Annotated in this window: 115 protein-coding genes and 2 tRNA genes (2 of these 117 running past the window's edge); 14 read left to right on the top strand and 103 right to left on the bottom strand. The window is 45.1% G+C overall.

Going from position 1 to position 115,343, the window contains the following annotated elements; all coding sequences use genetic code 11:
• Positions 1 to 42, bottom strand: the start of a protein-coding gene (locus C9J01_RS17360) for an MBL fold metallo-hydrolase RNA specificity domain-containing protein (protein WP_107299390.1). Its footprint begins 1,332 nt before the window's first position; only the first 42 of its 1,374 coding nucleotides appear in the window; the start codon lies at positions 40 to 42; the stop codon falls past the left edge of the window.
• A 272-nt stretch (positions 43 to 314) separates the two neighbouring features.
• On the opposite strand from C9J01_RS17360, the gene wecA reads away from it, so the two are divergent.
• Entirely contained in the window at positions 315 to 1,367 is a 1,053-nt protein-coding gene (gene wecA, locus C9J01_RS17355; RefSeq protein ID WP_107299389.1) for a UDP-N-acetylglucosamine--undecaprenyl-phosphate N-acetylglucosaminephosphotransferase, read from the top strand.
• A gap of 66 nt (positions 1,368 to 1,433) precedes the next feature.
• Here wecA and C9J01_RS17350 read toward each other — a convergent pair whose 3' ends face one another.
• The 33 genes from C9J01_RS17350 to C9J01_RS17190 form a co-directional block, all read right to left on the bottom strand.
• A complete protein-coding gene (locus C9J01_RS17350) occupies positions 1,434 to 2,426 on the bottom strand; it encodes a WaaS/CpsH family glycosyltransferase (RefSeq protein WP_107299388.1) in 993 nt (330 codons plus the stop codon).
• Positions 2,426 to 3,478 (bottom strand): EpsG family protein, encoded by a 1,053-nt coding sequence (locus C9J01_RS17345; protein ID WP_107299387.1) that lies wholly within the window; start codon positions 3,476 to 3,478, stop codon positions 2,426 to 2,428. Before C9J01_RS17345 ends, C9J01_RS17350 begins: the two co-directional genes overlap by 1 nt.
• Before the next feature lie 23 nt (positions 3,479 to 3,501).
• Positions 3,502 to 3,963 (bottom strand): glycerol-3-phosphate cytidylyltransferase, encoded by a 462-nt coding sequence (gene tagD, locus C9J01_RS17340; protein ID WP_107299386.1) that lies wholly within the window; start codon positions 3,961 to 3,963, stop codon positions 3,502 to 3,504.
• Positions 3,960 to 5,204 carry an MATE family efflux transporter gene (locus C9J01_RS17335; RefSeq protein WP_158264554.1) on the bottom strand — a complete coding sequence of 415 codons (1,245 nt, stop codon included), beginning with the start codon at positions 5,202 to 5,204 and terminating at the stop codon, positions 3,960 to 3,962. Before C9J01_RS17335 ends, tagD begins: the two co-directional genes overlap by 4 nt.
• Positions 5,182 to 6,246, bottom strand: a complete 1,065-nt coding sequence (locus C9J01_RS17330) for a glycosyltransferase family 4 protein (RefSeq protein ID WP_146157090.1) — start codon at positions 6,244 to 6,246, stop codon at positions 5,182 to 5,184. The genes C9J01_RS17335 and C9J01_RS17330 overlap by 23 nt, the downstream gene beginning before the upstream one ends.
• 26 nt (positions 6,247 to 6,272) lie before the next feature.
• Entirely contained in the window at positions 6,273 to 7,403 is a 1,131-nt protein-coding gene (locus C9J01_RS17325) for a CDP-glycerol glycerophosphotransferase family protein (RefSeq protein ID WP_107299383.1), read from the bottom strand.
• Positions 7,396 to 8,172 carry a glycosyltransferase family protein gene (locus C9J01_RS17320; RefSeq protein ID WP_107299382.1) on the bottom strand — a complete coding sequence of 259 codons (777 nt, stop codon included), beginning with the start codon at positions 8,170 to 8,172 and terminating at the stop codon, positions 7,396 to 7,398. The genes C9J01_RS17325 and C9J01_RS17320 overlap by 8 nt, the downstream gene beginning before the upstream one ends.
• Positions 8,173 to 8,208: 36 nt before the next feature.
• Positions 8,209 to 9,279 (bottom strand): Wzz/FepE/Etk N-terminal domain-containing protein, encoded by a 1,071-nt coding sequence (locus C9J01_RS17315; RefSeq protein WP_107299381.1) that lies wholly within the window; start codon positions 9,277 to 9,279, stop codon positions 8,209 to 8,211.
• 3 nt (positions 9,280 to 9,282) lie between these two features.
• Positions 9,283 to 9,849, bottom strand: coding sequence for a dTDP-4-dehydrorhamnose 3,5-epimerase (rfbC, locus tag C9J01_RS17310; protein WP_107299380.1), 567 nt, complete (start codon positions 9,847 to 9,849; stop codon positions 9,283 to 9,285).
• 54 nt (positions 9,850 to 9,903) lie between these two features.
• Positions 9,904 to 10,791, bottom strand: a complete 888-nt coding sequence (gene rfbD / locus C9J01_RS17305; RefSeq protein WP_237156999.1) for a dTDP-4-dehydrorhamnose reductase — start codon at positions 10,789 to 10,791, stop codon at positions 9,904 to 9,906.
• Positions 10,792 to 10,802: 11 nt separating this feature from the next.
• The gene (gene rfbA / locus C9J01_RS17300) at positions 10,803 to 11,675 is read right to left on the bottom strand and encodes a glucose-1-phosphate thymidylyltransferase RfbA (protein ID WP_107299378.1); all 873 of its coding nucleotides are present in this window, start codon (positions 11,673 to 11,675) and stop codon (positions 10,803 to 10,805) included.
• A 10-nt stretch (positions 11,676 to 11,685) separates the two neighbouring features.
• Entirely contained in the window at positions 11,686 to 12,750 is a 1,065-nt protein-coding gene (gene rfbB / locus C9J01_RS17295) for a dTDP-glucose 4,6-dehydratase (RefSeq protein WP_107299377.1), read from the bottom strand.
• A 475-nt stretch (positions 12,751 to 13,225) separates the two neighbouring features.
• Positions 13,226 to 13,657, bottom strand: coding sequence for an arsenate reductase/protein-tyrosine-phosphatase family protein (locus tag C9J01_RS17290; RefSeq protein WP_107299376.1), 432 nt, complete (start codon positions 13,655 to 13,657; stop codon positions 13,226 to 13,228).
• 270 nt (positions 13,658 to 13,927) lie between these two features.
• A complete protein-coding gene (gene glmM, locus C9J01_RS17285; protein ID WP_107299375.1) occupies positions 13,928 to 15,274 on the bottom strand; it encodes a phosphoglucosamine mutase in 1,347 nt (448 codons plus the stop codon).
• 379 nt (positions 15,275 to 15,653) lie between these two features.
• Positions 15,654 to 17,018 carry a bifunctional UDP-N-acetylglucosamine diphosphorylase/glucosamine-1-phosphate N-acetyltransferase GlmU gene (gene glmU, locus C9J01_RS17280; RefSeq protein WP_107299374.1) on the bottom strand — a complete coding sequence of 455 codons (1,365 nt, stop codon included), beginning with the start codon at positions 17,016 to 17,018 and terminating at the stop codon, positions 15,654 to 15,656.
• Positions 17,019 to 17,113: 95 nt separating this feature from the next.
• Positions 17,114 to 19,078 carry a polysaccharide biosynthesis protein gene (locus C9J01_RS17275; protein ID WP_107299373.1) on the bottom strand — a complete coding sequence of 655 codons (1,965 nt, stop codon included), beginning with the start codon at positions 19,076 to 19,078 and terminating at the stop codon, positions 17,114 to 17,116.
• A gap of 21 nt (positions 19,079 to 19,099) precedes the next feature.
• Positions 19,100 to 20,020, bottom strand: coding sequence for a UTP--glucose-1-phosphate uridylyltransferase GalU (galU, locus tag C9J01_RS17270; protein WP_107299372.1), 921 nt, complete (start codon positions 20,018 to 20,020; stop codon positions 19,100 to 19,102).
• Positions 20,021 to 20,280: 260 nt separating this feature from the next.
• Positions 20,281 to 21,447, bottom strand: a complete 1,167-nt coding sequence (locus tag C9J01_RS17265) for a nucleotide sugar dehydrogenase (protein WP_107299371.1) — start codon at positions 21,445 to 21,447, stop codon at positions 20,281 to 20,283.
• A gap of 43 nt (positions 21,448 to 21,490) precedes the next feature.
• Positions 21,491 to 22,669: a DegT/DnrJ/EryC1/StrS family aminotransferase gene (locus tag C9J01_RS17260; RefSeq protein ID WP_107299370.1), complete on the bottom strand. Its 1,179-nt coding sequence runs from the start codon at positions 22,667 to 22,669 to the stop codon at positions 21,491 to 21,493.
• Positions 22,663 to 23,325 carry an HAD family hydrolase gene (locus C9J01_RS17255; RefSeq protein ID WP_107299369.1) on the bottom strand — a complete coding sequence of 221 codons (663 nt, stop codon included), beginning with the start codon at positions 23,323 to 23,325 and terminating at the stop codon, positions 22,663 to 22,665. The genes C9J01_RS17260 and C9J01_RS17255 overlap by 7 nt, the downstream gene beginning before the upstream one ends.
• Complete coding sequence (locus tag C9J01_RS17250; protein ID WP_107299368.1) at positions 23,309 to 24,277, bottom strand: ATP-grasp domain-containing protein; 969 nt, start codon at positions 24,275 to 24,277, stop codon at positions 23,309 to 23,311. The genes C9J01_RS17255 and C9J01_RS17250 overlap by 17 nt, the downstream gene beginning before the upstream one ends.
• Positions 24,267 to 24,872, bottom strand: coding sequence for a sugar transferase (locus C9J01_RS17245; RefSeq protein ID WP_107299367.1), 606 nt, complete (start codon positions 24,870 to 24,872; stop codon positions 24,267 to 24,269). The genes C9J01_RS17250 and C9J01_RS17245 overlap by 11 nt, the downstream gene beginning before the upstream one ends.
• Positions 24,865 to 26,091 carry a glycosyltransferase family 4 protein gene (locus C9J01_RS17240; protein WP_107299366.1) on the bottom strand — a complete coding sequence of 409 codons (1,227 nt, stop codon included), beginning with the start codon at positions 26,089 to 26,091 and terminating at the stop codon, positions 24,865 to 24,867. Before C9J01_RS17240 ends, C9J01_RS17245 begins: the two co-directional genes overlap by 8 nt.
• A 2-nt stretch (positions 26,092 to 26,093) precedes the next feature.
• On the bottom strand, positions 26,094 to 26,954 hold the full coding sequence (locus C9J01_RS17235) for a hypothetical protein (RefSeq protein ID WP_107299365.1): 861 nt from the start codon (positions 26,952 to 26,954) through the stop codon (positions 26,094 to 26,096).
• Positions 26,947 to 27,744: a glycosyltransferase family 2 protein gene (locus C9J01_RS17230; RefSeq protein WP_107299364.1), complete on the bottom strand. Its 798-nt coding sequence runs from the start codon at positions 27,742 to 27,744 to the stop codon at positions 26,947 to 26,949. Before C9J01_RS17230 ends, C9J01_RS17235 begins: the two co-directional genes overlap by 8 nt.
• A complete protein-coding gene (locus tag C9J01_RS17225; RefSeq protein ID WP_107299363.1) occupies positions 27,741 to 28,913 on the bottom strand; it encodes an O-antigen polymerase in 1,173 nt (390 codons plus the stop codon). The genes C9J01_RS17230 and C9J01_RS17225 overlap by 4 nt, the downstream gene beginning before the upstream one ends.
• Positions 28,903 to 30,093 (bottom strand): oligosaccharide flippase family protein, encoded by a 1,191-nt coding sequence (locus C9J01_RS17220; RefSeq protein WP_107299362.1) that lies wholly within the window; start codon positions 30,091 to 30,093, stop codon positions 28,903 to 28,905. Before C9J01_RS17220 ends, C9J01_RS17225 begins: the two co-directional genes overlap by 11 nt.
• 5 nt (positions 30,094 to 30,098) lie before the next feature.
• Positions 30,099 to 30,650 carry a dTDP-4-dehydrorhamnose 3,5-epimerase gene (gene rfbC / locus C9J01_RS17215; protein WP_146157089.1) on the bottom strand — a complete coding sequence of 184 codons (552 nt, stop codon included), beginning with the start codon at positions 30,648 to 30,650 and terminating at the stop codon, positions 30,099 to 30,101.
• Between the two features lie 47 nt (positions 30,651 to 30,697).
• A complete protein-coding gene (rfbD, locus tag C9J01_RS17210; protein WP_107299403.1) occupies positions 30,698 to 31,576 on the bottom strand; it encodes a dTDP-4-dehydrorhamnose reductase in 879 nt (292 codons plus the stop codon).
• 16 nt (positions 31,577 to 31,592) lie between these two features.
• Positions 31,593 to 32,471, bottom strand: a complete 879-nt coding sequence (gene rfbA, locus C9J01_RS17205; RefSeq protein ID WP_107299361.1) for a glucose-1-phosphate thymidylyltransferase RfbA — start codon at positions 32,469 to 32,471, stop codon at positions 31,593 to 31,595.
• Between the two features lie 12 nt (positions 32,472 to 32,483).
• Complete coding sequence (gene rfbB, locus C9J01_RS17200; protein ID WP_107299360.1) at positions 32,484 to 33,548, bottom strand: dTDP-glucose 4,6-dehydratase; 1,065 nt, start codon at positions 33,546 to 33,548, stop codon at positions 32,484 to 32,486.
• 65 nt (positions 33,549 to 33,613) lie between these two features.
• Positions 33,614 to 35,776, bottom strand: coding sequence for a polysaccharide biosynthesis tyrosine autokinase (locus C9J01_RS17195; RefSeq protein ID WP_107299359.1), 2,163 nt, complete (start codon positions 35,774 to 35,776; stop codon positions 33,614 to 33,616).
• A 52-nt stretch (positions 35,777 to 35,828) separates the two neighbouring features.
• Entirely contained in the window at positions 35,829 to 36,974 is a 1,146-nt protein-coding gene (locus tag C9J01_RS17190) for a polysaccharide export protein (RefSeq protein ID WP_107299358.1), read from the bottom strand.
• A gap of 908 nt (positions 36,975 to 37,882) precedes the next feature.
• Between C9J01_RS17190 and C9J01_RS17185 the strand changes: the two genes are divergently transcribed.
• The 4 genes from C9J01_RS17185 to C9J01_RS17170 all read left to right on the top strand — a co-directional run bounded on the left by C9J01_RS17185 (position 37,883) and on the right by C9J01_RS17170 (position 42,173).
• Entirely contained in the window at positions 37,883 to 38,188 is a 306-nt protein-coding gene (locus tag C9J01_RS17185; RefSeq protein WP_107299357.1) for a hypothetical protein, read from the top strand.
• A 144-nt stretch (positions 38,189 to 38,332) separates the two neighbouring features.
• A complete protein-coding gene (locus C9J01_RS17180; protein WP_107299356.1) occupies positions 38,333 to 39,070 on the top strand; it encodes a YjbF family lipoprotein in 738 nt (245 codons plus the stop codon).
• An 11-nt stretch (positions 39,071 to 39,081) separates the two neighbouring features.
• A complete protein-coding gene (locus tag C9J01_RS17175) occupies positions 39,082 to 39,966 on the top strand; it encodes a capsule biosynthesis GfcC family protein (RefSeq protein WP_237156998.1) in 885 nt (294 codons plus the stop codon).
• Positions 39,966 to 42,173, top strand: a complete 2,208-nt coding sequence (locus tag C9J01_RS17170; RefSeq protein WP_107299355.1) for a YjbH domain-containing protein — start codon at positions 39,966 to 39,968, stop codon at positions 42,171 to 42,173. Before C9J01_RS17175 ends, C9J01_RS17170 begins: the two co-directional genes overlap by 1 nt.
• A gap of 904 nt (positions 42,174 to 43,077) precedes the next feature.
• Here the strand turns inward: C9J01_RS17170 and C9J01_RS17160 are convergent.
• A complete protein-coding gene (locus C9J01_RS17160; protein WP_107299353.1) occupies positions 43,078 to 43,344 on the bottom strand; it encodes a YfcL family protein in 267 nt (88 codons plus the stop codon).
• Positions 43,345 to 43,661: 317 nt separating this feature from the next.
• A complete protein-coding gene (locus C9J01_RS17155) occupies positions 43,662 to 44,204 on the bottom strand; it encodes an elongation factor P hydroxylase (protein WP_107299352.1) in 543 nt (180 codons plus the stop codon).
• Between the two features lie 568 nt (positions 44,205 to 44,772).
• Here C9J01_RS17155 and C9J01_RS17150 point away from each other — a divergent pair.
• Positions 44,773 to 45,123 (top strand): four helix bundle protein, encoded by a 351-nt coding sequence (locus tag C9J01_RS17150; protein WP_107299351.1) that lies wholly within the window; start codon positions 44,773 to 44,775, stop codon positions 45,121 to 45,123.
• Positions 45,124 to 45,288: 165 nt separating this feature from the next.
• Here the strand turns inward: C9J01_RS17150 and C9J01_RS17145 are convergent, their stop codons facing one another.
• The 48 genes from C9J01_RS17145 to flgK form a co-directional block, all read right to left on the bottom strand.
• Entirely contained in the window at positions 45,289 to 46,056 is a 768-nt protein-coding gene (locus tag C9J01_RS17145; RefSeq protein ID WP_107299401.1) for an MlaA family lipoprotein, read from the bottom strand.
• 445 nt (positions 46,057 to 46,501) lie between these two features.
• Positions 46,502 to 47,713 (bottom strand): c-type cytochrome biogenesis protein CcmI, encoded by a 1,212-nt coding sequence (gene ccmI, locus C9J01_RS17140; protein ID WP_107299350.1) that lies wholly within the window; start codon positions 47,711 to 47,713, stop codon positions 46,502 to 46,504.
• Positions 47,713 to 48,228: a cytochrome c-type biogenesis protein gene (locus C9J01_RS17135; RefSeq protein ID WP_107299400.1), complete on the bottom strand. Its 516-nt coding sequence runs from the start codon at positions 48,226 to 48,228 to the stop codon at positions 47,713 to 47,715. The genes ccmI and C9J01_RS17135 overlap by 1 nt, the downstream gene beginning before the upstream one ends.
• A gap of 57 nt (positions 48,229 to 48,285) precedes the next feature.
• On the bottom strand, positions 48,286 to 48,840 hold the full coding sequence (locus tag C9J01_RS17130) for a DsbE family thiol:disulfide interchange protein (RefSeq protein WP_107299349.1): 555 nt from the start codon (positions 48,838 to 48,840) through the stop codon (positions 48,286 to 48,288).
• Positions 48,840 to 50,843 (bottom strand): heme lyase CcmF/NrfE family subunit, encoded by a 2,004-nt coding sequence (locus C9J01_RS17125; RefSeq protein ID WP_107299348.1) that lies wholly within the window; start codon positions 50,841 to 50,843, stop codon positions 48,840 to 48,842. The genes C9J01_RS17130 and C9J01_RS17125 overlap by 1 nt, the downstream gene beginning before the upstream one ends.
• A complete protein-coding gene (gene ccmE, locus C9J01_RS17120; protein WP_107299347.1) occupies positions 50,843 to 51,328 on the bottom strand; it encodes a cytochrome c maturation protein CcmE in 486 nt (161 codons plus the stop codon). The genes C9J01_RS17125 and ccmE overlap by 1 nt, the downstream gene beginning before the upstream one ends.
• Positions 51,325 to 51,531, bottom strand: coding sequence for a heme exporter protein CcmD (ccmD, locus tag C9J01_RS17115; RefSeq protein WP_107299346.1), 207 nt, complete (start codon positions 51,529 to 51,531; stop codon positions 51,325 to 51,327). The genes ccmE and ccmD overlap by 4 nt, the downstream gene beginning before the upstream one ends.
• 7 nt (positions 51,532 to 51,538) lie before the next feature.
• Positions 51,539 to 52,270 carry a heme ABC transporter permease gene (locus tag C9J01_RS17110; RefSeq protein ID WP_107299345.1) on the bottom strand — a complete coding sequence of 244 codons (732 nt, stop codon included), beginning with the start codon at positions 52,268 to 52,270 and terminating at the stop codon, positions 51,539 to 51,541.
• A gap of 314 nt (positions 52,271 to 52,584) precedes the next feature.
• Positions 52,585 to 53,250 (bottom strand): heme exporter protein CcmB, encoded by a 666-nt coding sequence (gene ccmB / locus C9J01_RS17105; protein WP_107299344.1) that lies wholly within the window; start codon positions 53,248 to 53,250, stop codon positions 52,585 to 52,587.
• Between the two features lie 6 nt (positions 53,251 to 53,256).
• A complete protein-coding gene (ccmA, locus tag C9J01_RS17100) occupies positions 53,257 to 53,907 on the bottom strand; it encodes a cytochrome c biogenesis heme-transporting ATPase CcmA (protein ID WP_107299343.1) in 651 nt (216 codons plus the stop codon).
• A 537-nt stretch (positions 53,908 to 54,444) separates the two neighbouring features.
• Positions 54,445 to 54,855 carry a hypothetical protein gene (locus C9J01_RS17095; RefSeq protein ID WP_107299342.1) on the bottom strand — a complete coding sequence of 137 codons (411 nt, stop codon included), beginning with the start codon at positions 54,853 to 54,855 and terminating at the stop codon, positions 54,445 to 54,447.
• 256 nt (positions 54,856 to 55,111) lie between these two features.
• The gene (locus C9J01_RS17090) at positions 55,112 to 55,540 is read right to left on the bottom strand and encodes a DUF2802 domain-containing protein (protein WP_107299341.1); all 429 of its coding nucleotides are present in this window, start codon (positions 55,538 to 55,540) and stop codon (positions 55,112 to 55,114) included.
• Positions 55,540 to 56,034: a chemotaxis protein CheW gene (locus C9J01_RS17085; RefSeq protein WP_107299340.1), complete on the bottom strand. Its 495-nt coding sequence runs from the start codon at positions 56,032 to 56,034 to the stop codon at positions 55,540 to 55,542. The genes C9J01_RS17090 and C9J01_RS17085 overlap by 1 nt, the downstream gene beginning before the upstream one ends.
• Before the next feature lie 62 nt (positions 56,035 to 56,096).
• Positions 56,097 to 57,257, bottom strand: coding sequence for a chemotaxis protein CheW (locus tag C9J01_RS17080; RefSeq protein ID WP_107299339.1), 1,161 nt, complete (start codon positions 57,255 to 57,257; stop codon positions 56,097 to 56,099).
• Entirely contained in the window at positions 57,247 to 58,026 is a 780-nt protein-coding gene (locus C9J01_RS17075) for a ParA family protein (protein ID WP_107299338.1), read from the bottom strand. The genes C9J01_RS17080 and C9J01_RS17075 overlap by 11 nt, the downstream gene beginning before the upstream one ends.
• A 10-nt stretch (positions 58,027 to 58,036) precedes the next feature.
• Positions 58,037 to 59,239: a protein-glutamate methylesterase/protein-glutamine glutaminase gene (locus C9J01_RS17070; RefSeq protein ID WP_107299337.1), complete on the bottom strand. Its 1,203-nt coding sequence runs from the start codon at positions 59,237 to 59,239 to the stop codon at positions 58,037 to 58,039.
• Positions 59,240 to 59,418: 179 nt separating this feature from the next.
• Complete coding sequence (locus C9J01_RS17065; RefSeq protein ID WP_107299336.1) at positions 59,419 to 61,743, bottom strand: chemotaxis protein CheA; 2,325 nt, start codon at positions 61,741 to 61,743, stop codon at positions 59,419 to 59,421.
• Positions 61,744 to 61,752: 9 nt separating this feature from the next.
• Complete coding sequence (locus C9J01_RS17060) at positions 61,753 to 62,472, bottom strand: protein phosphatase CheZ (RefSeq protein WP_107299335.1); 720 nt, start codon at positions 62,470 to 62,472, stop codon at positions 61,753 to 61,755.
• A gap of 33 nt (positions 62,473 to 62,505) precedes the next feature.
• Positions 62,506 to 62,877, bottom strand: a complete 372-nt coding sequence (gene cheY / locus C9J01_RS17055; RefSeq protein WP_039467413.1) for a chemotaxis response regulator CheY — start codon at positions 62,875 to 62,877, stop codon at positions 62,506 to 62,508.
• 53 nt (positions 62,878 to 62,930) lie between these two features.
• Entirely contained in the window at positions 62,931 to 63,653 is a 723-nt protein-coding gene (locus tag C9J01_RS17050; RefSeq protein WP_107299334.1) for an RNA polymerase sigma factor FliA, read from the bottom strand.
• Positions 63,646 to 64,536 (bottom strand): MinD/ParA family protein, encoded by an 891-nt coding sequence (locus C9J01_RS17045; RefSeq protein WP_107299333.1) that lies wholly within the window; start codon positions 64,534 to 64,536, stop codon positions 63,646 to 63,648. Before C9J01_RS17045 ends, C9J01_RS17050 begins: the two co-directional genes overlap by 8 nt.
• The gene (flhF, locus tag C9J01_RS17040) at positions 64,529 to 66,202 is read right to left on the bottom strand and encodes a flagellar biosynthesis GTPase FlhF (protein ID WP_107299332.1); all 1,674 of its coding nucleotides are present in this window, start codon (positions 66,200 to 66,202) and stop codon (positions 64,529 to 64,531) included. Before flhF ends, C9J01_RS17045 begins: the two co-directional genes overlap by 8 nt.
• Positions 66,203 to 66,278: 76 nt before the next feature.
• A complete protein-coding gene (flhA, locus tag C9J01_RS17035; protein WP_107299331.1) occupies positions 66,279 to 68,378 on the bottom strand; it encodes a flagellar biosynthesis protein FlhA in 2,100 nt (699 codons plus the stop codon).
• 302 nt (positions 68,379 to 68,680) lie between these two features.
• The gene (gene flhB / locus C9J01_RS17030) at positions 68,681 to 69,811 is read right to left on the bottom strand and encodes a flagellar biosynthesis protein FlhB (RefSeq protein ID WP_107299330.1); all 1,131 of its coding nucleotides are present in this window, start codon (positions 69,809 to 69,811) and stop codon (positions 68,681 to 68,683) included.
• A 9-nt stretch (positions 69,812 to 69,820) separates the two neighbouring features.
• Complete coding sequence (fliR, locus tag C9J01_RS17025) at positions 69,821 to 70,603, bottom strand: flagellar biosynthetic protein FliR (RefSeq protein ID WP_107299329.1); 783 nt, start codon at positions 70,601 to 70,603, stop codon at positions 69,821 to 69,823.
• The gene (gene fliQ / locus C9J01_RS17020) at positions 70,603 to 70,872 is read right to left on the bottom strand and encodes a flagellar biosynthesis protein FliQ (protein WP_107299328.1); all 270 of its coding nucleotides are present in this window, start codon (positions 70,870 to 70,872) and stop codon (positions 70,603 to 70,605) included. Before fliQ ends, fliR begins: the two co-directional genes overlap by 1 nt.
• The gene (gene fliP / locus C9J01_RS17015) at positions 70,869 to 71,723 is read right to left on the bottom strand and encodes a flagellar type III secretion system pore protein FliP (protein ID WP_107299327.1); all 855 of its coding nucleotides are present in this window, start codon (positions 71,721 to 71,723) and stop codon (positions 70,869 to 70,871) included. The genes fliQ and fliP overlap by 4 nt, the downstream gene beginning before the upstream one ends.
• Entirely contained in the window at positions 71,710 to 72,048 is a 339-nt protein-coding gene (gene fliO, locus C9J01_RS17010) for a flagellar biosynthetic protein FliO (RefSeq protein ID WP_107299326.1), read from the bottom strand. Before fliO ends, fliP begins: the two co-directional genes overlap by 14 nt.
• Entirely contained in the window at positions 72,048 to 72,440 is a 393-nt protein-coding gene (fliN, locus tag C9J01_RS17005) for a flagellar motor switch protein FliN (RefSeq protein ID WP_107299325.1), read from the bottom strand. The genes fliO and fliN overlap by 1 nt, the downstream gene beginning before the upstream one ends.
• A 26-nt stretch (positions 72,441 to 72,466) precedes the next feature.
• Positions 72,467 to 73,519 (bottom strand): flagellar motor switch protein FliM, encoded by a 1,053-nt coding sequence (fliM, locus tag C9J01_RS17000; RefSeq protein WP_107299324.1) that lies wholly within the window; start codon positions 73,517 to 73,519, stop codon positions 72,467 to 72,469.
• Between the two features lie 7 nt (positions 73,520 to 73,526).
• Positions 73,527 to 74,048 (bottom strand): flagellar basal body-associated protein FliL, encoded by a 522-nt coding sequence (gene fliL, locus C9J01_RS16995; protein WP_272898728.1) that lies wholly within the window; start codon positions 74,046 to 74,048, stop codon positions 73,527 to 73,529.
• A 44-nt stretch (positions 74,049 to 74,092) separates the two neighbouring features.
• Positions 74,093 to 75,676 carry a flagellar hook-length control protein FliK gene (locus C9J01_RS16990; RefSeq protein ID WP_107299322.1) on the bottom strand — a complete coding sequence of 528 codons (1,584 nt, stop codon included), beginning with the start codon at positions 75,674 to 75,676 and terminating at the stop codon, positions 74,093 to 74,095.
• Between the two features lie 96 nt (positions 75,677 to 75,772).
• Positions 75,773 to 76,222, bottom strand: coding sequence for a flagellar export protein FliJ (gene fliJ / locus C9J01_RS16985; protein WP_107299321.1), 450 nt, complete (start codon positions 76,220 to 76,222; stop codon positions 75,773 to 75,775).
• A 31-nt stretch (positions 76,223 to 76,253) separates the two neighbouring features.
• Positions 76,254 to 77,576, bottom strand: coding sequence for a flagellar protein export ATPase FliI (gene fliI, locus C9J01_RS16980; protein WP_107299320.1), 1,323 nt, complete (start codon positions 77,574 to 77,576; stop codon positions 76,254 to 76,256).
• A complete protein-coding gene (gene fliH / locus C9J01_RS16975; protein ID WP_107299319.1) occupies positions 77,576 to 78,415 on the bottom strand; it encodes a flagellar assembly protein FliH in 840 nt (279 codons plus the stop codon). The genes fliI and fliH overlap by 1 nt, the downstream gene beginning before the upstream one ends.
• Before the next feature lie 65 nt (positions 78,416 to 78,480).
• A complete protein-coding gene (gene fliG, locus C9J01_RS16970) occupies positions 78,481 to 79,521 on the bottom strand; it encodes a flagellar motor switch protein FliG (protein ID WP_107299318.1) in 1,041 nt (346 codons plus the stop codon).
• On the bottom strand, positions 79,514 to 81,265 hold the full coding sequence (gene fliF / locus C9J01_RS16965) for a flagellar basal-body MS-ring/collar protein FliF (RefSeq protein ID WP_107299317.1): 1,752 nt from the start codon (positions 81,263 to 81,265) through the stop codon (positions 79,514 to 79,516). The genes fliG and fliF overlap by 8 nt, the downstream gene beginning before the upstream one ends.
• A gap of 14 nt (positions 81,266 to 81,279) precedes the next feature.
• Positions 81,280 to 81,591, bottom strand: a complete 312-nt coding sequence (gene fliE / locus C9J01_RS16960) for a flagellar hook-basal body complex protein FliE (protein ID WP_107299316.1) — start codon at positions 81,589 to 81,591, stop codon at positions 81,280 to 81,282.
• Between the two features lie 109 nt (positions 81,592 to 81,700).
• Positions 81,701 to 83,131 (bottom strand): sigma-54-dependent transcriptional regulator, encoded by a 1,431-nt coding sequence (locus C9J01_RS16955; RefSeq protein WP_107299315.1) that lies wholly within the window; start codon positions 83,129 to 83,131, stop codon positions 81,701 to 81,703.
• The gene (locus C9J01_RS16950) at positions 83,128 to 84,267 is read right to left on the bottom strand and encodes a sensor histidine kinase (RefSeq protein ID WP_107299314.1); all 1,140 of its coding nucleotides are present in this window, start codon (positions 84,265 to 84,267) and stop codon (positions 83,128 to 83,130) included. Before C9J01_RS16950 ends, C9J01_RS16955 begins: the two co-directional genes overlap by 4 nt.
• Before the next feature lie 235 nt (positions 84,268 to 84,502).
• Entirely contained in the window at positions 84,503 to 85,942 is a 1,440-nt protein-coding gene (locus C9J01_RS16945) for a sigma-54 dependent transcriptional regulator (protein WP_107299313.1), read from the bottom strand.
• Positions 85,943 to 86,209: 267 nt separating this feature from the next.
• Positions 86,210 to 86,611 (bottom strand): flagellar export chaperone FliS, encoded by a 402-nt coding sequence (gene fliS / locus C9J01_RS16940; protein ID WP_107299312.1) that lies wholly within the window; start codon positions 86,609 to 86,611, stop codon positions 86,210 to 86,212.
• A gap of 13 nt (positions 86,612 to 86,624) precedes the next feature.
• Positions 86,625 to 86,918: a flagellar biosynthesis protein FliS gene (locus tag C9J01_RS16935; protein WP_107299311.1), complete on the bottom strand. Its 294-nt coding sequence runs from the start codon at positions 86,916 to 86,918 to the stop codon at positions 86,625 to 86,627.
• 9 nt (positions 86,919 to 86,927) lie between these two features.
• Positions 86,928 to 88,367 carry a flagellar filament capping protein FliD gene (fliD, locus tag C9J01_RS16930; RefSeq protein WP_107299310.1) on the bottom strand — a complete coding sequence of 480 codons (1,440 nt, stop codon included), beginning with the start codon at positions 88,365 to 88,367 and terminating at the stop codon, positions 86,928 to 86,930.
• Positions 88,368 to 88,444: 77 nt separating this feature from the next.
• Complete coding sequence (locus tag C9J01_RS16925) at positions 88,445 to 88,864, bottom strand: flagellar protein FlaG (RefSeq protein WP_107299309.1); 420 nt, start codon at positions 88,862 to 88,864, stop codon at positions 88,445 to 88,447.
• Positions 88,865 to 88,940: 76 nt separating this feature from the next.
• Positions 88,941 to 90,440, bottom strand: coding sequence for a flagellin (locus tag C9J01_RS16920; protein ID WP_107299308.1), 1,500 nt, complete (start codon positions 90,438 to 90,440; stop codon positions 88,941 to 88,943).
• A 321-nt stretch (positions 90,441 to 90,761) separates the two neighbouring features.
• On the bottom strand, positions 90,762 to 91,979 hold the full coding sequence (flgL, locus tag C9J01_RS16915; RefSeq protein ID WP_107299307.1) for a flagellar hook-associated protein FlgL: 1,218 nt from the start codon (positions 91,977 to 91,979) through the stop codon (positions 90,762 to 90,764).
• Between the two features lie 14 nt (positions 91,980 to 91,993).
• On the bottom strand, positions 91,994 to 93,970 hold the full coding sequence (flgK, locus tag C9J01_RS16910) for a flagellar hook-associated protein FlgK (protein WP_107299306.1): 1,977 nt from the start codon (positions 93,968 to 93,970) through the stop codon (positions 91,994 to 91,996).
• Positions 93,971 to 94,617: 647 nt separating this feature from the next.
• Here flgK and C9J01_RS16905 point away from each other — a divergent pair.
• Positions 94,618 to 94,800, top strand: a complete 183-nt coding sequence (locus C9J01_RS16905) for a hypothetical protein (protein ID WP_107299305.1) — start codon at positions 94,618 to 94,620, stop codon at positions 94,798 to 94,800.
• 18 nt (positions 94,801 to 94,818) lie between these two features.
• Here the strand turns inward: C9J01_RS16905 and flgJ are convergent, their stop codons facing one another.
• The 11 genes from flgJ to C9J01_RS16850 all read right to left on the bottom strand — a co-directional run bounded on the left by flgJ (position 94,819) and on the right by C9J01_RS16850 (position 104,630).
• Entirely contained in the window at positions 94,819 to 95,883 is a 1,065-nt protein-coding gene (gene flgJ / locus C9J01_RS16900; protein ID WP_107299304.1) for a flagellar assembly peptidoglycan hydrolase FlgJ, read from the bottom strand.
• A gap of 12 nt (positions 95,884 to 95,895) precedes the next feature.
• Positions 95,896 to 97,014: a flagellar basal body P-ring protein FlgI gene (locus C9J01_RS16895; protein ID WP_107299303.1), complete on the bottom strand. Its 1,119-nt coding sequence runs from the start codon at positions 97,012 to 97,014 to the stop codon at positions 95,896 to 95,898.
• Positions 97,015 to 97,017: 3 nt separating this feature from the next.
• Positions 97,018 to 97,785 (bottom strand): flagellar basal body L-ring protein FlgH, encoded by a 768-nt coding sequence (locus C9J01_RS16890; RefSeq protein WP_107299302.1) that lies wholly within the window; start codon positions 97,783 to 97,785, stop codon positions 97,018 to 97,020.
• Positions 97,786 to 97,798: 13 nt separating this feature from the next.
• Entirely contained in the window at positions 97,799 to 98,587 is a 789-nt protein-coding gene (gene flgG / locus C9J01_RS16885; RefSeq protein ID WP_044624008.1) for a flagellar basal-body rod protein FlgG, read from the bottom strand.
• Positions 98,588 to 98,604: 17 nt separating this feature from the next.
• The gene (gene flgF, locus C9J01_RS16880; RefSeq protein WP_107299301.1) at positions 98,605 to 99,357 is read right to left on the bottom strand and encodes a flagellar basal-body rod protein FlgF; all 753 of its coding nucleotides are present in this window, start codon (positions 99,355 to 99,357) and stop codon (positions 98,605 to 98,607) included.
• Between the two features lie 264 nt (positions 99,358 to 99,621).
• Complete coding sequence (gene flgE / locus C9J01_RS16875; protein ID WP_107299300.1) at positions 99,622 to 100,932, bottom strand: flagellar hook protein FlgE; 1,311 nt, start codon at positions 100,930 to 100,932, stop codon at positions 99,622 to 99,624.
• Positions 100,933 to 100,938: 6 nt separating this feature from the next.
• A complete protein-coding gene (locus tag C9J01_RS16870; RefSeq protein WP_107299299.1) occupies positions 100,939 to 101,664 on the bottom strand; it encodes a flagellar hook assembly protein FlgD in 726 nt (241 codons plus the stop codon).
• A gap of 17 nt (positions 101,665 to 101,681) precedes the next feature.
• Complete coding sequence (gene flgC, locus C9J01_RS16865; protein ID WP_107299298.1) at positions 101,682 to 102,098, bottom strand: flagellar basal body rod protein FlgC; 417 nt, start codon at positions 102,096 to 102,098, stop codon at positions 101,682 to 101,684.
• 3 nt (positions 102,099 to 102,101) lie between these two features.
• Complete coding sequence (gene flgB, locus C9J01_RS16860) at positions 102,102 to 102,497, bottom strand: flagellar basal body rod protein FlgB (protein ID WP_107299297.1); 396 nt, start codon at positions 102,495 to 102,497, stop codon at positions 102,102 to 102,104.
• A 331-nt stretch (positions 102,498 to 102,828) separates the two neighbouring features.
• Positions 102,829 to 103,659, bottom strand: a complete 831-nt coding sequence (locus C9J01_RS16855) for a CheR family methyltransferase (RefSeq protein WP_107299296.1) — start codon at positions 103,657 to 103,659, stop codon at positions 102,829 to 102,831.
• Positions 103,660 to 103,712: 53 nt separating this feature from the next.
• Entirely contained in the window at positions 103,713 to 104,630 is a 918-nt protein-coding gene (locus C9J01_RS16850; RefSeq protein ID WP_107299295.1) for a chemotaxis protein CheV, read from the bottom strand.
• Between the two features lie 163 nt (positions 104,631 to 104,793).
• Between C9J01_RS16850 and flgA the strand changes: the two genes are divergently transcribed.
• The 3 genes from flgA (at position 104,794) to C9J01_RS16835 (ending at position 106,387) form a co-directional block, all read left to right on the top strand.
• On the top strand, positions 104,794 to 105,528 hold the full coding sequence (gene flgA, locus C9J01_RS16845; protein ID WP_237156996.1) for a flagellar basal body P-ring formation chaperone FlgA: 735 nt from the start codon (positions 104,794 to 104,796) through the stop codon (positions 105,526 to 105,528).
• 102 nt (positions 105,529 to 105,630) lie between these two features.
• Entirely contained in the window at positions 105,631 to 105,942 is a 312-nt protein-coding gene (gene flgM / locus C9J01_RS16840; RefSeq protein ID WP_107299294.1) for a flagellar biosynthesis anti-sigma factor FlgM, read from the top strand.
• Between the two features lie 16 nt (positions 105,943 to 105,958).
• Positions 105,959 to 106,387 carry a flagella synthesis protein FlgN gene (locus C9J01_RS16835; protein WP_107299293.1) on the top strand — a complete coding sequence of 143 codons (429 nt, stop codon included), beginning with the start codon at positions 105,959 to 105,961 and terminating at the stop codon, positions 106,385 to 106,387.
• 32 nt (positions 106,388 to 106,419) lie between these two features.
• Here the strand turns inward: C9J01_RS16835 and C9J01_RS16830 are convergent, their stop codons facing one another.
• Together C9J01_RS16830 and C9J01_RS16825 are read right to left on the bottom strand one after the other, a co-directional pair.
• Positions 106,420 to 106,845, bottom strand: coding sequence for an LPP20 family lipoprotein (locus tag C9J01_RS16830; protein ID WP_107299292.1), 426 nt, complete (start codon positions 106,843 to 106,845; stop codon positions 106,420 to 106,422).
• Positions 106,846 to 106,853: 8 nt separating this feature from the next.
• Positions 106,854 to 107,489, bottom strand: a complete 636-nt coding sequence (locus C9J01_RS16825) for a FlgO family outer membrane protein (protein ID WP_107299291.1) — start codon at positions 107,487 to 107,489, stop codon at positions 106,854 to 106,856.
• Positions 107,490 to 107,716: 227 nt separating this feature from the next.
• On the opposite strand from C9J01_RS16825, the gene C9J01_RS16820 reads away from it, so the two are divergent.
• Positions 107,717 to 108,856, top strand: coding sequence for a flagellar assembly protein FlgT (locus C9J01_RS16820; protein ID WP_107299290.1), 1,140 nt, complete (start codon positions 107,717 to 107,719; stop codon positions 108,854 to 108,856).
• 61 nt (positions 108,857 to 108,917) lie between these two features.
• Positions 108,918 to 108,994: transfer RNA gene (locus C9J01_RS16815), tRNA-Arg, on the top strand.
• Between the two features lie 56 nt (positions 108,995 to 109,050).
• On the opposite strand, the gene C9J01_RS16810 is transcribed toward C9J01_RS16815, so the two are convergent.
• Together C9J01_RS16810 and C9J01_RS16805 are read right to left on the bottom strand one after the other, a co-directional pair.
• A complete protein-coding gene (locus tag C9J01_RS16810) occupies positions 109,051 to 109,554 on the bottom strand; it encodes a hypothetical protein (protein ID WP_107299289.1) in 504 nt (167 codons plus the stop codon).
• Positions 109,555 to 109,738: 184 nt separating this feature from the next.
• Positions 109,739 to 109,814: transfer RNA gene (locus C9J01_RS16805), tRNA-Ala, on the bottom strand.
• A gap of 262 nt (positions 109,815 to 110,076) precedes the next feature.
• Here C9J01_RS16805 and C9J01_RS29805 point away from each other — a divergent pair.
• Positions 110,077 to 110,253, top strand: coding sequence for a hypothetical protein (locus C9J01_RS29805; RefSeq protein WP_170114917.1), 177 nt, complete (start codon positions 110,077 to 110,079; stop codon positions 110,251 to 110,253).
• 58 nt (positions 110,254 to 110,311) lie between these two features.
• On the opposite strand, the gene gltX is transcribed toward C9J01_RS29805, so the two are convergent.
• The 3 genes from gltX to C9J01_RS16790 all read right to left on the bottom strand — a co-directional run bounded on the left by gltX (position 110,312) and on the right by C9J01_RS16790 (position 113,769).
• The gene (gltX, locus tag C9J01_RS16800; RefSeq protein WP_107299288.1) at positions 110,312 to 111,736 is read right to left on the bottom strand and encodes a glutamate--tRNA ligase; all 1,425 of its coding nucleotides are present in this window, start codon (positions 111,734 to 111,736) and stop codon (positions 110,312 to 110,314) included.
• Between the two features lie 163 nt (positions 111,737 to 111,899).
• A complete protein-coding gene (locus C9J01_RS16795; protein WP_107299287.1) occupies positions 111,900 to 112,538 on the bottom strand; it encodes a YccT family protein in 639 nt (212 codons plus the stop codon).
• 64 nt (positions 112,539 to 112,602) lie between these two features.
• Positions 112,603 to 113,769 (bottom strand): porin, encoded by a 1,167-nt coding sequence (locus tag C9J01_RS16790; protein ID WP_107299286.1) that lies wholly within the window; start codon positions 113,767 to 113,769, stop codon positions 112,603 to 112,605.
• Between the two features lie 1,160 nt (positions 113,770 to 114,929).
• Here C9J01_RS16790 and C9J01_RS16785 point away from each other — a divergent pair.
• Positions 114,930 to 115,127 (top strand): hypothetical protein, encoded by a 198-nt coding sequence (locus C9J01_RS16785; protein WP_107299285.1) that lies wholly within the window; start codon positions 114,930 to 114,932, stop codon positions 115,125 to 115,127.
• Between the two features lie 39 nt (positions 115,128 to 115,166).
• On the opposite strand, the gene C9J01_RS16780 is transcribed toward C9J01_RS16785, so the two are convergent.
• Positions 115,167 to 115,343: the final stretch of a DUF2057 family protein gene (locus tag C9J01_RS16780; protein WP_107299284.1), read on the bottom strand. The gene runs 489 nt beyond the window's last position; 177 of the gene's 666 nt are visible here — the last part of the coding sequence; its start codon lies beyond the right edge, outside the window; it ends in the stop codon at positions 115,167 to 115,169.

Genomic DNA, 115,343 nt, shown 5'->3' with positions numbered 1-115,343 from the left:
GCCGGTGACACCATTGTAAGCGCCGTGATGTATAACGTTCATTTGCCACACCTTCAAAGTAATTGATAACCATGATGGCAAAAAAAACAATACCCGCATTAATCAACGAAAAACGATTAGTGTGACATCTCAAAAAACAATAAACAAATTCATTATAAATCAGTAAAATCAAGAGGTAAGGAGTCACTAACTTATCAATAATAGAGCTTGCCCATATAAACAGTTACTATTGAGTTACTCTTAAGACTTCTTTAAGCAGCTAATTCTTGTTAAAATTTACTATGACCATTACCTCATAGCACTAGTAGTATCCAATGTTTGCAGACTTCTTTTTCGTCTTTTTCTCATCTCTAACAGCTCTATTTCTCCTACGAAAATTTGCAAAGCGCATTGGCCTCGTTGATAAACCCAATGCAAGAAAGCATCACCAAGGGGCAGTACCACTTGTTGGGGGCATATCTATATGCATCTGCTTAGCTCAATTTTTGTACTACAAGCCTGAAATATTGAATGATTCTGGCCTCTTTGTATTTTGTATAACAACCCTAACGGTCGTTGGAGCACTAGATGATAAGTTTGATGTCGATTTCAAACTGAGAATGCTCCTCCAGGGTGCCTTGTCTATCTGCATGATTTACTTCGCGGGTCTTGAATTACATACCTTGGGTAATTTAATCGGGTTCGGTGACATAGATCTTGGTGTTTTCGGCTACCTGATTACTGTCATTGCAGTAATTGGAGCTATTAACGCATTTAATATGGTTGATGGGATCGACGGGTTACTCGGTGGGTTATCCATCGTTACCTTCTCTTCACTTGCTTTTATATTGAATCATGAAGGTCAAGGGAACTTGGCATACATATTAATGATCATTGTTATAGCAATTCTGCCCTATATCCTACTCAACTTAGGAGCATTTGGGCGAAGAAGAAAAGTATTTATGGGGGATGCTGGAAGTATGCTGATAGGGTTTACTGTGATCTGGATGTTACTATTGGCCAGCCAAAACGGCATTAAATCACCACTTCGCCCTGTAACAGCGTTGTGGTTGATAGCCATTCCACTGATGGATATGGCTGCAATAATGATTAGAAGAATCAGACGTGGTGATTCTCCCTTCAAGCCAGATCGAGAGCACCTGCATCATATTTTTCAAAGGTTAGGTCTAAACTCAGTACAAACTTTGATTGCCATATGTAGCATGGCAACAGCATTTGCATCATTCGGTATTTACGGTGAAATGCACTCGTTACCTGAATACATTATGTTTTGGTTATTCATTGCTACATTCACGATATATTTATCCATATTGCTGAATATATGGAAAGTAACAGCTTTAATAAAAAGGTTCACTGATAAAAACTAACATAAGCACTACTAATCAAAGAAAAACCGAATAGATATGAACTATTCGGTTTTTTTGTTGCAAATATCATAGATTTTCAGATGGTATATGCGAGACCCTATAAATTTCCTCAAACCAATTAACGCAATAACATTGCTCAGCTAATGAATCAATACTTTCACTAGTTATTGAAACAGAATCAATTGTAGAAAAAAATGAATCTGGGGAAAAAACACGACCTGATCGACCAAATAGCGTTAGAGCGTCTTGATTTTGAGTGACTACATTACAGCCACTAGCCAATGCCTCTAAAACACGTTGTGACATACCACTTTGATTTTTCGGTGAAAAATCATATACCAACTTTGATTTTTTATAATAAGATAACAAACGTTGGTGATCGACACGTTCATTTGTAGTGAAAGGTAAATTGAGTTGCTTATTGCTAACAAAACTGATCCGATATTCCTTTGGCTTCAGGCGGTTATAGAAATCCGACAACTCTTTATATCTAGCCTTATCAAAAATAGAAACCGCTGTAAGATCAATATCTCTGTTTACATGTATATTTTTATAAGGTTCAACGAAATGGAAATTAGGCAAAAAGTGCACTCCATCTATTGAATCAGATAACTGAAAACTGAAAACTGCATCAAAATAAGAATGAATATGTTGTAATGAATACCTATTTTCAGCATCCCACTTATATAAAGCCCATTTCTGTGCACTGATTTTATCCTTCAACAGCTCGACACCTAATGTATCAAGTTCATGAGTTCCAACAATTAGTACCAAATCAAATTGGACCGATGATAACTGACTAACAATCTTCTTTATAAAGCTTGTTTGAAATTTTGAACAAAATAATGAATAAAGTTTAGGTGAAAAGGATGACTTGGATAATAACCGGCAAAGTAATCTATAAGAAATGTAAGCGGCTTTCCGCAAAAAAATAGGGTAACATTCAAAAATTTGTCGGTGGGTTATACAGTCAACAATATAACCCGAATCGTTCAACTTAGTTGTTAAACGATCCAAATAGCCGTGAAATTCATAGCCTATGATTAAAATTTTTTTCATTAGAACAATAAGTGTTTATATTCAAAAAGAGAGCCCTTCCAAAAAAGGAGGAACAGATTAAATGACCAACTACAGCTTAGTATAATAAAAAATATAAGCCATGCTTTCTTAAAATCAAACAACTTAAATAAAGCCGTAGCAAAAGAAAGGCTAAAGAAAATTTCAATTAATGCAGAAGTACGTTGGGAAAATAAACCAACATCTATTAATGAGTAAAAAAACAATACCAGCAATATATAATATGTATTCAACCCATAACAGTTATCATCTTTTATAAATAAATGAATTATTAATATGAGAGAAATATATTTAAATAGATATAAATAATAAAATGGCTCAGAATGTTGAAAAGCTTGCACATAAGCAGATAACTTATAATTGATATATTCCGGTAAAAGCCCAAAACTTGAAATATAAGATAGAATGCTTATTAAATTTATACCTAAAACAAAATCAATAATTATATAAAAAACAAGTAAATATAATGCCTTGTTATAGCTAAAATAAGCCGAACAATAAATTAGTAGTATAAAAGGCAGCGAAAAAAAATGACTTATTAAAGATATAACCGAGAAAATCAAATGTAAATGATATTTTTTACATTGAAAGTAATAATAACTTAAAGCAATAGAAACTATTGCAACTCCCCATCTAATTTGAATAAAGAAAATTAAATAGAAAATTGTGCTTAAACAAAACAAATAAGCAAAATGTCCAACACCTTCGTACTTTGAGTAAAAAACATATAAAGCAAAAAGTGAATATAAGGCAAAAATAAAAAAAACACCTGAGCCAAATATTCGAGAAACGAAATAATAAGATGGTTCTACAAATAATTGGTCTAGATATAAGTTAAAGTCTAACTCAAGAGATAAATTAACAAAGTTTATATATTCATTAAAATCAGGATCTGAATTATACTTAACACCAATAAATACTGCACAGAAAAAAGCGAACGATATAAACTGAATGTTTTTTACTATGACCCTATTATCAACCGATGATAATGAGAGTAGTAAAGAAAAAAATGGAATAATTAAATAATTGCTCATTGAGTTAAACTTTAATTAAGGAGTTACTTGACAGATATACTTCTAACTATCTCAATAATTGAATGTAATGAACCTTCAATTTCGTCAAGTTTTTTATCATTAATAGAAGATAGTGATGACTTAATATCTGTAGTCGAGATGTCTTTAGTTCTCTCAATATACATGACTTTACAATGATCATTCAAAAAATCAAACTTACCTTTCCAATCATCACCAATGGCAAATATGTCAGCATTATACTTCTGAATATCACTCACTTTTTGTTCCCAGCAGTTTTCAGGGAAAACATGATCAACATACTTACATGAACTTACTATTTCAGACCTCTCATCATATGAAAAAAATGATTTTTTCCCTTTGGACAAGTTAAATTCATCTGTTGAAACACCTACATATAACTCGTCGCAACAAGATTTCAAACGCTTAAGTAGTCTGACATGGCCAACATGGAATAAGTCAAAAGTACCGTAAGTAATGATAATCAAAGCAACACCTCTTTCGATCTAAATATATTTAAGAGTAATAAACTTCTTATAATACCAGCAATTGCAACTGATATCAGAGTAGCCAAAGCAACTCCATTAACACCAACAAAGTAAAGCAGGGACAAGCTTAATATCAAATTCAGCACAAAAGTGACAAACTCAATCTTAGCGTTCTCTTTTTGTCTATTCGTACAGAGTAAGCAGGCTGGAGTTAAAATAAATAGCGACTGAACAATACCTGCAACACCAAGAATAATAAATGTCGAATAGTAATCATATAAGCTACTATCCCAAAGTCCAATCCAAAAATCAAATGGGATATATACAACTATCGATACAAAAATTGAAAATAAAAAAATCAATAAAGTATATTTATAAATAAGATTTTTAATAGATTTGCGCTCTTTTAACATAACCCTAAGATTTGGAATAAATGAACTATTTACCAACACATTAGCGAAGAGTACTAAACTATTAAATTTTACAGCAAGTGAGTATGCAGCGATTTGCTCCTGACCAAAAACACGGGTAACGATCAACAAATCCGTATTACCTAATAAGTAAAACGATACTGCTCCAAGAAAGTAGCTCCAACTGCCTTTAAAGTAACTGAGCTTATTGTACTTAGATGTCAGTTTTATTTCAAAACTGGAAAGTATGAACGGCAAAGAAATAACTATTGCTGTCAAGTATGACGCAACTAGCAACCATTCAAATTGGTAATGAATAAAGACCTCATCAAAGAAGTAAAAAATTGAAACATAGAATATTAAACATAGTTGAGGTAACACTTGAAAAAGGAGCATACCTTTAACTGGCTGCTTTATAGAGTTAAAGACATTCAAAAACAGACTGTTGTATGTCAGACATGAAACCATGGAAAAAACTGTTAATACAATGATGGACAGATGAATTTCTTGTTCTTTTATGTGGATAATATAAGAAAAAACAACTATCACTAACATCATATACGAAGCAATAATTAATTTATTCTTAAATATTGCTTTTAAGTAACTTACAACATACTCTGCATTCCCAGGTAAATAATAAAGAACTTTACTTGCATTACCATACAAAAATATTAAAGAAGCAAATCCACTATACAAAACAAAAGTAACATACAAACCAAGTTTTTCGACACCAAAAACTCGAGTAATTACTATTGACACTAACATTACAGAACACACAAAGATCACTTTGCATAGTACAATCAGAAAATTATTTAATAATGATTTGTTCATAAAGTTCTTTGTGTTTGTTAGCCATAACTTCAACATTAAATTTTTCATTAATCTTGAAATGAGCTTTACTCGCTAAAGATAAGTACTCACTCTCTTCAAGTTCAACTACTTTATTCAAGGTTTTGCATAACGAATCATAAGAATCCAATTCGAACGAATAACCGATTCTATCACCGTCTAACAATTCTTGGTGAGGTGGAATATCTGATAGTATAACGGGAAGACCTAATGCCATAGCTTCCATAACTGCATTAGGAAGACCTTCAGAAGCGCTAGCCGAAATAAAATAAGCCCCCTCAGATAAATATTTATCTACATCTTCAACATTTCCTAAAAAAAATAGATTCTGATGTTCTAAGTATTTTTGAGATATTTCATTAAAAAGAGGACCAGAACCAGCCAGTGTCAGATTAATTTTAGTCGATGAAAAATTATTGTAGCTAATAATGGATTCACATAAAAACTTAATTCTTTTTCTGTGAGAAATACTTCCAGTATATATAAAAGGAATAGGTTTAATCGTATTATACTCGGTAATAGCTTTCGCTTTTTTATCAACACCATTACAGATCGCATATGTTGATAAATTTTCTCTATCTTTAAATAATTTTTGAACTGATTCAGAAACAGAGATTATTTCATCAAAAACTTTCACTCTATTAATAACAAATTTGGCTAGCAGAGTCCCTTTTATCTTACCAAATTCACCCACATAATTGTTAACTATGTAGCTGTGCATCGTGCATACTTTTTTATAAGTATTTCCTTTTACAAAGCTAAGAAAAACGATACTCCGTAAACAATGAGCGTGCACAACATCAGGGGAAGTACTTGACAAAATATTTGAAATATCTTTAATGTTTTTAAGTAGATTAACTTTAGAAACATTCGCATCGTAGAAATCAACCCCTAAGGATTTTAATGATGCTTTGTACTCACTATCATGTTTGTCAGAATTCAATTCAACAATTGAAACTTTGCTATCTTTAACAATATTAATAGCAACGTTATAAATTATTTTCGTCAAGCCTGACTTTTTCATGCTTGAAACTAGATATACTATATGCACTAAAAGAATCTCCGCACTACTTGATTGTGTATATATTCAGAGCTATTAATATTTTTATCCTGTGAGAATTTTTCAGCCTTTTGTTCCAAGTCATTAAGGGGGTAGTCAGATAGACGTTTCAATAAGTCAATAACTTCGCTCCAATTCTTTGCATATGGTTTAACAGAAATATCAGAATATGAAAAGTAAACACCTCTTGTTTGCTCTTGATACTCTTCCAAATCGAATGGTGCAAATATAATAGGCTTTCTCACCGCCATGAAATCAAAAACAATACTTGAATAGTCGGTAATTAGAGCATCGTATTTAAATACATTTTCATATATATCATCACTTTCATCTAATATAATATTGGACGCACTTTCAATTTCATCTATGACGCATTGGCTTAACTTTTCATTTGGATGCAATCTAATAATAAGTTTAGAATCTAAACGTTTCAAGCTATCATTAATAAAATTTACATCCCAACCGTAGCTTTCAAATTTAAATAGTGGAGAAAACTCATATCCATCTCTAAATGTTGGCATGTATATAAAACATTTTTTTTTGCTGCTTTCTATACTGTCAGGAACACATACTCTTGGAAGGCCTGAACTAATAAACTTTGAGCTTTCATCTCTAAATGCTGAAACCATATAGTCCTTGAAAAAATCATTTGCACATATATAGAGATCAGATTTATCGAAGATTTTTTTCTTTAAGTCAGAAAGCCAATTTCCTTTTGCATCGTACATTATCCTTTTATAAGGAGACCCGTGCCAGAGTTGTACTTTTTTTGCTGTAGATAACTTAATATAAAGCCCAAGAAAATCGCTTAATATAGAATGAGTAAAGAAACAGGCCTCTGCAGTTAACTGATAATATAAGCCTTTCAGGCTTAAGTAGTATAATGTACTAGTATTTTTAACTAAACTCCTATCTTTTACGATCCAGATTAGGTTAACCTCTGGCTCTTTATCACAAAGATACAGGTAAAAATACTTGCTATTATCAGATATCTTTAAACCTTTCCAAGATGAAAATATCCAAGTTGTTTTTTTATTAGGACTAATAATTTTGAGTAAGAATAAAAAAGGCAATATGATTATTGCTCTCAAATACAAAAGGTACATAATCACATTAGCCATTTTTTTCCAACCGTGACTTAACCTTCAATTTTTTCCCAAAGCAATAAATTAGAATACTCTTCACATGCCATAAGAAATGCATACTAAATAACTTTCTATTACTATGCTGCGCTAAATGTAAAGCTTTTATATTAGGGAAATATGTTATTGGCTCATTAATTTCATTTGATCTGTAACAAATGTCAATATCTTCACAATACATAAAAAATCTTTCATTAAATCCTAAAAGGTTTTCAAAATGACTTGCTCTGAAGGCAAGAAACGATCCCGCTATCCAACCTACTTTTTTCGGATTAACAATTTTTCTTTTGTCTATAATAGTTTTGTTTTCCTTGCTTAAATAGGATGATGCAAAATCAAAAAATTGTGGAAAATCCCTAACTGAATTATCATAAACTGTATAGTTTGAATCTTTGTAGAGGTTAATCCCTGCTATTTTTATGTTATCTAGAATCATCAGTTCTATTAATTTACTTATTTGATCATTACCCACTTTTACATCAGGATTAAGACAAATAAAGTGATCAGACTCCTTCATGCCCAAATCACTACGGCAATATTCAAAAATACAATTGTTATTTTCACCAAACCCTAACCCATAACTTTTATCGATTAGCGATATTCCATTTTCCTTACAGTAACTTTCTATATCTTCAGGCTTGTTATTTTTCACAACTACATTAAATTCTTTTGCAAGACATTTTAATGTACCTAGTTTCTTTATTAAGTCTGCATGTCCATGTGAGACAACAGCTATAAAAACACTCATAAAATCAACCTAATTTAACAAGTTGTCTGTTAATAATCATAACTTTCTAAAAATAACAAACACAACACCGGTTACAAACCCAAAGATCATACTTAAAATCAAAATGAATAAACGTTTAGGCTTATCTTTTCCAAATGGGTAACTCGGTTGATCCAGATAATTAAATGATTGTAAGGTCAAATCATTAACAACCGACGAATTCAAATGTTTTAATTGTGTCTTGTAATAATTTATATCACCTGAAAATAAATCATGATTGTCCAAAGACTTTAGAACTTTAAATTTTTCATTTAACGCTTCCGCTCCCAAGGCAATTGAAAAATACTTCTCGCTATCATTTGGTGTAAGTATTGGCTTTTGTATATTTGCAGCTTCTGCAATTTTTATAGCCATCTGAGTTTTTTTCTTCTCTAACTCAATCTTAAATTTTAATTCATCTTCTAGAAGTGATATTTTACTCAATATTAAATCTTTCTTTGCTCCAACTATCGCTTGCAGATTGTTCAATATTTGTGTGACTACTTTTTTGTTTACAAAATTAATATAACTTTCTAGAGCATCTTTCGCGCCATTTTGAGAAGTTAGCTGAATAGATACTATAATATCATCGCTGTACTTTAACTTCTCAAGTTTAATCAATTGAAGTAGTGATGATATAAAGTTGTCTCTAGCATTCTCAGTATCAAATTCTTTGCCATCAAATAAAGATTGAAAATCACTGTTTTCTCTGATGAACTCTTGCTTATTATTATTGCTATCGAAGTTCGATAAGAACATATCAAATATTAATTCATCATCAATTATCGACTCCAACGACTTGTCTACGATCATTTGTCCACTTCTACTTTCTATACTAAAGTAGGGCGACAACGACTTCACATTTGAATAAAGCACCGGATAATCTGAAATCATCGGTTTCGTTATTTTTGCTTTTGATGTCCACCATGGTTGAACACTGAAAGCGACCGTTGCACCAATGATCATGAACGCTATAGTGATCGTTAAAATCAACCATTTTCCTTGCATGAGAATGGAAATGATCCCCTTCAGTTCGTCTTTGCCATTCAATTTCATCCTATGATACCCATTATCAAACTCTTCGCTCATTATCTACTTTGATCCACTATTATCAGATTTTAGTTTTATTGCATCTTTGAAATTTACTGATGAAAAATTATCTTTATCAGATAATATAGGTTCTATCTCAATTGGCCATTCTATTTTTAACTCAGTATCATTCCATTTTATCGAATGCTCTGCTGCTGGATTGTAGTAATCTGTACATTTATACACAAACTCAGCCTCATCACTTGTTACTAAAAAGCCATGAGCAAATCCTTCTGGTACCCAAAGTTGTTTCTTGTTTTCAGCTGAAAGATACACACCTACCCATTGACCAAAAGTCTCAGAGTCTTCACGAAGATCTACTGCAACATCATAGACCTCACCAGAAACAACACGAACTAGCTTACCTTGCGTATTTTCTGTTTGATAATGTAGCCCACGCAAAATGCCTTTCTTCGATTTTGAATGATTATCTTGGACAAAAAAACGAGGTGTTACCAACTCTTCAAATTTCTTTTGCTGCCAAGTTTCCATAAAGAAACCACGTTCATCACCAAAAACTGTTGGCTCAATAATTTTTACATCAGGGATATTAGTATCAATGACTTTCATTTTAACTCTCTTAAAACAGTACCCAACTATAGTTGGGTACTTAAATTTTATTAATTATTGATATGATTTAATGTTTGCTAGAGCTGATTTCCAATCGCTAGCATTGATACCAAATTCGCTCTCAATTTTATCCATAGATAATTTCGAGTTTGCCGGGCGCTTAGCAGGTGTTGGGTATTCAACTGTAGTGATACTGCTTAACTCAGGCAACTTTTCCAGCACACCTTGACATTTAGCTTGTTCGAAAATATAGCTAGCAAACTCGAACCAACTAACACTTGGTGCTCCAGAGTAATGGTAAACGCCCCATTGAACTTCTTCATCTGCTTGAATTTTTTTAGCAATTTTAATAAGGGTAGCGGCAATATCACCGGCATACGTCGGACCACCAAATTGATCGCCTACAATACCCAATCGATCACGTTCACGACCAAGACGAAGCATCGTTTTGACAAAGTTATTACCATGCTCACCAAATACCCATGCCGTGCGTAAAATAATGTGGCGTTCACATGCCTCTGCAACAACTAACTCACCCGCTAGTTTGCTCTGGCCATATACACCTTGCGGATCGGGCTTATCGGTTTCACTATACTCGCCTTCATCGTCGCCAGAAAAAACATAATCTGTTGAGATATGAATCATCGCAGCATTAATTTTTTCTGCTGCACGGGCAAGAAACATAGGGCCATCACGGTTTATCTGATAAGACAAGGAGGTTTCTTCCTCGGCCCGATCAACCGCAGTATGCGCTGCGGCGTTGATAATGATGTCAGGCTGAAAGCTCGAAACCGCTTTTTCAACAGCGCTTTCGTCAGTAATATCTAGCTCATTACGATCAACAGCCATTACTGTTGCTTTATTTGACAGTTGCTCTACCAATAAGCTTCCAACTTGCCCATGACAACCAGTAATTAAAACTTTTAGCATATTCATTTTCATATCATGTAGGCTTAACGTTTTTCGCTAACTAATGACTTTAGGTAACGACCGTATTCGTTTTTCAACATTGGCTGTGCTTTTTCAAGCAATTCTTCATCAGATAACCACCCATTGCGCCAAGCAACTTCTTCAAGGCAAGCAACCTTTAAACCCTGAACGTTTTCAATTGTCTGAACAAAAGAAGATGCTTCATGCAAACTCTCATGCGTTCCAGTATCTAACCAGGCAAAACCTCTACCCAACAGTTCAACATTCAAAGCGCCCTCTTCTAAGTACATCTGATTAATAGATGTGATCTCTAACTCTCCTCGCTCCGAAGGTTTTACCCGTTTTGCAAAATCAACAACACGATTATCGTAAAAATATAATCCAGTTACGGCATAGTTTGACTTCGGCTCAATCGGCTTTTCTTCTATAGAAACAGCCTTCATTTCAGTGTCGAATTCAACAACACCAAAACGTTCGGGATCCTTTACTTGGTAACCAAACACTGTTGCGCCGCTTCCACGTTCAGCAGCGTTACGAAGGGTCCGTGAGAATGATTGCCCATAGAAGATATTATCGCCAAGAATTAAACAACAACTCTCATCACCGATAAACTCTTCCCCAATAATAAAGGCCTGTGCCAAACCATCAGGGCTTGGCTGAATGGCATATTCCAGATTCACACCAAAATCAGAGCCATCGCCAAGTAAGCGCTTGAATGATTCATTGTCTTCAGGGGTCGTGATAATCAGCACATCACGAATACCCGCTAGCATAATGGTTGCAAGCGGGTAATAAATCATTGGTTTATCATAAACAGGAAGCAACTGCTTAGATACACCTCGAGTAATTGGGTACAAGCGAGTTCCAGAACCACCCGCAAGGATTATTCCTTTCATAATGGTTTCCTTAGCCTTGACTACCTAAACGTTCCATACTGTACGAGCCATCAAGTACACGACTCCACCATGACTTATTATTTAAATACCACTCAACAGTTTTCCTAATACCCGTTTCGAATGTTTCTTCCGGTGTCCAATTCAACTCATTAGCAATCTTAGTCGCGTCGATTGCATAACGAACGTCATGACCAGGTCGATCTGTCACAAAAGTAATCAAATCTTCATAGCGCTCTACACCGTTAGGTTTCGCTGGAACCAGTTCTTCGAGTAAGTTACAAATTGTTTTTACGACTTCGATATTGGCTTTTTCATTATGACCACCAATGTTATACGTTTCGCCTACTACACCCTTCGTCACAACTGTGTACAACGCCCGAGCATGATCTTCAACAAACAACCAGTCACGGATCTGCATTCCGTCACCATAAACAGGAAGTGGCTTACCGTCTAAAGCATTAAGGATCATCAAAGGAATCAATTTTTCAGGAAAATGATACGGACCATAGTTGTTTGAGCAGTTGGTTACGACCGTTGGCATGCCGTAAGTACGTAACCAGGCTCGAACTAGGTGGTCACTTGATGCTTTAGAGGCTGAATATGGGCTACTTGGCGCGTACGGGGTTGATTCAGTGAACAGATCATCTGTCCCCTCCAGATCACCGTATACTTCATCAGTAGAGATATGATGGAAACGAAATGATTTTTTTTCGGTTTCTTCTAGTTTATTCCAGTAGCTACGGGCAGCTTCTAATAGGTTATATGTACCGATGATATTAGTTTCGATGAATGCAGCAGGCCCATCAATAGAACGATCAACATGGCTTTCAGCAGCTAAGTGCATAACAGCATCCGGCTTATGTTCCTCAAAAATGAGATCTAAGGCGGCTCTTTCGCAAATATCAACTTGTTCAAAAGCGTAGCGCTCATGGCTTTCAACTGAAGTCAATGACTCTAAATTACCAGCATATGTTAGCTTATCAACATTGATGACAGAGTCTTCTGTATTTTCAATAATATGCCTAATAACAGCTGAGCCGATAAAGCCCGCTCCACCTGTAACTAAAATTTTCATAAACACCTGATTTTATCAATTCACTATCAAATACGATAAGCTGCAACACAGCCCAAAGCCGTCTCATTGGTTTAGCTAACTTGTCCTTTTAACAGCAGCTCTAAAATGCGACAAAAAAGACATGCTACCGCCCTTAGGTAAAGCCCCTACTTGCTATTCAACCATCTCGAATTCAACTAAAAACGATAAATTATATGCTTATCCTATTTTATCAGCAAGGTTGCAGGTGATCTTCTAGGGGCCAAATTTTCGCCATTAAAAGTACATTTCGGAATGCACAAAATCTATTCAATTTTTCACTCTTTTAATGATTATCATTGAAAGAGTTCCGTTAATAGTTATCTATATTTTATATTCGCAATAGGCATACAAATAAATAATATAAACACTTCCTTTAATCATTAGCGTACTATTAATTATGTTGCAGACTATCGCTTATATTTAGCAGCAACTTACCTGTTATCAAAAGTACTATTTAACTGATTTTTTTCGCCCACGCTTTCGCCGAATCATCGATCAGTTCATAGGCAAAATCAAATGCTTCACGGCTCTGGCGATATGGGTCTGGAATATCTTTCTGGCCAATCCACTGACCAAACAGCATGGTTTTGCCGCGCGCTTCCGGGGCGATACCTGTCACCGCTTCGATATGGCCCTTTTCCATCACCAAGATCAAGTCGTACTCTTTGCACAACTCACTGGTAAGTTGCTGGGCAACATGGCCTTCTAGGCTGATACCATGCTCTAGTGCGACTTCTGCTGCAGTTTTGTCTGCGGGCTTTCCTACCAAGGCACCTACACCAGCAGATGCGATATGTTTGTTTGGAAGATGGTGCTTGAGCAAATACTCACCAGATGGAGAGCGGCAGATATTCCCTACACAAACAACCAGGATCTTGTTAAACATATTGTCCTTCACTCTTATATGGAAGCTATCTTCTTGGCCTCGCCGTTAGACATCTTTCCTAAATACACAAAAAATTGAGCTGGCAGTTTACCGGATATAAACCAGCTTTGCAGCCCAAGAAAAAGCCAATAGTACCTTAGACAGGAGGTCAGTCACGTGCTTAGCCATCATTTGAGGTCTTGCTGCATAAGAAATTTTCTAGCCGCTAAAACGAAAAAGGGCGATACCTCATCAGAGGTACCGCCCATTTTAGGTTTTACAGCATAAAAATCAGGCAGCTTTAACCGCTTCAGCGATGTGCTCAGCCCATTGCTGTGCCATCTCTGCAGTTTCCGCTTCTGCCATTACGCGGATAAGTGGTTCAGTGCCAGATTTACGCAGTAAGATACGGCCTTTAGGCGTATCTGTACCCACTTCCATGGCTTTTTCTGCGTCAACCACAGCAGCTTTAACCAGTTCAGATTCCAGAGGCTGGTTTTCACCACCGAAACGCACGTTAATCAAGATTTGAGGCATCATCGGCATATCAGCAACCAAAGTGTCCAAGCTCTTACCGCTTCGTGATACCACTGCCAGCACCTGAAGGGCTGCAACAATAGCATCTCCTGTAGTTACCAGGTTACGGCAAATCACGTGGCCCGAGTTTTCACCGCCAAGCCACCAATTACGCTCAAGAAGTTGCTCCATCACGTAACGGTCACCAACATTGGCGCGAACAAATGGGATACCCAATTTACCCAAAGCAACTTCTAGGCCCATGTTTGACATCAGGGTACCTACAACACCACCTTTTAGCTGGCCGTCAATCAGTGCCTGCTTCGCCAGTACAAATAGGATCTGGTCACCGTCAATCACGTTTCCTTGGCTGTCGACCATCATAATACGGTCACTATCGCCGTCTAGGGCAATACCCATATCAGCCTTGTGCTCGACGACCGCTTCTTGAAGCATACCCATAGATGTCGCGCCGCACTTTTCGTTAATGTTGAGGCCGTTTGGTTTATCACCAATGGCAATTACCTCAGCACCCAACTCGCTAAATACCGCAGGGGCAATGTGGTAAGCCGCACCGTTAGCGCAATCTACTACCAGCTTCATGCCCGCAAGGGACAAAGACGATGGGAAAGTCCCTTTACAAAACTCAATGTAACGGCCAGCCGCATCGTCCATTCGCTTAGCTTTACCCAGCAAATCAGATGATACGCACTGGATATCTTTGTCTAGCTCTGCTTCGATAGCAAACTCAACTTCATCCGGCAGTTTCTCACCGCTTTCAGAGAAGAACTTGATACCGTTATCGTAATATGGGTTATGGGATGCACTGATCACGATACCCGCTTCTGCACGAAAAGTTTTCGTCAGATAAGCGACGGCCGGTGTCGGGATCGGACCGGTCAGAATTGCATTGATACCCGCCGCTGAAAGACCTGCTTCCAACGCCGACTCCAGCATGTAACCTGAAATACGAGTATCTTTACCGATAATTACTTTTTTAGTTCCAAGCCGTGACAATACACGCCCTGCCGCCCAGCCAAGTTTTAATGCAAAATCAGGGGTAATTGGGTACTCACCCACTTTGCCACGCACGCCATCGGTGCCGAAATATTTTCTAGTCATATTGTTACGTATTGTGTGAAGTTTTAAAAAGATGAAGAAGATCCTGGATCCTAGTTCCTAGAGTAAAAAATCAGGTGCGAGTTCCTGGTTCCTAGAACCTAGAAGTAGCAAAAGACAAGAGAATACCTTAGAGGAATAACATCAGGAACTAGTTCTTAACTCCTTGAACCTAGGTGATAAAAACGCTTTCAAGTTAATGGTGCCTAGAAGATAGTAGGTAAGCTTATGGACTTTACTTGGCAATTTATAAGAAATGACAAGCTGCAATTAGCTTCTTCCTGCTCTTTTTAAGACCTATTATCCAGTTCTTTTTGCTTTATGCTTTGTGCTTTGTGCTTTCCATCTAGGATCTAGCCTCTAGAATCTTCAGTTCAAGGTTCTAGAAACTGATTTTTACCGGCCTTTTCCAACCTTCGATTGTCTTTGCAGCGACACGGGTGATGACCAGTTCACCTTCACCGACGTTACGGGAGATGGTTGAACCGGCGCCGATTGTTGCACCTTTGGCGATAGAGACAGGGGCGATAAGCTGGGTATCTGAACCAACGAATACATCATCAGCAATTTCGGTTTTGAATTTGTTCGCGCCGTCGAAGTTGCAGGTAATGGTGCCCGCACCAATGTTTACCCGCTCACCAATTTCAGAATCACCAAGGTAGGTTAGGTGGTTAGCTTTAGATCCTGAGCCAAGGCGGGTATTTTTGGTTTCAACAAAATTACCTACATGCGAATTATCCAACAGTTCTGTGTCAGGGCGTAGGCGGCTGAATGGACCGACTGTGCAATCGGCACCAACCAGCGCGCGTTCAATCACACTGTATGGGCGAATAAGCGTGTTATCGGCGATAACGCAATCTTTCAATACTGAACCAGCACCAATGGTGACATTATCACCCAAGGTTACCTTGCCTTCGATAATTACGTTGACATCAATTTCAACATCCTTGCCGCACTGTAACTCACCACGAAGATCAAAACGGGCAGGGTCGCGTAGCATCACCCCACTTTCAAGTAACTTCTCAGCTTGAAGAGCTTGGTATGCACGCTCTAGCCTTGCAAGTTGAACGCGGTTATTCACCCCTTCTACTTCAATCGCTCTCTCAGGGTGAACCGCTTCAATCGCACGGCCTTCATTATGGGCAATTTCGATGATATCGGTAAGGTAATACTCACCTTGAGCATTTTCGTTGTTAAGCAGCCCCAACCAGCGCTTCAAATCGCCACCGCTGGCAACCATCACACCGGTATTAACCTCTTTCACCAGCTTCTGTTCTTCCGAGGCATCTTTCTGCTCAACAATCGCCACTACCGGACCATTCTTGCGAATGATGCGGCCGTAACCCGTTGGATCATCGAGAATGACAGTAAGAAGCGCAATACCACCAGAAGGCTGCGCTTCAAGCAAATTAGAGATTGTTTGTTGGCTGATCAACGGGACATCACCATAAGTGATCAACACTTTCTCGTCATCAGCAAATTGTGAGGCAGCTTGTGCTACCGCATGGCCGGTTCCCAACTGCTCAGCTTGAAGAACCCAATTGACAGTCTCGCTAGCCAGCACAGATTGCATTTGCTCGCCGCCATGACCATAAACCAAATGAATATGGTTAGAGTTCAATGCTTGGCATGTATCAATAACATGCTTGACCATCGGCTTGCCTGCCATAGTGTGAAGGACTTTAGGCAAGTTCGAGTACATGCGTGTCCCCTTGCCAGCAGCAAGAATCACGGTACTAAAGTTCATATTGTTACCTAGGATTGATTTATTAGAAACCTGATGAAAAAAGCCCATCACATAGTGATGGGCAAAAAGGTGGGTATTTAGAACAAATATGCAGACTAAGCGATCTCTGTGTTTGACTGCTCTTTTGATGAAGCCATTTCAAAAACATTATCTGTTAGAGCTTCATCATGTTTCGCATGCCATACCAAATCGCTGATGCCGTCTGTCGGGTCAAACCCTGTCGGCGCTTCCAGAAGCAATGATCGGATACGATGATGCTCAAAATTATGACAAGCTTCGTCAAGCTGATTCAAAATCACTGATAGCTCATCCCAAGTTAAGCTGATTTCTTGCGCCGTCATAATACGCTCGTGAGAGGTTTTACTGACGTTGTCACCAATCAACAACTCTTCATACAGCTTCTCGCCAGGGCGCAGGCCTGTATAGTGAATTTCAATATCACCATGAGGGTTGGCGTCGGTTTTCACTTCCAAACCAGAGAGCTTGATCAAGTTCTCTGCCAGATCTGAAATGCGGACAGACTCGCCCATATCCAATACGAAAACATCACCGCCTTTCCCCATCGCGCCAGCTTGTATGACCAATTGCGCCGCTTCAGGAATGGTCATAAAGAAACGAGTAATATCTTTATGGGTAACGGTTACAGGGCCACCGTTTATAATTTGCTTTTTAAACAATGGAATAACCGAACCAGAAGAGCCCAATACATTACCGAAGCGAACCATGCAGAAACGCGTATTGGTGTTCTGTTTAGCCAATGCCTGCAGTACCAACTCTGCCATACGCTTTGTGGTACCCATGACATTGGTAGGACGAACCGCTTTGTCGGTTGAAATCAATACAAAGGTTTCAACATTGGCTTTTACCGCAGCCTGTGCAGTATACAAGGTACCAAACACATTGTTACGCACCCCTTCAACCACATTGTACTCAACCAAGGGTACATGCTTGTAAGCCGCAGCATGGTACAAGGTTTGTACTTTGAATGCTGACATTACCGCTTGCAGGCGGTTTACTCGCTGCACCGAACCTAGCAACGGAATGACTTCCACATCCAAGTGATGCTCTTGAACCACAGATTGCAACTCTTTATCAATGGCATACAAGCCATATTCAGACAACTCAAACAGAATCAGCTTGGTTGGACGCTGCATGATGATTTGCCGACACAGTTCAGAGCCAATAGAGCCACCTCCGCCAGTCACCATCACCACTTTACCAGTGATGTCAGCCCCCATAAGTTCCTGACGGGGTGCAACAGGATCTCGGCCTAGCAAATCTTCAATGGGCACATCACGTAGTTCATCGATTTTGGCATCACCGTTAACGATATCTTCCATGCTTGGAACTGTCAGCACTTCTACAGTTAGACTCGCAAGCTTGTCCAAAATCGCTTTACGCTCTGAACGGCTAGCTCGTGGCAACGCAAGCAATACCTTTTCACACTTCAAGCTATGAATAAGGTAGTCAATCTTATTGGTTGGCAGTACCTTCAAGCCAAGAATATAGGTACCAACAAGGCTGCGATCCTGATCGACAAACCCGACCGGCATATAATCTTGGCTCTGACGAAGGGCAATACACAATTGACGTCCTGTAGAGCCGGCACCGTAGATCAAAACACGCTTCTTGCTGCCTGACTTTTTAGTGAACACCAGTGTACGCATCACTAAGCGTGAACCACCGGCAAGCAAGGCTAAAAAAGCACCATATATAACCGGAACTGTACGAGGAATAACTGCATCATCCAAATAAAAACCAGAGACGGACAAAGCTACCGCAGATATCAAGGCACCAGTGCTTACAACTAATAGCGCATGAAAACTTAAGTACCGTAAAATAGCACGGTATAGTCCAAGCTTAACGAAAGTAGCGATAGTTACTACAGTCAATATGACATAGGTCTGCCAAAGCTCAATTTCTGCGATATATTCAAAGTGACCAAAACGAACACCAAAAGCACCCCAGAATGCGATAAAGATAAACATACTGTCTATCAGCATGCTGATGACTCGCTTTTTAGCTCTCGAAAAGCCTAAAAATTCATCAGAGTATTTCATAACCCACCAGTTTTTCTTATATCAACTTACAGCTCTTAAAGGACTCTGTTGTTGAATCAACTCTTTTAAATATAAATTAAAATCATCACCAAAGTCTCGATGACGTAATCCGTACTCAACAAACGCTTTCAAATATCCTAGTTTATCACCACAGTCATGAGATTTACCTGTCATGTGGAAAGCTTCAACCGTTTCTTCAGCCATCAACATATCAATAGCATCAGTTAACTGTATTTCGTCACCCGCGCCAGGTGGCGTGATCGCCAACTTATCCCAGATTTTTGATGAGAGAATATAACGGCCAACGACTGCAAGGTTTGAAGGTGCATCTTCAACAGTTGGTTTTTCTACCATAGCCTTCATAGCATGAGACTCGCCACCTTGAAGCACAGCACCTTCACAGTCAACAACACCGTACTTTGAAACTTCATTCATCGACACAGGCTCAACCATGATTTGTGAAGCAGAAGATTCTTCAAAACGGGTTACCATTGCAGCTAAATTCTCAACCGACTGATCAGCAGTGTATTCATCCAAAATGACATCTGGCAGAACAACAGCAAAAGGCGCATCACCCACAAGTGGTTTAGCACACAATACTGCGTGACCAAGACCTTTAGCGTGACCTTGACGCACATGCATGATCGTTACATCAGGTGGGCAAATGGATTGTACTTCATCAAGAAGCTGACGCTTAACTCGCTTTTCCAACGTCGCTTCAAGTTCATAAGAGGTATCGAAGTGGTTTTCAATGGCATTCTTTGATGAATGTGTAACCAAAACTATTTCTTTAATACCTGCTTCAATACATTCTTTAACAATATATTGAATAAGAGGTTTATCCACCAACGGTAGCATTTCTTTGGGAATAGCTTTCGTTGCAGGAAGCATACGCGTTCCTAGCCCTGCCACTGGAATGACGGCTTTTGTAATTTTTTTCATCATATTTCCTTAATAGAGTTAACGTAAAAGTCACTCTATAGAGATAGGCTCACAATACCATTCAAACTATTCATACAAATAAAACTGGTAAGCAAAGCCTACGGGTTCATGATTATGGCATAGTAAGAAAGAAAAAAGATATTCAACTATCTAATATATGTTGAGCCAGATTTGATTAAGGGGATGTATGTTAACGGTATAAAAAGAAGTTATTAATAGTGCAAATTGACCAAGCTATTTACACATTCCAGCTACCTCAATTAATCGCTTCCGAACAGGTCTCGTGTGTAAACTTTTTCAGCGACATCAGCAAGCTCTTCAGCCATTCGATTAGATACAATGACATCTGACATGCTTTTGAACTGTTCGAGATCTTGAATTACTGCAGAATGGAAGAATTCTTTTTCATCAAGGACTGGCTCATAGACAACCACATCAATACCTTTGGCTTTGATTCGTTTCATAATGCCTTGGATACTAGACGCACGGAAATTATCAGAGCCAGATTTCATGATTAAGCGATAAATACCTACTGTCTTTGGTTTACGGCTAATGATCGAATCTGCAATAAAATCTTTACGCGTGGTATTGGCATCAACAATTGCACCAATTAAACAATTTGGCACATCTTGATAGTTGGCACGAAGCTGCTTAGTGTCTTTGGGTAGACAGTAACCACCATAGCCAAAAGATGGGTTGTTGTAGTGGCTACCAATGCGAGGGTCTAAACCAACACCTTCAATAATTTGTCGAGCATCTAGCCCATGAGATTCAGCATAGGAATCGAGCTCATTAAAGTAAGCAACACGCATAGCAAGATATGTGTTAGAGAACAACTTAACTGCTTCAGCTTCCGTTGAGTCTGTAAACAAGACTTTGATATCTTCTTTAATCGCACCTTCGACTAATAAATTAGCAAAAGTCTGCGCACGAACGCTCTGTTCGCCAACAATAATTCGAGATGGGTGAAGGTTATCAAACAAAGCACGACCTTCACGCAAGAACTCAGGTGAGAAGATGATATTATCACTGCCAAACTGTTCTTTAATTTGCTTTGTGTAACCAACGGGAATGGTCGACTTAATAACCATTACCGCATTTGGGTTAATCTCCATCACATCTTGAATCACAGCCTCAACAGATGAAGTATTAAAGTAGTGATTAACAACATCATAGTCAGTTGGGGTTGCAATGATGACAAACTCAGCATCTTTATATGCTAATTGTTTATCAAGCGTAGCCGTAAGGTTCAGTTCTTTATTCACCAGGAAGTCTTCAATTTCTGTATCAACAATCGGTGAAACACGATCGTTAAGCATATTCACTTTATCTTCGATGATATCAACAGCGATAACTTCATGATGCTGAGCTAATAGCACAGCATTTGACAGACCGACATAGCCTGTACCAGCAACTGCAATTTTCATTTTAATTACATTCCATATAAAAAGAGGGCAAATGCCCTCATAATTATTTTTTCAAAGCTTGTTTTAGAACAGATTTAATAATTTCAACAGCCTTATTCATCTCTTCTTGCTTCAGTGTAGGGTGAACTAAGAACATCAAGCTTGTTTCCCCTAACCGAACTGCATTCTCTAACGGAATCTCTGGACGCCATGGCGTATTATCAAATGCTTTCTCATTGTATACTTCAGAACAACTGCCTTGAAAAGCAGGAACACCTTGCTCGACAATGGCTTCTACAACACGATCACGAGTCCAACCTTCTGCTAGGTACTGCGGTTCAACAAACAAATAATGTTTATATTCAGCATGCTCACTATATTCAGGTACATCAACAGTACGTACAACACTCAGCCCAGAAACAGCATCATCAATCATCTTGCCATAAGCTTGGCGCTTAGCAGTCCAATCATTCATACGAGTTAGCTGAATACGGCCTATAACAGCCTGCATTTCGGTCATACGCCAATTAGTACCGAAACTTTCATGTAACCAACGGAAACCCGGTGGATGCTGGCGTTCATAAATGGCTTCGAAGCTTTTACCGTGATCTTTGTAGCTCCACATCTTTGACCACAGCGCTTTATCATTAGTCGTTACCATGCCACCTTCGCCGCCGGTGGTCATAATTTTGTCCTGACAGAAAGACCATGCCCCAATGTGACCGATGGTACCAACGCTTTTTTCTTTGTATTTCGCACCATGAGCCTGAGCGCAGTCTTCAATAACGAAGAAGCCGTGTTTCTTAGAAAGAGCCATAATGGCATCCATCTCTGCAGGCATACCCGCTAGGTGTACAACGATAACAGCCTTAGTACTAGGGGTAAGCACTGCTTCAATAGACTCAGCAGTAATTGCTTGGCTATTTAGGTCAACATCCGCAAATACAGGGTTTGCTCCAGACGTCACTATCGAAGATGCAGAGGCAAGGAATGTGCGTGGGGTAGTAATGACATCATCACCATAACCAACACCCAACGCTTTCAAGGCCACGTCTAAGGCAAGCGTTCCATTACCTAAAGCAATGGCATATTCACACCCAGCCCACATCGCAAATTCTTTTTCGAATTCACGACACTCAATACCGGTCCAGTAATTTACTTTATTTGACAGCAGTACATCACGTACCGCATCGGCTTCTTCTTCAGTAAAAGATGGCCATGGTGAAAAAGGAGTATTCAGCATATAAAACTCTTAATCTCTTCCAGGGAATCAACCCAAACAGTAGGTAAAAAATGAGGCTCAATGTTATGCAGATGCTGGGGGTGAATATTACGCCCATTATCCTTCAACCCTATAGTGACCCAGCCCATTTGATTGGGAGTAACAAAGTCCTTCTTGATATTGTCGCCAACATACACGAAAGAGCAAATATTTGGATTTGCATCCATAATAGCCTGAAAACGCCCGGGAGCAGGTTTCGTTTCCCCCCACTCCTCAGAAATATACAAGCTGTAGTCTTGTAAGCCCAAGGCGTTAACTTTGCTACGTTGCGAAAAAGCCCGTCCATCCGTCAGAATAGAAATACCTGAAGAATGTAAACCAACATAATCAAGTGCATCTCTTGCTGCAATATCCAGGCAGATATTAGGGGTATGCAACCGATAACACCAAAGCAAACTTTCTTTTACGCTTGAAGGAGCATCCAAAAAAGAGCAAACACTATCTAAGACATTACAGTTGCCTCGTTGTGCACTCTGAATGACGTCAACAACATCAACATGAAAGGTCTTTTGTACCAAGTTGGCCACGGCATCAAAGCCAGACAATTGATAATCTCTTTCTTTATAAAGGGTATCGTCTAAATCAAAAACCCAAAATGTATCACTCGGTATGATCATGGCGTAGAACCTTTGCATCGTAACGGAGCATCAGCAAATCAGCTACCCAGTCGCTCTTGAAATTAACCTCCTCATCAAGCAAAAACTCCCTGATTGCATACTCGGGAAATTTTGCCCCCGCGGCATAAGCAAGAGGGTAGCCACCACCAAACCTAGGATTGATTTCAAGCCCTTTGATTGCCAGCTCTGTCTCATTAACAAACAGCTGGAAGGTTATACAACCACGGGCACCGGGTAGCTGGCCTACACGTTCAAGCAGGTAGTCATAAACGAAGTTTTTCTTGGTAAGACCCTTACTGACTTCGCCACCACGTACTTCTAAGCGCTTCCTTGGCACTAGGCATTTCAATACACCATCACGGGTATAATAGCCGTCAATGGTATATTCACTGTATGTTTTTGGCACCAACTCCATAAACATATTCTTAGGATCCGACAATAACTCAGATGTCAGATCCTGTTCTGTATGAATGGCCAACGCCCCCTTGCTACAGCTTCCATCGTAAGGCTTACAAAAACACGGGAAACTTAATTTATCCCTGTTCAGTATTTTGGGCTGATCAACTCGAAGGTTATCGAACAACCTCGCCGTTTTCCGCTTGTCACGGCACTGGGCAATAAGCTCGGGATCAGAGATAAGTACATGAACACCTAAGCTATCGAACTGATGCCGCTCTTCACTCAATAGCTCAAGCTCGGTGTCAATCGTCGGCACAACCAAACCAATATTGTTCTGCTTACAGATTTCCAGAATCTTGGAGATATAAGTAGCGTCGGTTACCCTGGGTACTTCGAAATAGCCATCAGCGACAAAACAAGCCGAAGACAACTTTGGATACATGTCGGTGCAATAAACCTTGCCTTCAGGAAGCAACGCTTTCAGATCGTTTTGAAACTCTTCAACCAGTTCGACTCGACGGCCGGCTGACAGCACCAATACATTACTTCTCATTTGCTTTGGATCCTTTGAATACAGGCATAGTCGCATGATTATCTGCCGAGATCCCCTCTTTAATAAATACTTTTTTGAGGGTTAAGAAGATGATTTTAATATCAAGCAACAACGAACAGTTATCCACATACCAGACATCTAACTTGAATTTGTCTTCCCAGCTAATTGCGTTACGGCCATTGACCTGAGCCCAACCGGTAACACCAGGGCGCGCTTCATGACGGCGACGTTGCTCGTCATTATACAAAGGGAGATACTCCATTAGTAGCGGTCTTGGACCAACCAAGCTCATCTCACCTTTTACTACATTCCACAGTTCTGGTAATTCATCGAGGCTTGTAGCACGAAGTTTGTTGCCAAACACCGTCATCCTTTCTTCGTCAGGCAGTGGCGTACCATCAGGGCCAATAGCATCTTTCATGGTACGGAACTTAATCATCTCAAAAGGTTTACCATCCTTTCCAGGACGAACCTGTCGAAACAGAACAGGTGAACCGAGATTTTTTTTAACTTTAAAAAATATCAATAAGTAAACAGGCGATAGAACAATCAGCCCTAAAGTTGACAAAACAAAGTCAAAAAGTCTTTTAAGCATCTACAGCCTCACGAATTGTTATCTCAAGTCGATCACCCATGATATCTCTAGAAAAATGGTTATAAGCTAAGTTTCGACAGCTATCTTTAGCATCATTATAAGCTTGACTATTATTAATAAAGTCAGACAACATGCGTGATGCTTCTTCATAATCAGTAGAATTTAAAACAAGACCACAATTGTGTTCCTGTATAAAATCTTTTTGCCAGCCACCATAATTTATAGCGATAGGTGTTGCTGAGGCTAACGCATCAAATAGTTTATTCGCAGAGTTATGCCACATTTCTTTAACAGGGCCAAACAAAGAAAGAGATAAATCTGCTGCAGATAATAATTTGACAATTTCAGTTTTAGGCACGCCATTCAAAATATAAAGATTTTTATTAAATACACCTTTATCTTTAGCATAGCTGATAACATCTTCCTTCTGCATCCCTTCGCCAATAGCAACAAAACATAAAGATGGATCTAATGAAAGTGATTTTTCAGCCAAGTCAACTAAATAGCTAACGTTATTGATCACACCAAATGTGCCAGTATAGGTAATTAACTTCCTACCATTTAAAAAACTAAGCTTATCAGTTATATAATCTTCTCCAATGTGACTTGGGACATCAAATAGATCAGTATCACAACTATTAGTTGCTAATGTGATTTTATTTGATGGGATCCCATGCCTCTCAATACCTTCACACATTCCTGGGGATAAACCAACTAATCGAGTAGCGTTTTTATAAGTATACGACTCAAGTGTTTCAGCAGCTTTAATTAGGAAAGGATTTTTTATAGCACCTACAGCAACAGGAAGTTCAGGCCATAAGTCTCTTACTTCGAACACTAACGGTACTTTTTTCAGTTTGGAGTATATGAGGCCTGGAATGGCTATTGTTAAAGGAGTACTCGTAGCAAATACAACATCAGATTTCACTTTAAGAGACTTAGCAGTCGATTTAAATGAAAATTGTAAAAATTTGATGATTCTTTTTAAATAGCTATCATTATTTGAATAAGGTAAATGCAAGACATGAAGTTTAATACCTTCAATATCAAGTTCATTCCATCCATCTTTTAGATTATAACTTTTCGATAAATATGCCGAACTCGTTACAAATGTTACCTCATGCCCTTTTGAAATAAGTCTTTTTGCCATTTCATATGAACGGGTTCCAGCATTAGATTCTGGTGTTGCAAAATATTGGTGTAAATAAAGAATTTTCATATTTAAAAATCTTTCTTTGTAAAATTAAAAAAACTCAAACAATTATTAAATGCCTTTGTATTTGCGTTCATAAATACATTTTCTTTTTCTAAACCTTTATCTGGCATATTAAAAGGTTTGATAACTGGTGTAAAATGTAAACTTTTTCCACATACCAGCTTTGATTTATACTCATTTTTAAGTGTAATAAACCTCAACCAAATATCATCAGCTGTAGGGCAAATCTCCAAAAAAGTTAAATCACAAACACCTTTAAGGGATTTCATAGGATAGCAAATTCCAGAAACTCCTGTTGGTAAAATACTATAAGAGGGTGTGGAGCAATTATATAAAATCCATTTACTGTAATCGTCAACTTGGTTTTCAGTTTTAAAAGAAATTGATTGTGCTCTATAACAGTAAATATAATCAGAATTTAGTTTTATTTTATCTTCAATATGTTTCAACCAGTATTTTGGATAGTATATGTCATCATCAGCAGTGACAATAAATAAGTCTTCATTTTGTTGTTCTTCTTCATATGTATATATGATCTTTTTATAAGATCTAATATCTTCTTCAACAAACTTTATTGTTACGCCCAGCTTAACTAGTTTTTGTAACGATTCAGGTAATTCTTCGTTAGGAAAATTTACTTTTGATAACCATAAATATATCTTTTTTGGTGGGCTCGTCTGTAAAAGTATAGATTTCAAAGTTAAATGAATTAAGTCAACTCTTTTTGAATAAGTAGTAAGCGATACAATAATTTTAGAATCAGATGATAAATATAATTTATTCTTCGCAAACATATAGTTTGAAAGAATAATATAGTTAAGCATTGACTTAAAATACACAAAGACTTTAAATATCAAATTAGACATCTTTTGCAACCTTAATAAATGATAAAAGCTTATTCTTAAAGCTAGAGTTACCAGTTATTAGCATTTTTAAGATAACAGCAACGTTAATTAAATAATAATCAAATTTTCTATTATACTTCGAGTAAAAAATATAACTTGACTTTTCAACAATCTTAGAACGTTGTAAATCGCTCCAAACTGATGATGTACTAGTACCGCCAACATGAATAACTTCCTCGTTTAAAATATTTAACTCTAAACCATTCATGTGTATTCTATTACAAAGGTCGACATCTTCTGAATACATAAAATAATCCTCATTCCATTGGCCAACCTTGATGAAATCTCCACGAGTAAATACTAATAAAGCTCCGTGAACCCAGTGCTTCCCTTTATTTTTTAGAGCGTAACTAATATAATTTGATAAAAATGGAATTAAATAAATACTTTTATTTTGGTTACCTTGCTCATCGAAAAGAACTGAAGAAACAACCACACCATCTTTGACGGTTTTCAATATACTATCAACCGCTTTTGAATTTACAAAAACATCCGGATTAATAAAAAAAAGCGTATCTCCAGAACTGTTCAAAACACCTAAGTTATTCGCTTTTGAAAAACCTAAGTTTTCTTTTGATTTAACAAGCTTAATATTTGATAAATTTTCCAAATCAGACACATATTCAGTATCAGGAGAACAGTTATCAACAACTATTATCTCGAAAGGTTTAGTCGTACTTTCAATAATAGATTCAATAGTTGAAAATATTGTTTTACTTGAATTGTATGAAACAATTATATAAGAGATCATTTGACATCACACCGAAATAAAATTGACATAAAGAACAAAAACAGCATAGATATTAAGAACATACCAAAGCTAAGTGCATTATAAAGAGGAAAAAAGAAAACACACCCAATAAACATTAAAAATAGAGACTGATTAAAAATACTTTTAGAGTTGTATAACATTCCAAATATCAAACCAAATAATATAGCTGAAGGAAGTACCCCCCACACACCAACATCTGCAAATATATCACGAAGCACCGTATAAATATTTGTCTTGTAAGGTACGTTTACGAAAGGGTCAATAGTATTGATCCTATTTTCACCTAAGAGCCTTAGAAATATATTATATAATGGAGTAAATAGTCTTTGACCAAATGAACTTTGAAACTCCTCATGATTTTCTAAGTATTTAGAAAACGCTAGTGGTGATGAAAAGAAATATATGTAATTAGATAACAATCCATACCCCCACTCAGGAATGTTAACTTTTAAGTATGGTACCAAACCATTTACTGAGCTAGAAAACCCAGATTCACCACCTCGAATTATTCGGCTTAAGTTAAGAACAAAAAAAGCTATAAAGCCAAACATCATTGTTTTAAGGTTAATTATTTTGAATCCCTTATTAAAAAACAAAAAGCCAACAAGCACTAGAAGTGCAAAAAGTGTTCCAACCCGTCCGAAAGTTAGCAAGTCACAGAAAACTATATTTATAAAAAATAAAACGCAGAACTTCTTTGATTTATTCCTTTTATAAATGTTAAGTGATAGTGCAAAAAATGCTTGATTTAATGAGTTAATATATGACAAATAAAAAGGTATAAACCCATCACCACCAATAACTTGCTCTCTAATCACAAAAGCATAAGATATAATATAATCTAAACTACCATACCTTTTAAGCATTAGATAAAGAGATATAGCTACGCAAAAAGTCAAAAACAACCAGGCGTAAAAAATAAATCTATTACTTATTACCTTTTTTCTTATGCTAATGTTTAAATTTATTTTTTTCCCTGTATATGTTCCAAAAATCACACCAAATATAAACAAAGTAAAGGATAACAGAGCAAGGAGTGACAATGGTTCCCAATGTAAGATCAAATACCCACAGGCAAATAACAAGCTATAAACAGAAAAAAAGGTAATTAAAAACAAAACTGGTGATAGTACATACTCACTTCTCATTTATGCCCCTAGCTTTCATAAGCATAATCAAAATTAACAATTCTGCAATTAAAGGAACGACTAACATGAACTTTACAAAACCTAAACTTCCTGAAATAAGAGCTAGTACTATGCTTGATATACCACTTTTTATCGTTACTAATGAGAATGTTTTTTGTTTTCCTTTGGAAAAAAAATACATTACACCAATCAAAAAACACATAGAACCAATTGAAAAAGCACAAGCAAGAGAAAAAATAATTAACTCTGAATACTCATTCAATTTTAAACCAAACAAGTAATCAAAATTATAAATTCCTACTCCAACTGTAGCCATTACTAAAAATGATGTTCCACCTATAAATACACTTATTTTATTATAAAACTTGCTAAGTTCTTTCGTTCTACACAATACTGGATATAGAGCTTCGGCACCGCTATTTACGATCCCTTGAATTCCTTTGAGAACTTTCTCAACTGCTGAATAGTAACCTATTATATCTGAACTTAAAAAAAGCGAAAAGATAGGAATAGATAGGTTTCTATATAGAGTGCTACCAAAAACACCGATAAACATATTAAATGAATCGATAAAAATAGATTTGATATTTACTATATCTAAAGTTACTTTTGAATCCCTAAAATGGAAAAGCAATAACATGAAAGATAACAAAGGCATTATAAAGAAAGGAACACAATAATATATTATTGCGTCATGTAATGCTGGGTCTATCGAATTATATATCAATAGAAAGCTAAAACAACGCTGTAAAAATGTAATTATCGTAATTATCCACATTTTCTCAAAAGCTTTCAAAAAGTAGTTAATTTGAAAAATTGAACTAGCAGAAAACAAAAGAATATAGAGATATTCGTAATTACCTGAAGACAAACCAATATACAAGATAAATATTGAAGCTAGACAAGAAAAAATCACACACCGTATAATTATCACAGAAACTATGAATGATTTTACCTCTTCCTTTTTTAATATTAATAACCTTCTCACCCCTGAAATATTCAATCCGAAGTCTACGCAAATATTAATTATTGTCGCAATAGACAACAACACACTAAACGTACCAAACTCTGATATTCCAATTTTGCTTATAAGTAAGGGAACAGTAACAATACCAAAAATAGCACTTACAACTTGAACTCCAACAAGTGAAAAAAAGTTTTTCAATATTCGTTTTAACATTTATTTCAAATACTTAAAGGGTTAATATCTTTGAAAAACTCACCATTTTCATCTTTTAAGGATAAAAGTGGCGAAGTATTTTCTTTGATTGGCCATTTAATATCTAAGCCAGGATCATTCCAAATAATCGACTTTTCAGCATTAGGGTTATAATAATCTGTACATTTATAGACGAACTCGGCTTCATCACTAGTAACATAGAAACCATGAGCAAAACCTTCAGGTACCCAAAGCTGACGCTTATTATCTGCCGATAATAGTACGCCGACCCATTGACCAAATGTAGGCGAATTTTTACGAATATCCACTGCAACATCATAAACTTCACCTGAAACTACACGAACCAATTTTCCCTGAGTGTTTTCAGTCTGGTAGTGGAGGCCTCGTAGAATGCCTTTTTTAGACTTTGAATGGTTGTCCTGAACAAAAGTACGCTCAGCTACTAATTCAGAAAATTTACCCTGTTGCCATGTTTCCATGAAAAAACCACGATCATCACCAAACACAGCAGGCTCAATGATTTTTACATCTGGAATTTTTGTATCAATAACATTCATTATATTTCTCTCTAGGTGGCCACTTTTATACAGGCACCTTACAGGTATTATTGGCCGTAAGGACGAATATTTTGAAGCGCTGCTTTCCAATCACAAGCAGAAATACCAAGATTGTCCTCAATCTTGCTCATCGAAAGACACGAATTAGCAGGACGTTTTGCAGGCGTTGGGTAGTCTGCTGTCGTGATGCTCTTCAATTCAGGTACATTAGCCAAAACACCTTGTTTGTGAGCTTGGTCGAAAATATACCTAGCAAATTCAAACCAACTTACACTTGGCAGACCAGCAAAATGGTAAGTCCCCCACGCAACATCATTGCCTGCTTTATACTTCTCAGCAATTATAATAAGCGCAGCAGCAATATCACCGGCATACGTCGGACCACCAAATTGATCACCGACAATACCTAGTTGGTCTCGATCACGTCCAAGACGAATCATGGTCTTAACAAAGTTATTCCCTGTTTCACCAAATACCCAAGCGGTACGAAGGACAATATGACGAGGGCAAGCCTTAGCAACGGCGATCTCCCCAGCTAGCTTGCTTTTACCGTAGACACCTTGAGGGTCGGTTACATCACCTTCACTGTAGCAACCTTCTTTGCCCCCTGAAAACACATAGTCAGTAGAGATATGAAGAATAGCAGCACCTGACTTTTCAGCTGCTTTGGCAAGGTACATTGGGCCATCACGGTTAATTTTGTATGAAAGTTCAACTTCATCTTCAGCGCGGTCAACCGCAGTATGGGCTGCAGCATTGATTATGACATCTGGTTGAAAAGACATGACACTATCGAATACTGCAGACTCGTCAGTAATATCTAATTGATCGCGATCAACAGCTAATACTTCAGCCTTGCCCTCGAGTTGCTGAACTAGCAGACTTCCAACCTGGCCATGACTACCTGTAATTAAAACTTTTAGCATTTCAATACCAGCCCAGTTAAACTTTACGTTTTTCACTAACAAGTGATTGCAAGTAACGACCATATTCATTCTTTAACATTGGCTCAGCTTTATCCATCAGTTGCTCATCACTTAGCCAACCATTACGCCATGCAACTTCTTCAAGGCAAGCGACCTTCAAACCCTGAACATTTTCAATTGTCTGAACAAATGAGGAAGCTTCATGAAGGCTTTCATGTGTACCAGTATCCAGCCAAGCAAAACCACGACCTAGCAGTTCAACATTCAATGTACCATCATTAAGGTACATCTCGTTCAATGTGGTAATTTCAAGCTCACCACGCTCTGAAAGCTCGACCCTTTTTGCCATATCTACAACACGATTATCGTAGAAGTATAAGCCGGTTACGGCGTAATTTGACTTTGGTTGATTTGGTTTTTCTTCAATCGAGACCGCTTTCATATTTTCGTCAAACTCTACAACACCGAAGCGTTCAGGATCTTTTACTTGATAGCCGAATACCGTGGCACCACTTTCCCGCTCTGCAGCATTACGAAGAGTGCGAGAGAAAGATTGGCCATAGAAAATGTTATCACCAAGAATCAAACAACAACTATCATCACCAATGAAATCTTCACCAATAATAAAAGCCTGAGCTAATCCATCAGGACTTGGCTGAATCGCAAACTCCAGGTTAATGCCAAAATCTGAGCCATCACCAAGTAGGCGTTTAAAAGATTCATTATCTTCAGGGGTGGTTATAATTAGCACATCACGAATACCTGCTAACATCAATGTAGATAGCGGGTAATAAATCATTGGCTTGTCATATACCGGAAGTAGCTGTTTTGAAACACCACGCGTAATTGGATAAAGGCGTGTTCCTGAACCGCCAGCAAGAATAATACCTTTCATAAAATTTACACCTTAACCTTGGTTACCAAGACGTTCCATACTGTAAGAGCCATCTAATACACGGCTCCACCAAGTTTTGTTATTCAAATACCATTCAACGGTTTTGCGAATACCAGATTCAAACGTCTCTTCTGGCGTCCAACCCAATTCATTAGCGATTTTGGTTGCATCAATCGCGTAACGAACATCATGTCCCGGACGGTCTGTCACATAGGTAATCAAATCTTCATAATGCTCAACACCTTCAGGCTTAGCTGGCACTAACTCTTCTAGCAACCCACAGATGTTTCTCACAACTTCAATGTTAGCTTTTTCATTATGGCCACCAATATTGTAGGTTTCACCAATCTCACCTTTAGTTACCACTGTATATAAAGCACGGGCATGATCTTCTACAAATAACCAGTCACGGATTTGCATACCATCACCATATACTGGCAAGGCTTTACCATCCAAGGCATTTAGGATCATTAATGGGATCAGTTTTTCCGGGAAGTGATATGGGCCGTAGTTGTTTGAACAGTTCGTTACCACTGTCGGTAAACCGTAAGTGCGAAGCCATGCACGAACGAGATGGTCACTGGATGCCTTTGAAGCTGAGTACGGGCTACTTGGGGCATAAGAGGTAGTTTCAGTAAACAGGTCATCAGTACCTTCCAAGTCACCATATACTTCATCTGTTGATATATGATGAAAACGAAAAACTGATTTTGCGCCTTCAGATAGCTTGTTCCAATAAGCTCTTGTGGCTTCAAGTAGGTGATATGTTCCAACAATATTTGTTTCAATAAACGAAGCTGGTCCATCTATTGAACGATCAACATGGCTTTCAGCAGCTAAATGCATGACTGCATCTGGCTGATGTTCATCAAAAACTCGATCAAGTTCTGTACGGTCACAAATATCGACTTGCTCAAAAGCATAACGCTCATGGCCATTAATAGTCGATAGCGACTCTAAGTTACCAGCATAAGTTAGCTTATCAAGGTTAACTACACTGTCCGAAGTGTTTTCAATAATATGACGAACAACAGCAGAGCCAATAAAACCTGCACCACCTGTTACTAAAATTTTCACTTTCAATTCCTTTAATAAATAAAGCACCAGAATTTGGTGCTTTATTTGTAAACTCAATAAGTTAATTATTTTTCATCAGTATAACTATAATTGTAGTAACCATAATTACCACCATAATGATTACTAGCTTTTCTAACAACCGCATTAAGAATAAAACCTTTCACCTCGATTCCATTTTGCTCAAAGCGCTGTTTTGTTACTTCAATTTCTTTTACCGTGTTTTGACTGAAACGTCCTACAAGTAAAGTTGTACCTGCATGCGTACCGACAATAGCAGGATCAGTTACGGCTAAAATAGGAGGCGTATCTACTATTACTAAATCATAGTTTTTAGAACCCCAATCCATTAACTGCTTGAAACGTGGGTGCATTAGTAATTCTGAAGGGTTAGGCGGTACATCACCTCTTCCAATGAAATCCATCCCCTCTAAACCAGGTTTTTTTATCAAACTTTCTATTGCTGTTTGCCCGCTCAAGTAGTCCGATAATCCAGGTTTAGGATTAATTGCCATTTGCTTTTCCATTCTACCTTTACGCATATCGGCATCAATCACCAATACTTTCTGGCCCGACTTCGCCACAACAGCAGCCATGTTTGCAGAAACAAAAGATTTACCGATACCAGGGCTAGGGCCAGAAATCATAAGAATATTGTTCTTAGCTTCCATCATAGCAAAATGCAAACTGGTACGTAGGCTACGTAGTGCTTCGATAGACAAATCTGCTGGGTTAGAGACAGCCAACAAGGTATCTTGCACAGTTAATTGCTTTTTAGATTTTTGCTTCTTCTCTAACTCAATCTGCCAATCTGACATTGGAACGCTGGCATATACTGGTAATCCTATTGCTTCAATTTCATCAGGATTTTCAACACCTCGGTTAAAATACCCTCGTAATATTGCTATACCTACTCCTACCATCGTTCCTATCATTGTAAAAATAGCTAATAAAAATATTTTATTTGGTTTTAATGGTTTAGAATACGACTGCGCTTTATCTAAAATTCTAACATTCCCGACAGTACTTGCTTTTAAAATATTTAACTCTTGTACTTTATTGAGTAACTGAACATAGATTTGCTGATTAACTTCAACATCTCGGGTCATGCGTAGCACTTCGCGCTGTGTTTTAGGTAGCTTTTGTATTTGGCGATTCAATCGTTCACGTTCATTCAAAAGAGTCTTACGTTTATCTAATAGTGCTATGTAGGCAGGATGCTCTTTAGTAAAGCGCTGAGAAATCTCACTCTCTTTAAATGTCAACTCATTCAATTGTGCTTCAATAGTCACCATAACATCAAGTGTTGACTTAGCTTCTAGCCCAAGGTCTATGGATTCATTCTCTTGGCGAAATTTATTTAAAGCATCTTCAGAAAAGGTCAACTGAGACTTAATTCCTGGTAAATGTTCACGGAGAAACTGTAGGCTGTTCTCCGCTTCAGCAGAATTACGAGCAACGTTCTGTAAAAAGTAATTAACACTAATATCATCCAGAATATCTTCAATATACTTACGTTGTTCACCAACGAAACTTAATTGCAAAATCCCCGTTTGCTTTCCCCGTTCAATAACAGATAAATTTTTTTGAATCCATTGAATGGCATCTAACCTTGAGCGTTTTTCTACAGAAAACCTCTCTTCTTCAGATGCATTCAAGTAACTAACATATATTTTAACATCACCATTTTGAGCTAATTTACCAACCTCACCAGTTAATACCTGGTTTTCATTATTATCAAAAAGCTCAAACGTACCTTCAATAGAACTTAAGACTTTTAATGAATAAGCTTTATTTAATTTATTATCTGGAACCTCAAAACGAGTGATTTCCAATTGAGGAATGTCACCTTGAAGTCTTGTTAGGCCTTTTCCAATAATTGGTAAATAATTAGGTTCAACAACAGTCGTTAAATTCAGCTTATCTACTGTTTTACCTAAAATCATTCTGGATTTAATGATCTCAATTTCGGTTGTAGCTGATGATTCACTAGCAAACAGCTCTCCCATTTCACCTAATGCAGGCATGCCTGAGCTTTTTTGCTCTACTTGAATAAGTGCATCAGATTTATAAATAGGGGTTGCAAGTAAAGCATAAGTAATACCTACAATTGCAAAAGATATAGTAACTGCAATGATCATCCAGCGACTATCCAATAATATGCCTAACAATTTTCCCAGTTCTATTTCATCTGAGTCTTGTTTAACTTGTGTATTGTGAGGAACGCTCATAATTTCTCTAATGTTAAATTAAAACAATATATATTTATAAAGAGCTACAGCTTTAAGGCCAATTGCGAACTCGCAATGCACCTTCGGTCAAGTTATTAAAGCCGTTAATTGTAGGCAGTAGTTGAGCCATTACACGATTCCAACGGCTAATCGGTGCAGCTGTCACATACACAATGTCGTATGGCTGCAAGTCAAATTCAGTACCAATAACTAGAGCAGAAGCATCTTTGATATTTAATTGATAGACATCGGCAATGGCTGAGCCTTGTGCTGTTTCACTGTTTTCACCAGAAATATTACTACGAATGACAAATACACCAGTTGCATCGGCTGAAAGCTCATTAATACCACCCACATTACTCAATGCTTCAGTTAAGCTCATACCTGCACGGTCAATTTTAAGCAACTGAGGGTCGTTCACTTCGCCCATTACGAATACCTTCTGGTTATCGTTACGCGGTACATGCACAATATCGCCAGGGCGGAGCAAGCGGTTTTGCTGCAAATCGCCTCGTTGCATCAGTGCGTAAAGTGATAACCTCTCTTCAGCGCCATTTCGGGTTAAGGTCACATTGCGCCAATCTGCATCAGTTGCTAAACCACCAGCTGCGTTAACAGCATCAAGTAATGTCAGTGGCACATTAGTAATCGGCTGCTGGCCAGGCTTATTTACCTCACCAGTAATATAGGTTTTTTGAGAGCGGAACGACGCCACATTGACATCTACTTGAGGGCTTTCAATATACTCAGCTAAGCGCTTAGCAATTTCATCACGTACTTCTACTACGGTTTTGCCTTCAACTTTCACTAGGCCAATGTATGGGTAAAAGATTGAACCATCAGCATGAACCCAGTTACCAGCTTCTGTTGAACTTCGGTATGAACCAGCTGGAATGGTCAACTCTGGGTGATCCCAAATTGTGATATTAAGGATATCCCCAGGGCCAATACGGTACTTATAGCGAGCAATTTCAGCTTCAAGCGCCGCATTATTTTGCGAATAAACACGAGGTAATTTGAATTGGCTGACTTGGCTAGCGGTTAGTGGGTAAACATTGATTTGTTGATCAAGCTCTTGCTCCTCGCCCGATGAGACAACCGCTTTGTCATCAACACTGAGATGTGAACCAGGAACGGTACAACCTGCCAGCATGGCTGTCGCCAAACTGCTAATCAAAAACTTCTTAGTGAAATGCATATTGTTTTTCAAAATATAAAAAGAAGGGTGTTGTAGATCCTGGATCCTAGATCCTAGATCCTTGAAATTTATACTGGGTACTGGGTACTGGGTACTGGGTACTGGGTACTGGGTACTGGGTACTGGGTACTGGGTACTGGGTACTGGGTACTGGGTACTGGGTCAACAGTTTGCGTGACCTGATACTTTAATCAATCAAAACTTAGCGACATATTGTAAATATGTGAGGTGTTGGTGTGCTAAGTATGATGGAATAGCTTTAACTACCGTGATGAAGAACCGAAGCTAGATGAAAATTTTAGCTATCGCTGGCGATGTACACAATCCCTAGAAATCACAACTTTTATCGATTAGGCATGCTACCGCCCTTAGGTTGTGGTTCCTAATGACCGTCAAAGGATTTATGCATGTTACATTATCGCAATTTTGTGACATCGGAATGTCAGCTAAGGCTAACGGATTTCGATGGCTAAAACATAAGTTATGGGTAGTGACCCACATTCAAATGTGGTTGAGGATTTTACACATTTTTTGTGCCGATAGGAATATGAATTTTGTAGCTTACTTTCAGAAATCATCAGCTTATTAATTATATGGCATTGTTTTTTAAGCTTTTAACCCGTATTCAGAACCTTTCAAAAACATTGTAAAACCCTCGATTATCACATAATCCATCTAAAACACTTTTCGGGTATTCTTATAAGTGCCTGATCAATTATTCTGGGAACAAGCTCTCTTTTTGACAATACCGAGCTTAAGAAAAAAGAAAACTCTTTTAAGACAGTTAGCTAGACGCATTGCGGAAATCTGTTAATCACCATATCATTGCATAGAGAGCAACTAATGCTTGTTTTAGGTTTTTTTATGAAACCTTTTTATAAACTCTCGATTACATGTAAGGGAATAGGATGAAAAAAACATTAGCGCTATTAGCTGCCCTATCCATGGCAAGCACTGCATTCGCGGCTACTGAAACCGGCACAACAGCTGGTGCTACTGGTGGTACAGGTGCATCATCAACAGCAGCTACAACTGCGACAACTACAGCTTCAACGGGCGCAGCTGCTGGTACTGCAGGCGCAACAGCAGCTGCTGCTGGCGGTATTACAGCAACAACTGTTGCAGTAGCTTCTGCTGTAGCGGTTGCTGGTGTAGCCGCAGCAAGCTCTGGTGGTAGCAACAACACGACTACAGTTTCTGCTGCACAAGGCTAATTGAAAATTAGCTAAGTCACTTGCATAAAAATTGCAAGCATATACTCATAACCGCACATCTGTGCGGTTATTTTCTTTATTCTCATAATTGCGTTTTGTATTTTGATTACTGTCAGTACACTTTTTAGGGAGTAACACTTCATAATGGACTTTATCCGATTAAGATCATTACGGTCTTCATTTGCCCTAATTACCCTCACCGTCTTTGTTTCCCTCACTTCCGGTTGCAGCCAAAACTTTAAAGACGTTAACGACACCATGAGCTTGGCCTTTTTAGGTGAAGATGACGCGACTCTCAGTGCTGCAGATATCAATCAACTGCCCTATGCCAGCCTCTATGCGCGAGTAGAAGACGGCCCACAAGCATTCATGGTGTTAGCATTAGCTGAAAACAAAACATATATCGGGAATAGCACACATACCATGACAGGCAGCGCCCCCGTGCCCCCTCTTCTGAAGTGGCTTTCGTCTGATAAGGGAATGCTTGTCACACAAGCTGGGCGACTAGTAAAAACTTTAAACCTGCCGCAGGGTAACGTGGTCGACATTCAAAGTAATTTCACTGATCCTCTAGTTTTAGGGTTACATAAACCTAATACACCAAAAAATTGGCAATACACTTTAGACTGGCAACCTGGTTACCACTTCGGCTATAAAGCCCTTTCTCAGTTTAAAGATGAAGGAAAGCAGGTAATTATGGTCAATGAGCAACCAGTCGATGTACTCTATTTCGTAGAAACCATTTCTGTCGCTCAGCTCAACCAGTCTTACAAAAACGAGTACTGGCTCTCACCGGTTAATGGTCAAGTGATAAAGACTCGCCAAAAGCCAGCGCCTAGCTTGCCATACATTGAGCTCACCATTTTGAAACCATTTGCATAGGGAATCAGAAAATGGTTTATAAATTAAGTACCTTACAAAAAGCTCTCTTGAAAGCTGTTTCAAGTGGTGGCTCAAAAGCAGTTACAAAAGCTATCGTGGCAACCTTACTATCGGCTTCCACTTTCCTGTGCTCGCCAATTACCCTTGCAAACCGCAGCTTATCCATGGAATCCGACGCTTTTACTGTTCAAGTCTATAACAGTCGTAACCAAACAGAGCACCTAAAGCTTAACTACACTCAAGCCGTCCGCCTTGAGCAAGTTCTAGCTGACACTATCGCAAACATAACTTTGTTACCAACGACTGAGGAGAATAGCAATCAACCTGTCTACTGGACAGGGGCTGGGCTCTATAGAGGGTTTCCTCACCCCAATAAAGCCAGCATCATTCGTCAGCTAGAAAAAGCTTCTGAGTTGGTTGACCCAACTGAACGAGATATTTTCCGGCAATTGGCCACTCAACTCAATCAACTTAAGATTGGTGAGCGTGTATTTACGCCACTTGATTACGACTTGGTACGCATTAATAAGGCATCAAACCCTATTATTTCAGCACAACAGTTTCCAGGGCCAATGACTCTTGTTTTACCCTCACGGCCAGACTCTGTATGGGTACTAGGTGCTGTACAACACAATTCTGAGCAACCTTGGGTGGCACGAACAAGCGCGAATCAATACTTAGAGCAAGTTGGCACAACCTCTTATAGCGACAACAGTACCGCTACCATCATTCAACCTGACGGCACTGTCGAAATGCACCCTATTGCTTACTGGAATAAAGACCATATGGACATTGCACCAGGTGCAATTGTCTATTTAGGCTTTAACAACTTACCTACTGGCTATCAGTCCCTCAATGATGAGATTATCAACTTGCTAAGGAATAAGGCGCTGTAATGAAACCTGCTATAAACACTTCCTTTTCAGGTATTAAACTGTCGGCAATCGCATTAGCTTTAATGCCAATATTCCATGCTCAGGCTGATGCCTTTGACTACCCGACCTTTACTCCTTCTCAGGCCGATTTCGGTGGCGTTGGCTTAATTCAAATGCCATCTGGCCGTATGGCTCGCGAAGGGGAAATCAATGTTGCCGGTACGTACAATGATGAATACCACCATTACACCGTCTCACTACAGTTGATGCCATGGCTGGAAACCACCATCCGTTATACCCTTGTCCAAGATATTCTCTATAGCAACGACCCTAATTTCAGTGGGGATACAAAATACACGGATAAAGGAATTGATTTTAAAATCCGATTACTTGAAGAGAGCTATTGGATTCCTGAAACCTCGATTGGCGTCCGTGACTTTGGTGGAACCGGTTTGTTTGATGGTGAGTATATTGCTGCCAGCAAACATATCGGCCCGTTTGATTTTACCCTAGGTGTTGGCTGGGGTTATCTTGGCAACAGCGCTAACTTGAGTGGTGATAAATCCCAAAGTAATGATTGTGGCCGTAACACTGGTTATAGGGGGTCTGGTGGTAGCGTCGATTTCGACCGCTGGTTTACCGGTTGCAGTGCCGTTTTCGGAGGTGTGGAGTACCAAAGTCCTTGGGCACCACTGCGCCTCAAAGTTGAATATGACGGCAATGATTACGAAAGTGACTTCCCTGTTACCCGTGCCGGCATTGATATGTCGCAAGACAGTAAGCTCAACTATGGTGCTCTTTACAAACTGGGCAACTGGGGCGATCTCCGTTTAAGTTATGAGCGCGGTACTACCTGGACCTTCGGCTTTAATCTACATACCAATTTCAATGACCTCAAAGCTAACTGGAACAACAACCCTGCGCCTGACTATCAACCACGATCGAGTGAAGACCAGAAGTCAGCCGATGAACTATCTGGCCAAGAGTGGGAACAACTTGCCCAGGATTTACATCAACTTGCCGGGTATGAAGACCCACGCCTGTATGCCAATGACAAGTCCATCACTGTGGTTGCTCCGCAAACAAAATACCGTGACCGCGATGAAGCTCACGAGCGTGCTGGGACGATCTTAGCCAATCAGAACTTGGATGTTGAAAGCTACAAGATCATCGAAACGGCCAACCGCCAGCCAATGACTGAAACGGTATTCGACCCTGAACAATTTGCCAAAGTAGCCAATGTCGAGTATTTCGATCCACAAGTGAGCGATGCGACCACCGTTGGCGAAGCTACTGAGCCAGAAGGCCAACTCTATGCCAAATCCAACAAGAATTGGGACATCAACTTTGCACCGGTATGGCAACAATCTATCGGTGGTTCAGAGAACTTCTACCTGTTCAATATCGGGGTAACCGCTGGGGCAAATTACTGGTTAAGTGATAACTTTGAGCTGGGTGGCTCGGTCTACTTCAACATCTATGATAACTACGATAACTTCCTCTATGATGTGCCGCCAGATGGAACCGACTTAAAACGTGTTCGTACCCTGGTGCGCCAGTACATCAATGATAATCCTGTACGGATGGATAATCTGCAGCTGACCTGGATGGATCGTCTGAGTGAAAACTGGTATGCCCAAGCGTACGGCGGTTACCTGGAAATGATGTTCGGGGGCGTCGGTGGTGAGGTGCTATATCGTCCACAAAACAGCAACTGGGCGTTAGGTGTCGATTTGAACTACGTGGTGCAGCGTGATCCGGATAGCCAATTTGGCTTCTTTACCGAAGAAGTGCAGTTTGATCCAATCACCAACCGTAACTATCGGGTACAAACCGGCGCGCCGACGGGTCATGCAACACTGTACTACCAGCCTCAGTGGGAATGGCTACCGAATACCTTATTCAAAGTCAGTGCTGGTCAGTACCTAACCGAAGACTACGGGGTTACGGTCGACTTCTCCAAACAATTCGAGAGTGGGGTGATCGCTGGGGCCTTTGTTGCCCAGACTAACCTGTCAGCCGATGAGTTTGGCGAGGGCAGTTATAACAAAGGCTTCTACCTCTCCATTCCATTCGATGTGATGACGGTGAAACCGAGCACCAACCGCGCGACTATTTCGTGGCTACCGCTGACTCGAGATGGCGGCCAAATGCTCAACCGCAAGTACGAGCTGTACAGTGTGACCGATTCGCGCTCGCCGTGGTACGGCAGGAAAGCGATGAACTAAAAATCTGGGTCCTGGGTCCTGGGTCCTGGGTCCTGGGTCCTGGGAGAAGCAAAAGCGAGAAGCGAGAAGCAAAAAGCGAGAGCCTCAGGTTCTCGCTTTTTTATAATAACAAGTAACTAGCTCCTAGTTCATAGAAGAAAAGCAGGTGAGAGATCCTAGTCCTGGGATAGCAGATCCTAGAGACTAGATCCTTGTTCCTAGATAAGAACAGGTTCGAGTTCCTGGTTCCTATAAAAGAGAAAGAGCAAAGTGCGTTATAACTTAACCCCTGCAAGAACCGATTCTAGGATCTAGGATCTAGGATCTAGGATCTAAATAATCAGACATCTATATTAAATAAAGCATACACTCAATCGTAAAAACATAATATTAATACAAAATTTATATTTAAGGTTATTTTACCCTATTCACTTTGGTTCTTATTATTTTCTGCGCAACCAAATAGTTCGTCTCAAAAGTGTGACACTGTGCGTAAATTATTTTAGGTTTACGACATCAAGTCGAGATTTGAGCTATCATATATTAATAATATGATTGTCAATAAATTGACAACAAAATTCTATAATTACATATTTTTGACGAAAGAATAGAATAGAAGAGGGAAAGAGCATGTTTAGGGCGTATGCTCACTTTTCAGTGAACCATCCAGTTATACATATAGTTAACTTGCTAATTGTAATGACTATTTTTGCAGTTAGCTGTTATCAATTACTTGCTAACGAAAATTTGCTATTTTCGGCAGGATTTTTATTTGTCACGCTGCCAATTATTTTATTTGCTAAGTCTTCTGATTATAAGCGCAAATATTTGAGCACAAATAATTAAATAAAATTACAAGCAAATTTTCACTGAAAATAAAATCGGCACATCAGTGCCGATTTTTTATTATTAAGATAAGTGCTTATTAAACTGCTTGCTGTTGTAGCTGTTGCCACATTTCTTTGACGATAAGTTGATCAGCAGGGTTTAGCTCAGATTGTGCTTCAGACATGCTCGATTCAACCTTGGCGTTCATCGCTTCAATGCTTGTCTCCCCTTCCAGCTCGCAATTTGCCGCTGAAAGTGAGATATGGCCACGCAAGTACCCACCAGCGAACAGTTCGTCGTCTGAAGCCGTTTCTACCATTTGGTCGATTAGGGTTAGTAGTTTTTCTTCGTATTGGTGGATCATGTATTGAGTTCCTGGGTGCTAGATCCTAGTTCCTAGAGAAGAGCGAGGCAACTTCGAGGTAAGGGGCCAGAATCGTTAAATTAGTTAGTTCCTAGATGCTGGCTCCTAGAACCTAGAGAAGAGCAAGAGCTGTTTCTAGGTGTAAGTGCCAGAACCGATAAATTAGTAAGTTCCTAGATGCTGGATCCTAGTTCCTAGAAAAAGCTCATTCATTTGAAGCACGAAGTTTCAGATTCCCCTCAGTCAAAGAACCTCTCACTACTGCCACTAGGCTCTAGGAACTCGTAACCTGCTCCTTCATTTCTAGGCACTAGGAACTAGGAACCCGCCACCTGCTCCTCGAACATTCCCGCCACTAGCGGCTCTATTTCGTAGTGGCTGCGTAATGCTTCTGATAAGGTTTTGGCTCGAGCTGGCATGCCTCCTTTAAGGTATACCAACACTTGCTCGCGTACTTTGTTTGTAAAACCTACTCGGTCTGGCTCACAATTTCCGCTTAGGTTATCACAGCTCACTTGGAAGCGGAAACCACAGCTGGCAGCTAAGATCCACTCAACGGCTTGGGGCTTTATTTCAACCTTTTCAAACTCCGCCTGTACTTCTTCAGTTCGGCCATCAGGCTCATACCAGTAGCCATAATCTTCCAGCAACCTGCGCTGTGGGCCGGCGATACACCAATGGGCAATTTCATGCAGTGCCGAAGCAAAGTAGCCACGGGCAAAAATAACCCTATGGTGCGGATGCTGCTCGCCAGCGGGCAGATAGATTGGCTCGTCACCACCGAGGATCAGTTCGGTGTTGAAGGAGTCTAAGAAGGTTTGGTTGAAGATGTTGATGATGTCGGTATTTTGGTGAGGCATTTTGAAAATGCAGGTGCTAGATCCTAGAACCTAGTTCCTAGAATAGGAGCAGGTTCAAGTAACTAGATCCTAGTTCCTAGAATAATCGAAAATAATTGGGATTTTAGCAATCCTCTAGTCACAAATCGATGCATTTAACTCAAACCAGCTTTTTCCGCTCTTTCCTCTAGTGACAAAGTTCTAAGCTCAAGTGACCCACTCTGTTCTTTTGCTAGGAACAAGGATCAAGAAACTCGAACCTGCCTCTCGCTGTTTCTAGGAACTATGATCCAAGAACCCGAACCTGCTCCCCTCACTCTTTCTAGGAACTTGGATCCAGGAACCCGAACCTGCTCCCCTCACTCTTTCTAGGAACTAGGATCCAGGAACCCGAACCTGCTCTTCTCACTCTTTCTAGGAACTTGGATCCAGGAACCCGAACCTACCTTCCTCGCAGATCTATGTAATTAACCCGGCACGTCGTAAAAGATGTATGGAGGTAGCTCGAAATAAAGATGGTATGACTAAATATGAGGAAAGATATATGCTCAACTAAGCATTGCCTGAACATATTCATAAAAGGGAAATGATGCAATTTCAGAAACTTGAAGTATGGAAAAGGAGCTTTAACCTCACCAAGCAAATCACTTTAGACGTTCAGAATTGCAAAGATTTCAGCTTTAAAGATCAAATCAGCCGTTCTGCCTTATCTATCCCTTCAAACATTGCAGAAGGTGAAGAGCGTGAAACCAACGCTGAAGCTGCACGCTTTCTCTACATTGCAAAAGGCTCATGCGGCGAACTGTATACCCAAATTTTGCTCGGTAAAGAAATAGGCTATATCAACTCAGCTAAAGCTGATACCTACCTCAAAGAAGCCTTGAGCATTTCAAGAATGCTCGCAGGACTCATCAAATACCGAAAAGGTAACGTCCGATAACTAGCTTCTCGTTTTCGCTCTTCATCTCGGTATTAGGATCTAGGTTCTAGGAACTGCCCGACTCTTCTCGCTCTTCCTCCAGGAACTAGGATCTAGGCTCTAGGAACTGCCCTACTTTTCTCGCTCTTCCTCTAGGAACTAGGATCTAGGTTCCAGGATCTTACTTTAATATTCGTCAATTTCATCCATAAAATCATCCAGATACGCCTCATCTTCCTGCTCTAGCACCTCAATGTTGCCGCCGGTAGCGCGGAAGTTCTTGTTCTGGATGTAGGCATCCCGGGTGAAGATGTAGGAGTCAGGCGAATCTCTCAAGATCGCTTCTTGGTTGACCAAGGCAGCCCTGTCTTCCATGCCTTCGAATACCCATTTACCGAAGCTCTGCCAGAAGTTCAAAGCACTTAATGGCAAGTACAATCCATCGACAATATCACCGGCACCTTCGCGCAATGTCAGGGGACCGTAAACAGGGAACATGAAGTAAGGACCGTTGGCGACGCCGTATTTGCCCATGGTGTCGCCGAATTGTTTGTCGACGGGTTTGCGGATATCTGCAGCAGAGGCGATATCAATCAAGCCGAGCACACCGAAGGTGGAGTTGATCCAGAAGCGGTTGAAATGGCGTACGGCTTCTTCGCCGTTGAGCATCAGGGCGCTGTTAACCATGCTTGCCGGCTCATCGAGGTTGGCTAGGAAGTTTTTGATACCGGTGCGGATAAATGACGGGGTGTAGTCAACGTAGGCCAAAGAGACCGGTCGCGCCAAGTATGGGTCAAAGTAGTCGTAGTTCAAGTTCCACATTGCGCGGTTAAAGCCTTCGAAAGGATCGTACACGCCGGGTACACCATACTCGCCTTCCCCTTGCTCAACTTCTTCCAGTACTGCGGCGAGATCTTCATCATACTCTTCGTCGTAGTCACCGAACTCATCCATTGCTTCATCATCAGAAGTAACTGAATTGGAATCTAACTCTGCACTAGTAATATCAGCACTCAAGCCATCTTCAAGCTCTGGTGATGACGTTTGCTCGACATTAGTAATATCGCGTGTTTGCTCATCGTCTGGCGATTGGGCACACGCTGTGAGTGTCAATGAAATGGCGATAGCAAGTAGGTGTTTATTCAATGTTCTTTCCATGGCTTATGAGGCTGAAACCGCGCTAAATGGTAATATCAGCAACAGCAAACATCTAGCACTATTATGCTAATAATTAATTGATAGCTTAACTTGATACCAACTAGGCTGACAATTTGATCAGCTTAATTCGACGAATAGATGTTCTGATGATGATTTGCAAATCCTTTTCGACCAGAAAGCAAAAGGCCAGATACCTATAGTATCTGGCCTTTTTTATCTCTACCACCACAAGTGGAAGATTTTATTGATATTTTGTATTTATCACGACGTTTGTCGAGCCACCCAGTGAAATCACATCACTTTGACCGTACCAGTCGCCGTTGCGAGTCATTACGTTACCATCAGTGTCGATGCGCGCTTTGATGATCATATCCTGCAGTGACGTCATCGGACGTTCAGGGATCATACTGTCGTTATCATCCAACGTGATAGTAAACGGGAATGCCGATAGCGGTACGCGGCGCGCAGCCACTGGCATCGGGGCACCATCTGCTGAATGGACAGAAACAAACACCAAACCCTGCTCTGGCAGTTGCACACTTGAGTCTAGGTCAACGGTCACCGATACAGAGGTTGCTGTGTTCTTGCCACGATCAAGCTGCGACTGGGCGCGGGCAATACTGCGGTCCAGCATCTCTGCTCGTGGGTCATCTTTGCCGATGATCTGCTGCATCATGCTCCAGTAGTTAATCGCCTGCTGGAAATCACCACTTTCAAATGAGTCAAAAGCCAGCAAAGACAACGCACGAATGTTGGTGTGATCAACGCGTAGCACACTACGAAGTAGCACACGAGCTCTCTCACTTTGCGCCGGATCGCCAATCATCATCAAGGTTTGACCGAAGCTCAGCATCACCTCAGGATTCGTTGGGTCTAGGCGGTAAGCACGATTCATCGCATCTTGCGCTGTTTCCGCATCACGGTTAGCCATACCGATTCGGCCCAGCAGAAGCCAACCAGTGGCATCATTTGGATTACTGTGAAGGCGGGTACGAAGCGCAAGCGTCAGGTCTTCCATCTCTTGATCGCTTAACGGATTAGATTCATCCATCAAACGCTGAGACAACTCTGGTAGACGGGCAACGGTTTCGTTCCACGCTTGTACCTTGTCCAAGCTACCGACTTTCATGTACATACCGAAGCTGACACCCACTAGCAGGATCAAGCCAGGAATTAGCATGGCAGTGCTTACTTTGGTTTTGGCTTGCTCAGCATTGGCAGGCACATCGTCAAGTAGCGACTGTTGCAGTTCAACAACCAGCTCATCTTTGTTCTCAACCAAGCCTTCACTACTTTCTTCTTTTAGCTCGTCCATACGGTCTTTGAAGAAAGCTTTGTTCAGCTCATCACGGCTGGCGACTTCATCCTGCTCTTTACCTTTGTACATCGGTACGACAAAGATAGCCATCGCAACCAGTACCAAGAGGGCGGAGATTACCCAAAATATTGTCATTATTTCACCTTACCGTCTTGGTTAACCTGCTGTGCGGACTCATCTGCTTCTGTCCCCATCTCTGACCCCATCTCTGACATTAGGGCTTTCAAACGCGCTTGCTCATCAACTTCCAGTTCTGTATCGGTCACCTTCTGGTTGCCTTTGCGCGAACGCATGACAAGCACGGTAAAACCAGCCACGATGAAGAACAGTGGACCTAGCCACAAGATCAAGGTTGACGCCATAACTGGCGGGTTGTAGGTCACAAAGTTACCGTAACGGGCAATCATGTAATCAACAACGTCCTGCTTGCTCTTACCTTCCTGCAGCAGTTCGTAAGTCTTTTGACGCATGTCCAGTGCCAGTGCCGCATTGGAGTCAGCAATATTGTTGTTCTGACATTTCGGGCAGCGAAGTGTTGCCGTCAGCTCCTGGAAGTCTTTCTCCTGCTGAGCCGATTCGAAGTCATACACATCTGTGAATGCAGAGACCGGAGCCGGCGCTGTGAGCAACGCCGTTCCACCAAGCACCATTGCCAGTGCCAAAACGGGCCCAGTAAAAAGCTGAGCCACTCGACGAGAAATAATCATTTACCCCTGCGCCTCCTCAATCAAGGCTTCGTACATTGGTTTCAATGTATCATTCCAATTACGGTCGTTAACATCACCAACATGACGGTAGCGGATAATGCCGTTGGCATCGATAAGGAACGTTTCCGGTGCGCCGTATACGCCCAGATCCATACCCAACATACCATTGCCATCAAACAAGCTGTGTAGGTAAGGGTTACCCAGCTCGTTGAGCCAGCGAACCGCTTTCAGGCGCTCGTCCTTGTAATTAAGGCCGATGATCTTCACACCTTCACTGGCTAGCTGATTCAAGTAAGTATGCTCGGCGTAACAAGTTGGACACCATGTCGCCCAAACGTTAAGCAGCAACGGCTCGCCTTTGAAGATATCTTGCTCATACAACTTGCCCGCTTCTACCAAGTCTTCCAACTTGAACTCAGGGACAGGTTTGCCGACCAATACAGATTCCAACTTAGTCGGATCGTCACCGTCAGCGTTACGGCTTAACTGGATCATGAACATCACCACCAGCCCCAGAAATAGGACCAGAGGGATAAAAAGTAACTTCTTGTTCATTAGTTTGCCTTCGCCTCCTGCTTCACGACTTTTCCAGCCTTGGCATCAACCGGCTGTCCCTTTTCGGCTTTCTTACGGAAACGGTAGCGCTTATCACTGATAGCAAATGCACCACCCAGCGCCATCAAGGCAGCACCGAACCAAATCCAGTTAACAAATGGTTTGAAGTAGATACGTACCGCCCAAGCGCCGTCACCTAGCTTCTCACCCATTGCCACATAAAGGTCGCGGGTAACACCGCTGTCGATAGCCGCTTCGGTCATCATCGAGCCCGCAACGGTGTAAAAACGCTTCTCGGCATGCAGTGTTGTGACACGCTTACCATCACGAGTAATGTTGAAGTCAGCAATGTAGCCGTCGTAGTTAGGACCATCGGCGTCGCGAAGACCCGCGAAGTGGAAGTCATAACCTTGAACCTGCACAGTTTCACCTGGTGCCATACGGACATCACGCTCGATGTCGTAGTTCGATACCAGCGCAATACCAATGACGGATACCGCCAAGCCCATATGGCCCAGTACCATCGCCCAGTGGCTGCGACCTAGTTTGCCAAGGCCCGTCCACAAGCTATGACGGTGCGTCGCACGCTCGTAGAGTTCAAAACCGTGCATCACGATGATCCAAATCGCCATCGCCATACCCAGAACCGCCATTGGCTCAAGGATTTCGGTAAATAGCCATACTGATAGGAACGCAAACGGAACAGTGATAATGGCAGAGATAGTCATCTGCTTGCTGATACTAGACAACTTGTCGCGCTTCCAACGCACCAGTGGACCGATACCTAGAATGAAGGCAAACGGGATCATCAGCCAAGTAAACAGGGTGTTGAAGAAAGGCACACCGATTGAAACTGAACCCAAGCCGATTTGCTTGTGAACAAGCGGCAGCAATGTACCAATCAACACCACCAGCAGTGCGGCAACCAACAATAGGTTGTTAGCTAGCAACAGGTTCTCACGGGAGAACAGGCTGTAGTTACCACGGGAGCGGATTTGCGCGCCACGTAGAGCGTAAAGCAGCAGTGAACCACCGATAACCACCACAAGGAAGCCTAGGATGAACATGCCTCGCGCTGGGTCCGAAGCAAAGGCGTGTACCGAGACCAGTACGCCCGAACGAACCAAGAAGGTACCTAGCAAGCTTAGTGAGAATGCCGAAATCGCAAGCAATACCGTCCATGCTTTGAACGTGCCGCGTTTTTCAGTCACCGCCAGTGAGTGCATAAGAGCCGTACCGGCAAGCCATGGCATGAAGGATGCGTTTTCTACTGGATCCCAGAACCACCAGCCGCCCCAGCCAAGCTCGTAGTAAGCCCACCAAGAGCCAAGAGCGATACCCAGGGTCAGGAATGCCCATGCAGCGATAGTCCAAGGACGAGACCAACGCGCCCAAGCTGTATCCAAACGACCTGTCATCAGTGATGCGATCGCAAAAGCGAACGCAACCGAGAAACCAACATAACCCATGTAGAGCAATGGTGGGTGGATGATTAGACCCGGGTCTTGCAGCAATGGGTTCAAGTCACGGCCATCTACCGGGAAGAAAGGCAGTGTGCGCAGGAATGGGTTTGAGGTTGCGATGATAAACAGCAAGAAGCCAATCGCAATCATACCCATCACAGAGAGAACACGCGCCAATGATTCCAGTGGCATGCCACGACTAAATACTGCAACCGCAACGGCCCAACCAGCCTGGATCAGTACCCATAGCAACAGCGAGCCTTCATGGCCACCCCATACGGCTGACAGGCGGTAGTACCACGGCAGCATAGAGTTCGAGTTGCTGGCGACGTAAACAACCGTAAAATCATTGACGTAAAAGGACCAGCTAAGAATGATAAACGACACCAAGATCATGCCGAAAATACCATAGGTTAGCGGACGGGCCATACGCATTAGCGCCTGGTTGCCGACGGATGCACCGTACAGCGGATAAATGCTGACGAGGATGGATAATCCCAGTGCAACTATCAGGCTGAAGTTGCCTATTTCTGCAATCATTATTGAGCACTACCCTGCAATTGTTCATCGGTGTACTGAAGCGGCGCGTGTGTTTTCTGCATCGCTTCTGCCACTTCCGGTGGCATGTACTCTTCATCGTGCTTAGCTAACACTTCATGAGCTTGGATAGTATTGGCATCAACCAATACACCCTGAGCGACAATGCCCTGCCCTTCACGGAACAAATCAGGCAGGATACCGTCATATTTGATAGTCACTGACGGGCCGATATCAGCCACGTCGAAAGTGACCTGCAAAGACTGGGGATCACGTTCAACCGAACCTTCAACCACCATGCCGCCAATACGCAGACGCTGACCGACTTCTGGTTTGGTACCATCTTTCTTACCCTGTACCAATTCAGTTGGGGTGTAGAAAAGGTCCATATTCTGGTTCAGTGCATACAGCAGCAACCCGATGGTTGCACCGAGGCCAACTACTAACGCCAATACCAACGTCAGGCGCTTTTTACGTCTCGGGTTCATAATGTGTTCTCCAGTTTTTCCGCTTCTTTAATACGCTTCTCACGCGCAATTTTATTCTTGATCTCGGCCGCTAGGCGGCGTTTAGTATTCAGGCTTGAAATCATCAACCACAGCAAGGCGCCAAAGGAGATCCCGTAGGCACTCCATACATAAGGGGCATACCCGCCCATCGCTAAGAAGTCACTAAAAGAGTCAAAATGCATAATGGCCTCACTTCATCAGGGCACGCACCCAAGGGCGGTGGCTTTCACGAGCAATAATTTCGTTACGCAGACGCACCATGGTCAACGCACCAAAGAAACAGGCAAAACCAATAATGTTGAGCAACAGTGGCCACAGCATGGTGGTGGCAATGGATGGTTTAGCAAATTTCGTAATCGTGGCCCCTTGGTGCAGGGTATTCCACCACTCTACCGAGAAGTGAATAATAGGAAGGTTAATCACACCAACAATCGCCAGAATGCCGGCCGCTTTACCTGCCGTCTTCTGATCATCGAAGGCATTGTAGAGTGCGATCACACCCAGGTAGAGGAAAAGCAGGATCAGTTCAGAGGTCAAACGGGCATCCCATACCCACCATGCGCCCCACATCGGCTTGCCCCAGATTGCGCCGGTCAGCAAAGCGATAACCGTAAAGACGGCTCCGATTGGCGCCATGGCAAGGGCTGCCATGTCCGACAAACGGATCTGCCACACCAAGCCGATAAAGGCAGCGATCGCCATCGACATATAGGCGCCCATCGACCAAATGGCCGCAGGAACGTGCAGGTAGATGATTCGGAAACTGTCACCTTGCTGATAATCGGTCGGGGCGAACATCAACCCCCATACCGTACCTATCAGGATGGATAACAAAGCGATGATTGAAAACCAAGGCAACAAGGTACCGCACAAACGGTAGCAGTTCTCAGCTTTCGCGTAGGGATGTAACCACTTCCACATATTTCTGCTCTACTCATTTAATAAGAATAATACGTTGTTAATCAGCACTTGGCTCAAATACCAATCCAGGTCCGCCTAAGGTGCTACTTAACGTTTTTGACGATTCCATTGACCAGACAAATAAACATCATCCAGTTATAAGCACATGGTCTAAAAGGGCTTTCTATCTCCCCATCATCCAGAATGCCACGTCAACCTAAATACTCCTAAAGAGGTAATGGGCTGACTATCGTCCGCTTCCTTGTTCTTGCTCAAAATTGTCTCATGAGATCCAATCTCATGAGACAGCACAAATCTAAGTTAATTGTAATCAGTTATTGCACACTTATGCGTAGTGAAGCTGCGACAGCAAACGGAGAAAGTGTCGCAGACGCCACCAGCATTGCGCCCATCAACGCCATTTGGCCGTTGTAAGGCATACCCAAACTGGCCGCATCGATGGCGGAGGTCGCGAATATAAGCACAGGAATATACAACGGCAATATGAGCAGGCTCAATAAAACGCCACCTTTTCGCAACCCCACGGTCAGGGCAACCCCAATTGCCCCTAGGAAACTTAACGTTGGTGTCCCGATAAGTAGGGTCAGCACCACGGCCTTCCACGTTTCCCACTCCAGCGATAAGAGAATTGCCAATAGCGGGCTAATCAAAAGCAGCGGTAGACCGGTCAATACCCAATGCGCCAGCATTTTAGCAAAGGCCAGAATCGGCAAGGGGGTTGGCATCAGCAACATTTGCTCCAGCGAACCATCGACAAAGTCATCACGGAACAAACGCTCCATGGAGAGCAACGCCGCTAGCAAGGCAGCTACCCAAACAATGCCCGGCGCGATACGTGCCAACAAGTTCGGTTCAGGTCCAACACCGAGTGGGAAAAGGGTGATGACAATAATGAAAAACCACAACGGATTGAAGACTTCGGCCTGGCGGCGGAAGGCGATAAGAAGCTCTCGGCGGATCACATGAAAAATCGCATTCATCTTCTTTTACTGCCCCAACTTGATTTTTCGTAGCTGATCACTGTCTGTGAACATATCCTGGTGAGTGGTCAATACCACAATTCCCCCTCGCTTGGCATGGGCAAGGAACAGACCTTCCAACACCTTGACCCCTTGCTTATCAATCGCTGTCAGGGGTTCATCCAAAATCCACAGCTTGTGGTTACTCAGCCACAGTCTGGCTAGCGCAACCCGGCGTTGCTGACCGGCAGAAAGTTGACCGGCTGGTACATCTTCGCGTCCCGCCAAGCCTACCTGGGCCAATGCCTGCCATAAACTGTCTTCACCTGAGACCTGAGGCTCACCGTTTAAATCTGACTCTTCGTTACACAGATGCATCGATTGAAAGTAAGCCAAGTTTTCATAGGCTGTCAGCTCCCGCTTGACCCCGGTCTGGTGGCCGAGGAACAAGAGCTCTTGGTGATAGTCTTCCCTTGCTGATTCGATATCTTCATCGAGCCAGCAAACTCGGCCATCATCAGCACGGCCAAGCCCTGCCAGAATACGTAACAAGGTGGTTTTACCGGCACCATTGTGGCCTTCGATCTGAACCAGTTCACCCGACGAAACCGTGAAATGCAGGTTTTCAAACAATACCCTTTCGTCTCGGGTACAACTTAACTCTTCAACAGACAACATAAAAATGATGCATCCTAGGTGTCACAATTTGACTCGCATAGTACCACAGCGGCCTACCCTGTTGTTAGAGACCAGAGGCTGTAATTGTGACTTCCATACTGCGCCTAAACCAAGCACCCAAATTGCAAAATCTACCCGTAGCCAAAATTGACAAGTAGACAATAAAAAAGTGCCACAAGAAGTTTTAAAAATAGCAAAAGGTGTAACGGACCGCACACTTTCATCGCAACATGCTATTTTTTAAGACAAATGCATTTGTTGTTAGATGTGAATAGAATGAAAAGAGTGGTTACAAGTTAAACCCAAAGCGGAATGTAGAATCTGGATCCTAGAACCTAGTTCCTAGAAAAAGACAAGCAAAGCAAGAGAGTAGGTTCTGGGTCTTGGGAAGAGCAGAGGCTAGAACCTGGATCCTAGGTCCTGGAAAGAACGCGAAGAGCAAGAGTAAATAGGAAACCAATAAAAACCTTTAAAGCACAGTGCTTAAGTGACTAATCACTGTGCAGTGGATTACTTCTGATTTTTAATGGATAGCTTTCATCGCCTTTTGGCTTGGATTTCAACGATCCCCCGCTTGGTGATACCCGCGATATCAGTCTTTTGATTACCGACACTCTTATATTTGAACGTCACCCGCCTTAAGTTTCTGGACTGATGGCGAGGGACATTAATGGCTCGACTGGTTTTTCCCTTGAGAAGGATACCTAAATCGTTTGTGACCTGTTTGCTTCCGTCTCGAAAGTGCAAGGTAATGGAGTCCATATTGATAATCCCTTGCTTGGACTTGAGGCGGATCTGGTGAATGTCCCGGTTGAACCAGTTAATGTTGACTCGATCCGTATCCTCTTTATAGGTAACCCGCCTTTCAGCCAAATGCTCCCACCCCTTTGCAAACGCGGGTTGGGAAAAAGTGAGTGCGATGACAAAAAAGGTTAACAAGACTCTCATTAGCGACACCTTAATATACATGTAATTTTATGATTTTATTGGTTATTTATTATCAGAAAATCACTGTATAACCTCCTTGTCCCTGCTCTGTCAGCGGTGAGTCAGGCCACTGTCCGGGGTTTGACAAGGTTTGCCATTACATAAAGGTGTCTGGGTAATGAAAACTAGGCACATAAAAAAAGGTACCCATAATATGGATACCTTCCTATCTTTCATCAATTTAACGGTCTATTGCCTTTAACCACTCACCTCGCTATCAGCGTCTCGAATGGTGCATTTGCTGGAGGCGAAGCAGCAGCTCAGCTTCGGCTTTAGGTAGGTCGCATTCGCGCATCAACTCGTTGACGTCAGCACCTAGCTCAACCATTTTGCTTGCACGGCTATATAAGCGGCTATCGGGATCTTGCATGGCCAATTCGCCTTGGCGATCAGATAGCTCTTCTAAATGGCGAGCCATATCTGCCAATTTCTGGCTCATTCCCATGGTGCCCGCTCGCAGTTCGTTAAACTGTTTAACCAAACTTTCCTGCTGCTGGCGGGCATTTTTCAATACCAGCTCTGTCGCTGCAAATTTGGTTTCAAGGGCCTCGCGGGCAATACGCTCACGTCTTACCATTAGCCATGCGACCACAATCGCAAGCAGCGACAAGGCCAGTGGTAACCATTGCAACAACATATCAAGCATTATAGGTACGCCATCTCGTCCCATTCGTCATCTGATAGTAGCTTATTCAGATCAACCAAGATCAACAGTTGGCCATCACGGTTGCTCACACCCTGAATAAACTTGGCACTCTCTTCAGTACCAACACTTGGTGTGCTGTCGATTTCTGAGCTGCGCAAGTAAACTACTTCGGCAACACTGTCTACCAGAATACCGATAACCTGCTTTTCAGCTTCAATGATCACGATACGGGTGTTGTCTGAGATCTCGCCCGGCATCAAGCCAAAGCGTGAGCGGGTATCGATAACAGTCACGACGTTACCACGTAGGTTGATAATACCCAGTACGTAGTCAGGCGCGCCCGGTACAGGTGCGATTTCGGAATAGCGCAATACTTCACGTACCTGCATTACGTTAATACCGTAGGTTTCATCTTCCAACTGGAAGGTTACCCACTGCAGGACTTGATCATTACTGTCTTCTTTTTGTATTTCAGCGACACTCACCTGTGACATGCTGTTTCCTCTTTGATCTATTTTGCTGCATTCAGTTAGCTACCGGATGATACCGTAGCCGTTCATGATTGCCTAAGTTTGGTATTAACATCTAATCCTGCTTTGAGCATGGAGATTAGCTCACTAACATGAATTAGCGCACACATTTTTTCTTTTACCATGCCCGCCAGCCAAGGGCGCTTACCTGCTTTCTCACGCCAACGGACACTGTGCTCGGATAAGGTTTCGGTCCCCAGCAGAGTATTGCATGCCAAGCCCCATGAACTTTCGCCCAGTACCACCACATACTTATATTGCTCACGGTATTCTTCTCCGTCGAGCTTATCCGGCATCACCCAACACGCCGTATCGACCACATCCAATTGGTGCTCGCGGCTGCTCATCAAGCCGAGATACCATGGCGGGCGGCCTAGCAGACGGTTAACGTCGCCTAGCTGATGGATCCCCCCAAGCTCAGTCAGCGGTACCGCAAAAGTCACCCCGTTGACCTCAAAGAACAACGCTTGAAACTCATCGCCTTGGTGGATTTGCTGCGACCAGTTATTAGGCGGTAAAACTTCTGATGTTTTGGTCTCAAGCTCATTTTCTGCTGCCAGATCCTGATCTTGCTCATGTTCTGGCTCTGGCGCTTCGGGAGCAACTTTCAGGAGTTCAGCGTGATCATCGTTACTGTCATCTTTAGGTTGATCGAGATCTTGCCGCCCTCCGGTAGCACTGGCCTGTTCATGGGCCATTACCTGCTGCCAGTCATCTTCTAACTCTGAATCGATCGTCGAGGACTGTGCTTGGGATATCGCAGTCTGATCTTGCGGGCTAACCTTGTTAACCTGATTCAGCAACCGCTGGACTCTATCCAGCATGGGTGATGGCATGCTGCTCACCGAGAGCTGTGCGTCTTCATCCATACTGCCAAAATCAAATGGTTTGGCGGCTGGCATCGCCTTTTCTGCTAGTTGCACGGTTGCTAAAGGCTGTTGCTCTTCATCCAGCCCAGCATCTTGAGGTAGGTGGCAACCTGGCCTGGGGCCCTCCTCTGAAGAAACGTCTCCATTGGGTACCTCAGGACTCGCTTCTGCCTCTGGTTCAGCACCAGTATCAACACTTTCTGCCGTTTCTGAACCCGCGTCAGCCTCGAGCTCAGGTTCGAGCTCTGGCTCTAGCAGTAAATCAACAAAGTAGTCTTCCAGCGCCTGAGTGCTGGACAAACGGGTATTATCGCTCATCCTGTTGTAGGCGCCCCAAGTAATTCAATAAGGTTTTATACGCAAACACCCCACGGCTACTGCGAGAGTAGAGTGAAGGTGGCATATGTTTAATGCTGGCATCACGGAATTTGGTATCTATGGGCACGGCAGATGCCCAAACCTGATCCGGGAAGCGTAATTTCAATTCCTGCAGCGTCTGCAGCGATGCCCTCGTCCGCTTGTCGTACATGGTCGGGACTATTGTCACTTTAAATGGTGACCGACGGGATTTTTGCATGATTTGCAACGTGCGCATCATGCGCTCGAGGCCCTTCATCGCCAGAAACTCGGTCTGCACCGGGATAAGAATACGGTCACTGGCGGCAAGTGCATTGACCATCATCACCCCGAGGATCGGCGGGCAGTCAATCAGGACATAATCATAATCGTCAGCCAGACACTGGAGAGCTTTTTTAAGAATAAGTCCCATTCCCCCTCGGTTCCCCATTACCCTATCCAGCGTTGCAAGGGACATATGGGCCGGGATAATGTCGATATTTTTGAACTGGGTGCGCAAAATCACCGGTTTGACAGTATCACGGTTAATCTCGGTTAACTGGAACAAATCAAACAAACTGGCAGAGACACCATCTGCATCAAAATTGAGGTAAGTCGTTAGCGATGCATGGGGATCGGTATCCACCAGCAACACTCGCTTATTGCGCTCACTGAGCAATCCAGCGAGGGATACTGTGGTTGTGGTTTTCCCGACGCCACCCTTCTGGTTAGCAATACTCCAGACTATCAAGGCAAACTCCCTATGCAAGCCCTAGTTCGACAGAGATACGCTCGGCAATCCGCTCCAATGGCAGATCTTCCGATGAAATCCCCGCCTTGGCCACAGCCTGAGGCATCCCGTAGACCACACAGCTATCTTCATCCTGCGCCCAAATGGTTGCGCCGCTGTTTTTCAGCATTCGCGCCCCTTCGCGGCCATCGGCTCCCATCCCTGTCAGTACCATAGACAGCACCTTGTCATGATAGACCTTAGCCGCAGAGCCGAAAGTCACATCCACACAAGGTTTATAGTTCATACGATCGCCGCCATCGATAATGCGCAGGCGCACCGCTCCCGGACGGCCATCCAGCATCATCTGCATACCGCCGGGCGCAAGATAGGCCATACCCGGTTTCAGGACATCACCGTCCTGGGCTTCTTTGACACTAATCTTGCACAAATTGTCCAAGCGGGCAGCGAATGCCGCGGTAAAGGTCGCAGGCATATGCTGAATTAACACAATCGGCAACGGGAAATTTGCAGGCAGTGCCGTTAATATCTTTTGCAGCGCGACTGGCCCACCGGTCGACGTACCAATAGCCATCAGTTGGTATTTCTTACCCGACGACTTAAACCGAGCAGCAGGTTTTACCGCACTCGGCCTTGCAACAGGTTGTCGTAATGCCGAGACAGAATTCGCTGACTTCATGCTGGATGACGAAGATAGGCTTTGGCTTCCCAGCGGACTACGGGTAGCCGACAATGGGCGTGCAGTTTCTAGTGAGTTATCTCGCGATGGATCACGCAGCGGCGTTGCAGTGCGTGCCGGACGGCGCATGAATACCCGTTTGCGGGCAAGTTCCGTCACACGCTTTTGTAGTAGGCTGACAGCTTCATCACGGTTACGCGCAATGTCTTCGAATTTCTTTGGTAGGAAGTCCAATGCACCTGCATCAAGGGCATCCAGTGTGGCTTTCGCCCCTTCATGGGTCAGTGAAGAGAACATCAAGATTGGCGTAGGATTCGCCTTCATTATTTCACGGACAGCAGTGATCCCGTCCATGACCGGCATTTCAATATCCATGGTGATAACATCAGGATGCAAACGGGAAGCTAAATCGACCGCTTCCTTACCATTGACCGCATTGCCAACCACTTCCAATCTTGGGTCAGCATTGAGAATTTCGCTTACGCGCCGGCGGAAAAAGCTTGAATCATCCACCACCAATACTTTTACTGCCATGTTAATTTACCTAATTGATGACAAACTTTACGCCTTCGGACAGGCTTTCTATGAGTTATTTTTTGTTGTTCTGTCTGAGAGACATTTTTACCAAGGTCCTTTTCCCCATAGCGCTTTCTCTAGCAAGGAGAAAGGCTTCCCCGGGAAAGGGAAGCCATTTAGGTCTTGGCTAGTTTTAATTAGCGGCCCGCATAATGCTTGAGTAGGTTCGGGACATCGAGGATCAACGCAATGTGACCATCACTGGTGATTGTCGCGCCTGCCATACCCGGCGTACCCTGCAGCAGTTCGTCGAGTGGCTTAATCACCACTTCTTCCTGGCCTATCAGGGTATCGACCACAAAGCCAATTCGCTGGTGACCAATCTGAACGATGACCACGTGGCCATGGTCACGCTCACGATGTGGAACACCCACGCCCGATAGCCAGTCCTGCAAGTAGAACAACGGAATCGCTTTATCACGCACGATAATGGTCAGCTGGCCATCAACCGTATTGGTCTTGCGCAGGTCAAGGTGGAAGATCTCATTCACACTGGCCAACGGCAGGGCAAATGGCTGTTCTGCTACGCCCACCATCAAGGTCGGCAAAATGGCGAGTGTCAATGGAACCTTGATATCAATACGGGTGCCTTTGCCCAGCGCCGAATCAATCGAAATAGAACCGTTGAGCTGGCTAATACCGGTTTTGACAACGTCCATCCCGACACCTCGGCCAGAGATATCCGAGATTTCTTTTTTGGTCGAGAAACCAGGTGCGAAGATAAGGTTGTAGCACTCGCTATCTGTCAGGCGGGATGCGGCATCCGCATCCATAACACCACGCTCAACCGCAATGCCACGTAACTTGTCCGGATCCATACCGCCGCCATCATCCTCGATGGTCAACAGGATATGGTCACCTTCTTGTGAAGCCGATAGCAACACTGTTCCTACACGAGGCTTGCCTGCTTTCTCACGAGCATCCGGCATTTCAATGCCGTGGTCGACAGAATTTCGCACCAAGTGGATCAGCGGATCGGCCAGGGCTTCAACCAGGTTCTTGTCGAGATCGGTTTCTTCTCCGCGCATCTCCAGCACAATCTCTTTATTGAGGTTGCGCGCCAAATCGCGGACGACGCGAGGGAAACGGCCAAACACTTTCTTGATTGGCTGCATACGGGTTTTCATTACCGCACCCTGCAAGTCTGCTGTAACAACATCCAAGTTAGCGACGGCTTTGGACATCTCTTCATCATTGGTATTGAGGCCAAGGCTCACCAAGCGGTTTCTGACCAGTACCAACTCGCCAACCATGTTCATGATGGTATCTAGCGTTGAAGTATCGACACGTACGGTGGCTTCTGCGGCCTTGCTCTTTTCCTTCGCGGCCGGTTTTGCCTTTCTTTCTACCGCTGGCTGAGGGGCAGAAACGGGCGCTGGAGCAGGCGCTGGTTCTTGATGAACTTGCACCGGCACTTCGGCAGGCACAGGCTGGGACTCTTGCATCATATCGGCCACAGACTTAGTAGCGATGTCCAGCTCATCATCAGATGGTCCTTTACCTACCCCATGAAGTTCATCGAGCAAGCGCTCAAATTCGTCATCCGTCATCAGATCATCATTGCTGCTATCAGCAGTTGAAGACGGAGTCACCGGCGTATTCACAACCGGTTCTTGCACCTGTGAGTCCGCGGCGACTGGGGAGCTATAATCACTGTTACCCGGCCCCTTGCCTGCGCCATGCAATTCATCAAGCAGGCGCTCAAACTCATCATCGGTAATATCACCGCTCTCAGATTGAATTTGATTGACGATATTAGAATCGGCAACAGGGGAAAGGGAAGCGGGAGTTACCTCTTGTTCAGAAACAACAGAAGGTCCACGCCCTTTACCGTGCAGCTCATCAAGCAGACGATCAAATTCGTCTTGGGTGATATCGTCAACAGAGTCACCAGCAATCGCTGAGCTAGTCGAAGATTCCGCTTGCGGCTCATTATTTGGAACAGGCTCATGATTGACTGGTGGCACCGAATCAACGCTTGGCGCTGCCATCGCCGACTCTATCGCAACATCAACAACCGTTTGGGGATCGCTCAGGGTTGGCTTGCTAGGCTGCGCCAACTCTTGCTCTGTTGGTGGCTGACTGAATCGGTGCAACGCTTCCAGCAATGTTGGCTCAGCCGGCTCAACCGGTTCACGGTCTTGCACTTGGCCAAACATAACATTGATGGTATCCAGCGCTTCTAGGATCACATCCATCAATTCAGGTGTGACCGTACGTTTACCGGTTCTCAGCAAATCAAAGATATTCTCGGCGCCGTGACACGCGTCTACCAGCTCGGTCAGGGAAAGAAAACCAGCCCCGCCTTTTACGGTATGGAAGCCACGAAAAATCGCGTTGAGTAGATCCGAGTCTTCCGGACTGCGTTCCAGCTCAACTAACTGCTCAGAAAGCAGCTCGAGGATCTCTCCTGCTTCAATCAAAAAGTCCTGTAGGATATCTTCGTCTAAATCAAAGCTCATATTGTTCCCTTAAAATCCTAGGCTCGACAGCAGGTCGTCGACATCATCCTGACTGGACATCACATCCTCACGCGTGTCGCTGTTGACGATCGGCCCTTCTGGAGAGAGGATCCGCTCTTCACGCAGCGCTTCGGTTCGGTCTTCTTGTTCCATGCCAAACGCTTTGAGAATTTCCACCAGCTGATCTTCAACCTCATGTACCAGCTCAATCACCCGACGGATGATTTGCCCGGTCAAATCCTGGAAGTCCTGGGCCATGAGAATTTCAGTTAACTGGGTGCGCAGCACATTGCTATCACTCTCGACCTGAGTGAGTAGCCCGTTGATATCGTGACAGAGCAACTTGAATTCATTCAGTGCAATCTGTCCTCCCATCAAACGCTGCCATCTAGGATAAACCTGCTGTAAGGTATCCCCGAGTTGCTCTGCCAGAGGCTGGATACTATCGACAGCATCCATGGTTTTATTGGCGGCGGACTCAGTCTTATCTATCACATAGGACAACCGGTCGCGAGCATCAGGAATTTCCGTTTTTGCTAAATCGGTAATACGGGGATCAAGGCGAAAGTTAGCCAGCGAATCATGAAGTTGACGGGTAAGTTTGCCTACTTCTTCATAGACGGGATCACGACTATCTGACACCAATCGGGTAAATAGTGTATTTGCTCCATCCTGCTCGCCGGATTCAAGCAGACTGACAAGCTGTTTTGCCTGTTCGAGTGTAATCATTGTTATTATTGTCCTTTGATGCCCGAAAGTGTCTTACTGCATACGCTCGAAGATTTTATCTAGCTTCTCTTTAAGCGTTGCTGCAGTAAATGGCTTCACAATGTAGCCATTAACACCGGCCTGGGCGGCTTCGATGATCTGCTCGCGCTTGGCTTCCGCAGTGATCATCAGCACTGGCAGGTGCTTAAGTTCGGCATCAGCACGGATATGCTTAAGCAGGTCAATACCCTGCATGCCCGGCATGTTCCAGTCTGTTACCACAAAATCAAAACCGCCCTTCTTAAGCATTGGTAGTGCAGTCAATCCATCATCCGCCTCCTGGGTGTTGTTGAAGCCCAGGTCACGCAGCAAATTCTTTACGATTCGGCGCATTGTTGAAAAGTCATCAACAATGAGGATTTTCATGTTTTTATTCAAAGTTGCCCCCACTGAATTATCAGTGTTTTATAGTGTGATTATTACGAAGTCCACGCAGTCAACTTGGACCGTAAGCGTTGCATCGCCTGACTGTGAATCTGGCAAACTCGGGATTCACTCACCCCGATAACCGCCCCTATCTCTTTGAGGTTAAGCTCCTCGTCGTAGTACAGGGACAAAACTAATGCTTCTCTTTCCGGCAGCGTTTTTATCGCTTCGGCCAAGGATTGGCGAAAATTATCATCTACAACCCCCTGAAAGGGAAGATTTTCTTCAACCGACTCTTCATTGGCAACAGCATCTTCCGAGACACCGAGGTCATCCATACCCACTAAACGACCACAATTAACATCATTTAAGGCCTGGTGGTACTGTTCGAGCGTCATTTCGAGATGTGCCGCAATTTCCTGATCGTTCGGATCGCGGCCAAGTGTGCTTTCAAGGACAGAAATGGCCTCTGAAATACGTCGGTTGTTTTTATAAACAGAACGGGGAACCCAATCTCCTCGGCGGATGTCATCCAGCATGGCACCACGGATACGGATACCGGCGAAGGTCTCGAAGCTCGCCCCTTTGGTTGGGTCGTAGTTCTGCTGTGCCTCAAGCAAGCCAATCATGCCTGCCTGGATCAGATCTTCTAACATCACGCTCGGCGGTAAGCGGCCCATAAGATGATGGGCAATACGCTTTACCAGTGATGAGTACCGTTCAATAAATGCCTGTGGGCTTTGCTGGTAGCGCCCATAGGTTAATGCTTTATTCACCGACCGGCACCTCCCGCGGACGACGGTTGTTCACCAACAACCTTTCAACGAAGAACTCCAAGTGACCACCTGGACTCTGCGGAACCGGCCACATTGCCGCTTTGTTGGCCAGCGCCCCCAAAGCCAGTGCAGCCGGGCTGCGCGGGAAAGCTTCAACCACCAGTTTCTGGCGCTTCACCGACTGGCGAACGCGATCGTCAAGTGGGATACAAGCCACCAATTCTAAATTGGCATCCAAGAAGCGCTCTGTGACCCGGGTCAGTTTAATAAACAGATCCCGGCCTTCACGGTAGCTGCGCACCATGTTGGCAACAATCTTAAAGCGCTGAACATCGTATTCGCGGCTAAGGATTTTAATTAGTGCATAAGCGTCGGTGATCGAAGTCGGCTCATCACACACCACTACCACCACATCCTGAGCGGCACGGGAGAAGCTCAGCACCATGTCCGAGATCCCTGCGGCGGTATCAACCAACAGGACATCAATATCTTCTTCAAGGGTACTGAAAGCCCTGATCAACCCCATGTGCTGGGCCGTTGTCAGCTCAGCCATGTTCTGGGTACCCGACGCGGCCGGTACAATCTTCACACCATACGGGCCTTCGACAATAATGTCCTTGAGCTCGCACATCCCCGACAGGACATGTGACAAGTTACGCCCAGCACGCAGGCCAAGCATCACGTCAACATTCGCCAAGCCGAGGTCGGCGTCCAGTACCATCACCCGCTTACCTTGGCGGGCCATCGAAATCGCCATGTTAAGGGTGACGTTGGTTTTACCTACGCCCCCCTTACCGCCTGTTACGGTAATCACTTTGGTGGAAGTTAGCTGTGTCATACGGCGTAAACCGCTAGCTTGATCGTACATGGCGTTCTCAGTCATAAAAGTCTGCCCCCTGGCTCTCAGAGCTTTCGCTACTCCAGAAGTGGGTTTGCTGGCTTAACTCTTGTTCAAGTAATTCATTTGCCCGGGCAACCAGATAGTTACCCGTGGCGACCTTAATGTCTTCCGGTACCCGCTGGCCATCGGCAAGGTAGGCAATCGGCAGTGCGTGCTGTATCGACACACTGATCACCTCGCCCAAGCTCAATGACTCATCCAGCTTGGTCAGGACACAGCCCGAAAGCGGAATACGACGGAAGTGCTCGATGGTTTCATGCAATACCCGGCGCTGCGCGGTCGATGGCAGTACCAAGAAACTGCGGATTTGCGAGCCGCTGTTTTGCATCAGGGTATCGAGTTGCTCCGATAGCCTGATATCACGCTGCCCCATACCTGCGGTATCCAGCAGCACCAAACGACGATGGCGCAACTGGTGTAATATATCGGCCAATTCCTCGGCATCTTTAGCCACTCTTACCGGACAGCCCATAATTCGACCATAGGTCGCTAACTGCTCATGAGCACCAATACGGAAAGTATCAGTGGTGACCATGGCAATTTGATCCGGACCAAACTCCATTGCCGCCCGTGCCGCTAGCTTAGCAATCGTCGTGGTTTTCCCCACCCCGGTCGGCCCGAGTAGCGCAACAACGCCACCGGTTTCCAATATGCTGTCTTTGGTCGTGATGATTTGATCAGAAAGGAGATCCAGCAAGGCCGGCCAAGCTTCATTTGCCGGTACGTCTTCTGGGATATAACACGCGAGCTGATCTGATAGCTCTTGCGATAGGCCCATTTTCTCCAACCGCTTGATCATCATGGCCCGCATCGGCTCACGACGCTCCATTTCCTGCCACATCAGGCCGGAAACTTGGTGCTCAAGCAAACGGCGGATGGATGCCATTTCATTACGCATGGCATCAATTTCATCAACACTGTGGCTACGCGCTTTAGGATCATAACGACTAGGGTCCAAGCGGTTTTTAGGTTGCTGGGACGAGCCAAACCGTGACTCCGAACGGTGTGGGTCGTTACGGACATCTGCTGAACGGGAAGTATGTGGAGGCTCGGCCTGAGGAACCGACGGACGACGATAGTCACCAATATCAAGTTGGTGCCTGCCTTGTTGGCGGCCATTTTGCTGGCGTGCCGCTGAGTCATTGAAATAAGATTCAGGCTGACGACGGTGCGACTCTTGTGAGCGACCGCCCCCCATATGGTTGCGTTCACCGTAGCCACGGTTGGTGGACTGCTGTGGCTCTTCATGACGACCATAGCGCGGTTCATCACCATAGTGTTTCGATTGGCGCTGCAGCAATGCTGATAGCGAATCGGCTTCACTCCCCCCACCCTGTTCGTTATCACCAGAATGGCCCGTGAAGTTATTCAACACTTTGGCAAATCGGCTTGAGGAGGATTGGAGCTGGACTTTATCATCCGCCAGTTGGCGCTTGGCACTATCAAACTGGCCCGCTAGCTCTTCGCGAGTTTTGCTCGCGGCAGGAGACAGTTGTGCACGAGGTTCCTCACTGTCGAGCGCAGCGACAATTTCCACCCCACCGGTGACCTTTTTATTTGACATGATAACCGCATCAGCACCCAGTTCTTCCTTAACTTGGGTCAGCGCAGCTCGCATGTCCTTGGCAAAAAAACGTTTAATTTTCAATGTGACCTTCCCGTTTTATCAGGCCGTGAGCTGATGACAGCCTGCCTTGGGGCCATCTCCATCATCGTCATCGCCATTATGAATTCCCTACTGCATTTACAATACGGATCTGTTTCTCATCAGGCACTTCCTGATAAGACAACACACGTAATGAAGGAATGGTGTTCTTAACAAATTTCGCGAGCGTCAGTCTCAACACACCCGACGTCAACAAGACAGCGGGCTCGCCCTTAAGCTCTTGCTGCTGGGTGGCTTCTACCAATGAACGCTGCAGGCGCTCAGCCAATCCAGGTTCAATCCCGGTCGACTCGCCGCCGGAAGACTGCATAGTTTGATGCAAGATTTGCTCCAACTCTGGCACCAATGTAATGACTGGTAATTCAGGCTCTATACCATTGATTTCCTGACAAATCAGTCGTTTCAAGCTCACCCGTACTGCGGCGGTGAGAATGTCAGGATCTTGACTCTTGGTCGAATACTCGGCCAATGTCTGAACAATGGTGCGGATATCTCGGATCGGAATGGCTTCGTTAAGCAGGTTCTGCAGCACTTTCACAATAACACCCAGTGTCAGCTGATCCGGTACTAAGCCCTCAACCAAGCGAGGGGCCGATTTGCCCAGCAAGTCGAGCAGGTTCTGGACTTCCTCGTAGCCGATAAGCTGAGCCGCCCGGTTGGTCAGGATCTGGCTCAAGTGGGTCGCCAATACCGTGGAAGAATCCACCACGGTATAGCCGAGTGCTTGGGCATGTTCCCGCTGGGATTCGTTGATCCAAACTGCTTCAAGGCCGAAAGCCGGATCGACAGTACGCTCGCCGTCGACATTACCAAAGACCTGCCCGGGGTTAATCGCTAACTCCCGGTTCGGGTGAATATTGGCCTCACCACAAGCTACCCCCATCAAACTAATGCGGTAGGTATTCGGCGGTAGTTCAAGGTTATCGCGAATATGAACGGCAGGGATCAGGAAACCAAAGTCCTGTGACAATTTCTTCCGCACGCCCTTAACCCGCTCAAGCAGCTCACCACCTTGGTCTTTGTCGACCATAGGGATCAAACGGTAACCGACTTCCAAACCGATAACATCGATAGGCTTGACGTCATCCCACGACAATTCTTTAGGCAGTTGTGGAGCCACGACGTCTGTCGAAGCCTCCTGCTCTTGAACCAAGGCTGCCTCGCGCTGTGCCTTGATACGCCAATAGGCCACACCACCTATAAGCAGGGCCAACAACAAAAACGGGATATGCGGCATTCCCGGCACAATACCCATCACAAATAAAATACCGCCAGTGATGATCAACGCCTGCGGGTTGTTGAACATCTGATATATCATCTGTTGGCCCATATCTTCGTCAGTATTTTGACGCGTCACCATCATGGCGGCACCGATGGACAACAACAATGAAGGGATTTGGGCAACTAGACCATCACCGATGGTTAGTAGACTGTAGATTTCGATAGCTTCGCCAAAGCCGAGGCCATGCTGGCCCATGCCGATCACCAAGCCACCGATGATGTTGATGCAGAGAATAAGGATACCGGCGATGGCGTCGCCTTTTACAAACTTGGATGCACCATCCATCGAACCATAGAAGTCGGCTTCCTTGGTCACTTCAAAACGGCGGGTACGGGCCTGCTCTTGATCAATCAATCCGGCATTCAAATCCGCATCGATCGCCATCTGCTTACCCGGCAAAGCATCTAGGGTAAAGCGAGCACTAACCTCGGAGATCCGCCCAGCACCTTTGGTGACAACCATGAAGTTGATAATCATCAAGATCAGGAACACCACCAGACCAACCGCGTAGTTACCGCCTATCACTACCGAACCGAACGCGTCAATCACCTGGCCAGCGGCATCCGGCCCTTCATGACCATAAAGTAATACCACCCGGGTCGAGGCGACATTCAGCGCTAATCGCAGCAAGGTCGCAATCAGCAATACTGTCGGGAAAGCCGCAAAGTCCAGTGGACGGCGGGTATAAACCGTAACAAGCAGCACCACAAGCGCAAGGGCAATGTTAAACGAGAAAGCCATGTCCAACAGCAGCGGTGGCATCGGCAAGATCACCATCGCCAAGGTCGCCAATACCATAATAGGCGCACCTATGGCAGGCATCGACTGCAAACGGGCAGGATTGAACTTATCGGCGAAAGGTAAAGAAAGCTTCATGCAATGTCTGTAATGGTTCCATTCCCGCTAAACCAAAACACCTTCAATAAATCGCGGGCCGTTTCAGGCAACACTGTATTGAGAGGGATCTGCGAGGGGTATTATTAGAATTTCGGCATTATTTTGCCAATATTGTACCGTTATCACCGCCAAACAAAAAGTGACCGACAGCAATGAGTAATCATATTTAAAGCAAATATCATGCCTTATTTAAATGTCATTTTCTTGACGTGTTTTGTAAAACTTTGAGGTGGGTCATTCTATCCCAGCCTGATTAATCGGCTGGATAGAATGTCAGTTGATTAGTAGCGGAACTCATTGGGAATGTCGGAGGCTTCCTTCGACAGAGTCGGACGACGGCCGCGCCCGTTCTGGAATTGCTTAAGCTGGTAAATGTAGGCCAGTACCTGTGCGACAGCAGCAAACAAACCGTCCGGGATCTGCTGCTCTAGCTCCGTGGTATGGTAAAGGGCCCTTGCCAAAGGTGGCGCTGGCACAATTTCTATCTCGTGCTCATTGGCTATTTCACGTATTTTCAAGGCTAAGAAATCCGTGCCCTTGGCAACAACCACCGGGGCTGAGTCGATTTTTGAATCGTAGCGCAAGGCCACAGAGAAGTGCTCCGGGTTAGTGATCACCACATCGGCCTGCGGCACATCTGCCATCATCCGCCGTTGTGCCATTTCACGCTGAAGCATCCGGATTCGCCCCTTCACTTCTGGCTTACCTTCCGAGTCCTTGAATTCATCTTTCACTTCTTGCTTGGTCATCTTGAGCTGCTCGTTATGCTGCCAGATCTGGAAAGGAATATCGATAGCAACCACCACCAGTAAAGAGCAGCTGATCAGCAAGATAAAATTCAGCAGGATATCAAGCGCATGGACGATATTCTGCGGATATTGCTCACGACTAAGCTGGTAAAAGTCGGTCAGGCTTGCCTTGAGCAAGAAAAACGCCACGCCGATAACTAGCAGCACTTTGAGAATAGATTTGATCAGTTCCACCAAGCTTTGCTTGCCCATCATCCGCTTGAAACCATTGAGCGGGTTCATCTTGGACAGCTTTGGGGCTGCCGCCTGAGATGAAAAGCGGATCCCGCCAAGGCCTGTCGCCCCGATAAACGCAGCGACATAGACAAACAACAAAAAGGTAAACAATGGGAACAGCACGTTACCGACCGCTGACATAATCAGCGCAAAGAGCTTCGAGAGATCAAAGACTTCTTCACGGGTCAGGCTAAACAGCCGGGTCATCACCTCACCCAAGCCACGGCCTATCGCTTCACCAAACCACATGAAACCGACTGCACCGGCAACGAGTACAGCAATAGATGCCAGCTCCCTCGACCGGGGAACCTGTCCTTTTTCGCGGGCCTGATCCCGCCTTCGGGGCGTGGCCTCTTCGGTTCTTTCTTGTCCGTCAGACTCTGCCATAGATAATCCTTAGCAATCCAACCGAATTAAACTACACACTTGGTCGACACCAACCTGCCAAATCGCTTCGTAATGCGGCAAGATCCCACCAATCAAGAACCAACTGATCACAAAGCCTAGTAGCAAGGCAAAAGAGAAGCCGAGCGCAAAGATATTCAACTGCGGTGCGGCACGGGTCATGACACCAAACGACATATTCACCACCAGCAGAGCGACGACACCGGCAATGGCCATGGTCAGGGCAAACTTGAACATATGCCCGAACCACTCTGCCATGTGGTAATAGTCACCCGCTTCAAGCATCGACTCACCAATAGGCAAGGTATGGAAGCTCATCGCCACCAGTTTTAACATCATCAAATGGCCATCGCTGGCAAGGAAGATCATGACGACCAAGAACATGTAGAACTGGCCCAGAACCGGCGTATTCTGGCCATTTGACGGGTCAACCATAGACGCAAAGCCCAAGCTCGACTGCATACCCAGGATTTGCCCTAACAAGATAAAGGTCTGGGTCACAAAGGTTGTCACCATCCCCATGGCGATACCTATGACCACTTGCTGACCGGTCGTGATAAACCCTTGTAATGAGAGCAAAGGAATATCGGTTGGTGCCACGGGTAACACCGGTAACAAGGCAAACGTGAACAACAAAGACACATAGAGCCTGATTTTGGGCGCAACATAGCGGGCACCAAAAAAAGTCATCACCATCAACATTGACGAGATGCGGGTCAACGGCCAGAAAACCGTTGCTAACCAATCCAACAACAGGGGCGCCGGGTAATTCATCAGTGCAGCAGCCGTGGGATGTAATCAATCATCTGGTGGAAATAGTCCATCAGCATCTGGGTCATCATGTGGCCGAAGAACATCAGTGCCAGCAAAGTGACAATCAGCCTCGGCAAGAAACTCAATGTCTGCTCGTTAATCGAGGTCGCCGCCTGGAAAATCGCCACCACCAAACCGATGAGCAAGCCCGGCACCACAATGGCACAGACCATGATCAGTACCATATACAGCGCGTCTTGGAATATTTCGACAAAAAACTCCGGCGTCACGTACCAAAACTCCCTGCCAGGGTTGATAGGATCAGGTTCCAGCCATCAACCAGCACAAACAGCATCAGCTTAAACGGCAGTGATACAATCATTGGTGAGAGCATCATCATACCCATCGCCATCAATACCGATGCCACCACCAAGTCAATGATCAGGAACGGCAAGAACAGCATAAAGCCTATCTGGAAAGCGGTTTTCAACTCGGACGTCACGAAAGCCGGGATCAGGACCGTCATCGGTACTTCCTGTGGATCGGTCGCGGTTGAACCGGACATCTCAACAAACGTCTCTAGGTCTTTAACCCGGGTTTGTTTAAGCATGAACTGGCGAAGCGGATCCTGCGCCGCTTCCAGGGCTTGGCCCGCAGTCATCTGCTCATTGATATAGGGTTGGACGGCCTCAGTGTTAATTCTGTCGAGTACCGGAGACATCACGAAAAAGGTCAGGAACATCGCAATACCGATGATCACCTGATTCGATGGTGTCTGCTGCAAGCCCATTGCCTGACGTAATATCGACATGACCACCACGATACGGGTAAAGGAGGTCATCAAAATCACTATCGCCGGCAAGAAGCCCAATACAGTCATCAACGCAAGGATCTGCAAGGTAACCGAATAGTCCTCGCTACCATCTGGGTTGACGGTCACCGAAAAGGCCGGGATACCACTGCCACCAGCTTGGGTCAGTGACATTTGGCTAGAGCCAGAATCGTTTTGCATCTCGCTCAGTGTCACGCCTGGCTGCGTGGCCGCACCTGTTACAACGGCTTCCGTTTCAGCAGCAACGGGAAAAACCAACAGAAGCAAAAAAGCCGCCATTAAGGCGGCAATGAAATTAGTTCTTATCATTTTTTCTCAACAGCTTACCCAGCTGGCTGGCAAACTCCGCACCATCCTGACCAGTCTCGGTGACAATGGGAGAATCGAGTTTTCCAAGCAATGAAATATTATGTTGTGTTACCCCGACCAGCATCTGCTCTTCGCCGACCTGAAGCAGCACGATGCGCTCCTTCTGGCCAACGGGCATCTGGCGCAAAATGCGGATTGCACTATCCCCACCTTGCAAGCCGGGCAGCTTCATCCGTTTCATCAGCCAAGCTAACAGCACAATGACAGCAATAACGAGCAACAGTGACGCCAGTGTGGTGGCAAGGTTTAGTTCTGGAGCCATCATTAGCGTAACTTCTTGATGCGCTCAGTCTGGCTGATCACATCAGTCAGGCGAATACCGAATTTGTCATTGACCACAACGACTTCCCCGTGAGCAATCAATGTGCCGTTGACCATCACATCCAATGACTCGCCCGCAACGCGATCAAGTTCAACGACTGAGCCTTGGTTAAGCTGCAGCAGGTTACGGATGCTGATCTGGGTACGGCCAACTTCCATCGAAATGGTCACCGGAATATCAAGAATGGTATCGAGCTTACGGCGCTCATCATCACCAATCGGTGCCGACTCATCGGTCAACTCTTCCAACGGCGCTGGCTGCGCCCCTTCATCACTGGCCTGTTCTGCAAGTGCCGCCGCCCAATCGTCGGCAATTTGTTGGTCATTATTAGACATGTTTTGTACCTATTCGGACTTCGTCCTTAATTGTCTGTATCGTCACTGTGGAGGTTCAACAGCGCCGAGCCTAATTCATCGCGATCGAGAAAAGCCAAGTCGCTTTTCACCATATCCGGACGTTTTAATTTTTCGGTGATCTTAAGTGCGATATTCTCGCCCGCCTTACCCATCTTGGCGCGATATGTCGGCAGATCTTCGACAAACACCGTTGCAGCTTCCGGCATATCAATCGGGATCACATCCCCCGGTTGGAGCTCCATCAGATCGCGTAAGGTCAGATCAACATCGAGCAGTTTGGCCCGCATGTTGACCGGAACATCCATGATTTCATCCCGTAAGGCTTTGCTCCAACGGACATCGGTATCCATTTTGTCACTCTGGACACCGGCATCGAGCAATTCGCGGATAGGCTCCACCATGGAATAAGGCATCACCACATGGAAGTCACCACCACCACCATCAACCTCGATATGGAACGAGCTGACCACAATCACCTCGGTCGGGCTGACAATATTGGCCATTGTCGGGTTCACTTCTGAGTCGAGGTATTCAAACTCAACCCCCATCACCGGCGACCAGGCTTCACGGTAATCTTCAAACACCAACTTCAGCAGCATCTGGACAATACGGCGCTCAGTCGGGGTGAACTCCCGCCCTTCTATCTTGGCGTGGAAACGGCCATCACCGCCGAAGAAGTTCTCCACCAAAATGAACACCAACCTCGCCTCCATGGTGATCAGCGCCGTGCCCTTGAGCGGACGGAAACGCACCATGTTCAAACTAGTCGGGACATAGAGGGTATTCTGATACTCACCAAATTTGAGCATCTGTACCCCGTTGATGGACACCTCGGCTGTTTTACGCAACATATTAAACAAGCTAATCCGCATATGGCGGGCAAAACGCTCGTTAATCAGCTCCAATGTGGGCATCCGCCCACGGACTATTCTGTCTTGTGAGGAAAAATCAAACGCAACGACGCCCGTTTCACTCTGGCCACCGTCATCATCATCATCGACATCGTCAACGCCATGCAAAAGCGCGTCAATTTCGTCCTGGGTTAATAAGTCACTCACATAAAACCTATTGCATTACAAAACCAGTAAACAGTACCCGTTCAACCGCTTGTCGGCCGGATACCTTTAGTAGTGCATCTTGAACAGCCGTCAATGATTGGCCACGAAGTTCCAATCGCCCTGTCGGCGTTCTCAACTGCTCAACTGTTGCAGCACCAAAGGTCTGCAGCAGCGTACTTTCTATTAACGGGATGTGCTGGCGGGCGATTTCCTCGTTATTATCTCCCCGCACCATCAGCTGTACTTTAACCTGTACCAGCCTGTCCCTTGCATCGCCGGTCACATTAAAAATGAACGGTTGAGGAAGGATGACATAGTATGCCGACTCCAGCACTGCGGGAGTCGACTGAGAAGCCGAACCACCAGACTGCGCAGTGTCGGGAGAAGGTGAAGCGTCATTGAGGAAAAACCATGCCCCTGCGCCACCACCACCCAGCAGTACTATTGCCAGCACGGCAATAATAATGAGTTTTTTCTTACCACCGGGTTGCGCTTCATCTGCCATCTTTGATTTGTCCTTTGTCGTTATTTGTTATTTGCAGTCAGTGCTGGCCAGTTTAACAGACTGAATCCCTAGGCATAATAATCAACACCGTCTTTTGGTGCCGTCATCCACAAATCTGCAGTATGTGATGGCGCAACGCTGCCATTTGCATGGTCATGGGGATTAGCCCCCTGTCCGCCATGCTGGGATTGGGATCCCGGTTGTCCGTTCGTTTGTTGCTGTGAGCCACCTGCAAATTGACGGCTGCTATCTTGCTGCACACTGCTCTGGGCCAACTGCAGTCCTTGTTGATGCAACAATTCGCGCAGGCGCGGCATCGCCTGTTCAACTAAGTCCCTAGATTGTTGATTAGCGACGGTAATTTGCACCGATGCCTGATCATTGTTCATCGACAGCTTGATCTGCATCTTGCCAAGCTCAGGCGGATCAAGGCGGATATCCACATGCTTGAGGTTCTTGGACATCATCATCTGAACCCTATCTGCAAGCTGATCACCGGCTTGCTCTTTGGTCAACAGTAAAGGTGGCTGAGCACTCCCCGGCTTATCACCTTCTGCGACCATCGTCCCAGCGGTTGCTGTGCGAAGAGCGGCATGTGCCCCTTGGGTTTCTCCCAAGCTGGTTCCCTGTCCATCATCTGCCACAGCACTCAATGAGTTGTCCATTGACGCTGCTGCAAGTGCGCTTGCACTGCCTTTTGTGGCCAATGAGCCTTTGAGCGATCCTGATGAGGTTGACTGCCCCAACAGGGCTGCTAATTCACTATTTGATGATGAGGCAAGGCCGCCATTAGCCGACAAACTCAAAGTAAGTGGTGACGTCCCTTGGCTATTTTTCAACTCGGCAAGGTCAGAGCCAGACTGTGTCATACCAGCCAGTGCCACTTTGCCGTTATTATCAACTTTTGCGGATTTTCCATCCGTAATAGCAGCGCCGTCCTTAGCCAGACCGTCTTTGAGTAATGCTTCTTTACTCGCGCTGTCTTTACCAAGCATTTCTTTACCTACAGCCCCATCCTTACCAACGCCTCCTTCTTTAGAAAGAGTGTCGGAGTAAGGCGAAGTACCATCAGCGTCAAAAGCCCCCCCTGCAGCATTGGCATCAGGCGGCAACAATTTGCCATCCACTGCCTGTCCCTGCCCATCCCCTGAATGACCCCCGAGTTGACTACGGGAAGCCGATAAGCGTTGGAGTAATTCCTCGCCTTCAGTCATCGAACTCTTGGCATTCTGTGGTGAAGAAAAGGAAGCCTCGGGCGATAGAGTCACAACACCCGCACTGGCAACCTCATCGCTTGAATCCTGTTCATCAGTATCAGCAGTTTGCTCTCTTCCGCCCTTATCCGTAGCTGAGGAAATCACCGCTTCTTTACTACCGTTTTTGGCAAGTAGCTCAGCATTTTTAACACCCTGTGCCGTTTTTTCTACTTCTTGCTCATCGGTAGGCTGTTGCTTCGTGCCGACGGAAGGGCTGTTTTTATCCTCGACTGCAGGATCTGCCACGATAGCGCCGTGCAACTTTTCAGAGAAAGCCCCGGAAGAGCTGGCAGAGGCACTGTCCTTCACCTTGCTGTCCGCTCCAGACGACGCCTTGGGTGTCTGGGCAGCGGCTGATGACGCAGTATCCGCAGAAAGAAATTGAGATAAAAGCATAATGGTGGTCACACTTTGGCTGTGGCTTATGATGAATAAAATGCAAGAAGCACGCCAAATGGTTTAACTCGCAAGCCAAGATACTTGCAAAGCAAGCTAGCGGATCATTTGGCGTCGGGCATACTGCATGGTGGCGAATTCATCCATCAATTTCTGCTCTTGCTTATCCAGCAGGCGTTGCCGCTCTGTTTGTTTTTTCTCGATGAGCCATTCAATCGAACGCCGCTGCTTGCGCATTTCCTGCCAATGCTGGCTGCACTGCTCGACTTGCTGATCAAAATGGGCACCGGCACTCTTTTGTTTGACCAAGGTTTCATCAAGCTGATTCAAGAACTTCTGCAGGTGATTGTAAGCACTGGCTGTTAGCCCTTGCTGGCCACGCTCTGACAACTGACGGCAGTAATCCAGCCGGTATTGTTCAATTTGCTGCAATTGCTGCAGATAATTTTCACGTTCAATACGGGCTTGGTTCAGTGCTAGCGACGCCTTGTGCTCGGCATCAGCAGTCTGATTCAAAATCAGCTCGAGTGCGCTATCGGCTGCCATGACTTACTCCTGAAAATTATCTTTCGCTGAACTATTGCCCACTAAGCACAGAGCGCAACATGTTAACGCACATCTCATAAGGGACGGCTTCTTTCATCGACTGCTGCATGTAGCCATCTAAACGGGGCTTCAAGGCAAAGGACTGATCGATAGCCTGATCGGTGCCTGGCTTATAGGCCCCGATAGACACCAGATCTTGGTTCTTACGGCAAATCGACAGTACCTGCCTTACTGCCTTGGACATCATCATATGCTCTTCGCTGACAATGGCTGGCATGACTCGGCTAACCGAACGCTCGACATCAATCGCTGGGTAATGGCCGGCATCGGCAAGTTCCCGCGATAGGACGATGTGGCCATCCAAAATCGCCCTTGAGGCATCGGCAATCGGATCCTGCAAATCATCGCCTTCAGTCAGTACAGTGAAGAACGCTGTGATTGACCCTTGGTGCTCACCACCATTTCCGGCACGCTCTACCAAAGCGGGCAACTTGGCAAACACCGACGGCGGATAACCTTTGGTTGCCGGCGGTTCACCAACCGATAGGGCAATTTCACGCTGGGCTTGGGCAAAACGGGTGAGTGAATCCATCAGTAGTAGGACATCAAGCCCTTGGTCGCGGAAATACTCTGCGATGGTCAACGCGGCTTGACACCCCTTCAAGCGCATCAATGGGGAAGCATCTGCCGGGGCAGCAACTACCACGGCACGCTGGCGACCTTCGCTACCTAAAATTTCATCAATAAATTCTTTAACTTCTCGGCCACGCTCACCAATAAGCCCGACTACCACAACCTGTGCCGTAGTCCCCCGGGTCATCATGCCCAAAGTCACCGATTTACCAACACCTGACCCGGCAAATAAGCCGATACGCTGCCCCTTACCGACGGTTAATAAGCCGTTTACTGCTTTCAGCCCAACATCCAGCGGCTCTTTGATCGGCTTTCTTGCCAGCGGGTTGATAGGCTCGGCATTAAACGCGGCGCGATCGGCGGTGAAGATATCCCCCAAGCCATCAAGCGGATTGCCGACACCGTCGATAACACGGCCCAGCAGTTCCATACCGACAGGGATCCCACCCGCTTCGGTGATTGGCGTTACCCTTGCGCCGGGCATGATCCCGGTTAGCTGCTCGCTAGGCATCAGGTATAAGGTTTCACCAGAGAATCCAACGACTTCAGCCTCCATCTCGCCGGTTAGGGTTTCTACCTTGCACAAACTACCAACCGGGGCACGGCAGCCAATCGCTTCCAGTGTTAGCCCCACTACACGCACCAGACGGCCAGAAGCCACTGGCCGACAGACAGTATTCGAGGTTTGGTAACGGGATAAACGCTGAGCCAGGTTGGCCATCACGCGCCTCCGGTCTCTTGATGAGGTGAAGGTTGAGGCTGACTATTGAGGCCAACAAATTGCTCAAGCAAATGGCGTAGGCGGGTTTCCATCTGGTAGTCGACGGTCGAGTTGCCGGATTCGACAAACAAATCACCGCGATTCATTGCCGGTTCTGCCTGCAATGTCCAATGACGGTCAGCCAAGTTCTCTTCACCATAGGCCTGCTTGATAATGTCCAAGTCTTCCGGGTTCAGCTGAATGGTTGTTTGCTGCCCGGCCATCGGCAACGCCGCGATACCTTCACGCAGCGTTTGCAAAATCACTTGAGGGTTAGTTTTGAGCTCGACTTGAATTAGCTCCCGGGCCAAACTCGTCGCCAGCAAGACCAATTGCTGCTCGACAGCATCATCGACCTGCTGCAGCGGGGTGGCTAACTTTTCAATAAGCTGAGTCAAATGGCCAACTTGCTCATCAATCTGGCCTTTACCCTGTTCTAACCCTTGCTCGAGACCTTGGGCCAAGCCTTGTTCAAGCCCTTGTTGCAAGCCTTGCTCCATTCCCTGCTGCATGCCTTGCTCAAGGCCTTCGCTATGTCCGGCAGCACGACCTTCAGCGATCCCTTCTTCATAGGCAGAATGGCGGATATCATCCAAATCGGCTGCAGTCAGCGGCGGTAGTTCTGGCTCTTCGTCAAGGGGTTCGACTTGCCATTCGGGATCGTAGTTGAGGGCATTTTCTGTCATGCCCTCTTGCTCTGGGGAGTAATCCGGGTAGGCCCAGCGCTCAAGTTCTTGCGCCTGATGCTCTGACACACGCAAAAAACCACGACGGCGATCCATTGAGCGATCAGTAGACATAGTTCGCCTTTACACAATTCGCCTTAAAAAAATCCGCTGTTAAACAAGAAGTCACCTGGCGGCGATTACAGGAATTCATCGGCACCGCCCCCGGTCAGCATCAACTCACCTGAGTCGGACAAACGACGGGCAATCGAAAGGATCTCTTTCTGGGCAGATTCCACATCGGCCACTCGGATAGGCCCCATCGCTTCGAGATCATCCTGCAGCATTTCAGCTGCACGCTTGGACATATTACGCAAGATCTTCTCGCGTAACATGTCATCAGCCCCTTTAAGGGCTTTCTGCAACAGATCTTGCGGCACATCACGCAGCAAGGTCTGGATGCCCCGGTCGTCGACTTCAGCGAGGTTATCGAAAACGAACATCAGATCTTCAATCTGAGTAGCCATGTCTTCGTCGTTATCACGAATTTGATCCATTAGCGCACCCTCAACATTGTTGTCGAGGTAGTTCATGATCTCAGCCGCCGCCTTCAGGCCACCAATTTTCGCGGCCTGTGCACCGGCCTGACCAGCAAACTGTTTCTCCATAATATCGTTAAGCTCATGGAGGGCTGCCGGTTGGACTTCTTCAAGGTTGGCAATACGCATCATCAGGTCCAGGCGTACCCGTTCAGGGAACTGTGCCAAGATCTCTGCTGATTGCTCAGGCTCAAGGTATGATAAAACAATGGTTTGGATCTGCGGGTGCTCGTTGAGGATAATACTCGCCACCTGGCGGGGATCCATCCACTTCAAGGAATCTAGGCCACGAGAGCCGCTGCCCATCAAGATCTGATCAACCAGGTTATTGGCTTTATCTTCACCCAAAGCTGCAATAAGGGTATTGCGGACAAAGTCTTCGCTGCCCATACCAATGCTGGTGTATTTCTGGATATCTTCGAGGAAATGGCGGTGAACAGCTGAGACTTTTTCTTGGTTAAGATCGGCCATTTGCGCCATAACGCCACCCACACGCTGAACCTGCTTAGGCTCAAGGTGACGGATGATACTCGCCGCATCCTGCTCGTTGAGGCTAAGAAGCAGGATCGCAGCTTTATCAGCCCCAGTCAGGGTGGTGATATCAAATTTTTTGTTGTCTGTGGTTGCTACTTCATTAGCCATCTTCAGTTACCCAACTTTTAACAACCTGCGCCGCCAGATCCGGCTCGTTGGCAACCAGAGCACGAACCGCTTTGAGCAGGTCTTCATCTTTATGCAGGTTTGGTAGATCCAAGTTGCTGCTACTCAACTCAAGCGTCTCAACGCCATCAAGTTCACTACCAATAAGATCGATGGAATCATGACCACCAGCAACGACCGGCAAGCCATTTTCATCCAACGGCGTACCGTCGGCAGCCTGATTCGGATAAAGCAGCTTACGCATAGCCGGGCGGACCATCACGACCATGATAACGATAATGACCAATGCTGCAGCCAACCAACGTACCCAAGTATTGAAGTTAGGATGATCCCAGATCGGCAGGTCAGCCACCATCTGCTCTTCAGGAATGGCAAACGGGACGGAAATCACTTCCAACATATCGCCACGCATTTCAGAGAAACCCACACCACCTTTGAGCAAGCGGGCAATTTTTGCCAGCTCTGCCTCACTCAGGGCAACACGTGTCACTTCACCGGTTTCAGGATTCATTACCTGCTTGTAATCGATAGCAACGGACACAGTCTGGCGGTCAACCGTCCCGGTTTGTGCCCGGCGGTGGCGGATTGTTGTATCAAGCTCATAATTGCGGGTCGCCTCACGGTGGACAGAGTTATTCCCTGCGCTACCACCGGATTGCAGCGCCTTGACTTCCTCTGGGATCGCACTATCAGCCGGTGGCTGGTTGCTCAGTGCACCCGGGATACCCGCGACCATACTGCCGTTATTGATATCTTCGAGGGTATATTCACTGCGTGTTGACTGTGAGGCCGGGTCAAATTGCTTACGGGTCTCTTCAATGGCGCTGAAATCCATCGATACATCGACTTGCGCGGTATAGTTACCCAGCCCTAAAACAGGGATCAGGATAGCGTCGATTTTCTCGCGTAATGCCTGCTCTTGCTTACGTTCCAACTCATACTCTTTGCGACGGGCCGTGGCCTGAGGGTCTGCAGTACCAGAGCTGAGCAAACGACCGTGCTGGTCGGTCACGGTTACCCGCGTCGGTTTAAGTCCCGGTACGGCGGTTGCCACCATATCAACGATTGAGTCAACTTCTTGCTGACCCAATGAACCACCTGTCGATAAGGTAAGAAAAACGGTTGCTGATGCTTCTTGGTTATGACGGACAAACACACTTTGCTTTGGCATTGCGAGCAATACCTGAGCCTGTCGGACTTGACGAATTTGCTCAATCGCCCGCGCCAATTGACGTTCACGGCTAAGCTTGAGGCGCTCCTGCTCAAGACGCTGTGACACGCCAAAGCCCATATCCTGTAGCAAGATATCATCGCCAACGGCCGCCGTCTGGTTAAGCCCAGCGCGGGTCAATTCCAGCTTAATTGCGGAGAAATTGTCGGCAGGAACCCGAATAGTATTACCATCAAGGGTGTAGTTGATTTTCTTCTGATCGAAGTGATCAAGAATGGGGATCAGCTCTGCGGTTTCATAGGTGCCAAGCGGTCGCATCTCTGGCTCTTTGATCCAAGAGACGACCAGAACAATCAAAGCGACACATATCGCCACTGACAGCACCAGAACAACCTGACGCAATACATCAAGGTTACCCAGCATGCTGTCAACACGCGAGGCACTTTTCTCTCCGGCATCTGGGTTCTGAAGCTCTAATTCGTTATCAGCCATTACCGCCGTCGACGGTGAATTGCCAGCAACGGCGAGCTCATTGTTAGTAGATGGATCCGACACGCACTAAATTCCTATTAGACCGGCATATTCATGAGTTCTTTGTACGCTTCAACCATCTTATTGCGCACTTGCACCGTCGCTTCAAAAGCAACACTCGACTTGTTGCGCGCAATCATGACATCTGACAGGGAGACATTGCGATCCCCTTGGTCAAAACGGGTAGCTAACTCACTGGATTGTGACTGAAGCTGGTTGACACCTTTAATGGCGTCACCAAGCATGGCGCCAAAATCTGCACTGACCTGTTGTCCTGTTGCCGGGCGGGAAGCGTTGGTGGCTTCCAGTTTCATTGCCTGCATCTCGGCCTGAAGTCCATTTACTTTCATTTGTCTCTCCTACCCGTCAGAAAATTGTCAATCCAATCACTTACCGAATAAATTTCTTTATATATATGATTATGTTAAGTATGAAGGAATTGCTCCTTCATTACGGTGGTCAAACTGGGATATCGATTCCAGCATCACGCATTTTTGCCAATTTGTAGCGCAATGTCCTTGGGCTGATCCCTAATTTTTCGGCAACATCCTTGCGCTTGCCATCACAGGCACGAATGGTGTCTAGAATAATCGAAAACTCTTGTTCTCGCAGCTCATTTCCTAGCCCATCTGCAGGTGCCGTGAGTTTTTGCTTTTCTGCAACTTGCTGCTCCGTTGCCACATTTGGCACAACCGCAGAGTGCTCATTGGCCCCGGAGTGGATCATCGGCTCAAGTAAGGTCTGTAGTCCATCGGCTTGCAGCCAGTCGAGCCCCTCGAGCAAGATATCTGACTCGGTAACCGTTTGGTCTTGGCATAGGATCATTGCACGTTGAACCACATTATCCAGCTCACGCACATTTCCCGGCCAGCTGTACTGCTTTAGCTTGCTCAATGCAGTCGGTGAAAACTCGGGAACAGCTTGCCCTTGCTTGAGGCAGTGGCGTTCCATTAAGTACTGCGCTAACGGCTCGATATCCCCTGGGCGATCTGACAATGCTGGCCACATCAACGGGAAAACATTAAGGCGGTAGTATAAATCTTCTCGGAAATGCCCTTGCGCCACATAGTCTTTGAGATCACGGTTACTGGTTGCCAATACCCGAACATCCAGTTTGATACTCTTGCGGCTGCCTAAGCGTTCAACCTCACGTTCCTGCAAAACCCGCAGCAGTTTGGCCTGCAAATTCAGATCCATCTCGCTGATTTCATCAAGCAAGATAGTGCCCCCTTGGGCTTGCTCGAACTTGCCGGGACATGCCTGGATCGCACCGGTAAACGCCCCTTTTTCGTAACCAAACAAAGTAGCCTCGAGCATGTTCTCCGGAATTGCCGCGCAGTTAATCGCGACAAATGGCCCTTCGCTACGATTCGAGTTTTGGTGAATATAACGGGACATGACTTCTTTACCCGAGCCGCTCGGGCCAAGAACCATCACACTGGCATCGGTTTTAGCGACCTTTTCAGCCAGCGCCAACAGCTTGAGTGATTTCTCATCGGCAGCAATAGTTTGCCCACTTTCGCTTTTCACCGGTGCGTAGCGGCTTACCATATTAAGCAGCACTTCCGGCGCAAATGGCTTGGCCATGTAATCGATCGCGCCTTCTTTCATCGCCGACACGGCATCTTCAATATTGGCATAAGCGGTCATCAGCAAAACAGGCAACTTGGGCCAGTGCTGCTTGATACTGCGTAGCAAACCAAGGCCATCCATACCGGCCATTTGAACATCCGACACCACAATATCGACCGAGTTGGCTTTGAGTATCAACAGCGCCTGCTCGGCACTGTCTGCCTCCAGTGAGTGGTAACCCGCCAGAGCCAGCGTATCAACCAAGGCTTCGCGCAAGCCTTCGTCATCCTCGACAACTAATACACGGCTTTGGTTCATAGGGTCACTCCTGTCGGGTCCATTGATTGTTCGAATTGTTCTTGTGAGTGTTCTTGTGATTTTTCTTTTTCTGGATTTATTGGCTGAGTGCCGCTTTGCTCATCGGCCTGCGGCAATGACAGGGTAAAACATGCGCCTTTACCCAGTTCCGATTCCAAACTCAAACGGCCTTTGTGCGCATTAGCAACCATTTGAACCACGGCCAATCCAAGTCCTGTTCCTTGCTGGCGAGTGGTAAAAAAGGGCTCCAGTATCTTCTTCTGCATCTCTGGGGCAATACCCGGTCCGTTATCCAATACGGCGAGATGAATCCATCCCCCTTGTGCGATAACCTGCACCGCAACCCGGCATTGCTTACCTGCCATCTGAATCGCATTAGTGATCAGATTACTGATCGCACTGGCGAGAGCATTGGCATTACCCAATAAGGTCAGGGACTCATCATCACAGTCGATACTGAAATCAACCTGGTTGTTGATCACCTGCGCCTCTACCATGCTATCAAGCTCGTTAAGCAAAGTTTCAAGAGTAAAACACTCAACGACTTTGTTATCACCGCCCTTGGCAAACAGCAGCATGTCGTTGACCTGCTTTTCCAAATCATGCAACCGATCAACCAGTTTGCCTTGAAACCGCTCCCGCATAGGTGTCGTCAAGTTAGGTGATGCTAAATTGGAGGCATACAACATGGCACTCGATAGGGGTGTCCTCACTTGGTGAGCCAGTGAAGCCACCATCTTGCCGAGCGATGACAAGCGTTGCATTTCACTCACCCGGGCCTGAAGCAGTCGGGTTTCTGTCATATCGGTGATGAAGATCAGCTGACCGCTGTTGGAAGCTGAAATCGCCAGCTTCACCCTGCGGCCATTTTTCAAGGAGATCTCATGGCCATCATCTTCACGCGGTGAAAAGGCACGCTGGATAACGTCTACCCAACGCTGGCCATTCAGAGGCTGCTCTAGCAAACGGATAGCTTCAGGGTTAGCTTCGCGGACGATACCGCCAGAATCCAAGAAAATCACCCCAGATGGCATCACATCCAGCACTTGCTGGTACCGACTCACTTGCTGTGACAATGTGCCCAAAGCAGGGTCTGTCTGTTGAGATACGTTCTGAGCAGGCTGATTATCGTCCATGGAAAACCTAAAACTAATTCGAAAGTGGGCTCATCTCGACGCGTACGATTGTGACTTTGAGCTCTATGAAATCTCAATGCTAAACGTTAAGCAGCACGCTATCTGTTACTGAGTAATGCATGAATAGTGCCAAAATTATACCTTTATTATCAGCACTTTATCTACGGGGAGGGATATAAAAATGACGCCATTTTTTTGACGTCATTTTTGGAATCATGAAAGTGGTGGATTATTATTAGCGGCTCAAACCATATTTGCGCATTTTTTCAACCAAGGTGGTTCGGCGCATCCCCAGCATATCAGCGGCGCGAGCAACGACACCACCCTGAGCTTCCAGAGCTTGGCTGATCATGTCAATTTCCAACTCTGCCAGCATTTCTTTCAAATTCACCCCTTCTGGTGGCAAATCGCTGTGGTTTGGAGCCGTTTCAAGCTCTGATGCTTGGCTGCTAAACATGTCTGCAAGTGCCATTCGCTCATGATCATCCACTGACATGAAGCTTTCTTCCGGCTGGAATTCCGGGAACTGGTTATAACGATACTTCATCGGTAGATGACTGATATCGACCATCTCCCCTGGGTAAAGAATGATCAGGCGCTCAACCAGGTTGGCTAGCTCACGGATATTCCCTGGCCAATCATGCTCCATCAGCGAGGTAACTGCGCGCGGGGTAAAGTGAATAGGCTTAGCACCTTGAGCTTCCATTCGCGCCAATAGCTCTTGAAGCAGCAATGGAATATCTTCCATTCGCTCGCGTAGGGCCGGCATTTCAATTGGGAAGACGTTCAAGCGGTAGTAGAGATCTTCGCGGAACTTCTCTTCGGCAATCATAGATTCAAGATCGCGGTGAGTGGCCGCAACGATACGCACATCAGCCTTGATAGTTTCACTGCCACCAACACGCTCAAAACAACGCTCTTGCAGCACACGCAGCAGTTTCACTTGCATTGGCATTGGCATATCGCCAATTTCATCAAGGAACAAGGTACCACCTTCAGCCAACTCGAACCGGCCTTTTCGGGTCGAAACTGCGCCCGTGAAAGCGCCTTTCTCGTGGCCAAACAACTCGCTTTCCAGCAAATCAGGCGGAATAGCACCGCAGTTAACTGGCACAAACGGCCCTTTGCCACGGGTGGAATGGTAATGGATGTTACGTGCGACGACTTCTTTACCGGTACCCGACTCACCAAAAATCAGAACGCTGGCATCGGTCGAAGCAACCTGCTCCATCAAGTGACGGATCTGGCTGATGGCTTCACTACGTCCAACCATACTCCGGAATAAGGTATTCTTGCGGCCAAAGGTCGGAATCTGGAAAGTCTGCTTACCTAGGAACTCTTTGCAGTGGCGGAAGGCATCCATTAACTGGCCGTAATGGATTGGCTTATCGAGGTTACCTACGTAGTTAGGCAATGCCGCTAGCTCGTTCTCGTGCTCCCCCATTGAAATCACCGGAATATGGTGATGGGTACGCAAGAAATTCAGCAAATTAGTTAGCGACTGGCTTGAGGAAACCTTGCCCAGTAAACAGGCGCCCCACTCTTTTTCCCAGTGCGAGCTATTAACCTCTTGAGACGAGTAAGCTTCAAATTGCTCACCGATAAAGGTAAGGATCACGCTTAAATCATGGCGATGCTGTTGGTCATCATCAATAACGAGGGTATGAACTTGCATAGAAAAGAGTTTGCCTGCCTACTTAAGAGTTATTTCGTGCTGGCATTATCGAGATTCATCTTCAAAAAGTATGAAAAAAACTGCGTAATGCGACGAGAAACCACTTCAAATCTTATCTGACCATTGTAATTAAAGTACAGAATAAGGCAACCGACGGCGGGTAAAAGCTGTGAAGCTATCCCAATGAAAAGCAAGCTTGGGATAGCTTTCGAGCGGATTTTGTACGAGCAGGTTACCGCAACACCTCACAGTTTTACTGTGACAATTTTATGATTCTTCGGCCAAGTGGTGGAACTCGGCAGGGATTTGCTCCCACGCTGACTTGATTTCACGTAGCAAGTCGACCACCTCTAGGAAGTTTTCCGGCTTGTTGTTCGAACTACCGTCAATAATATGACGTAACATAAAGTCATATAGGTTGTCGAGGTTGGTTGCCACCTCACCACCGTCTTCCATCGAAAGGCTGTCTTTCAAAGTGCCAATGATCGCCAGAGCTTTCGACACTCGCTCACCTTTCATTGCAACATTGCCTTGATCCATCGCGGCCTTGGCCTGGATCAAGCGCTCAATGGCTCCACCTAATAGCATCAGTACCACACGGTGTGGAGATGCACTGGCCAACTGGGAGTTAACGGACACTTGCTTATATGCCTGAAGCGAACCACGCATAATCATTTCCTATTTATTTTTGATACATTTGATAGACAGACACTGACTTCTTGCCTTGCTTGGCGGTCAGTAACTTCTGCCGTATCCGGGCTTTGTTCTGTTCAAGTAGCACTTTCAGGTCACGGGTACGTTGCTGGACGTCTTCAAACGCCTCCCGACTCAAGTTATCACGGTCTTCTAGGATCGTTTTAACTTGCTCATGCCTTGCCGCAACCAGTTGCTCGAGTTGCTCGGAAAAATCTTCTGGGTATTCCTCAAGCTCGAGCAAGGCTTTGATATGTTGTTCTAGTTTCGCTAACTCTTGCATGTTTCACCTTTAGAAAACCAGCATACTCATCATAGTGCTGAGTTCGTTGTTCATTTTGTAGATGGCGGCATCCATGGCGGAGAGTTGACGATAGGTCCGCTCTTCAAAAGCTTCCATCCTTTCATCCAGCAATGCCAAATCATCTTCCAGTCGCTTTTGCTGGTCTTTAAGGCTGTCTTCACGGCTGGTGATAGTACCTTCACTGCCGACAAACCCCTCCAGCAGATCATCGGCTTTTTTCAGAAAGCCGTCATCACCATCAAAGAACAAACCAAACGCAGTGAAGTTTTCTTCAAGGGCGGTATCTAGTAAATCATCATCAATTTCAACTTTACCCTCACGGGTCGTGGTTACACCGAACTCAGAAAGCAAAATGACTTGATCATTTAGGATGACGGGCTCATTCATCAAGTTACGCATTTGACCCAGTAGTGAACGGGATACACTATCACCGACTAGTGGCCCACCTTTCTGTTCATCAACGTCGTACTTTGATTGTGATTCCACCATCTCATGCAAACTATTGAAAGCTTCTACAAATTTAGACAAAGAAGACTTTGCCTGATCCGTATCATTCGAAATTTCAATATTCACACTTTTCACTGAAATTTCATCAGTATCTTCGCCGGTGTTGTACGTACCAGTTAATTTACTGACATCCAGCGTAACGCCTGCGATGGCATCTTCAAATTTATTGGTGTCGCTAGTTATCGTCGAAAAATTATCTATCCGAATTTCAGCATCCTGCGCTGCCTGCATCTGGACCATATCCGGCGGAGGATCGGGGTAAGTAGGATCATCCCTATCTGGCAAACTAGGATCATACTGATATTCCAACTTGGTCAAATCACCGGTTGCCCCAGAAGCATCGATGCTAATTTTCTGCTCTTCACCAGTTGCACTACCGGTAAAAACAATTTTTGAGCCTTCATTATCATTGATAACCGTTGCGGTAATACCCGGATTATCCGCATGGCTGTTGATAGCTTCTAAGACATCATTGAGGTTACTACTATTCGCATCAATATTAACTGTCATAGACTCCTTTCCGAGCCCGATAACTAACTCACCACTACCCAAACTAGCATCCGGGTCGGCGTCAAAGCTATTAGAGCTTACTACTTTGTGGTTCTGCGCCATCTGTAGTACTTCAATAGAAAAACGACCATTTTGGGCGTTACTTTCGGCGGTAACACTAACGTAACCAGATTCAGAAGAGGATGCCGATTTACTACTGAAAGCTTCATCATCAACAAAATCTTCCAGCAAGTCCTGCAAAGTACTGGCTGAAGATTTCACCAAACCGTAAGCGCTCAAGTTTGCATCGACTTTGGATTTCTCATCGGTAATGCGAAGCTGTTTTGGAGTACGTTCAGCAGCAACTAATTGCTGGGTCATTCCAGCAACATCCAAGCCTGAGCCTAAACCGCCTACCGATAAACCTGCCATGTATAACCTCTACCCATTCAGTCGATGTGACTTGCCGCTTAATTCGGATACAGAATCAATGCAAAAAACAAGCCAAGTTAGATTTTTTCTTGAAATGAACTCACGGAATATTTCGATAAGCTTTCGTTTAGTTCTAGTAGTTCCTGTGCCGGGATCTGCCGGATTAAATCACCACTGGTCTTGTCATAGATGTAGACAACCTGCTCACCATGTTCTTCGTCATATTCAAACTTGAGTTCACGGTTAATCCGCTTTGACAAGGCTTCGATTTGCTCGCGGTGAAACTCATTAAGTTCATCTGCAGCAGGCTCACTCATCATACGAGTGTCATCGGCTTTCTCTAATTGTTTGACGGTGCTGTTTAGCGGTAACTCTGTTTTTGCAGCATTGGTGCGCGTTGTTACGCCAACTTCATTGATGAAAAGGTTAGGCTTCTGTTTTGCGGGAAGAACGGAAGTAAGAGAAGAAGCTGAGAGGTTATCTGAGAGTTTATCCATGATAATCACTTCTCCTTATTAATTTAAAGCGAATAAAGGCATGGCCATTGAGCCATGCCTCTTTTCTGTCAATGAATTACAGTAGGCTCAATGCCGCCTGCGGGTTCATTTTCGCCTGGGCAAGAATCGAAGTAGATGCCTGCTGTAGGATCTGGTTCTTAGTCAGGTCTGTTGTTTCTTTTGCAAAATCAACGTCTTTGATACGGCTGTTAGACGCATTAACGTTCTCGTTAACGTTCGCTAGGTTGTTCAGGGTGTGGTTCATACGGTTCTGGAATGCACCCAAGTCCGCACGCTGCTCATCAACCTGTGCGATGGCTGAATCAAGAATATCAACCGCACTCTGAGCGCCTTTTGCTGTAGAAACATCAATGCTAGCAACCGACTCTGTTGTTGTTTTAGATGTATCAATAGCCATATCAACAGCAGCATTAGTACCATCTTTAACAGATACACTTGAAATGCCAGTATTTAGTTTTGCGTTAGTCAGGTCAACGGTAAAATCAACAGTAGTACCTTTCTGTTCAACAGCAGAACCACCACCAGTCAATGTGCCGCCGCCAGCAAGGTTCTCCGTACCATTTGAAGTTGTTACATCAATTGCAGTAGCACCAGTACCACCTGAAATTGTGGCAGCAATATCAAAATCAGACTCACTATTGATATGGATACCACCGGCTCCATCACTTACAGCAGTTATACCTGTACCATCAAGTCCCGCATTAATAGCATCAATTTGTGCAGCATCATCACCATCCATTGTGTTATCAAGCGTTATTGTTTTTCCACCTATATCAAGGGCAATAGTTTGACCTGCTTCAATATCCGCAGCCGATAGACTGACCTGGTTAGGATCAGAGTAACCACCGGTAACCTCAACATCGCTAATACCAGAAATGTTATTAATCTTGTTGGCTAAGTCATCAGCAGTCATGTCTTTGTTGATATCGATTTGATGATCAGTACCACCAAGATTCAATGTCATGCTACCAGAAGTATTCGCATCTCCTGGAGAAATGGTTGTTGATACAGGGCCTGTACCTGCATCAAAGCCACGAGTCGTACGACCAATAGCATGCGCTGAAACATCAGTTAGCGTCAAAGACTGAGTTTCATTAGAGTTAGAACCAATCTGGAACTCCTGAGTGCCGTACGAGCCATCAAGCAGGTTCTGGCCACCGAAAGAAGTCGTATCGGCGATACGGTTTAGCTCTTCCTGTAGGCTGTCTACTTCTTTCTGGATAGCACCACGGTCTTCATCAGAGTTAGAGCCGTTAGCTGCCTGTAGAGACAGGTCACGCATACGCTGCATGATGTTGGTGGACTCCTGCATCGCACCTTCTGCAGTTTGCGCCATAGAGATACCGTCGTTGGCGTTACGCATCGCCACGTTCAGACCGTTAGTCTGGCTGGTTAGACGGTTAGAGATTTGTAGACCCGCCGCATCGTCCTTAGCACTGTTGATACGCAAACCAGAAGACAAACGCTCCATGCTGCTGCTTACGTTGTTAGTTGCTGAACCTAGGTGACGCTGGGCCGTCATCGCTGAAACGTTAGTATTTACGGTAACAGACATATTTCGCTCCTTGTTGAGTTACAACCCAGCCTTAGCGGGGGGTAAATATCTATTTTTGTTTAAGTACTTCTATTAACGGCACGAGCAAAAATACCTTTAGGAATTTTTTTAAAATAATTTTTCGATGGGCGATGGGCGATGGGCGATGGGCGATGGGCGATGGGCGATGGGCGAACCAGATTGTTTGCAAGAGCCTGACCAAATCAAGTTCTTTCTTAGCTCTTCCTAACACCTAGGGCCCGCTCCTCCTAGAACCGGGCTCTCCTTCCTTTCCTCAAAGCGGCAAAACTCTGCCGCTTTAATCCCGAAAGGGGAGGAAAATTATAAGTAGTTAAACAAACTGAGTTGCTTGGTTTGGTTGAAGGCAGCTTGGGAGGCTTGCAGGGCCAGCATGTCTTCGTTTAGCTCGATAATTGCTTTGCTGTAGTCCAGATCTTCCAAGCTTCCTTTGGCTTTATTCAAGCTCAATTCGAAATCTTGGTGCTGGGCCTCATAAGTTTCAAGGGTTTTCAATCCGGTACCGACTTCTGCCCGGCGCTGGTTCATATGAACATACGCAGCATTGAGCTCTTCTATCGAGCGTTGCAAGCCTGCCTTTGCCTCCGGCGAAGATGAGTCATATTCTGAATATTTGATAACGTCGTTCATGGTCTGGAACAGATCGATGGTATCTGTCTTTTCCAGAGTAACTTGGTCACCGTCGACAATCTCGCCGTCCAGTTTGACGGCAAGCTCAGGTTCAACACCAGGAGTATTTGGATACTTAATTCCTTCGGAAGGTATATAAGGCCCAGTTTCGTCAACCGCACCATCATCAGACAAAAGCCTGTAGTTGAGCCCACCAACACCATCATCGGAAAACTCAATGCTATATTCAGCGTCATCTGACGAATTTGAGTTGGTTGCCGAGAGCAAGGTCAAACCAGAGCCTTCTTCTAGCCCTTCATAGTTTGGGCGATAATCTCCAAAAGGGTTGGCAATTTCCTGAAAGACCAGTGAACCTGGCTGGCTGGTTTTGACATGTACCGATGTATCAATACGCGCTTCACGATGACCACTATCACCCTCATAAGATACCGTCCCCCCATTATCAACAAACGGCATCACGTTCACTTGATGGCCGGCAAACACATAGTTACCACCTTCATCCTGAGTATTGGCAAGGTTAAGTAGGCCTTCATACAAGCTTTCCAGCTCACTTTTAAATGCCGACCTATCATCGCTGCCCATCGCACCATTGATCATGCCGATCACTTTTTGCTTGGAGCTATCAATATGGCTTTCTACATTCTTGAGGGAGGTTTCAAGGGTACCCAGACGGTTATTGGCTAGGGTGATAGATTTTTGGAACTGTTCAATTTGTACCAGCTGCTGCTTGTAGTTTTGGGTCGATACCGAGGCAATCGGATCATCTCCGGCGGTTTTGACTCGTTTACCCGTTGCCAGCTGTTCATTAGTGTTGTTTACCGCCCCTTGCTTACGCATAAGATTAGAGGTCAGGTTCTGATACTGGGAAAAGGTTGATACTCGATTGATCATAACGCCTCCAATCCTTAAACCGCACGCAACAGCGTATCAAAGGTTTCGCGGGCCACGCTCATAATGCGGGAGGAAGCCATATACGCCTGTTGGAACTTCATCAGGTTTGCCGCCTCCTCATCCAAATTGACACCGGACACACTGGCAACACGCTCAGTGGCCGCATCAAAATCAAGCTGGCTGATCTGGCCAAACTTCTCGGCATTCATTTTCTGGATACCGACATCTGTAGTGAGTGTCTGGAACAAATCAATGACACTGGAACGGCCATTGTTCATGGTTTTCTCTGTCTGCAGGTGCTGCATTTCCAACAAGTTGCTGTTGTCCCCTTCCGCAGGCTTTGCCCCCAAAGTTACCGTAAAGCTGTCATTGGCTGTCGCACCACTGTTAAGTGCCAACGTTGGCACCGGAGTGTTCGGGGCGCCCTCAAAGTGAATAACGCCATCAGTTAAGGGATAAGCAATACTTGTGCTTGGCGGCAATGCATTGCCCTGAGCATCATAGCCAATCAAGCTGATCGGGTTATCCTGATCATCCAGCACTGATAGTGCATCACCAGTACCATTAATTGCTACACGATAGGTTCCACTAGCTTGCGCAGAAGGTAGCGGCTCTAGATGCGCCGTTCCTTGGTTTGCCTCTGCTGCCGTAACTACCCGCTGGGCGGCAATATCTGATGCTTCTGTGGCATTCATTGCCATCTGAGCCCCACCAAAGCGGACAGGCCGAATGGTAAAGGTTTCATCAGACGGGGCCGCTGATAAATTACTGACGTTAATTTGCATACCATCTGCTTGCAGCACTTGCGGGTCTGTTGCTGCAATTGTTTGGCTCAAGACTTGTTCGCCTTTGGCATTAAACATTTGGTAGCTATTGATTGTCCCATCGGTGCTTGCTTTTAACTGGTAGTCACCCACTTGAAGTTTGGAGACATCATCAATCGCTACGGTCATATCGGCACTACTGCCTACCGGTTTTAGCACCCGCTGTTGCATCGCAATAGGGTCATTAATATCGGCAAACATATTCTTGCCCTGCTCACCTTTCAAATCCAAGCCCTGGCGCTGGATGGTATTTACCTGTCCGGCAAAGCCGACAGCCATCCGTCCAACTTCATCGATGCTGCGCTCGACAACATCACGGCGAAAACCAAACATAGCGCCAAGAATACCGCCCATATTATCGGCATCCAGCGGGGTGGCATTGTGGCCATCATCGACTGCGATTTGTGTCTGCAGCGGGTCAGGCTCGCCGGGAATAACAGTCAGGCGTGAGGATTCAGTGCCTGACACTAGGGTTTGGCCATCACCGATGATCACCGTATTCGCCAGGTTATCTTTGCCTTTAAGTACCGTAACTTTGGTGTACTGTGCCAGTTCATTGACCAGGCTCTGTTGCTGGTCAAACAAATCATTTTTCTCCCCGGCTGGGTTTTCCTGAATACGCTTATTCAAAGTGGCAATTTCTTGCCCTAAGGTATTCACCCGATCAACCGTCGCAACAAGCTGATCATTCACATCCCGCTGCATACCGGCAAGGGTATCGTAGGTGCTATTAACGGTTTGGCTAACCAGAGCAGCATTTTCCAGCACCGCTTTACGTGAACCAAGATCGTTGGGATGGTCAGCGAGGCTTTTCACCGAGTCGTAGTAATCGTTCATGCTGGAGATGGTTTTGCTGGCATTATTGGAAATAAACTCATCCATCACCGCTAGCTGGGCATGGCTCTCATTGGCTTGGTGGAGCTGGGTAGTCGACTGGGTCAATTCACGGGCTGCAAACTGATCATAGGCTCGGCGCACATTGTCAATATAGGCACCGGTTCCATATTGGCTGCCCCCGATCCAATGTGCATCATCGGCTTTTTGCTCTGCACTCTGGCGGCTGTAACCCGGCGTATTAACGTTACTGATATTATGACTGGTAACATTGAGCTGTTTTTGGGAGGTCCTCAGCCCACTCATACCAATATTTAGTAAATCTAACGCCATACACTTATCTCCAGCCAATTCCAACGGCAATCTTCATCACCCATCGAGATAAAAATGCAAAAAATAGGCCAATAAAGTTAACAACAGCGTAAGTGATTACTGTTTGAACAGCATATCTCAAGGAGTAGTTATAGATGTGATATTGAGCAATATATCAAACTGTAGAGAGGTGATGCCGGCTGTATTCACAAACTGCAGTAAGTGAAATATTAATATGACATTTATTCCAATATTCCGTCTTGAATTCTATTTCCCTCTCCCCGTTAAGTACCCACATTAAAAATAATGCCAACCGCATTGAAACTAAAAACCAAAATCAAGCACTTAAATAGTCATTTTATATTTTTTCAGCACAAAACCTCGACTATTACTTTGACTTGAAAACCAATAAACAAATTAGTTATTGATTTTAAAGGAATAAATTCAAAGCCACCAAAAATCACCGTATATCTGAAGCAACCCATTTCATAAGTTTTTTATCTAATTTATATGTATGGAGCCAAAAAACACATAACAGACACAACAACCCAACAAAATGTTAACCCGATCTAACACTAATAATTTAATTAACATTACACTAGATAAACAGTACAACTTGTATATATAATCAACGTATATTCTCAACAAGCAATTTATAGGCGGTAGTTATGAACATAGGACTTGCAACATTGCTCGGCTATGCCATCAAGGAAATTATTGCACCTGTTGTAATGGATAATATTCGGGAAGGAAACCAAGAAAAGGTAGAGACGAATGAAATTCAATCTGCTTTGTCAGAAAGTGAAGATACGTTGAAGATTATTTCTTCAATCGTTGATGTGTTTGTTTAAATTTTATTGACTGTATTATTAAAGTTCTTTCTCCATTAGATCGCTCACCTGATCAAATACCCGCATAACTTTCTCGCTGTACCTCGGATCTGTTGCATATCCAGCTTTGTGGATCTCATTAATAAACGCTTTTGGATCTTGCGTATTTTCTAATGCCACCGAATACCTTGGATTCTGTTTCAAGAACTGCACATAGTCATTGAAACTTTCATCAAAAGAATCATAAGACCGAAATGCAGCCCGCTCCTGAACCGCAATCCCTTGATGATATTCCAATGTTTGTGTTGCCATCTTATCCCCTTTCCAACTCGGATCTGCCTTGATATTGAAAAGGTTATTACTATTACCTGCCGCATTACTGATGACTTTTTTCCCCCAGCCTGTTTCCAAGGCTGCCTGTGCAATCAACACCGCAGGATCAACCCCAAGTACATTAGCCGTACGACGGGCATACGGGGCCATGTGGGTAACAAAAGCTTGCGGAGAGTCGAAACTCTCTGGCTGTTGCTTCGAAACTGGCGCTGCTGACAACGTACTTTCCATGTTACGCTGAGCAATGGCTTTGTTCGCTATCTGGCTAATTTCTGCCTCGCTAATGACCGGCTTTGGCCCTGCAGCAGAATCGCTCTTATCCGGATGACTTTCGGCCCGCCTACCCGCACTGAAATCTTGCCGCTCAAAAGGCAGGTATTTGCCATCTTTGCCTAACTCAATAAATGACTGCCCTTTATCAAGCGTACCGTCACTTTGCTTTACTGAGTCAACATCTTGATGGGCACCGAGTTGCTGGACAATCATATCCGCTAGGCCCAAAGAATTACTGCGACTCAACTCGCTGGCCATCTGCTCATCGTGCATCTGCTCGAAGAACTTGGTATTGCGGCTGCTCATCAGATCCGACTCAAACGCAGAGTTTGCCTCGCGCATTGATTTGAACATCATCTGGGTGAAGATGGCTTCAAACTGCTCGGCAGCCGCCTGCAAACTGGCCTGCTCACCATCTTTACCGGTTTTTACCCCGGCCCGTAGGCGATCAAGGCTTGAGATATCAAGAACAAAGCTGGTATCAGTCGGACTTTTCATCAAGCTCTCCCGTTAGATGATGATCAACTGGCCTTCGATGGCGCCGGCTTGTTTCAACGCTTGCAAAATCGCCATCAAATCGGACGGGGCAGCGCCAACCTGATTCACGGCACGGACCAAATCGTCCAGCGTGATACCCGGCTCGAACAGGAACATCCGCGAGTCTTCTTCGGTCACGGTAATTTCACTGTCTGGCACCACCACCGTTTGACCACCAGAAAAAGCATTCGGCTGACTCGCCGATAGGTTTTCCTTGATAGATACCGTCATTCCGCCATGGGTGATCGCCGCAGGTTTCAGTCGGACATGCTGGCCAATCACAATCGTACCTGTACGGGAGTTAACGATAATTTGTGCGCCGGAATCCGCGGTCTCGAACTCGACATTTTCAATGGTGGATAGAAAAGCAACCCGCTGGCTCACATCACGAGGCGCGCGAACTCTTACCGATGCTGCGTCCATCGCCGAGGCCACGTCAGGACCCAGGAAGCTGTTAATGGCATCGACCATGTTCTGGGCGGTAGAGAAGTCCGGTTCGAACAGGTTGAACGTTAGGAAATCGCCACGGCCAAACGGGTTCGGTACTTCCTGCTCGACAATCGCACCGGAAGGAATGGTGCCGACAGTTGGGGTGTTGCTGACAATACGCGAACCATCAGCGCCATCAGCGGTAAAACCACCCACCACTAGGCTACCTTGGGCAACCGCATAGATGTTACCGTCCAAACCTTTGAGGAAGGTTTGCAACAGTGTGCCACCACGTAGGCTCTTGGCCGAACCTACCGAAGAAACCGTCACATCAATTTGCTGGCCCTGCTTGGAAAACGGTGGCAGCGTCGCATGGACAGCCACAGCAGCGACATTTCGGGTACGGAAACGCTCACCTTCCGGGATGTTAATCCCGAAGTTATTTAGCATGGCACGGAAGCTTTGTTCGGTGTAATACGCCGATGACGATTCACCTGTTCCCGGCAAACCTACCACCAAACCATAACCCACCAACTGGTTGTCACGTACACCGGCAACGGCTGCAACATCTTTAATCCTTGCAGCGTGTGCTTGCGGCAAGGCAACCGGGAGAACCGACAGCATTAACAAGCCAAATAGCACTGATTGTAATAACTTTTTCATGACTTACATCGCCGCATTGAAGAATCGGGCAAACCAACTCGGGGTTTGGGTGTCTTGGCGATCACCGGTTGCCGAGTATTGGATACGGGCGTTGGAGATACGCGTTGATGGAATAGAGTTTTCCGAATCGATATCGTCAGGGCGGATGGTACCGCTTACCCGGATATATTCATCACCACTGTTTAAGGTCAGCCACTTTTCTCCCCTTACCAGCAGGTTGCCGTTGGGCAGGACTTCAATGACTTCGACGGAGATAGAGCCGGAGAAGCTGTTACTTTGATCCGAAGAAAGGCTACCGGAGAATGAGTTGTCATTGGTCAGGGCATAGGACAAATCATAATTGCCAATATTGACCGGACGGCCGCCCAACATGATTGGCTGCATATTCATGTCTGTTGATTTGCCCAAATCCGAACTGGCACTCTTTCGGGCCTGGGTATTTTCTTCAAGTAGAACGGTGACAATATCGCCCAAGCCTGTTGGACGAGAATCGTTATAGAGCCCCATTGAGTTAGTATTGCTAAACAGCGAACCGGTAGAGGTCGCATAATGTTCCGGTTTTTCCGGTGGGCGGACAGATGACCAGTTCGGATCGCCCTGTACCGCATCTTCCCGGGTTCTAACCAAGCCGATAATGCCATCGCTTTGATCTGTAGTGCCTTCTACAGCATCAACATCACTAACAGCACTATCTTGATCCGAGCCCGTATCAAAGTCCTGAACACAGCCCGATAACAATGCCACCAGCAAAACCAGCCAATACTTACCCATACCTTACTCCCTGTTATAGCTGCTGGTTAACGTAGCTCAGCATCTGATCCACGGTTGATATCACCTTGGAGTTCATCTCGTAAACCCGCTGCGCCTCAATCATATTGACCAGCTCCTCAGTGACATTCACATTGGAAGTTTCCAGCATTGATTGACGAACACTGCCAAAACCATCAAGGCCCGGGATCCCTTCCTGTGGATCGCCACTTGCCCCTGTCGGCAAGTAAAGGTTCTGACCAATAGGCTCCAAACCGCCTGGATTGATAAAGTTAGTCAGGTTGATCTGACCCAGCACCTGGTTTTCTTGCTGATCACGAATACGGGCAGAAACTTCACCGTCCGTCCCGACCGTAATCGCCACGGCATTGTCTGGAACAACAATTTCTGGCTCCAAGACATAACCCGCACCCGAGGTCACAATCTGGCCTTCGTTACTGACCGTGAATTGGCCATTACGGGTGTATCCGATATTGCCGTCTGGCAACATCACCTGGAAGAACCCATCACCCTCAACCATCATATCAAGGGCATTGTCAGTGGTTTGGGTATTACCCTGGGTGAACACTTTCTGGGTGGCGACGACTTTCGAGCCAGCCCCCAGCATCAAACCCGATGGCAAGGTGGTATCTTGTGTCGCCTGTCCGCCTGGCTGGTTGATATTCTGGTAGAACAAATCTTCAAAAACCGGACGGCTTTTCTTGAAACCCACAGTGGAGGCGTTAGCTAGGTTATTAGAAACCGTTGAGATATTGGTTTGCTGGGCATCAAGACCAGTCTTACTAACCCATAGAGCTGGATGCATTGGTTAACTCCTCGCTATTATCCGATACGCATTAAAGATGAAGACGCTTTATCCATGTCTTCTGCGGTTTTCATCAATTTGACTTGCATTTCAAAGTGGCGCTGAAGGTCAATCATACTGACCATTTCACCCACCGCATTGACGTTGCTGCCTTCAAGGGCACCACTGAGCAAGGTTACGCCCGCATCAGCTTCCAATCCTTGTGGATTTGGGTTTGTTGGCTTAAACAAGCCATCAACGTCTTTGTACAAACTATTATTTTCAGGGTTAACCAGTTTGATCCGGTTAATGGCCACCATAGCTTCCGGTGGCGCACCCTGCGGCAAGATACTGACCGTGCCGTCTTTTTGGATTTCAATTTTGTTGATAGGGAGCGGTACGAAGATAGGTGCATCTGCTTCACCTAAAATAAGTTGGCCATTGCTGTTTTGCAGCATACCCATCTCATCAATCTTCAGGTGACCTGCTCGGGTATAGGCTTCTTGGCCTGAGGCATCTTGTACGGCCAACCAACCATTGCCTTCAACCGCAACATCCATGGCACGCCCGGTCATTTTTACCGAACCCTGCTCGAAGTTGTTACCCGGACGCTCAGTCATTGAAAAAACGCGGGTCGGCAAACCTTCACCATAAGCCTGCATACTTCTTGCCTGTTGCAGATCTGCACGGAAACCTGTGGTATTAACGTTAGCGAGGTTGTTTGCTGCAACCTGCATGCCGTACATATCTTGTTTGGCGCCACTCATGGCAAGAAATAATGCGCGATCCATCTATGCTGTCCCCTATATCGATAAGCATTAGCAATGCAAAAAGCATACCAGCGATAAAGCTATCGCTAGGGCGCTGATTTTAAAGAAAACAAAGCAAAAAAGGGAGACTAGAGAGAATAAAGGGGAAAAGAGTTGCCGCTTAACTGGCGGTTGTGGTCAAGGAGCGAACAATACTATGTAGCCGGATAACTGCGCCGTCAAAAAAATGGCATAAAAAAAGCCCACAACCGTCTCGCTATGGGCTCAATCTAGGGCAGGTTATAATTAACGGATCTGCAAGATGTTCTGCTGCAGCTGATTATTTACATCCAAAGCACGCGAACTGGCCTGGAAGTTACGCTGAGCGGTGATCAAGTCCACTAGCTCCTGGGTCATGTCGATATTCGATTGCTCCAGCGTACCATTTTTAATCGAACCAAATGATCCTTGTGACGCATCGCCCCATACAGCCGCGCCTGAATCTTGAGTCACGTTCCAAAGCGTACCGCCAAGCTGGGCTAACCCCTGCTCATTAGCCACACGTGCCATAGCGACGCGGCCAATGACCTTGTCTTTGCCGTTTGAGTACGATGCAAGGATGTTGCCGTCAGAATCGATATCGACATTGGATAGGTAGCCCGTCGTCGCACCGTCTTCATCTTCCAGCTTGCGGATTTCAAACGGTGAGGCGTACTGAGTCGGCTCATCATAGTTGAAGATCAGGTTCTGGGTACCATCGGCACCACCAAGCTGAATACCAGCAGACTGGAAATCCTCGGTCTGGAAGTTTGGCGGCGTGGTGATCAACTGGCCACCGGCATCAAATTGCAATTGGTGACCAAAATGGCCGGCACCACTATCAACACCGTTCAAGACATCGAGGGCTTTTTCACCACCACTGTCACTGACCGTGTAGTAGACATTCCACATATTCTCTTGCGCGCCAGGTGCGCTGTCATCCTGCTTCACGTAGTAGGCTGACATTTTCAGCGGGTTGCCTAGCGAGTCATAAATCGTCGATGAGGTCGACTTGTTGTACGAGTCAGGATCATTGAAATCGAACTGTGCGACCTTCGGCGTAGACTCACCGCTTGGCAAATTCATCGAAATGTTCATGTTCTTCGACATATTCGGTTGGCCAAACGTGTCGTCGATTGCCATTGGCTTAGGCTCATAAGATGCAACCGTATTGGTATCCTGGTTCACCTCGTAGCCAAGCAGGTAGTTGTTGTCAGAGTTAACGATCTCGTTGTTGTTGTTAAGGTGAAAGGCACCATTACGCGTCAGGTTGTTGTTGGCAGGCTCTGTCTTGTTCGGCGCTACCGCGAAGAAACCAGTACCCGACACACGTAGATCAAGCGGGTTGTTGGTATAGATACTCGACCCTTCATGGAACTGCTGGGCTACGGTCGCAGTCTGCACACCGCCACCGGTCGTGGTCTTGGAGTTCGAAAAGATGGAGTTGGAGTACACATCAGCGAACTCGGCACGAGACTCTTTGAAGCCATAAGTATTGGCGTTGGCGATGTTGTTACTGGTTGTGTTGAGATCTTTTTGAGCCGCACCCAGGCCACTCAAGGCAATATTCATGCTCATTATTGATTATCCTTTCGCTTGTGCTTTTCCGACCTGAAGTACATCAGCCAAATTAAATTGTTTATCGAGGCCCGCTAGGTTCAGTAGCACCTGGCCGTCCCCTTGCCCCATTACCACGCTGTTTACGTTAGCATGGGTGAATACGTCATAGTTCTGTGTTTCGCCGCCGACAAGGCCCGATACCCGGATAGTGTATTGCCCCTCCGGCATCAATTTGCCCTGCTCGTTCTTGCCATCCCACTCGATATCATGGTCACCGGCACCCTTGGCACCCAAATTGATGGTACGCACCAATTCACCCTGTGGGGTTTCAACGCGCATCATGGCTTGGTCAAGTGAATTGGTCAGACGAACACGGCCACTTAAACCACCTTCTGTTGCTTTCATGCCTGTGGCACTTGGCACCAGTACATCCTGGCCGACCAAGGTCGAGGCCTGAAGCGCCTGATTCGATGTCATGGCGGTATTGAGCAAGCCGAACTGCTCATTCATTTGGTTGATACCATCCACTGTGGCAAACGAGGCCATCTGGGCGATCATCTTGTCATTACCGACCGGTTCGAACGGGTCCTGCTGTGACAACTGCTTGGTCAGTAGGGACAGGAAGTCTTCTTGCTTTAGCTGGTTCTGGCCTGTGACCTTCTGCTCATCCTGAACCTTCTTTTCCTGCATCGACTTTAGCTGATCAAGATAGGAAAGGTTGTTAGAACCCGCACCGTTAATACTGCTCATTGCCGTTTCTCCCTACCTTACTTACCCATCTGCAGGGTTTTCATTAGCATCTGCTTGCTGGCATCTGCCACCTGGACATTGTTCTGGTACGAACGCGATGCTGAAATCATGTTGGCCATTTCTTCCATCACGTTAACATTTGGCTTGTAGATATAACCTTCGGCATTGGCCAACGGGTGATCCGGGTTGTATTCAGCACTCAATGGCTTCTCGCTTTCAACAATTGCCTTGACCTGGACCGGCACACTTTCGCTGCGCTTATAACTGGCACCTTGCAGCTCTGCCGCAAAAACAGGGTGCCTCGCCTTGTAGGTTTCTTCTGCAGAGCTACTGACTGTATTGGCATTGGCAAGGTTACTGGACGTGGTATTCAAACGTACCGACTCTGCACTCATGGCCGATCCCGTTACGTTGAAGATATTAAACAAGCTCATTTATTAATCCCCTCTCAGTGCCTTGCTCAGGTTTTTGAATTTTGCCCCAAGAAAATCCAACGATGCCTGATACTCCAGTGAGTTCTGCATAAATAGGTTCTGCTCTAGCTGAGCATCAACAGTATTGCCGTCACCGGTGTCCGGTTGGGTAGGAACACGGTACTTTTGCTCGCCTGATACCTGTGTAGAGGCAGAAATATGCCGACCGTCAGTACGGCTGAGGCCAACTTTTGCCCCCGAGGTTGCCGCATTGAGGGCCCGCTGGAAGTCGATATCTTTCGCCTTGTACCCCGGCGTGTTGGCATTAGCAAGGTTGCTGGCCAGCGTTTCTGCACGTTTGCCGCGTACGCCGACGGTATGCTGGTGCACACCTAGTGCTTTATCAAAAGAAATGGACATATCTGCCTCCAAAATTCGTTACCAAATAGAAAGCAAAGGCTGTGCCAAAAGTTTTAAGTGAGGGAAATTAGTGGGTTGGAGGGGGAATAGCTCCTAGAACCTAGATCCTAGTTTCTGGGGGGGGGCGGGGTGCGGGAGGTGGTTGTTGAAAAGGCCATTAAGCGTCGAGCAATTTCTTTGCTTTTTGCTCTGCCTAGGTCCAAGGTCCCGTTCTTCCTAGGCCCTTTAAGAGCTTTAGGGCCTAGGTTCTATGCTCCTAAGCCCTTTTATTGCTTTTCCCTGGCCCTAGGACCTTATTTTGCAGGGACCCAAGGCTTATGAGTCGTTGGCCCTATTTTAGCCGGTAGATTATCCCCGGGTTACAACGGATCATCTCAAACTTATCGGTCAGGCCGGTGAGTGATTCCGATGCGCCCAGCAGAAGATAACCGCCTGGGTTCAGGCTGGCTGCCATTTGGTTGAGCACCTTGGCTTTCATCTCCGGCGAGAAGTAGATCAGCACATTGCGGCAGAAAATCACATCAAACTTGCCAAGCAGCGCATAGCTGTCTTTCAGGTTCTGCGGACGGAAGTTCACCATTCGCTTGACCTTGTCATTGACTCTGAGGCGACCATCACCGTTGTCCTCGAAGAACATCCGGCGGCGCTCCATCGATAACCCACGGCTGAGTGCCAAATTGTCGTAAGCACCTGTGCGGCAAGTCTCCAGCATGGTTTGAGAAATATCGGTCGCGGTAATTTGTACACTGCTAGGCAACATCCCAGGCCGGCGGTTCTGCGTTTCCAGCACCGTCATCGCGATAGAATAAGGTTCTTGCCCAGAGGAACTGGCTGAGGACCAAATTTTTATCGGACGTTTATTCGCTGCCAACTCCGGCAAGATGCGGTCAGCCAACACGGTATAAGGATAGGTATCTCGAAACCAAAGTGTTTCGTTGGTGGTCATCGCATCGACTGCAGCAACCCGCAGTTCACGATTTCGACCGGCAATCACCACCTGCAACAGTTCAGAGAGTGAAGATAATGAATACTGACTGACTAAAGGACTAAGCCGGCTTCTTACCAAATACTGTTTACTGTCACCCAGTACAATTCCACACTGGGCTTCTAGGAAACGGCAAAACTCGCGGTATTCCTGATCGTTTATAGTTATAGCTGTCATCTACTGCTCTAGTATGATTGTTCTTTGCTCGAGCCTGTTTATTTCGGCGTCATTTATTGTGGCATTGCCGCTTTTACTGCTGCGCCTAGTTCATCAGGATTAAATTTAGGAATGAAGGCATTAGCTCCGACACGTTCAACCATCGCTTGGTTAAACACCCCACTTAGTGAAGTGTGAAGGATAACATGCAAATCTTTCAGTTTCGGATCGTTGCGGATTTCTGCCGTCAGCGTATAGCCATCCATCTCTGGCATTTCAATATCTGAAATCACCAACGCCAGTTGTTTGTAAATATCGTCTTCCTGCGCCATTTCTCGCAGTTTAATAATGGCTTCTTTGCCATCCTTAACCAGCACACATTCACAGCCAATTGCTTCAATAGCGCGCTGAACCTGCTTGCGGGCAACACTGGAGTCATCCGCTACTAATACGCGCCGTACCGCTGGCATATCTTCAATGAGCTCTTCCAGTACAGAGCCCGTGATACTGGTGTTCACTGGGGAAATTTCATCAAGAATTTTTTCCACGTCCAGAATTTCAACCAGCTCATTATCTATTTCGGTCACTGCGGTCAGGTAGTTCGCCTTACCCGCCCCTTTTGGCGGCGGCAAAATTGACTCCCAGTTCATATTAATAATGCGTTCAACGGAAGACACCAAAAAGCCCTGAATCGAACGGTTGAATTCAGAAATAATCACGAAGCAATTGTCGAGATCGTCGATAGGGCGGCCACCGGTTGCCAGGCTCATATCAATCACGGAAATAGTTTGCCCACGGATATGCGCAATGCCCTTCACCAAGGGATGCAAGTTAGGCATCGTTGTCAATTTAGGGCACTGGAGCACCTCCTTGACTTTAAATACATTGATGCCATAACGTTGACGTCGATTAAGCCTGAAGGTTAGTAACTCTAGCCTGTTTTGACCGACCAGCTGGGTACGTTGATTCACCGAATCTAATATCCCCGACATATGAAGACGTCTCCTTGTTGATTGTTTTTATAATTTGATACGTGTTTACTAGAGAAACCAAAGGGTAAATCACATATCATAGCAAGTTAAAGCTGCTTTATTGAAATACCTGCGGTAAGGCACAGTATCCCATTGTGATTGGTGACATTAAAGAGATAAAAACGTGCTTAGTTACTCGCCTAACATTCACCTAATTTGTTTTATCGGCCTGCAGATTTTTTTCTTTAGCGGCATTAGCCCTGCGTTTGCTAATCAGGAAGCAAGCCAGTCCGCTACAACCAATATATCACCAGACGTTATCAGCCAAGCAGCGCAAGAGCATGTTACGGCGCTAACCCGTGAGGCAAATGGGCGCTTTACCATCACAGCCCCAAACCTCGATAACCGACTCCGCCTGCCCCAATGCCCTGAACCACTCTCGACCGGTATCCCCAACAAAAGCTCACTAAGCGGCACTGTCTCGGTATTGGTTCGGTGTGAATCCCTCAACTGGCAAATTTATGTCCCTGTCCGTGTTCAACAGGTGCTCGAACGGGTTGTCGCCAAAACGCCGCTCCCCAGAGGCACTGTCATTTCAGCGGCAGACATTGATGTTGAACAAGTGGAACTCAGGCGGCAACGCGGTGCCTCTTTTGCCAACCCCGAACAACTCATCGGTTCCAAAGTAAAACGTCCCGTCCGGCTCGGAGAAATCATACTCGCCAGCGATATCTGCCTGGTGTGTAGGAATGACGCTGTCCTGATTAAGGCTGGCAATGACGGACTTTCTATTATTACCGAAGGCAAAGCCTTGTCAGATGGGTCGCTAGGTGAACAAATCAGAGTGCAGAATAACCGTTCCAAAAAGGTGGTCACCGGTATCGTCAGTGCGGTGGGTGAAGTCACGGTTCGCTATTGATACGAAATTACCGAAATTTTACGTACAATACCTAAAGGTTTTGCTATCGTTGTCGATAATACAGTAGCTATAGAGCTTAACTGCACGTTCAAGGAGTTTCTAATGCCTACTATCAATAACATACGCACTAACCAGCCGTTGACTACCGGCGGGAATGTATCGAATACCGATACCGGTAAAAGCAAACCGGCTTCAGGTACGCAATCTAATGCAGCCGAGTCAGATTCCGTTTCCCTAAGCAGCCAAGGTCAATCTGTGGGTCAAATTCACCAGCAACTTGCCGCTCAGGAAGCGTTCGACACAGAAAAAGTCAATGCCATCAAAGAAGCTATTGCCAATGGTTCCTATGTCATTGATGCCGATAAGCTAGCGGCTAATATGATTAAACTCGAAGACGATTTGAAAGGCCTTTAAGGACAAGTGAGAGAGTATGTCTACATCTATAGAACAGCTTCTTGAACAGCAACAGGTGAACCTCACCTCTCTCACCACTTTGCTCGCACAAGAGCAAAAAGCCATTGTTGAACGCAAGTCTGAACTCATTCTTGAGTGTGCACAGAAAAAGTCGGCATTAATCGACAATATCAAGCTGGTCGATCACCAACTTTCCGTCCATCCTGAGCAGTCAAGGCTAGCTGAAGGTGGCGACTTATCTGCCAACGTCGCAACTTTGCGTTCACTTGCAGACGATTGCCAATCGACCAATGATATCAATGGTGAAGCCTTAATGCGTGCCCAGCTAAGCTTCCATAAGCTCAATAATCTATTGCAGCAAAGCCGTGGCAAACATCAAATGACCTATACCAGCGAAGGTACGACCCAGAACACCCGCACTCTGGGTACTGATCTAAAGGCATAAACAGCCGCTGTTTTATCTTTTGATAATACCGCTTAGAACATCACTTCCTGGCTCTGGGGAACGGCATAGATTTCTGCACTGCCCTGAAGACGCTCCATCCTATTGAGATCCAATTGCATTTCGGTCACATAGTTATCGCCAATGGGATAACTTCGGATCACTTCGGCCCCACGGATACTGCCATCAACCGAACTATTATTGTTTTCATAGTTCAACTGCTGATCATCCATCTCTGAACGGGCTGAAATACGAATACCGTATACCTGCTCAGTCAATTCACGGTATGCATCGAGCTTTGACGCTCGCATTGCACGCATCCGCTTCTCGTCCATACTCTTTCCTGGCTGCTCGCTAATAGAGGCATAGCCAACAGCGGTAATAATGTCAGTGTTGCGCGTTTCAACCAAAGGCTGACAACCGACAAGGAAAGCTAAAACCAGCAGGCACCAATAACGCATTTTTACTCCTAAGGCTTAATTACTACGGTGTTTCTATCGTGGGACAAGGTCTCGTCACGAATAATCCAACCATTATCCATTCGCATTCGATTAAGGCTATCGAGATCGCGGCCAATTCGATCAGCCGGCAAGAAGCCTTGTGCCGAGGCAATCACCACACGGGAGCGAATGCCAATAATACGGGCATTGACCAGTACCCCTGCCGATTGGCGCAGCATAGTGCCAGCCAACACATAATCAACAGGCTGCTCTGATGATAACTGCTGCCAGTCACGACTCAATGCAAAATCGCCATCCGGCGTCACTTTGATACCACCCGTGACTTTATAGTCAACCACGGTATAGCCCCGCTGCTGCATTTGGTAAATCAAGCCTTCCGAAACCGAATTACCCAGCCAATTGGTCTCGTCCATATCTTGCAGGTCAACAAATGACGTGACGGCCAAAGGCGTGCGTGCGGTCAAATACTGATTGGATTCAATCAGCTTATCAGCCATCCCCTCAATGAAAAAATCCATGGTATGACGAGGCATTTCATCCAAACTATGTCGGCTACCGGTATAAGGCTCTTTACCGTTATAAATGGGAGAATAGGCACAAGATGTTACCAACATTGCCATCAATACAATTACCCATTTTTTCATAATATACAGCTCCAATTGAAGAGAGACTTCAGACCCATAGCTTGTTATCGTAGATTCAAACAAAAACTTTATTGGTAAACACAAAAAATCAGGAATGCTCTTTGCATTATCCTTGGAATACTATGAAAGCCGCCATTCAATGTTAAAACCGATAGTGGCACACTCGCTTAAACTCGTAAGCATCCAACATAGAGTTTGAAGCAATTTTTATACCGAAAGTGGACGAAATGATAAAAAAGATCCTCCTCACTCTTAGCAGCACCTTACTACTACTTCTTGCCTTACCGGCAAGCGCGGCCTGGTATGAAGTCACCGGTTCTGCTGTCGTTCTACAAAGTGAGTCCCAAGCCCGTCAGAACGCGCTGGAAGATGCAGTGTTACAGGTGATCCGCTATTCCGGAGCCGATCTGTCCTCATTCAACCGTATCAAACCCTACCTGAAAAACAGCCAAGATCATTACCAGTTCAGTGGCAGCGAGTTACGTCAAATTACTGTCACCCAGAGTAAAAAGAGAAGTGGTAGCCTGTACCTGACAGCACAAATAGAAGTTTTTCCGTCGGCAAGAACTTGCCACAAGGTACAATACAAGAAAGGCCTGCTGCTGGGTGAGTTTGATATCCGCTCGCCTCAACACGCCTCACTGGGAGGAATTTACCAGCTAGGCAACAACTTCACCTCGGTATTAAAACGCCAACTGGAAACCCGTTCGCAAAGCTTTGTGGTCTCCGGCACCACCCGTGTCCAAATCAACCCGGGCTACCCAAGCCAGATGGTTATGCTGGCTGAAGACAATGATGCACAATATATCGTCAGCGGCCAGATCACCGACTTAACCTCGACGCTCGATCAAAAGCTATTACGTAGCGATAAGATCAATCGGCAATTTGCTGCCGAGCTTCAACTCATGGACGGCAAAACCGGCGAAATACTGATGCAGAACCAATACCGTGAAGTCGCCAATTGGCCATTTTCTCGCACCAGCCAAGTCGACACCGGCAGTGCCCGATTCTGGCAGTCTTCTTACGGCCAGGCTGTCCAGCGGGTCAGCCAAAATATGATGCTAGATCTGGAAAGCTCGCTAGCCTGCCGTACTAACTTGCCAGAAGTCGTCCGCCACTATGGCAATACCGTTCATATCAACCAAGGGCGCAAACATGGCGTTAAGCAAGGTGACCAGCTTGCCCTATGGCACAGCGCTGGCTTTATTGATCAAAACGGGATCCCAAGAAATCGTATGGTCCAAACCGAGATCACTTTGGTTGTCGATCGTGTCTACGAGAAATCTGCCGAGCTCAGCATTGAACAGCCTGAACTTGCCAGCAGCATCCAACCTGGTGATTTGCTAACCAAACAGATGGAAGATTAAGACTAGCTACTTAATTTATTGGAAATTTTTTGTATAATGGCAAAACCAAGCAGTGCTTGCTGCTCCCTTAGCTCAGCTGGATAGAGCGTCCCCCTCCTAAGGGGAAGGCCACAGGTTCGACTCCTGTAGGGAGCGCCATATTCAAGGCCCAGTTACCATCATGTAACTGGGCCTTTTTCGTTTTGGCTCACCACTTACATTGTAAAATCAATGCTGATATAGATGTTTCCCAGTTGCCCGAGTTCATGATCTTTCCACTCATCGAGCGTATCAAACATCCGATAACCAAAATCAAAACTGGTCTCTGAACTGAATTGGTATCGGATACCCGTTTGTCCACCAAAGGTCCAGTCATTGCTATCATGTAGACCAAACTTATAACCTAAACTGCCACCGCCGAAGACCTGCCAGTTTCCGCTATCTGTAAACGGATACAAATAGTCATAGGCAATATGAATACTGGTCACGCCTGATGAAAAACCATGGGAGTAATTTGCCGCAACGCGATGCTTTTCATCAAATATTGCCCCTAGGCGGAACACCGGCTCAAACTCTAGTGGCGACTCATACTTCGTCCCATCCGTGACACCAATACCGATAAAAGACTTGGACTCCTTCTCCTCGGCCGCCACAACTGTCGAAATACAAGCAAGCAATAAGCCGCCCAATGCAGCTTGATGAATTAGCTTCTTAATCATATAAAAAACACCGTTCTAAATTTGATTGCAAAATACAACAACACGATGTTGATAGAAAGCAACGAGAGGCTTAATTCATATGAAAAAATCAGCTAGACCAAGAATATGGATGTTTTTACAAAGGCGGGGAAAGATAAAAAGCCTGAAAAAGCAAAAACCCCGCCGAAGCGAGGTTTTCTTAATTTGGTGGAGCTAGGCGGGATCGAACCGCCGACCTCTTGCATGCCATGCAAGCGCTCTCCCAGCTGAGCTATAGCCCCAAATCGTGAAAAGGATAATAAAAACTTAGTTAAATCATGTCAATAGAGCCCACACCAACAGTATAGATTGAGCAATGATTTCGTGATGGCTGTCACTATCTAATCAGTAACTGGCAGAGTCACACCGTCTGAACATCAATATCACACTGTTATTAATGCTAAAAAAAAATGATCTTCACCTACTATCTAATGGTACAGAAACATGCCGTACATGAAATTTTGAGGCTTTAATCACATGCGTTTTATTGAGAAGGAGAACGCTATGAAGAAAATCATCACTGTTTTTGCTGCAATGATGGTCGCTGCTAGTTTCAATGTTGGGGCTTTCACGCTGTCAGGCACTGAGGCCGATCTACCAGAAGATGCCGTTAAACATTGTGCAACAGCAAAAAGCTTCTATGTCTGTATTAATAACTACAAACAAATGCACAAGAAATAAAAAAACGGAAGAGTTTTCACTCTTCCGCTTCATTTTGTTCTAGTTCAGATAAACTGAATTAGCTGTTTGCTTCACGCTCGGCAATAAATGCCAACGCCATCTTGATTCGTGCAGCAACACGCTCTTTGCCAATCAACTGCATAACAGCGTCAACAGATGGTGACTGGCCTTGGCCTGTCACAGATACGCGAAGTGGCATACCCACTTTACCCATACCTAGTTCAAGCTCTTCACAGGTTTCTTTAATAACATTGTGAAGGTTTTCTGTTGTCCACTCTTCAACGGCTTCAACTTTAGCAAGAGCCAGTTCCAACGCTTCTTTAGCAACTGGACGCAGGTGTTTCTTCGCCGCGCCAGCTTCAAATTCGCTGAAGTCTTGGTAGAAGTAACGAGACTGCTCTGCTAGTTCGATAAGCGTGTTGCAGCGCTCGCCCACTAGCTTGATCACATCAGTGATTGCCGGGCCGTCTGTGATAGAAATTTCTTTCTGATCCAAGTGCCACTGCAGGTATTCTGCAACGTACTCAGGCTCAGCCGTCTTGATGTAGTGGTTGTTTAGCCACAATAGTTTATCAGTGTTGAATGCAGATGCAGACTTACTGATTGAGTCTAGGCTAAACAGTTTGATCATTTCTTCTAGTGAGAAGATTTCCTGATCACCGTGTGACCAACCTAGGCGAACCAAGTAGTTCAGAAGTGCCTGAGGAAGGTAGCCTTCGTCACGGTACTGCATCACGCTTACCGCACCATGGCGCTTAGACAGTTTGGCACCGTCATCGCCCAAGATCATTGCACAGTGAGCAAACTCAGGTACTGGTGCGCCAAGAGCTTCATAGATGTTGATCTGACGAGGGGTGTTGTTGATATGGTCTTCACCACGAACAACCTGAGTGATACCCATATCCCAGTCATCAACGACAACACAGAAGTTGTATGTCGGGCTGCCATCAGTACGACGGATGATCAGATCATCTAGCTCGCTGTTAGCAATTTCGATACGGCCACGTACGTGATCGTCAAAAACTACCGTACCCTCTTTCGGGTTACGGAAGCGGATCACAAACGGCGAGTCTTCAGTCGCAGCGGCGTTAGCGGCCACAACTTTAGGATGGTTAGCATCGTAACGAGGTTTTACACCTGCAGCCATTTGCTCTTCACGGATTTCATCCAGTAGCTCTTTCGGGCAGTAGCATTTGTATGCCTTGTCTTCTGCCATCAACTGGTCAATTAACTGGTTGTAACGATCAAAACGCTTGGTCTGGTAGTAAGGACCTTCATCCCAGTTCAGACCCAACCATTCCATACCTTCAAGAATGGCATCGATCGCTTCCTGTGTAGAGCGTTCCAGGTCAGTGTCTTCGATACGAAGAACAAATTCGCCACCCATGTGTTTAGCAAACAACCAAGAATAAAGAGCTGTACGAGCACCACCGACGTGCAAAAAGCCTGTTGGGCTCGGTGCAAAGCGAGTTTTAACCGTCATTGAACAATACCTAATTAATGAAGGAGTATGCAGTGGGTTCACTGCTATCAGATGGCGGGTATTTTACCACTGTCTGGTAAATCTACAATGATCAGGCAAAGATACATTGCACCCTACGACTGAGCTAAGTAAGGTGCGGTTAAATCTAACCCTGATTATTGGCTTATTTCAGGTTACTAATGGCCCATTGCATAAATTGCTGCTGCTCTTCTGCACTTAGCTCTGAGAACCCAGTTTGGAGAATGGCTATCCGGTTAGATGAGGTAGATGTAGATACTTTATCAATGGCCTGCTCAGGCACCGACTGTGCGACTGCCATCACTGCAGTTCCTTGGCCTTTCTGATTATACTGTGCAACCGCTTTTTCGTAATCTTGAAAGCCTTGCAGTCCTCCTATTGGCAACAGTTCTGCTTGGTAGTGGATGGCTTTGCCATCTTCATCAATAAGCTCAAAGTCCAATGACTGAGTAAATGCCCTTACCTCCGCCATATCCCTGAATGGCGTATAACTTAATGTCAGTGGGCTTTCCTGCGCATCAAAACGGATAACAATAGGATCTGAGTTATATTTCGAACGGCGACCATCTTGAGGCACAATTTGCCCAAGTTGTACCAACAACTGATTTTGCCCTTCTTTTACCTCAAGGTGTCCGATACGCTCAAAAAAACCTTTTTCAACTTGGTTGCCATTTAATACCAAAGGTGAAATTTCGCGGCTTAGCTCTATCGTCGTTTCGGCTGACACCCCGAAGGCCACGGCAGATATCGCGAATCCAACTATTGGTGATACCCATTTTTTCATTATATTTCCTCGAGGCAAAAGGGCGGGTTCCCCCGCCCAACAATATTTTAATGCATTGATTAGATTAGAAGTAGTACTCAACCCCTACTGAGATTTCACTGAATGAGTCAGACTTCCAACGAGAATACGTTGTGTTGTTGCCTACTCCAGTATCTACAGTGTTGTCGCCAAAGCTAACATCGCGGGCACGTAGGTATAGCACGGCGGCAGGGTCGACAAAGTACATGACCTGCCCCGAGATGACGTCATCGGAGGTACCGCTAATTTTCTGACCATTGACTTCCAAATCAAAGTTTTTGGCGTAACCCACTTTGAACTGCCAGTCTCCAATGTTGTACATCAGGCCTGATGTCATCGCTTCTTGTTTCTCTTCACGGCCCTTATCAGTGCCTGATGTCACTTCCGCTTCCTGCCAACGGTACTGGGCGAAGAAAGAGATACCGTTATCGAACCATCCCTGAAGGCCTAACAAGTAAGTGTTGTTGTCCCACTCGCGAGTGAAATCCTGGTAACTGGTTGACCCGAGTGTAGGATCTTTAACTGTTGTCTGACCATCCTGGAAGGTTTCCCGCGTGTCATAGTTCATTTCATAAGCGGCATCGAACTGGATTGGGCCAACCTTATAGTGCCCAGCAGCACCGTGCCACCAACCTTCATCACTACCGGTCGCCGCAGCACTAGTTCGCCCTGTTGCCACATCCATCGAGAAACCATTCCAGTTTGGTGAATCCCACCTGATTGTATTCGATGAGCGATCCTGGAACTTGGATCCACCAATCAAACCGCCCCAATCCCAGACATCACCCAGTCCCGGGTTTGCCCCAGGCCAGTCAACAAGTTCATAGATAGGTGTTAATACACGCCCCACTCGAACTTGACCAAATGTTTCGAAATCTTCAAAACCAACAAAGGTATCACGCTCACCGAGCCCACCTTTGTCTTCATGGCCTGAATAGGAAGGATCGACATACCCACTCTCGACCTGCCAAATAAATTTTGGCGCGAAATTAGCAAATTGCTTCGAGCCTCTAAAACCGATGCGAGTCTCGTTATTGACCTGAGTACCGTCTAGGTTGGGAGAGTTATCGTAGTCACGGTTATGCACTTGTACAGCAACCACACCATATACTTCATATTTAGCATCTGTATCGTTTGCCTGTGCCGGTACCGCTGCCACAGTTGCTGACATAACAGCTGCCCCCAAAAGGGTACGCTTGAAGATCTTATCCATGAAAAACTCCTAATATTATAGCTGTTTAGGCAATGCCTCCTCAGTTGGCCGCCGAAGGAGGATTGCCTTAATTTCTATCATCTGTTGTTCATAAATAAGGCTATCGGCTTTTTTTTTATCGTGAAGATAGGTCAAAGAAAAACATGATCGCCTTCAAAATAGGCAAATCTAAACTCAACATAAAAGATTAAAATACAAACACTTAACGTAAAAACATAAACGCATCGCTGTTTTTGCAGTAAAAATAAAGAGTGCGCCAGATCGCATAAAGAAGTGAAATAGAGAACATTTTTTTGCGTTTCTTAGGAAGATTTACAGTCTGTGGCTTTTTATTATTTTTCTTGATGAGGAAACAGTGATCATGCTCTCAATGCATTCTCTTATGTACAGAGAGAATTTTTACCTTTTAATAGTTTTTTGACGTTTTTGACATTAGCTATAACGACAGGTCTGTCCCCTTTAGACGACTATCAGAGCAGGCGTATCTGCTGTGTTACAGATAAGTTCAGCCACCTACAAGCAATCTGTCCGTTAATTGTTTACCGAAAAATCAATAGGTAACACTGAGACAAACGCACACATCAACTATCACTTAATGGTTTGGCGAAAAGCAGTGTTAGTTAGCCCACAGTTGTGTGGCATACCAAGTAAAGTTCCGGTGATATACCTATCTGTCAATATAATGAGGCGTTTCAGAAAAAGATGAGGGAAAATTCGATGGCCATAATTAGTTTCTTAGCTTCCAACAAATAAGCATGAGTTTATATATGCATTCGATTAGGTAATTTTTATCGATACAACAGGAAGTAGCGATTAATTCACTTTATAAATTTAGATCTCGAAAATACAGGCAAGACAGAAAATAAACGATGCAGGGTTAAGATTATAAATTTATTTTTCAACTTTAAGATTTCACGCTCTTCAAAATAATCAGCCCCCAACACTACCAACCATAAGTAACTGATTTTAAAGAGTAAAGATAAAAGCAAAAAAGAACACTTATTTATTTGTATAAATTTACAGAGATTTTCGAAATTTTTTTGACCTTTTCCTAATCCTATACGTAAACTGAAAATGAAACGATAAGCAACGGAGTTAATTATCTGATTTTAAGCAAGGGAAAGCTTACTCTATTTCATCTAATTAAAATTGAGGTTTATATGAAAAGTGTAATTGCTGTAACTGTAGCCACATTTTTATTTTTTTCGGGCAATACCATGGCTAACTCAAGCTCTGGTGGTGCAAAGGCATCATCGGCAACAGGGCCTTGGGTTGAGTGTCTTTTACCGGATGGAAAAGTAGATTATACCCCACTGATGATCTGCAAACTGCAGAAGAAAGGTACAGTTAAATACTAGCTTAACTGTCGGGAGTGGGGATTTCCACTCCCTATCAAATTATTGTTGAGCAGCCCATTTGATAAAAACCGCTCTTTTCTCAGCAGGGAGCCGTAAAAAATCAGCCTGCAATATAATAAGCGATTGATCGTCCGAAAGTGACATGCTTGAGCTTGTTGCTGATTGGGTTACCACCGTTGCGTTTTTCGTGGTAGCGCCATAGGTAAGTGCTGGTTT

It is taken from the genome of Photobacterium rosenbergii (assembly GCF_003026455.1).
Classification (GTDB): Bacteria; Pseudomonadota; Gammaproteobacteria; order Enterobacterales; family Vibrionaceae; genus Photobacterium; species Photobacterium rosenbergii.
Note: the sequence above shows the minus strand (reverse complement) of the source record. Positions and strands in the feature narration are given on the sequence as shown.

Bases quoted from the DNA above. Each gene is read 5' to 3' on its own strand.
- wecA (WP_107299389.1), top strand. From the start codon at position 315: ATGTTTGCAGACTTCTTTTTCGTCTTTTTCTCATCTCTAACAGCTCTA.
- C9J01_RS17350 (WP_107299388.1), bottom strand. From the start codon at position 2,426: ATGAAAAAAATTTTAATCATAGGCTATGAATTTCACGGCTATTTGGAT.
- C9J01_RS17345 (WP_107299387.1), bottom strand. From the start codon at position 3,478: ATGAGCAATTATTTAATTATTCCATTTTTTTCTTTACTACTCTCATTA.
- C9J01_RS17335 (WP_158264554.1), bottom strand. From the start codon at position 5,204: ATGAACAAATCATTATTAAATAATTTTCTGATTGTACTATGCAAAGTG.
- C9J01_RS17330 (WP_146157090.1), bottom strand. From the start codon at position 6,246: ATGAAAAAGTCAGGCTTGACGAAAATAATTTATAACGTTGCTATTAAT.
- C9J01_RS17325 (WP_107299383.1), bottom strand. From the start codon at position 7,403: ATGGCTAATGTGATTATGTACCTTTTGTATTTGAGAGCAATAATCATA.
- C9J01_RS17320 (WP_107299382.1), bottom strand. From the start codon at position 8,172: ATGAGTGTTTTTATAGCTGTTGTCTCACATGGACATGCAGACTTAATA.
- C9J01_RS17315 (WP_107299381.1), bottom strand. From the start codon at position 9,279: ATGAGCGAAGAGTTTGATAATGGGTATCATAGGATGAAATTGAATGGC.
- rfbC (WP_107299380.1), bottom strand. From the start codon at position 9,849: ATGAAAGTCATTGATACTAATATCCCTGATGTAAAAATTATTGAGCCA.
- rfbD (WP_237156999.1), bottom strand. From the start codon at position 10,791: ATGAAAATGAATATGCTAAAAGTTTTAATTACTGGTTGTCATGGGCAA.
- rfbA (WP_107299378.1), bottom strand. From the start codon at position 11,675: ATGAAAGGAATAATCCTTGCGGGTGGTTCTGGAACTCGCTTGTACCCA.
- rfbB (WP_107299377.1), bottom strand. From the start codon at position 12,750: ATGAAAATTTTAGTTACAGGTGGAGCGGGCTTTATCGGCTCAGCTGTT.
- C9J01_RS17290 (WP_107299376.1), bottom strand. From the start codon at position 13,657: ATGTTTAACAAGATCCTGGTTGTTTGTGTAGGGAATATCTGCCGCTCT.
- glmM (WP_107299375.1), bottom strand. From the start codon at position 15,274: ATGACTAGAAAATATTTCGGCACCGATGGCGTGCGTGGCAAAGTGGGT.
- glmU (WP_107299374.1), bottom strand. From the start codon at position 17,018: ATGAACTTTAGTACCGTGATTCTTGCTGCTGGCAAGGGGACACGCATG.
- C9J01_RS17275 (WP_107299373.1), bottom strand. From the start codon at position 19,078: ATGAAATACTCTGATGAATTTTTAGGCTTTTCGAGAGCTAAAAAGCGA.
- galU (WP_107299372.1), bottom strand. From the start codon at position 20,020: ATGAAAAAAATTACAAAAGCCGTCATTCCAGTGGCAGGGCTAGGAACG.
- C9J01_RS17265 (WP_107299371.1), bottom strand. From the start codon at position 21,447: ATGAAAATTGCAGTTGCTGGTACAGGCTATGTCGGTCTGTCAAATGCT.
- C9J01_RS17260 (WP_107299370.1), bottom strand. From the start codon at position 22,669: ATGCTGAATACTCCTTTTTCACCATGGCCATCTTTTACTGAAGAAGAA.
- C9J01_RS17255 (WP_107299369.1), bottom strand. From the start codon at position 23,325: ATGATCATACCGAGTGATACATTTTGGGTTTTTGATTTAGACGATACC.
- C9J01_RS17250 (WP_107299368.1), bottom strand. From the start codon at position 24,277: ATGAGAAGTAATGTATTGGTGCTGTCAGCCGGCCGTCGAGTCGAACTG.
- C9J01_RS17245 (WP_107299367.1), bottom strand. From the start codon at position 24,872: ATGCTTAAAAGACTTTTTGACTTTGTTTTGTCAACTTTAGGGCTGATT.
- C9J01_RS17240 (WP_107299366.1), bottom strand. From the start codon at position 26,091: ATGAAAATTCTTTATTTACACCAATATTTTGCAACACCAGAATCTAAT.
- C9J01_RS17235 (WP_107299365.1), bottom strand. From the start codon at position 26,954: ATGTCTAATTTGATATTTAAAGTCTTTGTGTATTTTAAGTCAATGCTT.
- C9J01_RS17230 (WP_107299364.1), bottom strand. From the start codon at position 27,744: ATGATCTCTTATATAATTGTTTCATACAATTCAAGTAAAACAATATTT.
- C9J01_RS17225 (WP_107299363.1), bottom strand. From the start codon at position 28,913: ATGAGAAGTGAGTATGTACTATCACCAGTTTTGTTTTTAATTACCTTT.
- C9J01_RS17220 (WP_107299362.1), bottom strand. From the start codon at position 30,093: ATGTTAAAACGAATATTGAAAAACTTTTTTTCACTTGTTGGAGTTCAA.
- rfbC (WP_146157089.1), bottom strand. From the start codon at position 30,650: ATGAATGTTATTGATACAAAAATTCCAGATGTAAAAATCATTGAGCCT.
- rfbD (WP_107299403.1), bottom strand. From the start codon at position 31,576: ATGCTAAAAGTTTTAATTACAGGTAGTCATGGCCAGGTTGGAAGTCTG.
- rfbA (WP_107299361.1), bottom strand. From the start codon at position 32,471: ATGAAAGGTATTATTCTTGCTGGCGGTTCAGGAACACGCCTTTATCCA.
- C9J01_RS17195 (WP_107299359.1), bottom strand. From the start codon at position 35,776: ATGAGCGTTCCTCACAATACACAAGTTAAACAAGACTCAGATGAAATA.
- C9J01_RS17190 (WP_107299358.1), bottom strand. From the start codon at position 36,974: ATGCATTTCACTAAGAAGTTTTTGATTAGCAGTTTGGCGACAGCCATG.
- C9J01_RS17185 (WP_107299357.1), top strand. From the start codon at position 37,883: ATGAAAAAAACATTAGCGCTATTAGCTGCCCTATCCATGGCAAGCACT.
- C9J01_RS17180 (WP_107299356.1), top strand. From the start codon at position 38,333: ATGGACTTTATCCGATTAAGATCATTACGGTCTTCATTTGCCCTAATT.
- C9J01_RS17175 (WP_237156998.1), top strand. From the start codon at position 39,082: ATGGTTTATAAATTAAGTACCTTACAAAAAGCTCTCTTGAAAGCTGTT.
- C9J01_RS17170 (WP_107299355.1), top strand. From the start codon at position 39,966: ATGAAACCTGCTATAAACACTTCCTTTTCAGGTATTAAACTGTCGGCA.
- C9J01_RS17160 (WP_107299353.1), bottom strand. From the start codon at position 43,344: ATGATCCACCAATACGAAGAAAAACTACTAACCCTAATCGACCAAATG.
- C9J01_RS17155 (WP_107299352.1), bottom strand. From the start codon at position 44,204: ATGCCTCACCAAAATACCGACATCATCAACATCTTCAACCAAACCTTC.
- C9J01_RS17150 (WP_107299351.1), top strand. From the start codon at position 44,773: ATGCAATTTCAGAAACTTGAAGTATGGAAAAGGAGCTTTAACCTCACC.
- C9J01_RS17145 (WP_107299401.1), bottom strand. From the start codon at position 46,056: ATGGATGAGTTCGGTGACTACGACGAAGAGTATGATGAAGATCTCGCC.
- ccmI (WP_107299350.1), bottom strand. From the start codon at position 47,713: ATGACAATATTTTGGGTAATCTCCGCCCTCTTGGTACTGGTTGCGATG.
- C9J01_RS17135 (WP_107299400.1), bottom strand. From the start codon at position 48,228: ATGGTGCTTGGTGGAACGGCGTTGCTCACAGCGCCGGCTCCGGTCTCT.
- C9J01_RS17130 (WP_107299349.1), bottom strand. From the start codon at position 48,840: ATGAACAAGAAGTTACTTTTTATCCCTCTGGTCCTATTTCTGGGGCTG.
- C9J01_RS17125 (WP_107299348.1), bottom strand. From the start codon at position 50,843: ATGATTGCAGAAATAGGCAACTTCAGCCTGATAGTTGCACTGGGATTA.
- ccmE (WP_107299347.1), bottom strand. From the start codon at position 51,328: ATGAACCCGAGACGTAAAAAGCGCCTGACGTTGGTATTGGCGTTAGTA.
- ccmD (WP_107299346.1), bottom strand. From the start codon at position 51,531: ATGCATTTTGACTCTTTTAGTGACTTCTTAGCGATGGGCGGGTATGCC.
- C9J01_RS17110 (WP_107299345.1), bottom strand. From the start codon at position 52,270: ATGTGGAAGTGGTTACATCCCTACGCGAAAGCTGAGAACTGCTACCGT.
- ccmB (WP_107299344.1), bottom strand. From the start codon at position 53,250: ATGAATGCGATTTTTCATGTGATCCGCCGAGAGCTTCTTATCGCCTTC.
- ccmA (WP_107299343.1), bottom strand. From the start codon at position 53,907: ATGTTGTCTGTTGAAGAGTTAAGTTGTACCCGAGACGAAAGGGTATTG.
- C9J01_RS17095 (WP_107299342.1), bottom strand. From the start codon at position 54,855: ATGAGAGTCTTGTTAACCTTTTTTGTCATCGCACTCACTTTTTCCCAA.
- C9J01_RS17090 (WP_107299341.1), bottom strand. From the start codon at position 55,540: ATGCTTGATATGTTGTTGCAATGGTTACCACTGGCCTTGTCGCTGCTT.
- C9J01_RS17085 (WP_107299340.1), bottom strand. From the start codon at position 56,034: ATGTCACAGGTGAGTGTCGCTGAAATACAAAAAGAAGACAGTAATGAT.
- C9J01_RS17080 (WP_107299339.1), bottom strand. From the start codon at position 57,257: ATGAGCGATAATACCCGTTTGTCCAGCACTCAGGCGCTGGAAGACTAC.
- C9J01_RS17070 (WP_107299337.1), bottom strand. From the start codon at position 59,239: ATGGCAGTAAAAGTATTGGTGGTGGATGATTCAAGCTTTTTCCGCCGG.
- C9J01_RS17065 (WP_107299336.1), bottom strand. From the start codon at position 61,743: ATGAGCTTTGATTTAGACGAAGATATCCTACAGGACTTTTTGATTGAA.
- C9J01_RS17060 (WP_107299335.1), bottom strand. From the start codon at position 62,472: ATGATTACACTCGAACAGGCAAAACAGCTTGTCAGTCTGCTTGAATCC.
- cheY (WP_039467413.1), bottom strand. From the start codon at position 62,877: ATGAAAATCCTCATTGTTGATGACTTTTCAACAATGCGCCGAATCGTA.
- C9J01_RS17045 (WP_107299333.1), bottom strand. From the start codon at position 64,536: ATGACTGAGAACGCCATGTACGATCAAGCTAGCGGTTTACGCCGTATG.
- flhA (WP_107299331.1), bottom strand. From the start codon at position 68,378: ATGAAGCTTTCTTTACCTTTCGCCGATAAGTTCAATCCTGCCCGTTTG.
- flhB (WP_107299330.1), bottom strand. From the start codon at position 69,811: ATGGCAGAGTCTGACGGACAAGAAAGAACCGAAGAGGCCACGCCCCGA.
- fliR (WP_107299329.1), bottom strand. From the start codon at position 70,603: ATGAATTACCCGGCGCCCCTGTTGTTGGATTGGTTAGCAACGGTTTTC.
- fliP (WP_107299327.1), bottom strand. From the start codon at position 71,723: ATGATAAGAACTAATTTCATTGCCGCCTTAATGGCGGCTTTTTTGCTT.
- fliO (WP_107299326.1), bottom strand. From the start codon at position 72,048: ATGATGGCTCCAGAACTAAACCTTGCCACCACACTGGCGTCACTGTTG.
- fliN (WP_107299325.1), bottom strand. From the start codon at position 72,440: ATGTCTAATAATGACCAACAAATTGCCGACGATTGGGCGGCGGCACTT.
- C9J01_RS16990 (WP_107299322.1), bottom strand. From the start codon at position 75,676: ATGCTTTTATCTCAATTTCTTTCTGCGGATACTGCGTCATCAGCCGCT.
- fliJ (WP_107299321.1), bottom strand. From the start codon at position 76,222: ATGGCAGCCGATAGCGCACTCGAGCTGATTTTGAATCAGACTGCTGAT.
- fliI (WP_107299320.1), bottom strand. From the start codon at position 77,576: ATGGCCAACCTGGCTCAGCGTTTATCCCGTTACCAAACCTCGAATACT.
- fliH (WP_107299319.1), bottom strand. From the start codon at position 78,415: ATGTCTACTGATCGCTCAATGGATCGCCGTCGTGGTTTTTTGCGTGTG.
- fliG (WP_107299318.1), bottom strand. From the start codon at position 79,521: ATGGCTAATGAAGTAGCAACCACAGACAACAAAAAATTTGATATCACC.
- fliE (WP_107299316.1), bottom strand. From the start codon at position 81,591: ATGAAAGTAAATGGACTTCAGGCCGAGATGCAGGCAATGAAACTGGAA.
- C9J01_RS16955 (WP_107299315.1), bottom strand. From the start codon at position 83,131: ATGAACCAAAGCCGTGTATTAGTTGTCGAGGATGACGAAGGCTTGCGC.
- C9J01_RS16950 (WP_107299314.1), bottom strand. From the start codon at position 84,267: ATGGACGATAATCAGCCTGCTCAGAACGTATCTCAACAGACAGACCCT.
- C9J01_RS16945 (WP_107299313.1), bottom strand. From the start codon at position 85,942: ATGCAAGTTCATACCCTCGTTATTGATGATGACCAACAGCATCGCCAT.
- fliS (WP_107299312.1), bottom strand. From the start codon at position 86,611: ATGCGTGGTTCGCTTCAGGCATATAAGCAAGTGTCCGTTAACTCCCAG.
- C9J01_RS16935 (WP_107299311.1), bottom strand. From the start codon at position 86,918: ATGCAAGAGTTAGCGAAACTAGAACAACATATCAAAGCCTTGCTCGAG.
- fliD (WP_107299310.1), bottom strand. From the start codon at position 88,367: ATGGCAGGTTTATCGGTAGGCGGTTTAGGCTCAGGCTTGGATGTTGCT.
- C9J01_RS16925 (WP_107299309.1), bottom strand. From the start codon at position 88,864: ATGGATAAACTCTCAGATAACCTCTCAGCTTCTTCTCTTACTTCCGTT.
- C9J01_RS16920 (WP_107299308.1), bottom strand. From the start codon at position 90,440: ATGTCTGTTACCGTAAATACTAACGTTTCAGCGATGACGGCCCAGCGT.
- flgL (WP_107299307.1), bottom strand. From the start codon at position 91,979: ATGATCAATCGAGTATCAACCTTTTCCCAGTATCAGAACCTGACCTCT.
- flgK (WP_107299306.1), bottom strand. From the start codon at position 93,970: ATGGCGTTAGATTTACTAAATATTGGTATGAGTGGGCTGAGGACCTCC.
- C9J01_RS16905 (WP_107299305.1), top strand. From the start codon at position 94,618: ATGAACATAGGACTTGCAACATTGCTCGGCTATGCCATCAAGGAAATT.
- flgJ (WP_107299304.1), bottom strand. From the start codon at position 95,883: ATGAAAAGTCCGACTGATACCAGCTTTGTTCTTGATATCTCAAGCCTT.
- C9J01_RS16895 (WP_107299303.1), bottom strand. From the start codon at position 97,014: ATGAAAAAGTTATTACAATCAGTGCTATTTGGCTTGTTAATGCTGTCG.
- C9J01_RS16890 (WP_107299302.1), bottom strand. From the start codon at position 97,785: ATGGGTAAGTATTGGCTGGTTTTGCTGGTGGCATTGTTATCGGGCTGT.
- flgG (WP_044624008.1), bottom strand. From the start codon at position 98,587: ATGCATCCAGCTCTATGGGTTAGTAAGACTGGTCTTGATGCCCAGCAA.
- flgF (WP_107299301.1), bottom strand. From the start codon at position 99,357: ATGGATCGCGCATTATTTCTTGCCATGAGTGGCGCCAAACAAGATATG.
- flgE (WP_107299300.1), bottom strand. From the start codon at position 100,932: ATGAGCATGAATATTGCCTTGAGTGGCCTGGGTGCGGCTCAAAAAGAT.
- C9J01_RS16870 (WP_107299299.1), bottom strand. From the start codon at position 101,664: ATGAGCAGTATTAACGGTGCGGGTTCTAACAACCTTTCCTATCTTGAT.
- flgC (WP_107299298.1), bottom strand. From the start codon at position 102,098: ATGAGCTTGTTTAATATCTTCAACGTAACGGGATCGGCCATGAGTGCA.
- flgB (WP_107299297.1), bottom strand. From the start codon at position 102,497: ATGTCCATTTCTTTTGATAAAGCACTAGGTGTGCACCAGCATACCGTC.
- C9J01_RS16855 (WP_107299296.1), bottom strand. From the start codon at position 103,659: ATGACAGCTATAACTATAAACGATCAGGAATACCGCGAGTTTTGCCGT.
- C9J01_RS16850 (WP_107299295.1), bottom strand. From the start codon at position 104,630: ATGTCGGGGATATTAGATTCGGTGAATCAACGTACCCAGCTGGTCGGT.
- flgM (WP_107299294.1), top strand. From the start codon at position 105,631: ATGCCTACTATCAATAACATACGCACTAACCAGCCGTTGACTACCGGC.
- C9J01_RS16835 (WP_107299293.1), top strand. From the start codon at position 105,959: ATGTCTACATCTATAGAACAGCTTCTTGAACAGCAACAGGTGAACCTC.
- C9J01_RS16830 (WP_107299292.1), bottom strand. From the start codon at position 106,845: ATGCGTTATTGGTGCCTGCTGGTTTTAGCTTTCCTTGTCGGTTGTCAG.
- C9J01_RS16825 (WP_107299291.1), bottom strand. From the start codon at position 107,489: ATGAAAAAATGGGTAATTGTATTGATGGCAATGTTGGTAACATCTTGT.
- C9J01_RS16820 (WP_107299290.1), top strand. From the start codon at position 107,717: ATGATAAAAAAGATCCTCCTCACTCTTAGCAGCACCTTACTACTACTT.
- C9J01_RS16810 (WP_107299289.1), bottom strand. From the start codon at position 109,554: ATGATTAAGAAGCTAATTCATCAAGCTGCATTGGGCGGCTTATTGCTT.
- C9J01_RS29805 (WP_170114917.1), top strand. From the start codon at position 110,077: ATGAAGAAAATCATCACTGTTTTTGCTGCAATGATGGTCGCTGCTAGT.
- gltX (WP_107299288.1), bottom strand. From the start codon at position 111,736: ATGACGGTTAAAACTCGCTTTGCACCGAGCCCAACAGGCTTTTTGCAC.
- C9J01_RS16795 (WP_107299287.1), bottom strand. From the start codon at position 112,538: ATGAAAAAATGGGTATCACCAATAGTTGGATTCGCGATATCTGCCGTG.
- C9J01_RS16790 (WP_107299286.1), bottom strand. From the start codon at position 113,769: ATGGATAAGATCTTCAAGCGTACCCTTTTGGGGGCAGCTGTTATGTCA.
- C9J01_RS16785 (WP_107299285.1), top strand. From the start codon at position 114,930: ATGAAAAGTGTAATTGCTGTAACTGTAGCCACATTTTTATTTTTTTCG.